Raw genomic sequence first — 110,782 nt, 5'->3', positions numbered from 1 at the left:
ACGTGGGCCGTACTGCGCAATCAGATCACTCGACGACATATCCTCTTCCTTGCTTGCTAACTGAGCGCCCTAAACCGCTCTATCAAAACTGCACTTCGCTCAGCGCGAGCACGCCAGCGTCGCCCTTTGCGGCCAGGATCGACGTTTCGAGGGCGCCTGCCTGCGGGAGAATGTGCTCTGCGTAGAACTGCGCGATCGCGATCTTCGCGCCGTGGAACTCGGCGTCGTTCGCGAGTTCGCGTTGCGACACGAGCAGCGCGCGCGCCATTTGCCAGCCGCACAGCACGATGCCCGCAAGCTTGAGATACGGCACGCTGCCAGCGAACACCGCGTTCGGGTCGCGCTTGACGTTCGCAACCACGTAGTCGACGACATTCGCCAGTGCGCTCGCGCCCTTCTCCAGCTGCTCGCGCATCGACGCCGCTGCCGCGCCGCCGGCCTGCCCGAGTTCTTCGGCAGTGCGAGCGATCTCGCCAAGCAGCGCCTTCGCAACCGCGCCGCCGTCGCGCACCGTCTTGCGGCCGACCAGGTCGTTCGCCTGAATCGCCGTGGTGCCTTCGTAGATCGCGAGAATGCGCGCGTCGCGGTAGTACTGCGCGGCGCCCGTTTCCTCGATGAAGCCCATGCCGCCATGCACCTGGACGCCGAGGCTCGTCACCTCGTTGACCATTTCCGTGCTCCAGCCCTTCACGATCGGCACGAGGTATTCGTAAATCGCGAGATTGCGGGCGCGCACTTCAGGGTCGGCGTGGTAGTGCGCATTGTCGCTATAGGCCGCGGCGACATAAGCGAGCGCACGGGCGCCTTCGGTCATCGCGCGCATCGAGCCGAGCATGCGGCGCACGTCCGGGTGATGAATGATGGTGGCCGACTGCTTGAGCGAGCCGTCGACGGGGCGGCTCTGCACACGCTCCTTCGCGTACGCTACGGCCTTCTGGTACGCGCTTTCCGCCACGCCCACGCCCTGCATGCCCACGCCAAAGCGCGCCGCGTTCATCATGATGAACATGTATTCGAGGCCGCGATTCTCCTCGCCCACGAGATAGCCGATCGCGCCGCCATGGTCGCCGTATTGCAGCACGGCCGTGGGGCTCGCCTTGATGCCGAGCTTGTGTTCGATCGACACGCAATGCACGTCGTTGCGCGCGCCGAGCGAGCCGTCGTCGTTCACGAGGAACTTCGGCACCACGAAGAGCGAAATGCCTTTCACGCCTTCGGGCGCGTTGGGCGTGCGCGCCAGCACGAGGTGAACGATGTTCTCCGCCATGTCGTGCTCGCCCCACGTAATGAAGATCTTCGTGCCGAAGACCTTGTACGAGCCGTCGCCCTGCGGTTCGGCGCGCGTGCGCACGAGTGCGAGGTCGGAGCCGGCTTGCGGCTCGGTGAGGTTCATCGTGCCGGTCCAGTCACCCGAGATGAGCTTCGGCACGTAGCGCGCCTTCAGTTCGTCGCTGCCCGCGGTGAGCAGCGCCTCGATGGCGCCGTCGGTCAGCAGCGGGCACAGCGCAAACGAGAGGTTCGCCGCGTTGAGCATTTCGATGCAAGGCGTGGCGATCAGCTTGGGCAGTGCCTGGCCGCCGAACTCGGACGGATGTTGCAGACCCTGCCAGCCGCCCTCCACATACTGGCGGAACGCGAGCGCGAAGCCCGGCGTTGCCGTGACCTCGCCGTCGCGCCAGCTGCTCGGCGTGCGGTCGCCTTCCACGTTCAGCGGCGCGATGACTTCGCCGGAGAGCTTCGCGCACTCGTCCAGCACGGCCTGTGCGGTGTCGAAACCAGCGTCCTCGAAACCCGGCAGGGTTGCGACGGCGTCGATGCCGGCCAGCTCTTTCAGCACGAACAGCATGTCCTTGACGGGGGCGTTGTAGCTCATGATCGGTCCTTCCAGTCACTCAGGGGTCAAAATGGATGCGCCGCCGGGCCAGGGACGTCTGGGTGGCCACGTTGCGGCAGTACAGGACGGATCGTAGCGGTAATCGGTCGCCATACCACTGTCCAAACCGGACCACATGGTGACAATTCTGGCCACGCTATTGGCCGCTGTGCCCACCCATCATGGGTGGGCGTCCGCGCTTTGTGGCGGGCGGCGCTCAGCCGCGGCGGCGATAAGTGCCGGGCGTGCTGCCGGTCCAGTGGCGAAAGGCGCGATGAAAGGCGCTGGGGTCGTCGAAACCGAGATCGCCGCCGATGGCCGCGATCGTGTCCTGGGTGTCGGTGAGGCGCTGGATCGCCACGTCGCGGCGCAGTTCGTCCTTGAGCGCCTGGAAGGTGGTCTCTTCCGCGGCAAGACGCCGGCAGAGCGTACGGACCGAGCAGTGCAGGCTGTCGGCCGCCGCTTCGATGGTCGGCAGGTCGGGCAGCTGCGCGGCGAGGTACTGGCGCACGTTGTGGCTCACGAGCTGCTCGCTGAAGGTTTCGAAGATCCAGTCGCCGGGCGAGCGCGCGAGAAACGCGCGCAGGTTGCGCTTGCTCTGCCGGATCGGCATGTCGAGATAGGCCGCGCTAAAGCGCATCAGCGTGGCCTCGCTGCCAAAGCGCACGGGCCCATGGAAGAAGTAGCGGTGATCGAGCGCATGCGGCGGCTGCGCACAGGCGAAATCGACCTGCAGAAGCGGAATGCGCTGGCCGATCAGCCAGGAACACACGCCGTGCGCGAGCTTGAGCGTCAGTTCCTGCCCGAGCGGCCCGATCGCGCCATACGCGGCATTGGCGCGTAATGCCACCTGGGCCACGAGCCCCTGGCGGCGCGATTCGAGCCGGAAATCGTCGAGCACGATGTGGAAAAACTGGTCGAAGCGATGCAGCGCCGTTTCGAGGTTGCGCGCATCGAGCAGGCTCAGGCAGAGAAACTTGAGCGTGCCGCTGCGCAGCGGCCGGCTGAAGATGCCGGGCATCTCGTCGTCGAGTTCGATAGCGAGCGTCTGGTAGAGCGTGGAGAACTGCTCTTCCGTCACCCGGCCGCCCGGCTTGGCGAGCAGTTCCAGCGCGATGCCCGCCTCGTTCAGATAGCGGCGGATCACAGCGGGCTCGGCACCGGCGCCGGCGAGAAAGCCGTTGACGAGCGAGATGGGAACGGTGGCGCTAGGCGATGGCATGCGTTGACAATGGAAGGCCGCGGAAACGGGCCGACATAGGCATCGGCCCGCGCGCGCCATTCTAAATCGGCGCGGCCAAAACGGCGCTGCCGCGCCCCGAAGTCTTGCGCTGTCGCGAGCCGCTTACTGCGCTTCGCCCCTCGCCCGCGCAAATTCAGCAAACCACGCGAGACTTTCCGGGTTGGCCATGGTGTCCGGATTGGCCACTTTCTCGAGCGGCTGCCCGAGCAGAAGCCGCTTGATCGGCACCTCCATCTTCTTGCCCGAGAGCGTGCGCGGAACGGCCGCGACCTGATGGATTTCGTCGGGGACGTGGCGCGCCGAGAGCGTCTCGCGCACGCGCGCGCGAATGCGCTGCGCGAGCGCGTCGGTCAGCTCGACACCGGGGCGCAACACCACGAAGAGCGGCATCGACGAGGCGCGCCCCAGGTACTCCAGATCGACCACGAGGCTGTCCAGCACCTCGGGTACCGACTCCACGGCGCGATAGAGCTCGCTCGTGCCCATGCGAATGCCGTGGCGGTTGATGGTGGCGTCCGAGCGACCGTAGATGACCGCGCCGCCCCGGGGGGTGATGCGCAGCCAGTCGCCGTGGCGCCAGATGCCAGGAAACATGTCGAAGTAGCTTTCGCGGTAACGCCGGTTCGCTTCGTCGCGCCAGAAGTAGAGCGGCATCGAAGGCATGGGCGCGGTGCACACGAGTTCGCCGACTTCGTCGATGCGCGCGTGCCCGGCCTCATCGAACGCCTCGACTCGCGCGCCAAGGCATCGGCACTGCATTTCGCCGAGATAAACCGGCAAGGTCGGCACGCCTGCGAGGAAGCAGCCCGCGAAATCGGTGCCGCCCGAAATCGCGTCGATCCACACCGGGCCCACGTGTTCGAGTATCCACGCGTACGCTTCGGGGGGCAGCGGCGAGCCGGTCGAGCCGACCGCGCGCAGGCGCGAGAGATCCGCCGCCGCGCGCGGCTCGACACCGGACTTCAGGCATCCCTGGAAATACGCCGCCCCCGCGCCGAAGAACGTGACGCCCGTCTCGCCCACGAAGCGCCACAGCGTCTGCGCATCGGGGTACGTGGGGTTGCCGTCGTAGAGACAGAGCGTCGCCCCCGCGAGCAGGCCGCCCACCTGGCAGTTCCACATGATCCAGTTCGTGCTGGCATACCAGTGGAAACGGTCGCCGGGGTGCAAGTCGAGGTGCAGCGCAGTGAGCTTCACGTGCTCTACCACGACGCCGCCATGCGAATGCACGATGGCCTTGGGCATGCCCGTCGTGCCCGATGAATAGACGATCCACAGCGGATGGTCGAACGGCACACTCTCGATTTCCAGCGGGACGTTTCCGGCGACTGCGTCGCGCCACACCGTGGCATGCGGGTACTCCTTCACGTTGGCGTCGGGATCGAGCTGCGGGACGAACACGAGGTGCGCCACGCTCGGCAACTCGCGCAGCAAATGGTGGATCAGCTCGCGCCGGTCGTGCGGCTTGCCGCCATAGCGATAGCCGTCCACGGCGAACAGCACCTTGGGCTCGATCTGCCGGAAGCGGTCGAGCACCGCGAGCGGGCCCATGTCGGGCGAGCACACTGACCAGATCGCCCCCACGCTCGCCGTGGCAAGAAATGCCACGACGGTCTCGGGCGTGTTCGGCATGAAAGCCGCCACGCGGTCGCCGCGGGTCACGCCCATACGCCGCAGCGTGGCCGCGCAAGCCGCCACCTGGCGGCGCAGCTCCGCCCAGCTCAATTCGCGCGTGCGCCCGGCCAGCGGGCCGCTCTCGCTGCGCGACACGATCGCGGGTCGTGCATCGCTCGCAAGCTGGAAAGCCCGTTCGACGTAGTTCAACTCGACGCCGGGAAACCAGCGCGCGCCGGGCATCGCGGCGTCGGCGAGCGCCACGCCGCGCGGCTCGCGCGAGGGAATCTGCGCCCAGTCCCAGAGCGCGCACCAGAACGCGTCGACGTCCTCGACCGACCAGCGCCATAGCGCGTCGTAGTCGTCGAACGCCAGACCGCGCGTATCGCCGAGCCACTTCGTGAACTGGGTGATGCGGGCCGATTCGACCTGCTGCGGCGTCGGGGTCCAGGCCGGAGGGGATGCGGTGAGCGTTTCGTTCATCTCGTTGCGCGGGCGCTTGCGGGTTTGTCTGACCTAATGGTGCCGGAGCCAGTGCGCCTCGAACAATTCAGGGAAACCAGTGGAAGACGCTCGCTTACATTCACTCACGGCGAGGTCCGCTAACGTCACGCGTCATTGCATTGTCAATCCGTATTCATTTTTAATATTTCGAATAAAAGCCTGGATTGAATACGCTCGCGTGACCACCATTTTATTGCCGGACTCAATCAACGAATATTCCAATTCGTGTGCTGTGTTGTACCGCACAAATCAACCAAATCTCGGATTCTCCTCCCGGCGCACAACACCTGTTCTGCGGTGAAATCATGCTTATGACTTAACCCGTACGCAATTGGCATATGAGCTGTCATAAAAATGCAATGCGCCAATGCCTTTAATCTCGCTAATTCCCGCCAATTCTCCTCTCCCTATCGGACCAAGGTCTTATTGTCAGATCGCGCGCCCACTATCAGATTGAGCGCGTAGCGGCGCGGGTTGCGCTCTCGCGGCATGCGACGCGCGCTGCAGACGCAGGCACAAAGCAAGTTGACGGGTTGGCGCGCAGCGCGAGATCTGCGGCCCTGCCGGCTCGTACAGGAGACCGCGCATGTCCGAATCGACATCTTCGCCTCGCCCCGCCGCAAAACCCGATAGCGCCGCCACGCCAACCGCCGCCAACAGGCTGCGCCTTGGCGCGCTCACCGCTCTCGTCGTGGGCTCGATGGTGGGCGGCGGTATCTTTTCGCTGCCGCAAAACATGGCGGCCAGCGCCGACGCCGGAGCGGTGCTGATCGGCTGGGCGATCACCGCGGTCGGCATGCTCATGCTCGCGTTCGTGTTCCAGTCACTGGCCGTGCGCAAGCCCGAACTCGACGGCGGGGTGTACGCCTTCGCGAAAGCCGGCTTCGGCGACTACATGGGCTTTGGCTCGGCGTGGGGCTACTGGATCAGCGCGTGGCTCGGCAACGTCGGCTACTTCGTTCTCCTGTTCAGTACGCTCGGCTACTTCTTCCCGGTCTTCGGCGAGGGCAATACGCCGATCTCCATCATCTGTGCCTCGGTGCTGCTCTGGGCGCTGCACTTTCTCGTGCTGCGGGGCATCAAGGAAGCCGCGATCGTCAACCAGATCACCACGGTCGCGAAGCTGGTGCCGCTGTGCCTTTTCATTATTCTCTGTGCGTTTGCGTTCCGCTCCAGCACCTTCACAGCCGACTTCTGGGGACAAATGAATCCCAAGCTCGGCAGCGTGACGAACCAGGTTCGCAACATGATGCTCGTGACCGTATGGGTGTTCATTGGCATTGAAGGCGCGAGCATCTTCTCCGCGCGTGCGGAGAAGCGCAGCGATGTCGGCAAGGCCACGGTCATCGGCTTTGTTGGCGTGCTGCTTCTGCTCGTGCTCGTGAATGTGCTGTCGCTCGGCGTGCTCACGCAGCCCAAACTCGCCGCCCTGCAGAACCCCTCGATGGCGGGCGTGCTCGAAAACGTGGTCGGCCACTGGGGCGCGATTCTGATCAGCGTGGGGCTGGTCGTGTCGCTCGCGGGCGCGCTGCTCTCGTGGGTGCTGCTGTGCGCCGAAATCATCTTCTCGGCCGCGCGCGACCACACGATGCCAAACTTCCTGCGCAAGGAAAACGCGAAGCACGTGCCGGCCAACGCACTGTGGCTCACGAACGGCATGGTGCAGATCTTCCTCGTCATCACGCTGTTCTCGAAGGGCACGTATCTCTCGCTCATCTATCTCGCGACCTCGATGATCCTGCTGCCCTATTTCTGGTCGGCGGCCTACGCATTCCTGCTCGCGCTGCGCGGCGAAACGTACGAAACCGACAGCGGCGAGCGCAGCAAGGACCTCGTCATCGCGGGCGTTGCCGTGATCTACGCGATCTGGCTCATTTACGCCGGCGGTCTCAAATACGTGCTGCTCTCCGCGTTGCTCTACGCGCCAGGCATCGTGCTGTTCGCGCGCGCAAAACGCGAAGTCGGCCAGCCCGTGTTCACGAACATCGAGAGGTTCGTTTTCGCCGCTGTGCTGATTGGCGCATTGGTGGCGGCTTTCGGCCTGTACAAGGGCTTTCTCACCCTCTGATTCGAGGAGTCTCATGATGAGTACGGACACTGTCGCCTTTGGCGTCAATTCCGAGGCGGGCAAGCTGCGCAAGGTCATGGTGTGCTCACCCGGACTCGCGCATCAACGCCTCACGCCCAGCAACTGCGACGAACTGCTATTCGACGACGTCATCTGGGTCAGCCAGGCGAAGCGCGACCATTTCGACTTCGTGACGAAGATGCGCGAGCGCGGCGTGGAAGTCCTCGAGATGCACAATCTGCTGACCGAAGCAATTCAGAACCCGGAAGCGCTCAAGTACATCCTCGATCGCAAGATTCGCCCGGAAACCGTGGGCGTTTCGCTCGCCGGCGAGGTGCGCAGCTGGCTCGAAGGGCTGGAGCCGCGCCGCACCGCGGAATTTCTGATTGGCGGCGTGGTGGCCGAAGATGTTCCGGACAGCGACCAAAGCAAGATCCTGAAGGAGTTCCGCAGCTACCTCGGCTATTCGAGCTTCGTGCTGCCGCCGCTGCCCAACACGCTTTTCACGCGCGACACGACATGCTGGATCTACGGCGGCGTATCGCTGAACCCGATGTACTGGCCGGCGCGGCGGCAGGAGACGCTGCTCACCACGGCGATCTACCGCTATCACCCGCAGTTCGCCGGCAAGGACTTCGAGGTCTGGTACGGCGACCCCGACGAGGACCATGGCGCGGCCACGCTGGAAGGCGGCGACGTGATGCCGATCGGCAACGGCGTCGTGCTGGTCGGCATGGGCGAGCGCACGAGCCGCCAGGCCATTGGGCGTCTGGCGCAGAACCTTTTCGCCAAAGGCGGCGCAAAGCGCGTCGTCGTGGCGGGCCTGCCCAAGTCGCGCGCAGCCATGCACCTCGATACGGTGTTCAGCTTCTGCGACCGCGACCTCGTGACGATCTTCCCGGAAGTCGTCAACGAGATCGTTCCGTTCTCGGTTCGCCCCGACGACAAGAGCCCCTCGAAGCTCGACTTGCGCCGCGAGGAAAAGCCCTTCGTGGACGTGGTGGCCGAAGCGATGGGCCTGAAGGCCCTGCGCATCGTCGAGACGGGCGGCAACGCGTTCGCGGCCGAGCGCGAGCAATGGGACGACGGCAACAACGTGGTGTGCCTCGAACCCGGTGTGGTGATTGGCTACGACCGCAACACCTATACGAATACGCTGCTGCGCAAGGCCGGCGTGGAGGTCATCACGATCACCGCGAGCGAACTGGGCCGCGGGCGCGGCGGCGGCCACTGCATGACGTGCCCGATCGTGCGCGACGCCATCGATCTCTGAGCGCCGCACCAAACCGCAACCCACTGCATTCGCAACGGAGAAACGACATGGCTTTCAATCTGCGCAACCGCAGCCTGCTTAGTCTGATGCATCACAGCACCCGCGAGCTGCGTTATCTGCTCGACCTCTCGCGCGACCTCAAGCGCGCCAAGTACACGGGGACCGAGCAGCAGCACCTCAAGGGCGTCAATATTGCGCTGATCTTCGAGAAGACTTCCACGCGCACGCGCTGCGCGTTCGAAGTCGCGGCCTACGATCAGGGCGCGAACGTCACCTACATCGATCCAACCTCCTCGCAGATCGGCCACAAGGAGAGCATGAAGGACACGGCGCGCGTGCTGGGCCGCATGTACGATGCGATCGAGTATCGCGGCTTCAAGCAGGACATCGTCGAGGAACTCGCGAAGTTCGCGGGCGTGCCCGTGTTCAACGGCCTGACCGACGAGTACCACCCCACGCAAATGCTCGCCGACGTGCTCACCATGCGCGAGCATTCCGACAAGCCGCTCACGCAAATCAGCTACGCGTATCTCGGCGACGCGCGCAACAACATGGGCAACTCGCTGCTGCTCGTCGGCGCGAAGCTCGGCATGGACGTGCGCATTGCGGCGCCGAAGTCGCTCTGGCCGCATGACGATCTCGTGGCGGACTGCAAGAAGTTCGCCGAGGAAAGCGGCGCGCGCATCCTGCTCACCGAGGACCCCAAGGCCGCCGTCAAGGACGTCGATTTCATCCACACCGACGTGTGGGTCTCGATGGGCGAGCCCATGGAAGCCTGGGGCGAGCGCATCAAGGCGCTGCTGCCGTACCAGGTGAACATGGCGCTCATGAAAGCGAGCGGCACGCCGCATACGCGCTTCATGCACTGCCTGCCCGCCTTCCACAACAGCGAGACCGTGATCGGCAAGCAGATCGCCGACAAGTATCCCGAGCTCAAGGGCGGTGTCGAGGTCACGGAGGAAGTGTTCGAGTCGCCGCTGAATCTGGCCTTCGAGCAGGCGGAAAACCGCATGCACACGATCAAGGCGATTCTCGTGTCGACGCTCGCCGACATTTGAGCCACGCCGCTCGACGGGGCGCGTGTGCAGTGCGCGCGCCCCGCTTCACCGATACGCCTAACCTTGGGAGTCAGACATGCGAATCGTGATTGCGCTCGGCGGCAACGCGCTGCTGCGTCGCGGCGAGCCGATGACGGCGGAGAACCAGCGCGAAAACGTGCGCCTCGCGGCCACCCAGATTTCGCAGATCGCACAGGGTAACGAACTGGTGATCGCGCACGGCAACGGGCCGCAGGTCGGCCTGCTCGCGTTGCAAGGCGAAGCCTACAAGGACGTGCCCAGCTACCCGCTCGACGTGCTCGGCGCGCAGACCGAAGGCATGATCGGCTACATGATCGAGCAGGAACTCGGCAATCTCCTGCCGTACGAGGTGCCCTTCGCGACCATTCTCACCCAGGTCGAAGTGGACGCGAACGATCCGGCGTTCCAGCATCCGAGCAAACCGATCGGCCCGGTCTACACGAAGGAACAGGCGGAGCAGCTCGCCGCCGAACGTGGCTGGGCCATCGCGCCGGACGGCGACAAGTTCCGCCGTGTCGTCGCGAGCCCGCGGCCGAAGCACATCTTCGAGATCCGCCCTGTGAAATGGCTGCTGGAGCGCGGCACGATCGTGATCTGCGCGGGCGGCGGCGGCATTCCGACGCTTTACGGCGAAGGCCACAAGCTGGGCGGCGTGGAGGCCGTGATCGACAAGGATCTGTGTTCCGCCCTGCTCGCGCAGGAGCTGGAAGCAGACATGCTCATCATCGCCACCGACGTGGACGCCGCTTACGTCGACTGGAGCAAGCCGTCGCAAAAGGCGATTGCAAGCGCGCATCCCGACGAACTGGAGAAGCTTGGCTTCGCGGCCGGGTCGATGGGACCGAAGGTCATGGCGGCAGCCGAGTTCGCGCGTAACACCGGCAAGGATGCAGTGATTGGCGCGCTGCCCGATATCGTGGCGATTACCCAAGGCAAGGCGGGCACGCGCGTGAGCACGGAGAAGCCGGGGTTGATCTTTTATTGACGCCGGCCTGAGTTCAGTCCGAGTTCGAGCGCCCTGAAACGGCGCCTGAAAACGCAGGGCGCGCACCGCAGCTGACGAAGCCGTGGTGCGCGCGCTGTTGTGTGTTGGCGCCCGCCTACTCCTCGCGCGCCGGCGGCATGACCTGAGCGCTGATGGTGTGATCGCGCCAGAACAGGTTGTTAATGCGGCCCTGCAACCTGCGCAGCCCCTCTTCGCTCGCCGCGTGGAAGGTGAGCAAGGCGCCGGGACGCCCCGCCCCCTCGATGCGCTGAATCGCGTCGTACGGCGGAAAACCGTAGCGCTCCAGAAACTCGTTGATTTCGGCGTCCGTGACGTGTTCGTCGATATTTCCCAGCAGCAGTTCGGCCATGGTCTACCCCTCGTGAGCGTTCAATCGTGATGATAGTGTGGTTTGATCCGCCGCGACGAGAAGCCGCGCCGGATCGCGCGCGCCGCTCAGTACTTCTCCTGCACGTACCGGTAGGGGTAGTCCGGGTCGCGGTAACCATGTGGCTTCTGGCGATCGGGCAGCGTGACCTTCTCGCGCGGCAGCGCCTTGTACGCAATGGTGTTCAGAATATGACTGATGACGTTCAGGCGCGCGCGTTTCTTGTCATCGGATCGGACAACGAACCATGGGGACTCCGGCGTATCGGTCATGTCGAACATTTCGTCGCGCGCGCGTGAATAGTCGTACCAGCGGCTATACGACAGCAGGTCCATCGGCGAAAGCTTCCAGATCTTGCGTGGGTCGTTGATGCGCCCTTCGAGGCGCCGCGTCTGTTCTTTCTGGCTCACTTCGAGCCAGAACTTGATGAGGATCGTGCCCGAGTCGATGATGGCGCGCTCGATGAGCGGCACGCCGCGCAGGAATTCTGTCGCCTGTTCCGGCGTGCAAAAGCCCATCACGCGCTCAACGCCCGCACGGTTGTACCAGCTGCGGTCGAACACCACGATTTCACCGGCAGCGGGCAACAGCGGCAGGTAGCGCTGAAAGTACATTTGCGACTTTTCGCGCTCCGTGGGCGCGGGCAGCGCGAATACGCGAAACACGCGCGGGCTCACCCGTTCGGTGAGCGCCTTGATCGTGCCGCCCTTGCCTGCGCCGTCGCGCCCTTCGAACAGGATGCATACCCGCAGGCGCTTCTGGACCACCCACTCCTGCAAGCGAACGAGTTCGCCATGCAAGTGCTCGAGCTCCTTTTGATAGGCTTTTTCGCTGAGTTTTTCCGCCGGCTGCGTTGCACTCGCGGCCTTGACTTCCTCTTTCTTCGCCATTGAATTGCTCCCCGCTTCGGACGCCTCCCACGAGGCATCCTTCCACTATGGTGTGTGGACGTGGCGCGCGCAATAGGACTTTGGACTAAGGCGCTGGCCGGCTTGACCTCCAGCAAGCGCGCCCGCGCGCGCGTCAATCGTGCGCGTAGTTGAACTCGGGCATGGCCTTTAGCTGCGCCTTATCGGTCTGCAGTACGATCTGTTTCCTGTCGATGCGCAGATCGTTGAACGGTACGGCCACGAGATGCTTGCCCATGCCGAGGAAGCCGCCCACGGAGAGAATGGCGAAGGCGCCTTCGTCAGGCGATTCGAGCACGATGTCGTCGATTGCGCCGATCTTGCCGCCGCTATTGTCGTAGACATCGGAGCCTACGAGCTTCGACGCGCGAAAGCCGGTGCCCGACTGCACCGTGGCCATGCGCTGCACGGCGATCGATTGCGGTGCGCCCTGCGCGAGCACGGCAGAAGGCGCGCCCAACGTGCACCCAAGCGCGCACGCAAGCGCGACGACGCACGCAGATGTGCGCAGGCATGCCCGGCGGCGCGTTTTCAGCGGGCGATTCGATTGTGTCGTCATGGTATCCCCCCTCCCTTGTGTGCAAATGCACGATGAATACCGCGCCAATGCAAGCGCTGTGCCCGGTGGCCCACGTTCGTCATAAAGAGGATCGCTTGCGGAATACGGCGGCGCCTACACGGCGCGCAATCGCGCCGGGACCAGCTCAGCGCGGCGGATGTCCCACTGCTGCCCGCGCGGATAGCCGCGCGCCACTCACAGATGACTGCAAAGGTCCGTGCGCGAATCGCAGCAACGTGCGTTCCAGGAGCGTGTTGTGCGGCACGGCGCTTGCGCTTCGCCGGGCAAATGGATTTGCGTGGATTCGCGCATTCGCGGTGCCGCAGCGCATCACGCACACGCATCCTGCAACCCGGAGAGGTCTATGCGTTCGAACTTCCTTCTTGCCGCTCGATTTTTGCGTGGTCCCGAGGCCCATCTGCCGACAGAGGAGCCCGATAATCCGCGTCGCCCACCGCCCCCTCCGGTTTCGGACCCCGAGCCGCCGCCGGTACCCGAAGGCGATCCGCCGACTGAAGCGCCACCCGAGCGGCTGCGCCGACGCGGCGCCACTGCGCTGGCGCGGCAAGGCTCAGCCGGCCGCTTGTAACCGCCGCAACAAGCCAGCCTTCACCTCGGGCCACTCGTCCTCGATGATGCTAAAGCGCACGGAATCGCGCTTGCGGCCATCCGGCATGATGCGTTCACGGCGCACCACGCCCTCTTCTCTCGCACCCAGGCGCAGGATGGCGGCACGCGACTTCGCGTTGAGCACGTCGGTCGTGAACTGCACGCGCACAAAGCCGAGCGTTTCGAAGGCGTAGCTGAGCATCAGAAACTTCGCCTCGGTATTCACGACAGTGCGCTGCGCCGAGGCAGCGAGCCACGTCGAGCCGATCTCCAGCTTGCGGTTCTCGCGATCGACCTTCCAGAAACGCGTGCTCCCCACCACGCGATCACTGGCGCGCAGCCGGATCGTGAACGCAATGACGGTGCCGGCACGCACGCCATCGAGCGCCCGGGCAATCCAGGCATCGACAGTAGCGGGACCCGGCACCACGGTCACCTTGAGGTTCCAGAGTTCGCCGTCCGCCGCCGCGGCGACGAGGCGTGGCGCGTCTTGCGCGCAGAGCGGGTGCAGTGCGACCGTGCGGCCGTTCAGCGTGGGCAGATCGTTCGGCGCGGGCGTGGCTGCGGCGGCGGTGCGGGATGCGGGGCCAGCTATGTCGGTCATGGCGGGAATCGATGAATGGGGCGAGCGCGCGAGCTAGTCCCGGGCGAAAGGCTCACGCATTCTAGCGCCGGGCCGGCGCCGGGGGCGACGCGGCAGCCGTTACAATCGCGCCTGCCAGCGCGCCCCGGCGCCCATGCCGCACAAGCCCGCTGGCGTCGCCCGTCCCCAATTTTTCGCATCGCATCATGGCCCGCATCGAGCTCCACTTTCCCGAAGACCAGTTCTATTACTCGACGCACCTCACAGTGCGCGTTACCGACATCAATTCGGCCAATCACCTCGCGAACGATTCGATGATCTCGATGATTTCCGAGGCGCGCGCGCGTTTTCTTTTCGACGCGGGCATCGAGGGCATGAAGGACGCGCACACGAGCATCATCGTGACCGATCTGGCCACGACCTATCGCGCCGAAGCCTACGCGCGCGACGCGCTCTGCTTCGAAGTGGGCATCATGGATTTCAACAAGTACGGCGGCGACATCATCTTTCGCATTACGCGGCCCGCCGACGGCGCGCTCATCGCCATGGCGAAATCCGGCTTCGTATTCTTCGACTACGAGGCGAAAAAGGTCGTGCCGATGCCGCAAGCGTTCCGCGACAAGTTTCCGCAGGTCAATACCGTCGGTTGAGGTTCGCGCCGTTCAACGCGGCTGGAACATGATGAGCGCCATGCCGGCCAGCGTGAAGCCAATGCCGGCCCAGTCCCAGGGGCTTGGCCGGATCGCCTCGACGGCCCAGAGCCAGAGAATCGCCACGCACACATAAACGCCGCCATAGGCCGCATAGGTGCGCCCGGCGGCCGTGGGATGCAGCGTGAGCAGCCAGGCGAAGAGCGCAAGCGAAACAGCGGCCGGCAACAGAAGCCACGCGCTCGCGCCTTCGCGCAGCCACCGGTAAGGCAGATAGCAGCCGACGATCTCGGCGAGCGCGGTCACGACAAAAAGTAGAAACGTCTTCATGGGCGGCGGCCAATGACAGGGGCGCCCATGTTAGCGCAGGCGACGGGGCCGCCTGCAAAAGCCGCGCGAAATTCGGCTTACGGCCGCTCGCCGCGGGCAAGCCGCGATTCGATCTCGTTCACCACGGGCAGCAGGTCTGCAACGCTGTCGATCACATAGTGCGCGCCCGCCGCGCGCAGACGCTCCACGGCCGCGGCGCGCCGGCGTGCGAATTCATCGGGGGCGAGCGCGTGGACTTCTTCCTCGGTCAGGCCGAAGGCATTGCCGCTCACGGCGACCCCGACCGCCCACGTCCCGCCGTTGATGCCCTCTTCGATGCCGACTTCGGTGTCGTCCACCTTGATCGCATCGCGTGCGAGCCACACGCCGAGTTGCGGCAGCGTGCGGTAGATCATGTAGGGCGAAGGCCGGCCCTCGGGCGTGTCGCCGGTGCAGACGATGCTGTCCGGCTCGAAGCCCTGCGCCTTCGCGCCCGGCACGATCTGGTCGATGATCTCGCGCGTGTAGCCGGTGGTCGAGCCGATGCGCACGCCATCGGCGCGCAGCGCGGCGGTCACGGCCGCCACGCCTGGAATGACGTCGCTGTACTGCGCGGCCACGGCAACGTTCTTCGGCACGAAGACGTCGTACACGGCGTCGATATCGGCCTCGCCCGGCGCGTGGCCGTAGCGCGCTTCCCATGCCGCCGCGACGCGCGGCAGCGCCATCAGCGCCGCGATGTGCGGACGCTTGGCCATGCCCATCGGCCCGCGCGCCTCGTCGATCGTGACCGGCACGCCGAATTGCTCGAAGGTCTCGACGAAGGCGCCCATTGGCGCGCGCGAGCCGTAGTCGACCACGGTGCCGGCCCAGTCGAAGATCACTGCCTTGACGTGTTTCATTGCATGCGTCCTGCTAAATAATCGGTGGTCTGTACTCTTAACAATAGCCGCGCATCAAGCGGCGAGCGCTTCGCGTGCGCCGAGATCGACTGGCGCGGGCGCGGCACTCGCCACGCCGAGCGCGCGCAGCGCTTCGCCGCATGCGGCCACGACGCGGCGCATGACGGTTTCGTCGAGCGCACCGATGCAGCCGATGCGAAAACTCTCCACACTGGTCAGCTTGCCCGGATAGATGATGAAACCCTGCGCCTTCATGAGCTCGTAAAAGCGCGTGAAGTCGAATGCGGGATCGGCCGGCGAAAAGAACGTGACGATGATGGGCGAGCGCCAGGATTCGGTCAGCAGCGGCTCGAAACCGAGCCCGCGCATGCCCTCGACGAGCACGTCGCGGTTGTGCGCATAGCGTGCAAGTCGCCCAGGCTGACCGCCTTCGAGCGCGTGCAGCCGCAGCGCCTCGATGAACGCGGCCACGGCATGCGTGGGCGGCGTGAAGCGCCACTGGCCGGTGCGGTTCATGACATCCCACTGGTCGTAGATGTCCAGCGCGAGCGAGTGGCTCACACCCTTTGCGCTGCTCAGGACTTCTTTTTTTGCGATCACGAAGCCGAAGCCCGGCACGCCCTCGATGCACTTGTTCGCCGACGAAACGAACGCGTCGCAAGGCAGCGTGCGCACGTCGAGCGGCACGGCGCCGAACGCGCTCATCGAGTCGATCAGGAGGCGCCGCCCCTGGCGCGCCGTCACGGCCGCGATCTCCTCGATCGGGTTCAGAATGCCGGAGCTGGTCTCGCAGTGCACGACGACGACATGCGTGATGTCCGGGTTCGCGACCAGCAGGCGCTCGACGTCCGCGGCGCGCGGCGGCAGGTAGTCGCCGGTGTCGTGCACGGTGTGCTGGCGGCCCAGGTAGCGCAGCGTCGTGGCAATGCGCTTGCCATACGCGCCGTTGGCGAGCACGAGCGCGTGGCCATCGCGCGGCACGAAGCTGCCGAGCATCGCCTCGACGCAATAGCTGCCGCTGCCCTGCAACGGCACGCAGTCATAGTCACCATGCTCGTCGCCCGCGATCTGGAGCAGCGCGGCGCGCAACTGCGCCGTCATGGCGCGGAAGTCGGCATCCCACGAGCCCCAGTCGCGCTGCATCGCGGCCTTGGTCGAGGCCGCGGTGGTGAGCGGTCCGGGGGTCAGGAGATACGGCTCGGCGGGGGTGGTCATGCGGGCTCCGGTGGGCGTCAGGGCTGTCAATGGCGACACGTTAGCGCAGCGCCATCCATCGGTAAAATCGATATAATCGATGTCGATATAAGCTCAACTTATCCCCCCCCCGTTTCCCCTTTACCCGGAGCGCTTCGACATGCAATACGCGCAGTTGCGTGCTTTTCACGCGGTCGCCGAACACGGCGGGTTCTCACGCGCCGCGCAGGCGCTCTCGCTGACGCAACCGGCCGTGTCGGACCACGTGAAGCGGCTCGAACAGGATTTCGGGGTCAAACTCTTCGAGCGCGGGCCGCGCGGCGTGGAACTCACGGAACTCGGGCGGCGGCTATTCGCGGTGACGCGTCAGATGGTGGGCTGCGAGCGCGACGCGCGGCGGCTGCTCGAAGCGGCAGGGGCGCTCGAATCGGGCGAACTCGCCCTCGCCGCCGACGCGCCGGACCTCGCGATCAAGCTGATTGGCGCGTTCAGGCGGCGCTATCCCGGCGTGGTGATCAAGCTTTCGATCGCGAACGCGACCGAATGCATGCGCCGCGTGCTGGCGAGCGAAGCCGACGCCGCGATCACGGCCGCACGCCAGGTGCACAGCCGGCTGCAGGCGCGCGTGCTGCGCGAGGAACCGCTGGTCGCGGTGGTGCCCGCGGAGAGCCCCGCCGCGAAGAAGCGCCGCATGACCTATGAGGAACTCGTGCGCGAACCCATGGTGTTTCGCGAAACGCATTCGGTCACGCAGCAATTGCTCGAAGCCGAACTCGTGCGCAAAGGCTTGCAGGTCCAGCCCGTGCTCTACGTGGATGGGCGCGAGGCGCTGCAGACGGCCATCGCGCAAGGCGTGGGCGTGGGCGTGATCGCGCATGCGGAATTCGGCGAGTCGCGGCGCATTCGCATGCTGCCGCTCGTGGACTGCCAGGTGCGCATGGTCGAATCGCTCACGCGCCTCGCCGACACGTCCTCGTCGAATTTGCTCGACGCGCTCTTTGCCACGCCGCTCGATTAAGGAGCGCGATGACCGGGCCTTCAGGAGACCACGATCGCCGTGCCGACGGCATGGAGCAGATCGCGCAGCGTCTCGGCCTGCTCCATGCGCGCGCCGTGCCGCAGGTGTATGCGCACGGCTCGGCCCGCGATGCCGTCGACCGGGCGCGCGAGCCATAGCTCGACGGCAAGCCCGAGGCCGTCAGGCGCATCGGGCACGACCGGTTCGACAACGCGCGGATTGAAGGAGGCGGATTCGGACATGGCGAGACCTCGTCGATAGCGGGATCGACTTCATCGTAGCGAGGCAGCACGAGCGCGCCAAACGAGAAATCCGCGTATGCAAATGAATGCCGCCAGGCTTTGGATCGCGCTGGCCGTGGCATGCGCGCACCACTCGCACGGTGTGCGGCGTGCTGGCTGCGTGCGCGGCGTTGCTTTACGAGCAGCGTGCGCCTGTGAGTGGCAAACTGAACGCATCGTTGTGCGGCGGTTTGCCCGCAACGGGATCGGAGGATCTCCTCATGGAACGCCCCTTTACCGACCGCCGCGAGGCGGGCCGCTTGCTCGCCGGTCCGCTCTCGGCCTACGCGGGCAGACGCGACGTGATCGTGCTCGCGCTCCCGCGCGGCGGCGTGCCGGTAGGCTATGAAATCGCGAAGGCGCTGCACGTGCCGCTCGACGTTCTACCCGTGTGCAAGCTCGGCCTGCCCTGGCAGGCGGAACTCGCCATGGGCGCGTTGTCGTCGAACGGCGCGCAGTACGTGGACAGCTCGCTCGTGCGCAGCGCCGGCGTGAGCGAAGCGCAATTGCAAAGCGCCATGGCGCTCGCGCGTATCGAGCTTGGCCGCCGCGAGGCGCGCTATCGCGGCGAACGTGCGCCGCTTGCGGTGGCGGGCCGGGTCGCGATTGTCGTCGACGACGGGATGGCAACAGGTGCGTCGCTCAAGGCCGCGGCGCTCGCACTTGCCACGCTTGGCCCGGCGCGCATTGTCGCGGCGCTTCCGGTCGCGCCCGCCGGCTCGCAAGAGCGCCTGAGCGGCGCCGTGGACGAATTCGTTTGCGCACGCATGCCCGAGGCGTTCTACAGCGTCGGCCAGTTCTACCTCGACTTCGATCAGGTCAGCGACGAGACCGTACGCGACCTGCTGGCGCTAGCGGCCGCTGAGGACGCAAACGGCGAGGCGCCGGACTGAGCCGCGCCCGCTGTTTGTTCTCGCACTCGATCGCACCCATCCGCGCCCGATTGCACCCTGGCGCACCCTATCGCACCGGATTCGAAGCCGCTTCGCCTACCACCGTTTGCCAGGGCCGCACGCGCCACTGCTTCACGAGCCCTGAGCGCACATACGGATCGGCGCGCGCGAACGCTTCTGCGGCGGCCGGGCTGTCGCCCTGGAAAAGCAGCAGCGCGTTGTCGACGGGATCGGCAATGGCTCCCCCGAGCAGCAGTTCGCCGCGTTCGGCGGCGGCCCATGCCAGCGCCAGATGCGCGCTGCGGTGTTCGGGGCGGCGTTCGAGATAGTCGTCTGCAAGCTCGTACATCAAGAGGTAATGCATGCGTGTTCTCCGTGCTGTTGCGGCCGCGTCGGACCAGGTTGGCTGAGTCGACGGCCGATAGCGAACATTGTGCAGCAGCGCGCGCGTCAACCGAACACATCGCCGCATCGTTTTAATGGCGGCTTTGCCATAATGGCGGCGCACGCAAGACGCACCGTCCACAAGCGGCCGGGCCGCACGGTAACTCAGAACGACCAAACTCAAGGGAGTGAACGATGAAGATGCAATCCGTCATTGCTGCAATCGTGCTGGGCGGCGTGCTGGCCGCGCCGGCGTTCGCGCAAACCGCCGCGCCTGCTGCGCCCGCCGCGCCCGCTGCGAACAGCCAGCAGAACAAGATGAAGGCGTGCAACGCCCAGGCCGGTGACAAGAAAGGCGATGATCGCAAGGCATTCATGAAGCAGTGTCTTTCGGCTGCCGGTGTTCCGGCTCCGACGATGACCCAGCAGGAGCGGATGAAGGCGTGCAACGCCCAGGCCGGCGACAAAAAGGGCGACGACCGCAAGGCTTTCATGAAGACGTGCCTTTCGACAAAGAGCTGAGCGAACCGAATTCGGGCACCCTTCTGAACGGCAGGTCCCACGCGCCGCAGCGTTTGCTGCGGCGCGTTTTTTTATGCGGCGGTTTTGTGCGCTGCAGCGTTCGCTCGATCTGCGCGCGCCCGGGTCTTCGGTTGTGCGAATCATCGTGGAAGGAGGCAAAGTCACGTGAAAACGCGCGGATTTGCGTAATCCAGCGCATTCAGCCTGGTCGTTTTTCTCCTATGATGGCTGGAGCGGCGGCCCCTGCCTGCGAAATCACCTATTAGCCATCGGGCAGCCGAGTTGACGTTGATGCCAAAGGCATCGAACGGAGGCGCAGATGGCATGGAGACACAAGAACCGCTGGTTTCGCCGCTGGCTGATGGTGATCACCTTCTGGCTTGTCCCGGTGATGATCGTCGCGGTGCGCGAGGTTCAGGACGAGATGGCGTACAACCGCGCGGACTTGCAGCGCGCGCTGACGACCTGGACCTTCACCGACGCGGAGCGTGACGCCGGCGCCGCGCTACGCTGCCACGGCACGCCAGACACCGCGCGTGCGGCCGGTTGCCCCGCCGCAGTGCTCGCGGCGAACGCGCAGCGCCAGCAGGAAGCGCGTGATGAATACGCAGTACGACGCACCACGCTCGCGGGCTATTTGTGGCACGCGTTCGTCGGTTACTGGGTCGTGCCTGCTGCGGTGCTGCTCGCGTTCGGCGTGCTGATCGGCGGCGTGAAGCGCGCCCTGCGGCGGCCCACGGCCAAACCGGTGCCGGAGCACTAGCTTCTTTCGTGCATGGGCCACCGCGCAGCGTTTGTGCTGCGCAGCCTCAAAGTGCGGAGCGGGACGTTCAGGTATAACAAACGGACGCCGTGACATCACGGCGCCCGGAAACCAGAACGGAGAATAAAATGGCCGTATCCCGCTTCATTTTGAAGGCTTCTGTCGCTATCGCCATCGGCGCCGCGGCACTCTCGGGCTGCACCACCACCGGCAGCCAGGCACCGAACGCCGCGACCAGCGCGTCGCGCGCCGACTCAATCAACTCCGACGTCGACGCTACGCTTTCGCGTCTCTATCAAACCGTGCCAGGCTCGCGTGAACTGGTCAGCAAAGCTCGCGGCATCCTCGTGTTTCCGCGCGTGATCCAGGCGGGCATTGGCGTAGGCGGCGAGCACGGCGACGGCGCACTGCGCGTGGGCGGCAGCACGGTTGGCTTCTACAGCACGTCGTCGGCTTCGGTCGGCGCAACGCTCGGCGTGCAGTCGAAGTCGGTCGTCTATCTCTTCATGACGGAAGACGCGCTCGCGAAATTCCGCAATTCGAGCGGCTGGTCGGCAGGCGGCGACGCATCGGTCGCGCTCGTGAAGGTCGGCGCGAACGGCTCGATCGATACCACCACGGCCACCAAGCCCGTGCAGGTCTTCGTGCTCACCAACAGCGGGCTGATCGGCGACCTCTCGCTCGGCGGCACGAAGATCACGAAGCTCGACCTTTAAACGCGCGTAAGCGCGCCCGTTACGTCCGCGGGCTCAGCTCGCGGACGTATCGATCACCTTGAAGCGCGAGCGCTTGTTCGCGCGAATCACGGCCTCATACGCCTGCACGTACTCCTGCGCCATGCGGTGCGAGGTGAAACGCTCTTCGAAGCGGCGCCGCACACCGGCACGCGCCACGCGCGAGAGGCGGTTCACCGCCGCCACGGCACCAATCTCGTCCTCGACGATAAAGCCCGTCACACCCTCTTCCACCACCTCCGGCACCGCGCCGCGATTGAACGCGACCACGGGCGTGCCACACGCCATCGCCTCGATCATCACGAGGCCGAACGGCTCCGGCCAGTCGATCGGGAACAGCAGCGCATGCGCGCCGGAGAGGAATTCGGCCTTCTGGCTGTCGTTGATCTCACCCACGTACTCGACGTGCGGCAGCGCGAGCAGCGGCTTGATGTCGCGCTCGAAATACTCGCGGTCGGCTTCGTCGACCTTGGCGGCAATGCGGATGGGCAACCCACAACGCCCGGCAATGCGTATTGCCGTGTCGACGCGCTTTTCCGGCGAGATACGGCCGAGAAACGCTAGATAGCGCTGTTCCACGGGCTGCGGCGTGTACAGCGTCTCCGGCAGGCCGTGGTAGACCGTGCGCAGCCAGCGCGCCTGCGGCATTGGCTGGCGCTGCGAGTTCGAGATCGAAATGACGGGCGCGGTGTTGAACGTATCGAACACCGGCTGCTGTTCGGGCAGGTCGAGGCGGCCGTGCAGCGTCGTCACGAACGGCGTTTCCTGGCGCTTGAACACCGAAAACGAGTAGTAGTCCATATGGAAGTGCAACACATCGAACTGGTCAGCCTGACGGCGCACCATTTCCATGAGGAGCATGTGCGGCGCGATGCGGTCGCGAATGCCGGGATCTAGCCGCAGCGCGCGCGGCCACACGGGCTCGAGCTTCGCGCTCGTGAGCGAGTCGCCGCTCGCGAACAGCGTGACGTCGTGCCCGAGTTCGACCAGCGCTTCGGTGATGTATGAAACAGCGCGCTCGGTGCCGCCATAGAGCTTAGGCGGGACCGATTCGGTCAGCGGGGCGATCTGCGCAATTCTCATCGAGTGTCTCCAGGAAACGGGGCCGCGTTGCCCGTTCTTGCGGTGCTGGACATTCTAAGGCAGCCGGACCCGGCGTCCGCGGCCCGGGCTTACCCCGGGTAAGCACGGATTGTTGCGGGGTTGGGTCCGGTCAGGCCTGCGCGACGGGGCAACTGTCCCATTCGGCTATCCCCATTATTCGGCAAGCGGGCGACGTGCGCCGTCAGTCTTTCAATTTCTATACGGTGTTACATGCCGAAACAATCCCTGCGTTTGCCCTACCGGCCTACCTGGCGGGCCATTTCCATGCCGGCGCGTCGAGCGTGTCCGGATCGGCGAATCCGGTTGCGCCGAGGCGCCGCTCGAGCACGACCGACTGGCTGCCCGCCTCGCGCTCCAGTGCCGCCACGAGCCGCGCCGCGTGCGAGACCACGATGACCTGCGAGTGCAGCGACGCCCGCGCGATGAGCCGTGCAAGCGACGGCAGCAGGTCCGGGTGCAGGCTCGTCTCGGGCTCGTCGAGCACCAGCAGGCCGGGCGGCCGCGGGCTCAGCAGCGCCGCCGCGAGCAACAGGTAACGCAAGGTCCCGTCCGAGAGCTCCGCGCCGCGCAGCGGCCGTAGCAACCCCTCCTGGCGCAGCGCCACCTCGAAACGGCCCTCGTGATTCACGATCTCCACGCGCGCGCCCGGAAAGGCGTCGCCAATGGCGGTGTCGAGCGCCTGCCCGTCGCCGATCTCGCGGATCGTTTGCAGCGCGGCGGCGAGGTTGGCGCCGTCGTCGGCGAGCACTGGCGAATGCGTGCCGATCTGCACCTGGCGCGCGCTCGCGTGTTCGTCGGTGCGGAAGTGGTCGTAGAAGCGCCACGAGCGGATCTGCTCGCGCACGGCGATCATTTCAGGCGCGCTGCGCGGGTCGGCGTACTCGGTCATCATGCTGTCGAAGCTCGCCACGGGCTGCGCGAGCGTCGTCCATTCGCCCGATGCGTCGCGGATGCGGATCATCGGCCCCTGGCGGTCCACGAGCAGCGCCGAAGGCCGCAGGATCGGTCCGCTCCAGATGCACTCGCGCTTGATGACCGGGTCCAGCGAAAACTGCGAGGTGGACGAAGGCAACGGCAATCCCAGATCGATCGCGTAGCCGAAGGCGTCGCCCGCGAAACCAAGGTGCAGGCTCACCGCATCCTTGCGCACCGTGCCCTGCACTGCGTACTCACCCGCTTCGACCGCGCGCGAGAAGCGCTCGGGGCCCGCCCATAGCGTCGATTGCAGGCCGCCTTCGCGCGCCAGCGACGGAATCACGCCGCCGCGCGCCGTGAGCGCGAGCAGGCGCAGCGCGCGATAAAGATTCGACTTGCCGCTGCCGTTCGGGCCGGTCACGACGTTGAGCGCGCCCAGCGGCACGACGAGCTCGCGCAGCGAGCGGTAATTGGCGATGGCGAGCGTAGTCAGCATGAACGTGCGTGGCGAGTGCCTTGGGTGATGCCGTGGTGGTGCCTTGGTGGTGCCTCGATAAGCCACGCATCATACGCAATCGTGCAGCCGCGCGAACCGCCTGTGCCCTGCAGCCGTCAGCGCGGCTGGGGCACTGCCGCGAGATCGCGCAGGAAGCTGTCGCGCCACACGCCCAGATCGTTGCGTCTGAGCGCCTCCATGTTGGTCTGGTAGCGCGACTGGCGCTCTTCAAGCGGCATCGAGAGCGCGCGTTCCAGCGCTTCCGACATACCGGTCGCATCGTGAGGATTCACGAGCAACGCACCGGAAAGTTCAGCCGCCGCGCCCGCGAAGATCGAGAGCACGAGCACGCCCGGATCGGCGGGATTCTGCGCAGCCACATACTCCTTGGCGACGAGGTTCATGCCGTCGTGCAACGGCGTCACATAGCCGATTTGCGACTCGCGAAAGAGCGACATCAGTTTCCAGCGGTCGTACTGCTGGCTCAGATAGCGGATCGGCGTGTAATCGAGGCTCGAATAGCGGCCGTTGATGCGCCCCGCCTCGCGCTCCAGTTCCTCGCGTATGACCTTGTAGCTCGCGACGTCCGATCGTGTGGGCGGCGCAATCTGCACGAGCGTGACCTTGCCGCGCCATTCGGGCGATGTTTCCAGCAACTGCTCGAACGCATGGAAACGCTCGACGAGCCCCTTCGAGTAGTCGAGCCGGTCCACGCTCATGATGAGCTTGCGCCCTTCCAGACTCTGCTTGAGATCGAGCACGTGCTGGCGGCTTTCGTAGCGCGCAGCCTGCTCGGCGATTTCATCGGGAAACACGCCGATGCGGTAGACACCCGTGCGCAGTTTGCGGCCGTACGCTTCGACTTCACCCTGCTCCGGATTCTCCGCGCGCGCTCCCACCTTGCCGCGCGCCTCGCGCGCGATGTAGTCGTGAAACGCCTGCTGGTCGTTCTGCGTCTGGAAGCCCAGCAGGTCGTAGCAGCACAGCGATCTGACGAGTTCTTCGTGCGGCGGAATGGTCTGCAGCACTTGCGGCGAAGGAAACGGAATATGCAGGAAGAAGCCGATACGGTTGCGCACGCCTTCCGAGCGCAGCGCTTCGGCGAACGGAATCAGGTGATAGTCGTGAACCCAGATGTTGTCGTCCGGGTGAATCAGCTTCATGAGCTTGTGCGCGAGCCACGCGTTTACGCGCCGGTAGCCCGCGTATTCGTCGCGCTCGTAGCGCGCGAGGTCGTTGCGGTAGTGGAAGACCGGCCACAGTGTGGCGTTCGAGAAGCCGCGGTAGTACTGATCGTAGTCCTTGCGCGTGAGGCCGACCGTAGCGAAGGTGACGGGGCCGTCTTCGACGAGCGTCGGCCCCGCGTTCGCCACCGTCTCGCTCACTACGTCGCCGCTCCAGCCGAACCACACGCCGCCCGAGTCCTTCAGCGCGCCGAACACGCCAACCGCGAGCCCGCCCGCCGAGCCTTTGGTTTCGGTCGGCGTCGCCACGCGGTTCGAGACGACTATCAGTCTGCCCATCTTGCCGTTCCTCCTCCTGTCCTCGCACTGCTGCATCGACTGCGCAATGAATTGCCCGAGCAGCGTGCCGCCGTTGTGCGCAGGTGACCTTCGCTGCGGTTCAGGCTCCCTCGCGGCGACTTTCAGTCGCCGGCTCACGGGCGCTGGCGGCTTCGGTCGCGTTGGCATCCGTCGCCGCCGCCTGGCGATGCACCTCCCGTTCCTCGCTATCCCCCGGCACGCGTGTGCCCGTCACGGGATCGGCCTCAGTATGAGCCGCCGTGCTCGCCGCAGCCTGCCGCGCCGGGCGCCGCACGAACGACGACACGTCGCCGGTGCTGCTTTCGAGTTCCGCGGAAACCTCGGCGCGCGCACGCGGCAGGAACTGCGGATAGTGCTCGTTGACGAAATCGAGCAGCCCTTCGCGCACGCGGCAACGCAAATCGAAGTTCAGGCCCGAGTCGCGCGAACTCACGAGCACGCGCACCTGCATGGCGCGCTCGTTGGCGTCGGTGACCTGTAGAACCTGCACGCGGCGGTCCCATTCGGGCGCGCCGTCGACGATGCGCGCGAGCGCCTCGCGCAGCGGCGCGAGCGGCATGCGGTAGTCGAGCCACAGAAACACCGTGCCGATGATCTGCGAGCTGCTGCGCGTCCAGTTCGCGAACGGATTCTCGATGAACCACTGCAGCGGCACGATGAGCCGCCGCTGGTCCCAGATCCGCACCGAAACGTAGGTACCCGTGATTTCCTCGATGCGCCCCCACTCGCCCTGGATCACGACCACGTCGTCGAGCCGGATCGGCTGCGAGAGCGCGATCTGCAAACCGGCGATCAGATTCCCTAGCACGGGGCGTGCCGCGATACCGGCGACGAGACCGGCAACGCCCGCCGAAGCGAGCAGGCTCGCACCGATCTGCCTCACGTTCGGGAAGGTCATGAGCGCCGCGCCCACCCCCACGATGATGATGAGCACCATCACCGTGCGCGCGAGCACACGGGCCTGGGTGTGAATGCGGCGGGCCTGGAGGTTGTCGGCGATGTCGAGCGGATGCGCGGCGATGATGGCCTCGCCGATCGCGGCCGCGCAGCGCACCGAAAGCCAGGTGATCGCGGCGATCAGCGCGAACGCGCACAACTCGCGCAGGCCGTCGATGTGCCTGAGCGTGTCGGGCGCCTGCCACCAGACGAACTCGATCGCGAGGATGGCGAGGACGGCCAAAGCCGGCTTGCGGATATAGCGCAAGAACACGCTGACGCGCGGATACGGGCGTGCGATGCGCAGCAGGACGCGGCCGCCGACCCAGTGCATGGCGAACGCGAGAACGAGCGCGAGCGCGCTCACGAGCAACGTGCCGAGCCAGTCGTGCAACGGAGCGTCGGTAAAACGGGAGAGATCGTCGAGTGTCGGCATCTGCGGCCAGTTCCTCCTGAGCATCCTGAGCAAAAAGGTGACTCTTGGAAACGGCACGGGCGCCAAGCCCGCGGACGGCCACGGCGACGGTTCAACTGGCCTCGCAGCGGCCTCGATGATGAGTGGCGCGGCGAGAGAAGGCGCCGCGCCGTGCTACTCGTTACGTCTACTACAACCGACCGGCCTCAACTGCCGTTGCCGGTCTTGCAGGGAAACGCCTTGCCAAGCCCGAGCGAAATGGCGGTACTGGCGTTATAGCCGGCCACGTTCGGGTTGTCGGCGATGTACTTGCGCACCGCGTCGGTCAGTTGCGCGGAGCGCGCGTCGGGCGGCAGGCAGAAGTATTGACCCACGCGCGGCCCGGTAGTGCCGCCGATGGCGTCGATCGTGTTGAAGATGCCGTCGGCGGCACCTTCGATATAGGCAGCGCACGCACTGCGCGAAGCCACGTCGGTCTTCGTGCAGAGCCGGTTGAGGTCGCTTGCCGTGAATGCGAAAGCGGAGAGCGGCAACGCCATCGCGCCCGCACAGATCAGAACCCGCAGCATGGTTCTCCTTGAATTGTCGTGGGGAGCAGCGCTGCGAGCATGTCGAGCGCTGCCGGTCGGCCGCGTTGGTCCAGTGCGGCCGCCTTCATCCCCATTATTTTGCACTGTTTTGCGGCGCTGCCGGGCTCGCCGTGGAGAGGCCAGCCTGCGTCATGCGTGCCGTCAGGTCCTTGATCGCGTCCGGCGCCTTGTACTGGCGCGCGAAATCGAGCGCCGTCATGCCGATCTGGTTCTTGGCGCCGAGCGTCGCGCCGTGCTCGAGCAGCATCTGGAGCGTCGTGAGATGGTCGCCGCGCGCGGCCATCATCAGCGGCGTCGTGCCGTTGGGCGACAGCGCGTTGACGTCGGCCGAATAGCCGATCAGGAGCTTCGCAACGTCGTCGTTGCCGTTCGCGGCGGCGTAGTGCAGCGGCGTCCAGCCCTTCTTGTTGACCTCGGCGCCCTTGGCGATGAGCAGCTTCACGAAGTCCACGTCGCCGTTGAGCGAGGCCAGCATCAGCGCGTTTTCGCCTGCGCGGTCTTCGGCGGCGATGTTCGTCTTCGGGTTGTCGAGCAGCACCGCCCCAACCTTGTCGGACTTCTCGCGCGCCGCGATCACGAGGAGCGGCATGCCCTGGTCGTCCGTGGCGTTCGGGTCCATGCCGTTTGCGAGCGCTTTTTGCACGCCCTTGTCGTCGTCGAACTTGACGCTCTTGATGAGCGAGTCGATCGGAGCGGCGTGGGCCGCGGCGCCAAACAGCGTGGCGGCGACGCCGAGCACGAGCGCGGCGGCGGTACGGCGGACAGGGTTTGCGGCGTGCGGAAGCGGTTTCGAGTTCATGTCAAGCCTTAACGTTATCTGCTATGTCGTTGATATTTAACACCATTGACAGCATGCGGTTTGCGATTCAAGCCTGAGGCTGGATCTTGAAGAGCCGGAAAAAGTTCTGTGTGGTGACAGCGCCGAGTTCGGCGTCCGGCAACCCGCGTTGCTGGGCAATGAATCTTCCGACATGGCTCACGTACGCAGGTTCATTGGGTTTGCCACGAAATGGCACTGGCGCAAGGTATGGCGAATCGGTTTCGATCAAAAGGCGCTCGATCGGCACGCGGCGCGCGACCTCCTGCACATCCGTCGCGCTCTTGAACGTCACGATGCCCGAAAGCGAGATGTAAAAATTCTGCGCAAGCGCGCGCTCGGCAATCGCCCACGGTTCCGTGAAGCAATGCATCACGCCGCCGGGCTCGCCCGCGCGCTCTTCTTCCATGATGCGCAGGGTGTCGTCGGAAGCCGCGCGCGTATGGACGATGAGCGGCTTGCCCGTGGCGTGCGCCGCGCGAATGTGGGTGCGAAAGCGCTCGCGCTGCCACTCCATGTCGGCGATCGTGCGCTCGCCCAGGCGATAGTAATCGAGCCCCGTTTCGCCGATCGCGATCACCTTCGGATGCTCGGCCAGCTCGACCAGTTCGGCCACGCTGGGCTCGCGCATGTGTTCGTGGTCGGGATGCACGCCCACCGACGCGTAGACGTTCTCGTAGCGGCTCGCAATGTCGAGCACCGAAGGCAGCGTTTCGAGGTCCACCGACACGCACAGCGCGTGCGTGACGGCGTTCTCGCGCATGTTCTCGAGCACCTGCGGGAGGCGGTCGCCGAGGCCCTCGAAGTTGATGTGGCAATGTGAATCGACAAACATGGGTGGTCCTGCGATGAAAGATTCAGGCCTGAACGCGAGCGTCAGGCGAACAGTTCACGATAGCCGAGAAAGAGTTCCTCGAACACGAGGCGCGCATTCAGCGGATGGTTTTCCACGGCGCGCTGGCGCGTGACCGTTTTCAGGTAGCGCGCCAGTGCCGCCGCGTCGAGCTTCGCGGCGCAGCGCGCGAGGCCGTTCGTGGCCTGCGGGAAATAGCGCGGACGGCCTGCGGTGTGCTGTGCGAGCAGATCGTAGACCCAGCGCTGCAGCCAGCCGAGCACGAGCGGCACCGGCAGCTTTTGCAGCGTCTCGCCGCAGGCAAAAGCGTCGCAAGCCGGGCCCGCCGCGAGCTGGGCCAGCGTCCAGTCGCGCAGCGTGCGGTTTTCGTCGTTCGCGAGCGCGAGCGCCGCGAGCGGCGCGCCGCCGGCTTCGGCGAGCAGCGCCGGCGCGTCGTCCACGCCCTGGTGCGCGAGCCAGGCCGTGGCGGCTTCGGGCGCGGGCGTGCCCATGGGCCACTGCCGGCAACGGCTGATGATGGTTGGCAGCAGGCGATCGATGCGCGCCGATACCACGAGGAACACGACACCCGCGGGCGGCTCTTCGAGCGTCTTCAGCAGCGCGTTCGCGGCGGCGACGTTCAGCGCCTCGGCCGGGTACAGCACGACCACACGCAGGCCGCCGCGGTGCGAGCCCACGCCTGTGAAGTCGAGTAGCGCGCGCACCTGCTCGATGCGGATTTCCTTGCTCGGCGCGCGGCCCTTCTTGCTCTCTTCGCCGTCACCCTTGTCTGCTTTCTCGGCCTTGGCGTCGTCGTCGCCGGCCTGGCCGATTTCGCCCGCCAGGGCCTCCGGTACGACGATCCGGTAATCCGGATGATTGCCCTGAACAAACCAGTTGCACGCCGCACAGGCGCCGCACGGCTCGCCGTTGGCCTGCGGCGCTTCGCAGAGCAGTCCTTTCGCCAGATGCTGGGCGAACTGGCGCTTGCCGATACCCGCCTGGCCGTGCAGCAGCAGCGCATGCGGCCAGTGGCTGCGCAGTTGCTGCAGGCGTTGCCAGTCGTCGGTTTGCCAAGGATAGATCATCTTTAAAATCAATCGGTTAGACGACTTTCACGAGAAGTTACACAAAAATCGTGCAGCCATATAAGAGCACCAAATATCGCCTTGAAATCAAAGCGTTGCGATCACTTGTTCGAGCTTGGCGCGAATCGCGTCGATACCCTGCGACGAATCGATGATCGCGAAACGGTACGGCGCCTCTTCCGCGCGGCGCAGGTACTCGGTGCGCGTGCGATTGAAGAACGCGTCGGATTCGCTTTCGAAGCGGTCGGGCTCGCGCGCCGCACCTCGCCGTTCGCTCGCCGTATCGGGCGGCAGGTCGAACAACACGGTGAGGTCCGGCTGGAACCCGCCCTGCACCCAGCGCTCCAGCGTTTCGAGCTTGTCGCGCGGCAGCCCGCGGCCGCCGCCCTGGTAGGCGAAGGTGGCGTCGCTGAAGCGGTCGGACAGCACCCAGTCGCCGCGCGCGAGCGCGGGCTCGATCACCTTGGCGAGGTGCTCGCGGCGCGCCGCGAACATCATCAGCGCCTCGGTTTCGAGGTCCATCGGCTGATGCAGCACGAGATCGCGGATCGATTCGCCAAGCGGCGTGCCGCCGGGTTCGCGCGTCATGACGACCGTTCGGCCCGAGGGCGCGAGTTTCTCGACGAGCTGATCGCGAAACCAGGCGAGATGCGTGGTCTTGCCCGCGCCGTCGATGCCTTCGAACGTGATGAATCGGCCCCGCGCCATTTAGTTACCCCGGATGTATTTGTCGACGGCCTTGTTGTGGTCGACAAGATTGTCTGAAAAAACGCTGCTGCCGTCGCCGCGCGCCACGAAGTACAGCGCGGCCGTCGATGCCGGATTGAGCGCCGCCTCGATCGCCGCGGCGCCTGGCAGTGCAATGGGCGTTGGCGGCAACCCAAGGCGCAGGTAGGTATTGTAAAGAGTGTCCGACTGCAGATCGCGCTTGCGCAAATGCCCCGCGTAGGTGTCGCCGAGGCCGTAGATCACGGCCGGGTCCGTCTGCAGCGGCATGCCCACTTTCAGCCGGTTCGAGAACACGGCCGCCACGAGCGCGCGGTCGGCGGCGCGGCCCGTCTCCTTCTCCACGAGCGAAGCGAGCGTCAGCGCCTCGTAGGGCGACTTGAGCGGCAAGCCAGGCGCGCGCGCGGTCCACGCTTCGCTCAGACGCGTTTGCATCAGATGATAGGCACGGCGATAGACATCGAGATCGCTCGCCCCCTTGTCGAAGAGATAAGTGTCGGGGAAAAACAACCCCTCGCCGCTGCCGTTCGGTGCCGGCGGCGCGCCGATCGCCGCAAGCAGCTCGGCATCGCTCATGCCGGCCGTGTCGTGGCGCAGCGCAGGGTTCGCGTCGAGTTCGGCGCGCATGTGCTTGAAGGTCCAGCCTTCGATGATCGTGGCCACGGACTCGTTCACGTCGCCAAGCGCCATCTTCTGGAGCACGTCATACGGCGTGACACCCGCCTTGAACTCGTAGTTGCCCGATTTGAGCTGGCTTTGCAGGCCGAGCACGCGCGTCATGAGCACGAAAAGCGGTGTCTGCACGGGCACGCCGCCGCGCCGCAATTGCAGCGTGACGCTGCGCACGGTGCTGTGCGGCTTGATGGTGACGTCGAGCTGTGGGGCGGCAAGTTCGAGGGGCGTGGTGGCCCAGCGCCATACGCCGCCCGCCGCGGCGGCGCCAATCACGACTAGCGCGGCGCCGGCAACAAGGCATTTCTTCAGGAGGGACATGGAAACACGACTCAGGGGGACCTCATATAATAACTGCTTGCCTTCGCTAAAGTCAGGATTGACTGTTCCCCGAATCCATGAACTCACCGCTCGATCCCGCTTCCACGCTCTCCGCTCCTGAATTTTCCCCTGCCGATGCGCCTCCAGGCGCGGCCGACTTCGACGCCGTTTTGCAAGGGGGCGCCTACGCGATCCTGCCGCAGTTCGGCGTGATCGACGCCAATGGTGACGACGCGGCGACCTTCCTGCACAGCCAGCTCACCAACGACGTCCAGCATCTCGACGTAGCCGGTGCGCGCCTTGCGGGCTACTGCTCGCCCAAGGGGCGTCTGCTTGCCTCGTTCCTCACCTGGAAGACGGGCGACACGATCCGCCTCCTGATCTCGAAAGACGTGCAGGCAACGGTGCAAAAACGCCTGTCGATGTTCGTGCTGCGCGCCAAGGCCAAGCTCACCGACGACACCGACAAGCTGCTCGTGGTGGGCCTTGCGGGCGACGTGCGCGGCGCGCTCGCGAGCGTGTTCGACGCCCTGCCCGACGGCGTGCACGTGAAAGTGGACGACCCCGCAGGCACGCTGATCCGCGTGCCCGACGCGGCCGGCGTGCTGCGTTATCTGTGGGTCGGCCCGAAAGAAGCCGTGCAGGCGCGCCTCGCGAAGCTCGACGGTGCGGTGAAGCGCGTGTCGCCGGCCGTGTGGGACTGGCTCGACATTCGCGCGGGCGAGCCGCGCATCACGCAGGCCGTGAGCGAGCAGTTCGTGCCGCAGATGGTCAATTACGACGTGCTGGGCGGCGTGAATTTCCGCAAGGGCTGCTATCCGGGCCAGGAAATCGTCGCGCGCAGCCAGTATCGCGGCACGATCAAGCGCCGCACCGCGCTCGCCAATGTGGCCGCGAGCCTGGACGCCGCGCACGCGGGCGTCGAGCTGTTTCATTCGGACGACCCCAGCCAGCCGTGCGGCATGATCGTCAACGCCGCAGCCGCGCCCGAGGGCGGCGTCGATCTGCTCGCCGAGATCAAGCTTGCCGCGCTCGAAACGGGCAGCGTGCATCTCGGCGCCGCGGACGGCCCCGCGCTGCGCGTGCTGCCGCTGCCGTACGCGTTGCCTGCCGAAGTTTGACGCCGCACACCGCGTCCATTGCGAGTGAGGCGCCCCGCGTCTCTCAACGCGTGGGCGCGGCCCCACTCCCGACCCTGCAAGGGCCCACCCCATGTGCCTGATCGTCTTCGACTGGCGTCCGCGCGCGAACGCTGGCGCGCTTTTCACGCTCGCGGCCAACCGCGACGAGTTCCTGCGCCGCACCGCCGATCCCCTGCACTGGTGGAACGCCTCGGACGACATCACGTCGCCGGGCAGTTCGGCAACGGGCGTGCTGGCGGGCCGCGATCTCGTGGGCGGCGGCACCTGGCTTGGCATGACGCGCAGCGGCCGCTTCGCCGCGCTCACGAACTATCGCGCGCCGAACGACATGCGCCCCGACGCACCCACGCGCGGCACGCTCGTCTCGCGCTGGCTCACCGGCGCGCAGGATCTCCCCGATACGCCGCTCGGCTATCTCGACGAAATCGCGCGCTCGGGCGACCTCTACAACGGCTTCAATCTGATCGTCGGCGACTGGTCTAGGCGCGAGCTTGCGTGGTACTGCAATCGCGCGGACCGTGCGCCCGCGTTGCTGCCCGAAGGCACGCACGGTATTTCGAACGCCGTGCTCGACACACCGTGGCCCAAGCTCGTGCGCAAGCGCGCCGAACTCGCGCAACTCGCAGGAGGCGACGCGCAGGTGCCGCTCGCACGGCTCGTAGAGATGATGCGGGACCCGCAAGTCGCGCCCGACCGCGACTTGCCCGCTACGGGTATTTCACTGGAACGCGAACGCGCGCTTTCCGCGGCCTTCATCGAAACGCCCGATTACGGCACGCGCGGCACCACGGCGCTGCGTGTCACGCTGCGCGGCGCCCTTCTGGATGTGGAAGCGATAGAGCGCAGCGACGACGACGGCTCGCACCGCGTCGCGCGCCCGGGTGCCTTCGAGCGCCACGAGACCTATACGGTCGAAAGAGGCTAAGCGCGCTTTAGTCGAGCGTGCCGAGCGCCGCACGCAGCGCGTGGACGGCCTGCAGCTGGGCGCGCCGCGCCTCGTCGATGAATGCGCCCATCTTGATGAACTCGTGAATCACGCCGTCGAATCGTTCGAGCGTGACCTCGTTGCCCGCATCGCGCAGCTTTTGCGCATAGGCCACGCCCTCGTCCACGAGCGGATCGAACTCGGCCACACCGATCCACGCCGGCGCGACGCCGCGAAAATCCGGCTCGCCGCGCGTGCCGTCGAGCGGCGCAAAGCGCCAGTCGTCGCGATCCGAGTTGTCGCGTACGTAGTGATCGAAGAACCACTGGATAGTCGGTGCGGTCAGCAAATGGCCATCTGCAAGACGCTTGTGCGATTCGGTCTGCTGATGCGCGCTCACGGCCGGATAGAACAGCAGTTGCAGCACGGGCGCGATACCCGCGTCGCGCGCCAGCACTGCGCAGACCGTGGCGAGCGTGCCGCCCGCACTGTCGCCGCCCACGGCGAAGCGCGAGTCATCCAACGCATACTCGGCCGCGTGCGCGTGGAGCCATGTGTAGGCGTCGAACGCGTCGTGCACCGCCGTCGGGAAACGATGTTCGGGCGCGAGCCGGTAGTCCACGGAAAACACGGCGCAGCGCGCGTCGCGCGCGAACATGCGGCAAAGCGCATCGTGCGTGTCGACGCTGCCGATCGTGAAGCCGCCGCCGTGATAGTAGACGAGCACAGGCAGCGGTTCCGCCCAAAGCGGCTCGACCGGCACATAGAGACGCGCGCGGATCGTCGTGCCATCACGCATCGGCACCTGCAGGTCTTCCACGCCATGCATCGGCGCAGCGGGGATTTCGAGCACCGTGGCGCTCTTTTCATACTCGGCGCGCGCCTCCTGCGCCGTCTGCTCGTGATAGGGCGCGCGGCCGGTACGGGCCACCATGTCGAGCACGAGTGCGATCTTCGCGGTGAGAGGCATGGCACGGACCCCGTGCGCCGCTTTTATTGCGGCGCTTTCTTGACTTCAGGTTTGAGCGAGAGCGGATCGGTCGGATTGCGCAATGTTTCGATGTCCTCATGACGCAGCTTCACCGAAGCGAGAATCTGCGGATGCGTGAGAATATAGAAACACCCTTCCCGCACGGCATCGAACGTCACTTTCGCGACGTCGTCGGGCGTGAGCTTGCCGGAGCGCACCGCGCGCTGCAACTGCAGATCGGCGGCCTGCTGCGAGCGCGTGAGCGGCGTTTCGTTGCGCAACTCGTCGGGGCGGCTGCGCTCGGCATTCGCAATACCGGTCGGCACGAAGGCGGGGCACAGCAGCGAGCAGCTCACGCGGTCGCTCACGTTCTTCAGGTCGTGATAGAGCGTTTCGGTCAGCGAGACCACCGCATGCTTCGACGCGTTGTACACGCCCATGGCGGGCGGCGATAGCAGCCCCGCCACCGAAGCCGTGTTGACGATATGCGCGCGCTCGCCCTGTTCGAGCATGAGCGGCGTGAAGCTGCGCACGCCGTTGGCCACGCCCATCACATTCACGCCAAACACCCAGTCCCAATCCTTTGCGCTGCTCTCCCACACGAAGCCGCCGGTGCCAACGCCTGCGTTGTTGAAAAGCAGATGCGCTTTGCCGTAGGCTTCGAGCGCGGCTTTCGCGAGTGCGTCGACCTGCGCGGCGTCGCGCACGTCGGTGCGCACGCCGATGGCCTGCGCGCCGCCTTCGCGCAGCGCATTGACGGTTTCGTCGAGCAGCGCCTGATCGACATCGGCGAGCACGAGCTTCATGCCAAGCGCTGCGGCCTGCTGCGCAAACGCGCGGCCAAAGCCGCTTGCCGCGCCCGTGATGACGGCCACGCGGCCGTCGAACTCAAACGGTTCGGACATTGCGAATCCTGCGGTGAAGTTGCGGTGAATACTGCGCACGGAAAAGCGAAGCGCCCTTTCCGGGCGCTTGCGCTCGACAGTGAAACCGTTAAATCAGCTTGACCAACTGCTTGCCGAAGTTCTGGCCTTTGAGCATACCAAGGAACGCGCCCGGCGCATTCTCGAGCCCTTCGGCCACGCTCTCGCGATACGCGAGCTGCTGCTTCGCGACCAACGTACCCAGCTCCGTGAGCGCCTGCGGCCACACTTCCATGTGCTCGCTCACGATGAAACCCTGCACGAGCAGGCGCTGGGTGAGCAGCAGTTGCGGATACTTCAGCGGCATCGGCTCGCCGTCGTAGCCCGCGATCATGCCGCACAGCGCGATGCGCCCGAACGCGTTCATGCGCGCGAGCGTGGCGTCGAGCACCGCGCCGCCAACGTTCTCGAAGTAGCCGTCCACGCCGTCCGGCGTCGCCGCCTTGAGGTCCTGATAGAGATTGCCCGCCTTGTAATCGACGCAGGCGTCGAAACCAAGCGTCTCGACGACATAGCGGCATTTGTCCGCGCCGCCCGCAATGCCCACGGCACGGCAGCCCGCGCGCTTCGCGAGCTGGCCGACCACGCTGCCCACCGCGCCGCTCGCCGCGCTCACGACCACGGTTTGGCCGGCCTTCGGCTCGATGATGCGATTCAGGCCGTACCACGCGGTGACGCCCGGCATGCCCACGGGCCCGAGGTACGCGGAAAGCGGCACGTGGGTCGTATCGACGACGCGCAGGTCGCTGCCGTTCGACGTGCCGAACTCCTGCCAGCCGAACATGCCTACGACCTTGGCGCCCACCTTGAACTTCGCGTTGCGCGATTCGACCACCTCGCCCACCGTGCCGCCGATCATCACCGAGTCGAGCGGCTGCGGCGCTGCATACGACTTGCTGTCGCTCATCCGCCCGCGCATGTACGGGTCGAGCGAGAGGTAGTGGTTGCGCACGCGCACCTGGCCCTCTTCGAGCGGTGCGAGCGGCGTTGTGACGAGGCGGAAGTTATCGACGCTCGCGGCGCCTTCCGGGCGCGAAGCGAGCAGGATCTGGCGATTGGTCTGGGTCATGGCGTCCGTGTTGCTTCGTTGGGCGCGGCGAGGCGTTGCATGCCTGCCGCGCAAGAGAACCGCGATCGGGTGCGCACGAGCAAAGCCCTCGCCCGCGCCCGATCGCACGTATTAACCGTCGCTCGGGCCCGGCCGCGCGCTGGGGTCGCTGCGCAAACGCTGACGCGTCACGTCGCGGCCCACCGCAAGCCGGCGCATGTACTTGAAGGTGCCGAGCGCCTTGGCGACGAAATGGCCTTCGCTGTCGCGAATCTCGCCTTCGCAATAGGCCATGGTGGTGGAACGGTGCAGCACGCGGCCGCTGGCGCGCAATTCGCCGCGCCCCGGCTGCATGAAGTTCACTTTCATTTCGACGGTGACGACACCCACGCCGTCAGCGGCCACGCTGCGCGCCGCCATCGCAAGTGCGATGTCGGCAAGCGTCATCGTCACGCCGCCGTGCGCGACGTCCCACGTATTCAGATGCCGCTCGGCGAGCGGCAGCACGACTTCGCTTGCCCCGTCGCGCGCGCTCACGAGTTGCGCGCCGAGATGCTCGACGAAGGGACTTTCGATGATCGTGAGCGATGTTTGCGGGTGTTGCTGAGCTTCGCCTTCCGGCACGCCGCCGCCCGGGGATTGATCTGCGGTACCGATCATGATGGGCTTCAGACCACGTAGTCCACGCACTGGCGCGACTCGACCACGAGCTTCGCGAACTGCTTCACAACGAGATGCTCAGGGTGGTCCTGATAGCCGTCGAGTGCGGCCTGATCGGCGAAATCGGAAACGAGCACGAGGTCGAACGTGGAAGCGAGACCCGGCGCCGCCACACCGACTTCGAGGTGCAGCGTGCCCGGCACGAGGTTGCGGCAGCCTTCGAGCAATGCCTTGAACTTCACGACATTCTCGGCACGCGTCGCACCTTCGGCCGACTCCTTGAGCTTCCACATCACGATATGACGAATCACGAACTCACCTCTTCTGTCTGCATGGGAACAGGCGCCGCACCGTGCGTGCGCCGACAGCCGTCATGATACCTGCAGCGGCCTGTGCGCGAGGGCGGCCCGGCGCCCGCCAACGCGCGCAAAGCATTGGCGTGACCGAGACAGCGGCGGACGCTTGCGAGTCCGCCGCGCCCTGCGTCAAACGACTTCGAAGAGGCCGGCAGCACCCTGCCCGCCGCCGATGCACATCGTCACCACGACGAACTTCGCGCCGCGGCGCTTGCCTTCGATAAGCGCGTGGCCCGTGAGGCGAGCGCCCGACACGCCGTACGGGTGGCCGACGGCAATCGCGCCGCCATTCACGTTCAGGCGGTCGGCGGGAATGCCGAGCTTGTCGCGGCAATACAGCACCTGCACCGCGAACGCTTCGTTCAACTCCCACAGGCCGATGTCCTCGACCTTCAGGCCCGTCTGCTTGAGGAGCTTGGGCACCGCGAACACGGGACCGATGCCCATCTCGTCCGGCTCGCAGCCCGCCACGGCGAAGCCGCGGAAAATGCCGAGCGGCTGCAGGCCTTCGCGCTCCGCGACCTTCGCGTTCATCACGACGCAGGCGCTCGCGCCGTCCGAGAACTGGCTCGCGTTGCCGGCGGTGACGACGCCGCCCGGCATTGCCGTGCGGATCTTCGACACGCCTTCGAGCGTGGTGTCGGCGCGGATGCCTTCGTCGGCGGCGATCGTCACTTCCTTCGTGACAAGCTGGCCCGTGGCCTTGTCGGCCACACCGGCGAGCACCGTCATCGGCACGATTTCGTCGTTGAAGAGGCCCGCGGCCTGCGCGGCCGCAGCACGCAACTGCGATTGCACGCCGTATTCATCCTGGCGCTCCTTCGAGATCTCGTAGCGCTTCGCGACGTTCTCGGCCGTTTGCAGCATGCTCCAGTAGATTTCGGGCTTGTGCTGGTTGAGCCAGCCTTCGGCCATCATGTGGCGGTTCATCTCGTTCTGCACGCACGAGATCGATTCCACGCCGCCCGCGACGAACACATCGCCTTCGCCCGCGATCACGCGTTGCGCGGCGAGCGCGATCGTCTGGAGTCCGGACGAACAGAAACGGTTCACCGTCATGCCCGCCACGCTCACGGGCAGGCCCGCGCGCAGCGCGATCTGGCGCGCGATATTCGCGCCGGTCGCGCCTTCGGGGTTCGCGCAACCCATGATCACGTCTTCCACGCGCGCGGGGTCGATCTTCGCACGCTCGACGGCGGCTTGCGTCACATGGCCGCCCAGCGTGGCGCCGTGCGTCATGTTGAAGGCGCCCTTCCAGGACTTGGCGAGGCCCGTGCGGGCGGTCGATACGATTACGGCGTCAGTCATGCGATGTCTCCCACTACGAATATTGAATCCAGAGGATGTCTTTGATCGAGCGTTCAAGCGGACAATGCCAGCACCTCGGCCGACTGCGCGCGCTTCACGCCGGCGGCGAGCAGCTGCTCCCACGCGGCGGCAAGCGAGCCGTTCAGGTCGATGGCGCGCGAAGCGTCTTCGATCAGCACGGTTTCGAAGCCCGCGGCGCGCGCGTCGAGCGCGGACCACGCCACGCAATAGTCGGTCGCGAGGCCGCAGCAGTACACGCGCTTCACGCCCACGTCGCGCAAGTAACCCGCGAGGCCCGTGGGCGTCTTGCGGTCGGCTTCGAGAAACGCGGAGTAGCTGTCCACGTCGGCGTGATGGCCCTTGCGGATCACCGCGCGCGCGTGCGGCACGTTCAGGTCGCGATGCAGCGCCGCGCCTTCGGTGCCCTGCACGCAATGCACGGGCCACAGCACCTGCTCGCCGTAGGGCAGCGTCGTTGTCTCGAACGGCGCGCGCCCCGCGTGGTTGGCCGCAAACGAAACGTGCTGCGCCGGGTGCCAGTCCTGCGTGAGCACCACATGGCTGAAGCCCTGCGCGAGCCGGTTGGCGACCGGCACGACTTCATCGCCCTGCGCGACGGCAAGCGCCCCGCCCGGCATGAAGTCGTATTGCAGGTCGATCAGCAGGAGCACGTCGTCTGCGCTTCTCATGATGTTCGTCCGCATGTTCGCTCTCGATGAAACTTAGTTGAACGTACCGCCCTTGGCAGCCAGCTCGACGATCGAAGGCGCGACTTCCCACGCCTCGCCATTGCGCTGCTGCGCATAGCGGCGAATGGCGCGCTCGACGTTGTAGAGGCCCACCGTGTCGGCGTACAGCATCGGGCCGCCGCGCCACAGCGGGAAACCGTAGCCCGTGAGATAGACCATGTCGACGTCGGACGCCTTCGAGGCGATGCCCTCTTCGAGAATCTTCGCGCCTTCGTTGACGAGCGAGAACACGAGACGCTCGACGATTTCCTCGTCGCTGATCTTGCGGCGCTCGACGCCGGCTTCCTTCGAGTACGCCACGATCATGTCGTCCACGAGCTTCGAAGGCAGCGCGTTGCGCTCGCCCGCCTTGTAGTCGTACCAGCCCGCGCCGGTCTTCTGCCCGAAGCGGCCGGTTTCGCACAGGCGGTCGGCGATCTTCGAGTACTTCATGTCCGGATGTTCCTGATAGCGGCGCTTGCGAATCGCCCAGCCGATATCGTTGCCGGCCAGGTCGCTCATGCGGAACGGGCCCATGGCGAAGCCGAACTTCTCGATCGCGCGGTCCACCTGCGCGGGCAGCGCGCCTTCTTCGAGCATATAGAGCGCCTGGCGCACGTACTGCTCGATCATGCGGTTGCCGATGAAGCCGTCACACACGCCCGACACCACAGCCGTCTTGCGGATCTTCTTCGCGACCTGCATGACGGTGGCGAGCACGTCCTTGGCCGTTTCCTTGCCGCGCACGACTTCGAGCAGCTTCATTACGTTGGCAGGGCTAAAGAAGTGCAGACCCACCACGTCCTGCGGACGCTTCGTGAAGGCCGCGATCTTGTCGACGTCGAGCGTCGAGGTGTTCGAGGCCAGAATCGCGCCGGCCTTGGCGACTTCGTCGAGGCGCTTGAACACCTGCTCCTTCACGCCGAGTTCTTCGAACACCGCTTCGATGATGAGATCGGCTTGCTTGAGGTCGTCGTAGGAGAGCGTCGGCGTGATGAGCGCCATGCGCGCTTCCACCTTCTCCTGCGTAAGCTTGCCCTTCTTGACCTGGGCTTCGTAGTTCTTGCGGATCGTGGCGACGCCGCGGTCGAGCGCTTCCTGCTTCGTTTCGAGCAGCGTGACCGGCAGGCCCGCGTTGAGGAAGTTCATCGTGATGCCGCCGCCCATCGTGCCCGCGCCGATCACGGCCACCTTCTGGATGTCGCGCGTGGGCGTGCTCGACGGCACGTCGGGAATCTTGCTCGCGGCGCGCTCGCCGAAGAACGCGTGGCGCAGCGCGCGGCTTTCCGGCGTCTGCACGAGTTCGAGGAAGCATTCGCGCTCGAACACGAGGCCCTTGTCGAAGCCCTGCTTCACGCCTGCCGCGATGGCATCGACGCACTTCACCGGCGCGGGATAGTTCTTCGCCATCGCGCCAACGGTGTTGCGCGAGAACTGCAGGAAGCCTTCGGCGTTCGGATGCTCGATCTTGCGGTTGCGCACGAGCGGATGCGGTCCTTGCTTGTCGGCCGCCTTGCGCGCGAAAGCGATGGCCTCTTCGAGCAGATCGCCTTGCGCCATCGCGTCGAACAGCCCCGAATTCGCGAGCTTTTCGCTCATCACCGGGGCGCCCGTCACGATCATGTTGAGGGCCGCTTCGAGGCCGATCGCACGCGGCAGGCGCTGCGTGCCGCCCGCGCCCGGCAGAATGCCGAGCTTCACTTCCGGCAGCGCGATCTGCGCACCCGGTGCCGCGATGCGGTAGTGCGCGCCGAGCGCCAGTTCGAGACCGCCGCCCATGGCCACGCTGTGGATCGCGGCCACGACCGGCTTCGCGCTCTTCTCGACTTCCTTGATGACGGTGTGGAGCGTGGGCTCCTGCATCGCCTTGGGCGTGTTGAATTCGGTGATGTCCGCGCCGCCCGAGAACGCCTTGCCGGCGCCCGTGATCACAATGGCCGAAACGGCCGGATCGCTCGCGGCGCGTGCGAGGCCCTCGACAATGCCCGCGCGGGTCGAATGCCCGAGGCCGTTGACGGGCGGATTATTGAGCGTGATGACGGCAACGCCGTCGCGAGTCGTGTAGTCCACTGCCATTTGCCTGCCTCCATGCTTGCGGGCCGCGATGTGCGTCGTCGGCCTCATTGTCCGACATTCCCGGTCAGCAGGCAGAATACCCAAAAAAGAACGTTCGTTCAATTTTTTGCTGCGCTGCGCGTGCCAGGGTTTGTACTGAACGTACGGATCTCGCGGGCCGGCGGGTAAAGGTCGGAAGAAAAAAAACGCAGCCAGAGGCTGCGCCGGAGAACCTTGCGCGGTTGCGCGCCGTGGTTTAGTCGTGTTTCGCGACGTCTTGCGCCGGATCGAACGGGCAACCTTCCACCGCAAGCGCAGTCGACAGCACGTACGAGCGAAACTGCTCGCGCAGCTTGAGCTTTTGCAGCTTGCCCGTTGCCGTGTGCGGCAATTCGTCGACGAACACGGCGTCGTCGGGCAGCCACCATTTCGCGACCTTGCCTTCGAAGAAGGCCAGTAGTTCCTCGCGTGTGACCGCAGCGCCGGGCTTCTTCACGGCGACGATGAGCGGCCGCTCGGTCCAGCGCGGATGCGCGCACGCAATGCACGCGGCCTCCGCAATGGCCGGATGCGCCACTGCGATGTTTTCGAGGTCGATCGAGCTGATCCACTCGCCGCCCGACTTGATCACGTCCTTGCTGCGGTCGGTGATGTGCAGGAAGCCGTCGGGGTCGATCGTGGCGACGTCGCCGGTGGGGAACCAGCCTTCCACGAGCGGCGAGCCGCTGTCCTGCCGAAAGTAGCGGTCGATCACCCACGGCCCGCGCACATGCAGGTCGCCGAACGTCACGCCGTCCCACGGCAGTTCCCGCCCGTCCTCGCCGACGATCTTCATGTCCACGCCGAAAATCACGCGCCCCTGCTTTTCGAGCAGCGCTTGCTGCGCTTCGCGCGGGCGCTTCGACTGCTCCCAGTTGAGCTTCGAAAGCGTGCCGAGCGGCGACATCTCCGTCATGCCCCACGCGTGGATCACCTGAACGCCGTAGTCGTCCTCGAAGGTGCGCAACATGGCGGGCGGGCACGCCGAACCGCCAATCACCGTGCGCTTGAGCGTGGAAAAGCGCACGCCCGCGCCGCGCATATACGCGAGCAGGCCGAGCCAGACAGTCGGCACGCCCGCCGAGGCGGTCACGCCTTCGGCCTCCATGAGTTCATAGAGCGACTTGCCGTCGAGATCCTTGCCGGGCAGCACGAGCTTCGTGCCCGTGAGCGGCGCGGCATGAGGAATGCCCCACGCATTCACATGGAACATCGGCACGACGGGCAGAATGGCGTCGAGCGCCGATAAACCGAGCGCGTCGGGCAGCGAGCCGGCGTAAGCGTGCAGCACCGAAGACCGGTGTGTGTAGAGCGCGCCCTTCGGATTGCCCGTGGTGCCGGACGTGTAGCAAAGATTCGACGCGCTGCGCTCGTCGAGTTCGGGCCACGTGTAGTTGCCGTCTTGCGCCGCGAGCAGCGTTTCGTAGCAGAGCACTTCCGTGCGCATTGCCGGCCGGTGCGACTCGTCGCACAGCGCGATCCAGCCGCGCACGTTCGGGCATTGCGGCGCGAGCGTATCGACGAGCGCGGCGAACGTGGTGTCGAACAGCACGTAGCGGTCGTCGGCGTGATTGACGATCCACGCGATCTGTTCGGGAAAAAGACGCGGATTGATGGTGTGGCACACGGCGCCGAAACCGGTCACGCCGAAATACGCTTCGAGATGCCGATAGCCATTCCAGGCCAGGGTGCCCACGCGCTCGCCCGGCGCCACGCCAAGCGCGATGAGCGCCTGTGCGAGCTGCTTCGAGCGCACCTCGCACTCGCGGTAGGTGTAGCGATGAATATCGCCCTCGATGCGGCGCGAGACGATCTGCGCACTGCCATGATGGCGCGCCGCATGCGCGATCAACGACGAGAGCGTGAGCGGCACATCCATCATCTGTCCCAGCAGCGGCGCACTCATCGTTGGCGGTCTCCTCGCGTTGATCGGCGTTATGTGTCGTTGTCTTTCGCGCGTTGGTCGCGCGTTGTACTTTCGCGTATCGGGCGGCGCGCCGGCAGGCTTCGAACGCGCCCCAGCACGCCGGCGGGCGCGGAATTACAATATCGACTATTCAACAGGCCCTCAATATGTCGTTTTCACCAGGCACACCCGAATCCCAAGGCGGCTCGTCCGCTACGCACACGCCCGCCACCGGTCCGCTCGCCGACCTCGAACGCGCCTTGATCGTGCCGCGCGACGACGCCTTTGCCGCGCTCGGCGCCCGCTTCTATACGCGGCTGCCGGGCGCACCGCTGCCCGCACCGTACGTCGTCGGCGTTTCGAAGAGCATGGCCGCGCAACTCGGGCTCGATCCATCCGCCGCTGCCGATCCCGCGTTCGCCGAGTTCTTTTGCGGGAATTTCACGCGCGAGCGCTCGCCATCGGCCATGTCGTACGCAACGGTCTACTCGGGCCATCAGTTCGGCGTATGGGCAGGCCAGCTCGGCGACGGCCGCGCACTCACGCTCGGTGAAGTCGAACATGAGGGCAAACGCAACGAGATCCAGCTCAAGGGCGCGGGGCGCACGCCCTACTCGCGCATGGGCGACGGCCGCGCGGTGCTGCGCTCGTCGATCCGCGAATTCCTGTGCTCGGAGGCCATGCATCATCTCGGCATTCCAACCACGCGCGCACTCACGGTCACCGGCTCCGACCAGCCCGTGCGCCGCGAAGAGATGGAAACGGCCGCGGTCGTTACGCGCGTGTCGCCGAGCTTCGTGCGCTTCGGCCACTTCGAGCACTTCTACTCGCACGACGACGTCGATGCACTGCGCGCGCTCGCCGATCACGTGATCGCGCGCTTCTATCCGCAACTGCGCGAAGCCGACGACCCGTACCTCGCCCTGCTCGACGAAGCCGTGCGCAGCACGGCCGCGCTGATGGTCGAGTGGCAGGCCGTGGGCTTCTGCCACGGCGTGATGAACACCGACAACATGTCGATTCTCGGCCTCACGATCGACTACGGTCCGTTCGGCTTCATGGATGGTTTCGACGCGAACCACATCTGCAATCATTCGGATTCGCAGGGCCGCTACGCGTACCGCATGCAGCCGCAGATCGCCTACTGGAATCTCTTTTGCCTCGCGCAAGCGCTCGTGCCGCTGTTCGGCGCGCACTACGAGATCGCCGACGAAAAGAAGCGCGGCGAGCGCGTGGTGGCCGACGCGCAAGGCGTGCTCGAGCGCTTCAAGGGGCACTTCGCACCCGCGCTCGAAGCGCGCATGCGCGCGAAGCTCGGCCTCGCGCATGAGCGCGAAGGCGACGACGCGCTCGCGAACAAGCTGTTCGAAATCATGCATGCCAACCGGGCCGATTTCACGCTCACGTATCGCAATCTCGCGCGCGTGTCGAAGCATGACGCGAGCGGCGACACGTCCGTGCGCGACCTCTTTCTCGATCGCGCCGCCTTCGACGCCTGGGCGGCCGACTACCGCGCGCGCCTTGCGCACGAAACACGCGACGACGCCGCGCGCGTCGAGGCGATGAACCGCACGAATCCGAAATACGTGCTGCGCAATCACCTCGCGCAAACCGCGATCGAGCGCGCCGCGCAAAAGGACTTCAGCGAGGTCGAACGGCTCGCGAAGGTGCTGGAGCGGCCATTCGACGAGCAGCCCGAGCACGCGTCGTACGCGGGGCTGCCGCCCGACTGGGCGAGTTCGCTCGAAGTCAGTTGCTCTTCGTAAGCGCGCCCCCATCTACGTGATCCGTGTTTCCCACCCGACAGGAACCCAACATGAGCCAGGACGACCATAACTCCACCGCCTACCCGGGCTACAAAGCCGACGAGCAATGGCGGGAGCAGCTCGACGAAACGCAGTACCAGGTCACGCGCCACGCCGCGACCGAGCGCGCGTTCACGGGCAAGTACTGGGACCACTTCGACCGGGGTGTGTACGACTGCGTGTGCTGCGGCACGCCGCTCTTCGAGTCCGACACGAAATTCGACGCGGGTTGCGGCTGGCCGAGCTACTTCCGCCCGATCAACGGCGAGGTGATCGAGGAGAAAACCGACCGTACGCACGGCATGCTGCGCATCGAGGTGCGCTGCAAGAACTGCGGCGCACACCTCGGCCACGTGTTCGAAGATGGTCCGGCCCCAACGGGCCTTCGGTATTGCATCAATTCGGCTGCGCTACAATTCGAGCCCAAGTGAACGCTGGCAAGGCAGCCCCGCGCCCCGCGCGGGGCCCCATCGGGTGAAACAGGGCCTTGAAAGCGACGTGCCCTCTTTTGCACGGGGCTCATTTTGTAACCTCTCAGGCCGATAATGAAATTCCTGTTTGATCTGTTCCCGATCATCCTCTTTTTCGTCGCATTCAAGCTGTGGGGCATCTTCACGGCGACGGCCGTGGCGATCGGTGCGACGCTCGTTCAGATCGCCTGGGTGGCGTTCCGCCACCGCAAGGTCGACCCGATGCTGTGGCTTTCGCTTGGCATCGTCGTTGTGTTCGGCGGCGCCACGCTGATGCTGCACGACGAAACCTTCATCAAGTGGAAGCCCACGGTGCTCTACTGGGCGTTCTCGGTCGTGCTGCTCATTTCGCAAGTGGCCTTCGGCAAGAACCTCATCGAAGCGATGATGGGCAAGCAGATCACGCTGCCGCCGCGCATCTGGACGCAGCTGAACTTCGTGTGGTCGATCTTCTTCGCGCTGCTCGGCATTCTCAATCTGTTCGTGGCGTTCCACTTCTCCACCGACGCGTGGGTCGACTTCAAGCTCTTCGGCGCGACCGGCATCCTGGTGGTGTTCATCGTCGGCCAGAGCCTGTGGCTTTCGCGTTACATGAAGGAAGAAGAATGAGCGACGTCTTTCTCAACGCGAGCCCGGCTGAGCGCATGGCGCTCATCGAAACGCGCCTGACCGCTGCGCTCGCACCCGTTTCCATCGAGGTGCGCGACGACAGCGCGCAGCACGCCGGACACGCCGGCGCCTCTGCCGGCGGTCACTATCATGTCACGATCGTTGCGCCCGCATTCGCGGGGAAAGCCCGCGTGGCAAGGCATCGCATGGTGTATGATGCGCTGGCCGAAGCCATGCAGCGCGGCATTCACGCACTCGCGATCACGGCGCTCACGCCCGAAGAAGCCGCGGCGCTGCCCCGGTAAGCCCCACGTTAGATTTCGATTTGCTTGATTCTTTTGTTCGCCATTTTGGTTCGCCCCGTTAGGACTTTCCGATGACCTTGAAGAAGACCCATCTCTGGGTGTTGCTGGCTGCGTGCGCGGCGGCCCCCGCCTTTGCGCAGAACATCGCCGTCGTGAACGGCACGCCGATTCCCAAAGCGCGCGCCGATGCGCTGGTCCAGCAACTCGTCCAACAAGGCCAGCAGGATTCGCCGCAACTGCAAATGGCGGTGCGTGAAGAACTCGTGAACCGCGAAATCCTCATGCAGGAAGCCATTCGCGAGGGCATTCCGAACAACCCCGACGTGAAGGCGCAAATCGCCGTTGCCCAGCAGACCGTCGTGCTGCGCGCGCTGATTCAGAACTTCGTGAAGAACAACCAGCCGACCGACGCCGAAGTCAAGGCGCGCTACGACCAGCTCACGAAGGACGCGGGCGGCAGCGAATACCACCTGCACCACATCCTCGTGGACAACGAGCAGCAGGCCAAGGACCTGATCGCGAAGATCAAGGCCGGCGCCAGCTTCGAAGACCTCGCGAAGCAATACTCGAAGGACCCGGGCTCGGCCAAGAACGGCGGCGACCTCGACTGGTCGGACCCGAAGGCGTATGTACCGGAATTCGCGGCCGCGGCCACGCATCTGCAGAAAGGCCAGATGACCGATACGCCGGTGCACACGCAGTTCGGCTGGCACATCATCCGCGTGGACGATATCCGCCCGGTCACGCCGCCGCCGCTCGAGCAGGTGCGCCCGCAGATCGTTCAGCAGATCCAGCAGGAAAAGCTGCAGGCGTTCGAAGAGAATCTGCGCAAGCAAGCGAAGATTCAGTAAGGCTGCATCGCGGCGCATGGGTCACTTGCGCCGCTCGTAAAAACCCCGCGACCTTTCGAAGGCGCGGGGTTTTTGTTTGTGCCTACGCGTTGAGCTCGTAGCTCGTGCTGCGCCCGCCGCCCTGCGCTTTGCGCAGCGCGCCGCGCGCCACCAGATCGTTGATGTCGCGTAACGCCGTATCGGACGAACATTTGGCGATGGCGGCCCACTTCCCGCTCGTGAGCTTGCCGTCGAAGCCGTCCAGCAGACGGTTGAGCAGCTTGACTTGCCGCTCGTTGAACGGCGTCGTGGCCCAATCGCGCCAGAAACGCGCCTTGGCGAGCACCGCGTCCAGCGTGATCTGCGCCTGATCGACCGCGCGATGCAGCGTGTCGAAGAACCAGGCGAGCCAGAGCGTGACGTCCATTGAGCCGCGCTGCGTGCGCTCCAGAATGTCGTAATAGCCCTTGCGCTCCCGCTGGATCTGCGCGGAGAGGCTGTAAAAGCGCTGCGCACTGCCGTCCGCGCGCGCGAGCAGCAAGTCGCCGATGGCTCTCGCCACCCGGCCGTTGCCGTCGTCGAACGGGTGCAGCGTGACGAACCATAGATGGCCGAGGGCGGCCTTGATGAGCGGCGGCTCCTGTGCCGGGCCGTTGAGCCAGTCGAGAAAGCGCCGCGTCTCGGCCTCCAGCCGGTTCGCGGGCGGCGCCTCGAAATGCACGCGCTGACGGCCAATCGGCCCCGAGATCACCTGCATGGGCCCGCTCGCATCGTCGCGCCATGCGCCGACATTGATTCGCGAGAGACCCGCGTAGCCCGTAGGAAACAGCGCGGCGTGCCAGCCGAACAGGCGCTCGCGCGTGACCGGCGCGCGGCTGTTGGTGGTCGCGTCGAGCACCATTTCCACAACGCCTTCAACGTGGCGATCCACGGGCGCGAGCGCCCCGATGTCCACGCCCATTCGACGCGCAATGGACGAGCGCACGGAGGCGACATTGAGCTGTTCGCCTTCGATCTCGCTCGTCTTGAGCACGTCCTCCGTGAGCGCCGCGAGGCTCGCCTGATCGCGCAACGCCATGCCGACATCGGCCAGCCGGCCCACCAGCAAGCCTTGGGCGCGACTGACCTCGGCCATGGGCTCGGCGAGCGCCGTCAGATCGAAGCGCCACTGAGGCCAGTCGCCGGCTTGCCAGATGTAGGTGTATTCGCCGCTATTCATGCGGCGATTATGAGACGTATTCGCCGCACGCACAAGCTAATCGCCGCGAAAAATGCGGCGATTAGCGCCGGTATTCGCCGCAAGACTCACCGGTCGGCGTCCGAAAGGCAAAAACCCCGGCCCGCACTCGCAATCGAGGCATGGCCGGGGTTTTCAGTCGAGGCGAACGCGTTGGCGTGCCCCGGCGTCAAACGTCCGCGCGCGGTCCGCTCAGCGTGTTAGCCCACCCATTTGCGCGCGTTCTGGAACGCACGCATCCACGGGCTCGCCTCGCCCCAGGCTTCGGGGTGCCAGCTCATCGTCACCGTGCGCTGCACGCGCTCGGTGTGCGGCATGAGCACCGTGAAGCGGCCGTCGGGCGTCGTGACCGACGTGATGCCTTGCGGCGAGCCGTTCGGGTTGAACGGGTAAGCCTCGGTCGCCTGGCTGCGATGGTCGACGTAGCGCATCGCCACGGCCACCTTCGAAATGTCGCCCTGCTGCGAGAAGTCCGCGAAACCTTCGCCGTGCGCAACCGCCACCGGAATGCGCGAGCCTTCCATGCCGTTGAAGAAGATCGACGGCGAGCTCTCCACTTCCACGAGCGAGAAGCGCGCTTCGAACTGCTCCGACTTGTTGCGCGTGAACTTCGGCCAGGCTTCGGCTCCCGGGATCATCGAGGCGAGGCTCGACAGCATCTGGCAGCCGTTGCAGATGCCGAGCGCAAACGTGTCCTGACGTGCGAAGAACGCCGCGAACATGTCCGCGAGCTTCGCGTTGAAGCGGATCGTCTTGGCCCAGCCTTCGCCCGCGCCCAGCACGTCGCCGTACGAGAAGCCGCCGCAGGCCACCGCGCCCGCGAAGTCGGCGAGCGTGGCGCGGCCTTCGAGCAGGTCGCTCATGTGGACGTCGTGCGCGTCGAAACCGGCGCGGTCGAATGCGTACGCGGTTTCGAGGTGCGAGTTCACGCCCTGCTCGCGCAGGATCGCCACGCGCGGACGCGCACCCTTGCCGATGAACGGCGCGGCGATGTCCTCGGCCGGATCGAACGTGAGATGCGGCTGCATGCCCGGATCGGCGGCGTCGAGCAGTGCGTCGTATTCGGAGTCGGCGCAGGCGGGGTTGTCGCGCAGGCGCGCAATGCGCCAGCTCACTTCGCTCCACACACGCTGCAGTTCGGCGCGCGGCGCGTCGTAGATGCGCTTGGCGTCACGGTAGATTTCGATCGAGTCGCGCGGGTTCAGCGTGCCGATCACGTGCGAGCAGACCGACAAGCCGTGCGTGCGCAGCACCGCCATCACGGCATCGCGCTGCTGTGCCGGCACCTGGATCACGGCGCCGAGTTCTTCGGAGAAGAGCGCGCGCAGCGTGCGGTCTTCGCGGCGGCCGCTCGTTTGCTTCGCCCAGTCCTTGGCGTCGCCGTAATCGGACTCGTGCTCGCTATCGAGCGTGAGCATGTCCACATTCAGCGACACGCCCGTGTGGCCCGCGAAGGCCATTTCGCAAACCGTCGCCCACAGGCCGCCGTCCGAGCGGTCGTGGTACGCGAGCAGCTGCTCGTTCGCGTTCAGCTGCTGGATGGCCGTGAAAAACTGCTTGAGGTCTTCGGCGCTGTCCACGTCGGGCACCGCGTCGCCCACCTGCTGCGTGACCTGCGCGAAGATGCTGCCGCCCATACGGTTCTTGCCGCGGCCCAGATCGATGGCGATCAGGACCGACTCGCCCACTTCGTCAACGCGGCGCAGTTGCGGCGTGAGATGGCGACGCACATCTTCGACCGGCGCGAACGCCGAGATGATGAGCGAAACCGGCGCGACCACTTCCTTCGCCACGCCCTCCTCGTTCCACTTCGTGCGCATGGAGAGCGAATCCTTGCCCACCGGAATACCGATGCCAAGCGCCGGGCACAGATCCATGCCGATCGCCTTCACGGTGTCGTACAGCGCGGCGTCTTCGCCCGGTGCGCCGCACGCGGCCATCCAGTTCGCGGAAAGCTTGAGCTTGTCGAGCGACAGGATCGGCGCGCTCGCAATATTGGTGATCGCCTCGCCCACGGCCATGCGGCCGGATGCCGGCGCGTCGATCACGGCGAGCGGCGTACGCTCGGCCATCGTCATCGCTTCGCCCTTGTAACCGGCGTAGTCGAGCGCGGTGATCGCGCAGTCGGCCACCGGCACCTGCCACGGGCCGACCATCTGGTCGCGCACCGTCGTGCCGCCCACCGAGCGGTCGCCGATGGTGATGAGGAACGACTTGCTGCCCACGGTCGGGTGACGCAGCACGCTCTTCGCGACTTCGTCGAACGAGATGCCCGTGACTTCGACCGGCGAAAGCGGCACGCTCGCGTGTTCGACGTTGCGATGCATGCGCGGCGGCTTGCCGAGCAGGATGTCCATCGGCATGTCGACGGGCTGGTGGCCGCCGTTGGCTGCGAGCGCGTGCTCGTCGGTGTCGATGAGCTTCAGGTCGCGCGCGTCGGTTGCGACACCCACGACGGCGAACGGACAGCGCTCACGCTCGCAGATCGCCTTGAACTCGGCCAGATCGGCTGGCGCGATCGCGAGAACGTAGCGTTCCTGCGATTCGTTCGACCAGATTTCGCGCGGCGAAAGCCCCGACTCTTCGAGCTGGACCTCGCGCAGCTCGAAGCGCGCGCCCTTGTCCGCGCCGTCGACGAGTTCCGGGAACGCGTTCGACAAACCGCCCGCGCCCACGTCGTGAATGCTCAGGATCGGATTGCGCTCGCCCAGTTGCCAGCACGAGTTGATGACTTCCTGCGCACGGCGCTCGATCTCGGGATTGCCGCGCTGCACCGAGTCGAAGTCGAGTTCGGCGGTGTTGGTGCCGGTCGCCATCGAGCTGGCCGCGCCGCCGCCCATGCCGATGCGCATGCCCGGGCCGCCGATCTGGATCAGCAGCGTGCCGGCCGGCAGGTCGTGCTTGTGCGTGTGCTGCGCGCTGATGTTGCCGAGGCCGCCCGCGATCATGATCGGCTTGTGATAGCCGCGCACGGTGCCCGCAACGTTCTGCTCGTAGGTGCGGAAGTAGCCGCCGAGGTTCGGGCGGCCGAATTCGTTGTTGAACGCGGCGCCGCCGAGCGGGCCGTCGATCATGATCTGCAGCGGCGAAGCGATGCGGTCCGGGCGGCCATAGGCGCCCTGCGTGTCGGCGGGATTGCGCAGCGTGAGCGGCACGGCCGCGTCGCGGGCGTCTTCCCATGCTTCGCGCGCGTCGGGCAGATCGAGGTTCGAGACCGTGAAGCCCGTGAGACCCGCCTTCGGGCGAGCGCCGCGGCCCGTCGCGCCTTCGTCGCGGATTTCGCCGCCCGAGCCCGTGGCCGCGCCGGCGAACGGCGAGATCGCCGTGGGGTGGTTGTGCGTCTCCACCTTCATCAGCGTGTGCGTGAGTTCGGTGTGGCGGCCGTACTGTTCGCCAGGCGTGCCGTCGGCGTTGGTCTTGCGCGGGAACCAGCGCTCCGCGACCGCGCCTTCCATGATCGACGAGTTGTCCGAGTACGCGACGATCGTGCCTTGCGGGCTGATCTTCTCGGTGTTGCGGATCATCGCGAACAGCGACATGTCCTGGTCCTGGCCGTCGATCGTCCAGCTCGCATTGAAGATCTTGTGGCGGCAGTGCTCGCTGTTGGCCTGCGCGAACATCATCAACTCGACGTCGGTCGGGTTGCGCTCGAGCTTCTTGAAGTTCTCGACGAGGTAGTCGATTTCATCGTCGGCGAGCGCGAGGCCCAGTTCGCCATTGGCCGTTTCCAGGGCCGCACGGCCGTGGCCCAGCACGTCGACCGTCTGCATCGGGCGGGCCGGCAGTTCGTCGAACAGGTGCAGCGCCGCGTCGCGCGAAGGCGCCACGCTTTCCGTCATGCGGTCGTGCAGCGCCGCCGCGACGGCCGCGTGCGCCTCTTCCGAAAGCGTCTTCTTGCCGCCGAGCAGACCCGACTTGAGCACCACGGTGTACTCGACGCCGCGCTCGATGCGGCGCAGGTGCTCGAGGCCGCAATGGTGTGCGATGTCCGTGGCCTTGCTCGCCCACGGCGACACGGTGCCAAAACGCGGCACGACGAGGAACGTGAGCGCGCTGCCGCGCTCCTGCGGGGCCGCGAAGGGCGCGCCGTAGTGCATCAGCGCTTCGATCTTCGCGCTGTCGTCAGCGCAGAGCGGCGTGGCCGAGTTGACGAAATGCAGATACTGGCCGTGCACGCCGACGATGTTGGCGTCGATACGCTGAAGCGTCTCGAGCAGGCGGGTCTGACGGAAGTCGGAAAGGGCCGAAGCGCCGGGGAAACACGAGAAGTGGGCCATGGACTGGGGCGTTGCGTCGAGGTTGCGTCAGAGTTGCGTCGCGGCTTCGCCTCGCGCGAAACACGTCGCAAGGTGGCGATGCGTCGCGCGGGGATGGCGACGGTCAGGCGAAGGGAGACCGCGATTATAACCCGGAAGGACTGTCCTGGCCGCCCCTGCGGCCGCTCCGCGGACGGCTTTGCAGGCGCATCGCACCGTATTTCGAGACAGTCATGACGGACGGCAACGCAAACCGCACGCGAAAAGCACTGAATTTGCGATATGCCGGGCGCATCGATGCATGCGCCTCGACGTGCCCGAGGCTTGGCCCGCAAGGCGTCGGCGGCCTCGCAAGACGCATGTGGCACCCCGGCCTCGCGCATGGCGACGCGGGCGCTTTCGCTGCTATGATTGCGCGTTTCGTCTGATCGGCGCACCCGGGCATGGTTTCGGCGCGCCGCACGCCCCACCTTCGCAGGACGCCCTCACCTTGGCGCGTCACCTGCCTGCAGATCGTATCGTCATGGATGTCATCGTCATCGGCGGCGGAATCGCCGGCATCGCCACCGCCTGGCAGCTGCGCGCGGCCGGGCACCGCGTCTGCGTGATCGAACGCCACGCCACCGTTGCGCAAGGCGCGACCTACGGCCATAGCGGCATTGCGCTGCCCACGCCGCTCGACGTCTGGTTCGGCCCCACCTTCCTGCGCAACGGCCGGCAATCGTCCGGCGGTGTGATCAGCAAGACAGGCTGGCGCGGCCAGGCGCATGGCTTCGTCAAGCGCCTCGCCACGTTGCATGGCTCCGAGGCGTTCGCCGAGCGCTATGCGCTCCTGCGCCCGCTTATCGAGTCCGCGCAAGCGGCACTCGCCGACATCGACGCCCGCTTCCAGCTCGACTACGAGCAGCGCGACGGCCTGCTCTATCTCGTGCGCGGCAGCGATGAATGGTCGCTCACCCAGCCGGCTCTTGAACAGCTGCGCCGCTTCGAGACGCCTCACCACGCGCTTTCGCCCGCGGAATGCGTGGCGTTCGACCATACCATCCCCGCCGATCCGCCGTTTGCGGGCGGCGTGCACTTCGAGACTGGCCGGGTCGCCAACTGCCCGCTCTTCGTGAAGCTGCTCAAGCAGGTGCTCGACGCCCAGGGCGGCGTGCAGTTCGAAACGAGCCGCGAAGTCAGCGCGATTCGCCTGGAAGACCGGCGCGCGGCAGTAGAACTTGCGCCGCCTGCGCACGAAGCGGGCCGCTCGCACGACGTCGAGGTGATCTCGGGCGACGCCGTCGTGGTCGCCGCGGGTGCGCAAACGCCAGGGCTGCTCGCGCCGCTCGGCCTCAAGATGCCGTTCTATCCGCTGCGCATGCACACGCTCAATTCGCCGGTGGCGCGTGAGGAATGCGTGCCGCAGACCACGATCGTCGATGCAGGCAAGCGCATCGCCATCGCGCGTATGAATCACCGGCTGCGCATATCGGGCGCCGCCGTGCTGCTGCGTGCGAAGGAAGTCGACGACGCACTGCCGGAGGGGCTCACCGAGGACGCCCTCGCGCTGCTCGGCGAAGCGTCGCGCGACTGGGCGCCGGGCGCCGCGCGCATTTCGGCCGCGCTTGCGTGGGAAGGCATGAAGCTGCTTTCCGCCGACGGCCTGCCGGCGGTCGGCAACGTGGGCCACCCGCGCCTGTTCGTCAACGCAGGCCACGGGCCGGCGGGCTGGGCGCTTTCGCTCGGCTCGGCGCGCCTCGTCGCCCAGCAGATCTCCAACACGGCGCCGGACCTGCCGGCCGATACCATCAAGGCGCTCTGGCCAGGCCGCGATTAAGCGGCGCGTGCGTGCGCGGCGTCGCCTTGCCGCCGCGCCGGTCCGCCGCGCATCTGAGGCGTGCCGTCTGACGGCATGCTCGGGTATCGTTGCGATGTCGCTTCCCAGAACCGCATCGCCATGACGCACGCTCCCCACTTCTCTGGCGCCGGGCAACCGGTGCTCGTCAATCCGCACGATCGTGCGGTGCCGCTTCTCACCGTCGAAGCGTTGCGCAAGACCGAAGTCGCCACGCAGTCGGCCTTGCCTGCTCACACACTGATGGCGCGCGCAGGCGCCGCCGCCGCGCACTTCCTGAGCGAGCAGCTCGCGCACGCGCCCTCGTGGGCGAGCGACAAACCCGTGTGGCTCGTCGCGGGGCCCGGCAACAACGGGGGCGACGCGCTCGTCGTCGCCACCGAACTGCATCGCGCGGGCGTCGCCGTGGAAGTCTGTATGCCAGCCGAGGTCAAGCCCGACGACGCGCGCTGGGCGCTAGCCGAGGCGCGCGCGGCGGGCGTGCCCCTCGCTTCGTCCGTGCCCGCGTCGTTCGACGCTTACGGCTGGCTCGTCGACGGGATGTTCGGCATCGGTCTCGCGCGCGGGCTCGAAGGCGTGTTCGGCGAACTCGCCGAAAGACTGTCGGCACGCGCGCGCAGCCATGGCCACGTGCTCTCGCTCGACGTGCCGAGCGGCCTCGACAGCGATACGGGCAACGTGGTCGGCAGCGGCCCCGCCGTGCGCGCGACACATACCGTCACGTTCATCGCCGCCAAGCCCGGCCTGTACACGGGTGTCGGGCGCGACTACGCGGGCGCCGTCGCGCTCGCCCCGATCGGCATCGACACCGAAAACACCGCGGGCGCCGCGCGCCTGAACGCACCGTCGCTCTTCGCTGCCGCAATGCCCGCGCGCGACTTCGCCACTCACAAGGGCACGTTCGGCACACTGGCCGTCGTGGGCGGCGACACCGGCATGTGCGGCGCGCCGATTCTCGCGGCGCGCGCGGCGCTCCTCACCGGCGCGGGCAAGGTTCACGTGGGCTTTCTCGGCAACGACGCGCCGCCGTACGACGCCCCGCATCCCGAACTCATGCTGCACGCGGCGGCCCGGCTCGCGCTCGATGCGATGGACGCCGTGGCGGCAGGATGCGGCATGGGCGGCAGCGCGTCCGCACGGCAGCTGGTGGACGCCATCCTGCGCCTCCAGGCCCCCGTGCTGCTCGATGCCGACGCGCTCAATCTCGTCGCGCGCGACGAAGCGCTCGCGGCGCACGTCGTACAGTCGGCCACCACGCGCGGGGCGCCTTGCGTGCTCACGCCGCACCCGCTTGAAGCGGCACGGCTGCTGGGCTGCGATACCGCCGCCGTGCAGCGCGACCGAGTGGCCGCAGCGCGGACACTCGCGGCCCGCTATGCGGCGGTTGCAGTGCTCAAAGGCAGCGGCACCGTGATCGCGGCACCCGACGGCCGCGTGGCCGTCAATCCCACCGGCAATGCCGGCCTCGCCACGGGCGGCACCGGCGACGTGCTCGGCGGCATGATCGGCGCGCTGCTGGCCCAGCGCCTGCCGCCCTACGAGGCGGCGCTCGCGGGCGTCTATCTGCACGGCCTTGCCGCCGACACGCTGTGCGCACAAGGCGACGGCCCCGCGGGCCTCACTGCCGGCGAACTCGCGCCGGTCGTGCGCAAGCTCATGAACCGGCTCTTTTATGCGCCGGGCTTCACTGTCTGAACGCGGCATGAAAGGAGCCTGAGCGCAGCCCGAAGCCTCACGCCGCACGTTCGCCCGCGCGGCACGCAGTTTGCTTCGCCAGGACCTTCGCCCCGCCTCTCGCGCACATTGCCGCCGCAAGCGCCAGAACGCTGCGCAGTGTCGCGCGGGGCCGCTATACTGATCCTCCGCACGCCGCCTCTCACCGGAGGCGGCCCGTGCTTTCTCCGCGGCGCGCGAAGCGCGCGTTCGGCCAGACCGGCGAACCGCACCTGCCGCCCTCCTATTCGTGATCCCTCGCTAGACGAACATGACGAATCCGCTCCCCGCCTGGTCCGCGCTACAGACGCATTACGAACAGATCCGCGACGAAAAGCTGCGCGACTGGTTCGCTCCCGCCAACGACCCTGCGCCGACGCGCGCCGAACGCTTCACGTTCGCAGGCGCCGGCCTCGGCGCCGACTTGTCGAAGAACCGCATCACCGACGCCACGCTCAAGCTGCTCGTGCAGCTCGCTCGCGAGGCCGGCGTGGAAGCGCGCCGCGATGCGATGTTCAAAGGCGAAGTCGTCAACCCGACTGAAGGCCGCGCGGCCCTGCACACCGCCTTGCGCGCCACCGAGCCCGACGCCCCGTTCCACGCGCAGATCCTCGCCGAGCGCGCAAAGATGGCGAAATTCGCCGACGCCGTGCGCAGCGGCGCATGGACCGGCTACACCGGCAAGCGCATTCGCCACGTCGTGAACATCGGCATCGGCGGCTCGGACCTCGGGCCGAAGATGGTCGTGCACGCGCTCAAGCATCTCGAACTGCCCGAGATCACCTCGCACTTCGTCTCGAACGTCGACGGCGCGGACCTGTGGCGCACGATCGAAAACATCGACCCGGAAGAAACACTGGCAATCATCGTTTCGAAGACGTTCACGACGCTCGAAACCATGACCAACGCGCTGTCCATGCGCGACTGGTTCGTCAAGCACGGCTGCCCGCAGAGCGAACTCGCGAAGCACTTCGTGGGCGTCTCGGCCAATCCGGCCGAAGTCGTGAAATTCGGCATCGCCCAAGAAAACGTGTTCGAGATGTGGGACTGGGTCGGTGGCCGCTATTCGCTGTGGTCGGCTGTGGGCCTCTCGATCATGATCGCCATCGGGCCGCAGCAATTCGACGAACTGCTCGCCGGCGCGCACGACATGGACAAGCACTTCCGCGAAGCGCCGCTCGAGAAGAACCTGCCCGTGCTGCTCGGCATGATCGGCGTCTGGTATCGCAACTTCTTCGGCTCGCAGAGCTATCTCGTCGCGCCCTATTCCGAAGCGTTGCACTACCTGCCCTCGTATCTCCAGCAGCTCGAAATGGAGAGCAACGGCAAGCAGGCGCGCCTCGACGGCAAGTTTGTCGATTACGCGACCTCGGCGATCACCTGGGGCGAGCCGGGCACGAATGGCCAGCACGCGTTCTTCCAGATGCTGCACCAGGGCACGACGATCGTGCCGATCGACTTCATCGCCGTGCTCACGCCCGAGCATCCGCTGGCCGATCATCATCCGAAGCTGCTCGCGAACTGCTTTGCGCAGAGCGAGGCGCTGATGCTTGGCCGCACCGAGGAAGAAGCGCACAAGATCGCGGGCCCGGACAAGCCCGAACTCGTGCCGCACATCATGTTCCCCGGCAACCGGCCGACCACCACGCTGCTCGTCGACGCGCTTACCGCGCGCGCGCTCGGCGCGATCATCGCGCTGTATGAGCATAAGGTGCTCGTGCAGGCTTGCGTGTGGGACATCAACCCGTTCGACCAGTGGGGCGTGGAGCTTGGCAAGATCCTCGGCAAGGTGGTCGAAGCCGACCTGAACGCGGCGAGCGGCAACGTGAAGCCGCACGATTCGTCCACGGCCGCGCTGATCGCGCGCGCCCGTGCGGCGCTCAAGCGTTAAATCGCGTCGATCCGGCGTGCGCATGGGCTGCGCACGCCGTTTATTGGTTTGCTGGTTGCTCGCGCACTAGCGCCCGGCTTCGACGTTGCTTGCGCTGCGCGAAGCGGCCGCGCCATGCGGCGTGTTGGCCACGCGGCGGCCCGCTTCGATCGTGATGATCGCATCGCAACGCTGCGCAAGATCGACATCGTGAGTGACGAGCACGAGCGTCGCTCCGTTGGCGCGATTGAGCTCGAACATCAGGTCGATGACGGCGTGGCCCGTGGCGGCGTCGAGGCTGCCGGTGGGCTCGTCGGCAAACAGCACGGCCGGGCGCGTCACGAATGCGCGGGCGAGCGCCACGCGCTGCTGCTCGCCGCCCGAGAGCAGCTTCGGATAGTGGCCCGTGCGCTCGGCAAGACCCACGCGCTCGAGCAACGTACGCGCGCGGGCGAAAGCATCACGCGTCGACATGCCGCCCTGCAGTTCGAGCGGCAGCGCGACATTTTCCAAAGCGGTGAGATGCGGCATCAGCTGGAACGACTGGAATACGAAGCCCACCGAGCCGTTGCGCAGCGCCGCGCGCTGATCTTCGGCCATGCCGGTAAGCTCATGACCGAGCAGGCGCACGGAACCCGCGCTCGCACTGTCGAGGCCGGCCAGCAGGCCGAGCAGCGTCGACTTGCCGGAACCGGACGCGCCGACGATCGCAACGCTCCCGCCCGCCTGCACGGTGAGGTCGATGCCGTCGAGGATCGTCAGCTCGCCGGTGGCGTCGGTCACCCGCTTGCACAAACCCCGTACTTCGATGACTGGATCGCTATTCATTCGCACATGATGACGCACAGGTTAGCCGTGAACCAGAAGCGCGCCGCGCGGCGCGCCACCCTCTCCCGCACCGGGTCCCGCTTCAGCGCGTTTGTCTCCGCATTTGCCTCGCTCACCAGCTTAACCGCCGCTGCGGTGCTTGGCACATCGTTTGGCATGACCGGCGCCGCGCTCGCGGCTACGCCCGCGCCCACTGCCAACGCGGCGACGAGCCCCGCCGCCATGGCAAAACCCAATATCGTCGTGCTCGGCGACAGCCTTTCCGCCGAATACGGCCTGCCCCGCGATACAGGCTGGGTGGCCCTGCTGCGCCAGCACCTGGCCAGTGAGCGCATTGATTATAACGTTGCGAATGCGAGCATCAGCGGGGACACGACAAGCGGCGGACTCACCCGCCTGCCGCTCGTCATGCAGCGCATCAAGCCCTCGATCGTGGTCGTCGAACTGGGCGCGAACGACGCGCTGCGCGGCGTGCCGCTCACGACAACCGAGAGCAATCTGCGCGCCATCGTCGCGCAGATCCGCAAGGGCGGCGCGAAGCCCGTGCTGATCGGCATGTACGTGCCGCCCAACTATGGGCCCGACTACACGCGCGATTTCCACGCGATCTACGAACGGCTTGCGAAGGAACTGAACGTGCCGCTCGTGCCCTTTCTCCTCGCCGGCCTCGCCGACAAGCCCGAACTCTTCCAGGCCGATCAGATCCATCCCACCCAGCAGGCACAGCCATTGCTGCTCGACAACGTGTGGCCAACGCTCAAGCCGTTGCTAGGCGACAGCGCACGGCGCTGAGGCGGCAACAGGACAATCTGCGGGCGTCCTCACCGGGCGCACGGCCGCAAGGCCCCGCCTCTGGCGCGTTCAGGCCGCTCTCGCCTTGGGCGGCGTGGCGGCGGGTAAGCGCGTCTCGCCATTGGCCACCGTTTGCGTCAGACACGCGAGCCCGACAAGCTGCGTCGTCTGAATCCGACCGACCCTGACTGGAGGGAAGAAGCGTGAAATATTTACCTCTCATTGTCGTTACGGCAGCGCTTGCTGCCTGCGCCAATCAGCCGATGCCGAGCGGAGCGCAGTCCGTCGGCACCAGCCAGCAACCGCCCACGGCGGTTGCGCAATGCATCGCCCAAAAATGGGCCGACAAGTCGCAACAGCAAGTCGTCTCGCAGTCCGTGCTCGCCAACAACCAGGCTGTCGACGTCTACGTCCCTGGCCAGCAGCCGCCCAACGGCGCAGCCGCAACGGTGCGCCCGGCGTGGAGTGCCAGCGCGAAGACGTGGGTTGGCTTCCGCTCCGGCGGCAGTGGGGGCGCAGACGCCACCGGCGACATCAACGCCTGCCTCTGATTTCGCGCTCGCCAAAACGCAAAAGCCCCGCGATGCATCGCGGGGCTTTTTTTGCTGCGGCGTTCTCCGCTAACGGGCGGATACGCGGGTCGCGCTTACTGACCGCTGTCGCCGTCGCCTGACTGGCTGGCCGAGCCGAGCGAGCCGTAGAGCTTGACCTTCGAGCGGTCGCGCAGTGCGTCGAGATACGACTGCACCTGCGACTGCCCACCCACCTGGGCAAGCTGTTGCTGCGCGGCGGCCAGACGCTGGCCGTCAGCGGCCGGACCGTTCGTCACGCTGTTCACGCGGTAGATCGCATAGCCGTCTTTGCCGAGGTCCACGCCCACGTAGGCGGGCAGCTTCTGCGAATCGACCTTGAAGACCGCCGAGAGCGCGCCAGGCGGCAGACCCTGAGCGTCGTTACGCGACACCTTGAGCGCCGACGAGAAGCCATCGGTCGACTTCGACTTCTGGAATTCTGCGAGCTTGGCCTCACCGTCCTTGCGCGCCATGTCGGCGGCAAGTTGTGCGACAACCTTCTGGCGCACGGCATCCTTGACCGCGGCGAATGCAGGCACGGCGGCCGGCTGGTAGTTCGTCACGTGCGCGGAAATCAGCGTGTTGTTGCCGACGTCGATTGCCTGGGTGTTGTTGTGCTGATTCACCGAGTCGCTCGCGAATACGGCGTCGAGGAACTTCTGATTGTTCAGCGGGCTATCCGGCGGCAGCGTTGCATTGGGCTTCGGCGTGACCGTGGCCGTCTGGATCGTCAGCTTGTACTTGTCCGCGGCCGGCTGCAGGCTCTTGGCCTGCTCGTAGACCACCGACGTGAAGCCGTCGCTCGCTTCGGCGAGCAACTTCGCGGCCTGCTGGGCCTTCACGTCGTTCGCGATCTGCGCCTTCACGTCGTCGAACGGCTTCGTGACCGCCGGCTTCAGGTCGGTGACCTTGACGATGTGATAGCCGAAGTCCGACTGGATCACGCCGCTGATCTCGTCTTTCTTGAGCTTGAAGACCGCGTCGTCGAACGCCTGGCCGCCCGCGATCATGCCGGGGCCGAAGTAACCGAGATCGCCACCCTTCGAGGCCGAACCCGGGTCCTGCGATTCCTTCTGCGCGACCTGTGCGAACTGATCCGGATGCGCCTTGACTTCGGCGAGGATCGATTCGGCCTTTTGCTTCGCGGCGTTGCGCACGTCGGCGCTCGCGTTCTTCGGCACCGTGATCAGGATATGGCTCGCGCGCACTTCTTCCTGCGTACGGTAGTGCGCGATGTTGTCGTCGTAGTACTTCTTGAGATCGGCGTCGCTCGGCTGCACGCCGGCGGCCACCGTAGCCGCCGAGAGCACGAGATACTGGATCTGCGCCGTGGCCGGCGTGGCAAAAGTATTCTTGTTCGCGTCGTAGTACGCCTGCAGTTGTGCATCGGTCGGCTGGACCTTGGGCGCGTAGTCGCTCGCGTGGAACGCCAGGCCCTGCACTTCGCGCTGCTGCTCCGAGAGGCCGGTGAGCTGCTGCGCGAGCGCCTTCGGCGTGAACGCGCTGCTGATGATCGATGCCGGCAATTGCTGCATGGCCAGGCTATAGCGCACGCGCTCGTCGTACTGCTCGGGCGTCATGCCCTGCATGGCGAGCAGTTGCTTGTATTGGTCGAGATTGATCGAGCCGTCGGGATTCTTAAGCGACGAGATCACCGGGTCGGCGAGCAGCGCGCGGCGCACGGCGTCGTCCGAGGCGGTGAGGTGCAGGCGCTGCGTTTCGTCCACGAGCACGCGCTGCTGGATCAGCCCGTCGAGAATGTCCTTTCGATGCTGGGGCGTGTCGAACAGGCTGGCATCGAATTGCGCACCGAGGACCTGGCGGGCCTGGTCGAGTTGCTGGCGCGCAGCGTTGTCGTATTCGACACGCGTGATCTTGTGGCCGTTGACGCTTGCGACGTTCGCGCTTTCATCGAAGAAGCCGCGGAAACCTTGAATACCGACGAAGCCCAGCCCTGGCAGAATGACCAGGAGCAGCATGAACATCATCAGGCGTTTGTGATTGCGGAAAAAGTCGAGCATGCGTGACCAGACGTTGAGGGCGCCAAAAAATGGAACGCCCGATATTACAACAGCGGCCAACAAAAAAGGCGAACCGGAGTTCGCCTTCTTGTCGAGATATCCTTGGCGGAGCGGACGGGACTCGAACCCGCGACCCCCGGCGTGACAGGCCGGTATTCTAACCAACTGAACTACCGCTCCATGCGGTTTGCGCGCTTTTGTGTTTCCACTCGCGGCGCAAGGTACCGGAACTGAAGCTGTGGTGGGTGCTGAGAGGCTCGAACTCCCGACCTACGCCTTGTAAGGGCGCCGCTCTACCAACTGAGCTAAGCACCCAGCTTCATGCTTTCCTGCGCTGCTTCCGGCACTGCGACTTCTGCTGCGCTACCCTTATCAGGTAGCGAGCCCGCTAGTTTAGCGCATCCTTCAGCGCTTTGCCAGGCCTAAATTTGGGCACCTTCGCCGCCTTGATCTTGATCGCGTCGCCAGTGCGCGGATTGCGGCCCGTGCGCGCCGTGCGTTTGCCGACGGCAAACGTGCCGAAGCCGACGAGCGTGACCGAGCCGCCCTTCTTGAGCGTGCCTTTGACGCCGCCGATCACGGCGTCGAGTGCGCGTCCCGCAGCCGCTTTCGAAATGTCGGCTTGTTGCGCGATATGGTCGATCAGTTCCGTTTTATTCATTCCAGCCCCCGAGAATGTGTTTGGGCAATCGTAAGAAAGAAGGTCAACTTATTGGATAGACGTCCCCGGCGTAGCGCGGGGACCGCTCATTTAACGGGGCCGAAAGGCCCGTGTCAAGCGGGGTTCAGCCTGATTTGGCGGGCGATTCGAGGGAATATTCGAGGGATTATTCGAACAAGTGGGAAATCGCGGAAAAGACCGCTGGTTGTCACCGCAACGTCATGGATTGTGACGTGCAAAAAAAAGCCCGCGGACCATGCCGCGGGCTTTTCGGGGTGGATTACGCTGCGCTTGAGCGCTTACAGAAGGCTTAGTGCTTGACGACTTCCGTCGCGCCGGCATCCTTCGATTCGGCCACGGGCGCCTTGGCGTCCTCGGCCTTCACTTCTTCTTCCGGCAGCGGCTGCGGCACGCGTTCGAGTGCGAGTTCGAGCACCTTGTCGATCCAGCGAACCGGCACGATCTCGATCGAGTTCTTCACGTTGTCCGGAATCTCGGTGAGATCCTTGACGTTCTCTTCCGGAATCAGCACGAGCTTGATGCCGCCGCGATGCGCTGCAAGCAGCTTTTCCTTCAGCCCGCCGATCGGCAGCACTTCGCCGCGCAGCGTGATTTCACCCGTCATCGCGACATCGGCGCGCACCGGAATGCCCGTGAGCACGGACACCAGCGCCGTCGTCATCGCACCGCCTGCGGACGGACCGTCCTTCGGCGTCGCGCCTTCCGGCACGTGGATGTGGATGTCCTGCTTCTCGAACGCTTCGTCCTTGATGCCAAGGCGACGCGAACGCGAACGCACCACCGAGCGTGCCGCTTCGACCGATTCCTTCATGACGTCGCCGAGCGAACCCGTGCGGATCACATTGCCCTTGCCGGGCATAACCGCCGCTTCGATCGTCAGCAGATCGCCGCCAACTTCCGTCCAGGCGAGGCCCGTGACCTGACCGATCTGGTTTTCCTTCGCGGCCAGACCGAAGTCGTACTTGCGCACGCCAAGGAAAGTGTCGAGGTTCGCGCTGTCCACCGTGACGGCCTTGTCGGCCTTCTTCAGCAGCAGCATCTTCACGACCTTGCGGCAGATCTTCGACACTTCGCGCTCGAGCGAACGCACGCCCGCTTCACGCGTGTAGTAGCGAATGATGTCGCGGATCGCGTCTTCGGTCACGTCGATTTCGCCCGGCTTCAGCCCGTTGTTCTTCTTCTGCTTGGGCAGGAGATAACGCTGGGCGATGCTGACCTTCTCGTCTTCCGTGTAACCCGAGAGGCGGATGACTTCCATCCGGTCGAGCAGCGGCGGCGGGATGTTCAGCGAGTTCGACGTGGCGACGAACATCACATCGGAGAGATCGAAATCGACTTCGATGTAGTGGTCGGCGAACGTGTGGTTCTGTTCCGGATCGAGCACTTCGAGCAGCGCCGACGACGGATCGCCGCGGAAATCCATGCCCATCTTGTCGACTTCGTCGAGCAGGAAGAGCGGATTGCGCACGCCGACCTTGGTCAGGCTCTGCAGGATCTTGCCCGGCATCGAACCGATGTACGTACGACGGTGGCCGCGGATCTCGGCTTCATCACGCACGCCGCCCAGCGCCATGCGCACGAACTTGCGATTCGTTGCGCGCGCAATCGACTGGCCGAGCGAGGTCTTGCCGACGCCCGGAGGGCCGACGAGGCACAGGATCGGCGCCTTGACCTTTTCCACGCGCTGTTGCACCGCGAGATACTCGAGAATGCGTTCCTTCACTTTCTCGAGACCGAAGTGGTCTTCATCGAGCACGGCTTCGGCGTTCGAGAGGTCGTTGTTGACCTTGCTCTTCTTGCGCCACGGCAGGCCGATCAGCGTGTCGATGTAGTTGCGCACGACGGTGGCTTCCGCCGACATCGGCGACATCAGCTTGAGCTTCTTGAGCTCGGCGTCGGCCTTCTTCTTGGCTTCCTTCGGCATGCGCGCGGCCGTGATGCGCTTCTCGAGTTCTTCGAGATCCGCACCCTCTTCGCCTTCGCCCAGTTCCTTCTGGATCGCCTTGACCTGCTCGTTCAGGTAGTACTCGCGCTGGCTCTTTTCCATCTGGCGCTTCACGCGGCCGCGAATACGCTTCTCCACCTGGAGAATGTCGATTTCGGCTTCGAGTTGCGCGAGCAGATGCTCCAGACGCTCCACGACCGGGAACATCTCGAGGATGTGCTGCTTCTGGTCGAGCTTGAGCGGCAGATGCGCGGCGATGGTGTCAGCAAGACGACCGGCTTCGTCGATGCCCGACAGCGAGGTCAGGATCTCCGGCGGGATCTTCTTGTTGAGCTTCACGTACTGGTCGAACTGCGAGACGATCGCGCGGCGCAGCGCTTCGGTTTCTGCGCTGTCGGCGTGGTCCGGCTCGAGCGGCATCACTTCGCACGAGAATTGCGTTTCCTGCTCTTCGATGGAAAGCGTCTTCGCGCGCTGCAGGCCTTCCACGAGCACCTTCACGGTGCCGTCGGGCAGCTTGAGCATTTGCAGGATGTTGGCGACACACCCTACTTCATACATATCTTTTTCGGTCGGCTCATCCTTCGCGGCAGTCTTCTGGGCGACGAGCATGATGTGCTTGCCACCTTCCATTGCCGCTTCGAGGGCCTTGATCGATTTCGGTCGGCCCACGAAAAGGGGAATCACCATATGCGGGAAGACTACGACATCTCGCAGCGGCAGCAGCGGGAGCGTGGTGCGTTCCGGCGGGAGGAGTTGGGTTCCTGACATTTCATTTCCCCATGAGTGGAATCAATTGTTCGGTAATTGAGGCCTGAGATACCGATTGCAAGCCTCGCGCGTGTGGGAAAAGTTCAGTGACTCCAAAATAGTGCGCCATCGACCACAAGATAAACGAAAAAGCCGTTCATCCCATTGTATGAACGGCCTTTTTCCGGAACTCTTTAGCCGATCACCACCATCAGTTCGACCCAGCAACCTTCGGAGCGTCTTCGTAGATCAAGAGCGGTTTGCCGTCGCCGTCGATCACGTTGTCGTCGATGATGACCTTGCTCACGCCCTTCATGGCCGGCAGCTCGTACATCACGTCGAGCAATGCCTGTTCCAGGATCGAGCGCAGGCCACGCGCACCGGTCTTGCGGCGGATCGCCTTGCGGGCGACAGCCTGCAATGCGGCCGGACGAATTTCCAGCTCCACGCGCTCCATGTTGAAGAGCTTGTGATACTGCTTGACGAGCGCATTCTTCGGCTCGACCAGAATCTTCATGAGCGCGGCTTCGTCGAGCTTGCCGAGCGTCGCGACCACCGGCAGACGGCCGATCAGTTCGGGAATCAGGCCGAACTTGATCAGGTCTTCCGGTTCCGTTTCGCGCAGCACTTCGCCCGTGTCGCGCTCCTGCTTGCTCTTCACGCTCGCGCCGAAACCAATGCCGGTCTTTTCCGTGCGGTCGGTGATGACCTTTTCCAGGCCGTCGAACGCGCCGCCGCAAATGAACAGGATATTGGTCGTGTCGACCTGGATGAAATCCTGGTTCGGATGCTTGCGGCCGCCCTGCGGCGGCACCGAAGCCATCGTACCCTCGACGAGCTTGAGCAGCGCCTGCTGCACGCCCTCGCCCGACACGTCGCGTGTGATCGACGGGTTGTCCGACTTGCGGCTGATCTTGTCGATTTCGTCGATATAGACGATGCCGCGCTGGGCCTTGTCGACCTCGTAATTGCAGTTCTGCAGCAGCTTCTGAATGATGTTCTCGACGTCTTCGCCCACGTAACCGGCTTCGGTCAGCGTGGTGGCGTCGGCGATCACGAACGGCACGTTCAAAAGGCGCGCGAGCGTCTGCGCGAGCAGCGTCTTGCCCGAGCCCGTGGGCCCGATCAAGAGGATGTTGCTCTTGGAGAGTTCGACGTCGTCCTTCTTGTCGAGGTGCTTCAGACGCTTGTAGTGGTTGTACACCGCCACTGCGAGGATCTTCTTCGCGCGTTCCTGCCCGATCACGTACTGGTCGAGGATGTCGCGGATCTCCTGCGGGCTCGGCAGGTCCGAGCGCGACAGCGCCGCGTCGACGCCCGCACCGGCGGCTTCGTCGCGAATGATCTCGTTGCACAGGTCGATACATTCATCGCAGATGAAGACCGACGGACCAGCGATGAGCTTTTTCACCTCATGCTGGCTCTTGCCGCAAAACGAGCAATACAACAGCTTCTCGCTGTTAGAACCTTTCTTGTCCGCCATGGATAAATGAGCCTCCGGACACTCTGTTACATGATACGCCGTTTCCCCCGGCGAGGCCGGAGGGTGCGTGAACCGCTTGCTGTGACGGCGTTGGGGGCCGCAGGCCGCGAAGCGCGTTTGCCGATTATTCCACAAGGTCTGCGCGGCGTCGGCTATCCCCTTTTGTACGGGGGCCGAGCGGATCCTTCAGGACTGCGCTTGCGCGTCGCCCTTCGCAGGGTCGGACGCGCAAAACCGCTCACGCAGCTTAAGGACGCTTGTGCAGAACCTGGTCGACGAGACCGTATGCCTGAGCGTCGTCACCCGACATGAAATTGTCGCGATCCGTGTCGCGCGCAATGCGCTCGACCGGCTGACCCGTATGGTGCGCGAGCAACTGGTTCAGGCGCTCCTTCAGGTACAGGATTTCGCGAGCCTGGATTTCGATGTCCGAAGCCTGGCCGCGCGCGCCGCCGAGCGGCTGGTGAATCATCACGCGCGAATTCGGCAGCGCGAAACGCTTGCCCTTGGCGCCCGACGCCAGCAGGAACGCGCCCATGCTGGCCGCGAGGCCCATGCAAAGGGTCGAAACGTCCGGCTTGATGAACTGCATCGTGTCGTAAATCGCCATGCCGGCCGAGACCGAACCGCCCGGGCTGTTGATGTACAGGCTGATGTCCTTGTCCGGGTTTTCGCTTTCGAGGAACAACAGCTGGGCGACCACGAGGTTCGCCGTCTGGTCGTTCACTTCGCCGACCAGGAACACCACGCGCTCCTTGAGCAGGCGCGAGTAGATGTCGTAGGAACGTTCGCCGCGGCCGCTCGTTTCGACGACGATCGGCACGAGGCCGAGCGCCTGCGGGTCGAAGTCTCGCGACGAGTGGGAGGTCAACGTATCCAGCGATTGAGCGCGAATGGTCATGCGGTGCATCCTTGTCTGGAAAAGTTCTTCTGATATACCGGTATGGCGACGGACCCTGGTTAAATCAACCACACGGGCAGCATGGCTAAAACCTGCGGATACAAAAACGGCGTGCTGGCCGTCGGTCGCTCCGACAGCCGGCACGCCGTAGCGGGCAGATTTAAGCCTGCGCCGTCGCGCTTGCCAGTTCTTCGAAGCTAACTTGCTTGTCCGTCACCTTGGCCTTGCCGAGCACGAAGTCCACGACGTTCGATTCGACGACGTAGGCTTCCATTTCGGCCAGACGCTGCTGGTTGGAATAATACCAGCGCACGACCTCCTTCGGGTCCTCATAGCTTTTCGCGAATTCGTCGACTTCAGCACGGATCTGCTCCGGCTTCGCCTCGAGGCTGTTGGCCTTCACGAGTTCGGCGAGCACGAGACCGAGCTTCACGCGGCGCTCGGCTTGTTCCTTGAACATTTCGGCCGGGATCGGTGCGTCCTTGGCGTTGGGCACGCCACGCTGCGCGAGGTCGGCGCGCGCCATTTCGACGAGGCGTTCCTGATCCTGCTCGACAAGTGCGTTCGGCACGTCGAGTTCAGAGATCTTCAGGAGCGCGTCCATCACCTGGTTCTTGACGATCGACTGCGTGCGGCGCTTCGCTTCACGCTCGAGGTTGTCCTTGATTTCGGCGCGCATCTTCACGAGGTCGCCGTCGGCGATGCCGAGCGACTTGGCGAATTCGCCGTCGATTTCCGGCAGGTGCGGCCACTCGATCTGCTGCATCGTGATCGTGAACTTCGCCGTCTTGCCGGCGACGTCCTTGCCGTGATAGTCCTCGGGGAACGCGAGGTCGAATTCGCGTGACTCACCCTTCTTCAGGCCGATCGCGGCCTTTTCGAATTCCGGCAGCATGCGGCCTTCGCCCAGCACGAAGGCGAAGCCTTCAGCCGTGCCGCCCTGGAACGCGACGTCGTCGATCTTGCCGACGAAGTCGACCGTCACGCGGTCGCCTTCCTTCGCTTCGGTGTCGGCGCCGCCGTCACCGTGCTCGCCGGCTTCGCCGCGAGCGTGGAAGTGCACGCGCTGCTTGCGCAGGATGTCGAGCGTGCGGTCGATTTCGGCTTCGGTGATGGTCGTGGTCGTGCGCTCGATTTCGGCCGTTGCGACGTCGCCGAGCTTCACTTCCGGGTAGACCTCGAAGGTCGCGTCGAATGCGTAGTCGCCTTCAGCGGCTTCCGACTTCGGCGCGAAGCTCGGCTGGCCGGCAACGCGCAGGTTTTCGGCGCGGCTGATGTCGAAAAATTCCTTGCCGACCTTGTCGCTCAGGACTTCAGCTTCGACCTGGCCCGAATACTGCTGGGTGACCATCTTGAGCGGCACCTTGCCCGGGCGGAAACCCGGCATGCGCACGTTCTTTGCGAGTTTACGGATGCGCGAATCGATTTCTTTCTGCACGGCGTCCTTCGGCAGGGAAATCGTCACGCGGCGTTCGAGCTTGCCGAGGTTTTCAACAACGTTAGCCATGGCTTCAATCGTCCTAAAATTGTTCGAGCGAATCAGTAATCTGTGGTCTTTGCGTGCCGCAGTCCGCTGGGGCCCCGCCGGGGTCCAGCAACCCGCTTTGGAGCTGAACGCAGGCGCCTCGTGCGCCGCTCAACAGCGCCGAAACGGGCGGCTTGCGGTGCGGTTCCGTCAAAAGAGCCAAGTATTTTAGCAAACTATTTCCCGGTACCAGTGGAATTGCCGTTTGCGTGTGTTATGTGCCTGTTTTTGACCTGATTTCGGCCTGCTTTTGAACCGCTACGCGCCTGAAGCGCGCTCCAATGCGTGCTATCGCAACGCCGTTATCCAGCCCACGCGGCGAGGCTGTTAAGCTTACGCTCGCGCCGGACGCCCCGCCGGCCGCAGCCGCTCCCAACACAATTCTTCCAGCAGAGACACCATGCCGAATTCGTCGACTGACGCTCCCGTTATCGTCATTGCTCCAGACTCTTTCAAAGGCTCGCTCAGCGCGGACGGGGTCGCCGCCGCGATCGCCGAGGGCATCCGCCGCGTGCGCGCCGACGCCGACATCCGTATCCGTCCCATGGCCGACGGCGGCGAAGGCACGCTCGACGCGATGTTGTCGATCGGCGGCGAGCGCCGCGTCATGACCGTGGAAGGCGCAGCGGGCCCGAAGCGCGACGCCGCGGTCGGGCTGCTGAGCGACGGCAGCGCGATCGTCGAAACCGCCGAGATCGTCGGCATCACGGACGCGGTGGGCATGGGCGTGCCGGTGGACGCGCGCAGCACGCGCGGCATGGGCGAAGCGATCCGCGCGCTGCTCGACGAAGGCGTGCGGCGCTTTTACGTGGCGCTCGGCGGCAGCAGCACCAACGACGCAGGCGCCGGTTTGCTCGCGGGTCTCGGCCTGCAACTCTTCGACGCCGCTGGCAAGCCGCTGGCGCCCACGCCGCAAGCGCTCGCGCAAGTCGCACGGGTGGACGTTTCCGGGCTAGACGCGCGACTTCGCGAAGCGTCGTTCGTCGGCATGTCGGACGTGGACAATCCGCTCACGGGCGAGCACGGCGCGACTGCCGTGTTCGGTCCGCAAAAAGGCGTGACGCCGGAGCAGGTCGCGCCGATCGACGCGGCGCTCGGCCGGTTCGCTGACCTGCTCGAAGCGGCGCTGGGTCGCCGCGTGCGCGACGAAGCCGGCTCCGGCGCGGCCGGCGGCCTCGGTTTCGCGCTACGCATGCTCGGCGCGAGCTTCGAGCCCGGCGCCGAAGTCGTTGCGCGCACCATCGGTCTGGACGAAGCACTCGATCGCGCCGACTGGCTCATCACCGGCGAAGGCCGCTCGGACGTGCAGACGCTGCACGGCAAGGCGCCGTTCATCGCCTGCCGCCATGCCGCAGCCGTGGGCGTGCCCGCCACGCTGCTCTCGGGCGCCGTGGACGCAGCCGCCCTGCCGCGCCTCGCCGAGCATTTCAGCGGCTGCTTTTCGCCTGCGCCGGGCCCCATCACGCTCGAAACCGCGATTCGCGACGCCGCACGCCTGCTCGCCAACGAAGCGGAGCAACTCGCCCGCCTCAAATACGCTGCGCGTACATCCAACTAGGCAAATTCGCCGGGGCACGCCGCCCCGGCTTTGGCGATGCCCCCGGGATTTCGCAGTCCGATCTGTTGAATACGCGCGCCACGCATTCCGCAGTAAGCGATTAATAGATTCGTGCACCGAACCGAACGAGCCGCACAAGGGTTCGGATGCGTTGACCCGCGCGCAAGATGGGGCAACAATCATGGAATCGCGACACGATCGCGCCCTTCCCAAGCGACCAGACCAGGACTCCCATGAAGGCAAGCAAAGCCGGACTCGAACAATTCCTCACCTATCGGCTGCATGTCCTGAACAAACTCTCCGAACGGGGCGCCAGCGAACGCTACCAGGCGAAGCTCGGCATCACACTTCCGGAGGCTCGGCTCATTGCAGCTGTGGGGGCGTTCGGCCCGTTTTCCGTGATGGAGCTTGCGCGTCACGCGAATCTCGACAAGAGCCAGGCAAGCCGTGCAGCCGAGGCGCTGATGCGCCGCGGCCTCATGCAGCGCGACACGAGCGAGGAAGACGGACGCCTCGTGCTCGTTTCGCTCACAACCGATGGACGCGCGCTGTATCGCAAGGTCATGCCCATCGCGCGCAAGTGGAATGTCGACCTCTTCGCGAGCCTCGACGACAAGGAGCGCGACGCACTCGCGCGTGCGCTCGACAAGGTGATCGACGCCATGCAGACCGAACTGTAAGGCGGTCCGCGCGAGCAGAGGCAATAAGCTAAACAGATGGCGGGCAGGATCGGGCAACATCCAGGCCGCCATCGCGAGTGCATCGCGCAAACGTCACACAAACAAAAAGGCCATGTACCTGACGGTACATGGCCTTTTTACTTTGGTGCGTGAGGCCGGACTCGAACCGGCACACCCTTGCGGGCGTCAGGACCTAAACCTGGTGCGTCTACCAATTTCGCCACTCACGCGAATTCTTTGCGCTTCTGTTCTTGCGCCCGGCAGGACCGCTGCGCTTCACTCCAGAAAACGCGTGCGATACAACCCTGTGCGACATGCCGACTGATCGAGTCCTCGTGAGACGCCGGGCGATGTTGTCCACCTCGCCCGCAATCCAGCCTGCTTTCTGACTACGCCTGCCGGCGGCGCTGCTTCATTATGTGCCGGCTGCGCGCTTCCAGCTAAGCGTCCGAAAGCGCAAGCGCGAGATTCTAACCGATTGCCTGGCGCTTGTCTGCATCCTGAAAACAGTGCGCGAGGGGTCATGACGGCGCATCGTCGAGAGCGCAGGCGAGCCCCGCCCGGCCGGCCCGAAGCCGCGCCGATGCTAGAATCGCGGCTCTACCGTCGCGCCGCGCTCTGGCCGCCGCGCGAGCCGCTTTGCCCCACATCTCCAAACGCCGTGAACTTCGACGAATACTGCCTGCAAAAGGCGGCTCCCCCTGGTTCGAGCACTTACTACGCGCTGCGTCAGGCCCGCGCCGCACGCCAGCCGCTCTTGACCGCGCTCTTCGCGCTACGCCGCGAACTCGAGGAAACCGCGAAAGAAACGAGCGACCCTACCGTCGGCCGCACGAAGCTCGCCTGGTGGCAAAAGGAACTGGCCGCGCTCGCCGCGGGCAATCCCGCGCATCCGGTCACGCAGGCGCTCGCCACGCATCTCGACGATTCGAAGGCCGTCTATCCTGGCTTGCAGGCGCTGCTCGCTGGCTTCGAGATGGATTTCGAGCAGGCGCGCTATCTCGATCTGCCGAATCTGCGCCGCTATATGGACGGCGTGGGCGGCACGTTCGCCTCGCTCGTGGCGCAACTCAGCGCGCGCACGCAAGAGGACCGCCAGGAGGCCGCGCGCTGGGCCGCGCCGCTTGGCAACGCGCTCATGCTCGCCCAGTTCGTGCCGGAGATCGGCAACGACGCGCGCCATGGCCGAATCTACGTGCCCATCGACGAATTGCAGCGCTATAACGTCACCGCCGCCGATCTCATCAACCGGCGCTACAGCGCAGAGTTCACGGAACTGATGCAGTTCCAGACCTCGCGTGCGCGCGAAGCGGTGCACGCCGCGCTCGACGCCATTCCCGCCTCGGCGCGCCGCGACCAGCGCACCTTGCGTGCGCTCGCCGCGCTCGAACTCGCGCTGCTCGACGAAGTTGAGCGCGAAGGCTACCAGGTGCTGCATCAGCAGATCGTGCTCACGCCCGTGCGCAAACTGTGGATCGCCTGGCGCGCCGCGCGCCGTAGCTGAGGCTCGCGCTTACGTTACGCGCGCAGCAACGGCAGCGGCTCGAAGCGCTGCTGCAGGACGGCCTGTGCGTCGAGCCCCCACCAGGGGCCTAGCACGGTCGCGTAGATCTGCCTGAAGTCGACGCTTACGGGCAAATTGCCATTGCCATCGAGCTGCGAGAGTTGCGGCGCCTGCCCATAAAGCCCGCCCGCCACCCGCCCGCCCGCGACGAAGTGCGCCGAAGCCGTCCCGTGATCGGTGCCGCGACTTTGGTTCTCGCGCACGCGCCGCCCGAATTCCGCATACGTCACGATCAGCGTGCGATCCCAACGCCCAAGTTCCACGAGCGCCGAGCGCATCGCCTCCATGCCCGAGGCGAACTGGCGCAGCAAATCGGCGTGACGCTGCGGCTGGTTCTGGTGCGTGTCGAAGCCGTTCAGCGTCAGACGAATCACCGCGACGCCGCGCCCCGCCACCGGCGCGCCTTGCGCGGTGTCGCTCGATGCGAGCGCCTGCATGGCCGTCTTGATCGAGGCGCCGAACGCTCCCGACGGAAACGCTGTCTTCAGCGCGTAGTTGCCCGGGCGTGGCCGCAGGGCATCGGCGGCATGCACGATGTCGTTCTCGACATCGAGGATATGCGCGAGCGCCGGGTTGCGCTCCTTGAGCGAGACCGGCGTGACGAGGCGCGAAGCGCGCGCGAACTGCGCCGGATTCACGAGCGCGATGGCACGCGCGCCGTTCGAGAGCGGACCCATCTCGGCGCTGCCGAGCACGAGCGCATCGGCGGCAAATCCTGGCGGCACAGGCTCGCGTGCGAACGCGCGCGTGAGCCAGCCTTCGCGCAGATATTCATTGGAGCGCGAAGCCGTGTCCCAGATCTCGATCGAACGAAAGTGCGACAGATTCGGTTGCGCGTAGCTCACGCCCTGCACGATCGCAAGCTCGTGCGCCCGCCACATCGGCATGAGCGGCGCGAGCGCCGGATGCAGCGCCGTGCGCTCGTCCAGTTGTATCGCCTGCGCGCGTGGCACGCCAATGGCTTGCCGGTAGCTGTAATAAAGCGGATCGGCAAAAGGCACGACCGTGTTGAGGCCGTCGTTGCCGCCCTTGAGCTCGACGAGAATCAGCAGGTTCTCGTAGCCGCTAGCAAGGCCCGGCGGCACGGGCGTTGCCCCTTGTGCGCGCGCGGCGCCAGGCAGCCATAGCGCCGAGCCCGCCATCGCGGCGGCGGCCGTCGCACCGGCTGCAAGAAAGTCGCGTCGCTTCATGGCTTGCCTCGCTTGTCAGTGCGGCGGCATACGCTGCCGCCAGGGATTCGGCCGTTCATGCCCATGCGTCACTTCAATTGATACACCGGATCCATCAGCAGTGCCTGGAGATAGGAACCCGCACTGCTGCCAACCGCGATCGCATCGACAGGCGCGAGCGGCAGGATCGCGTGCTGCATTTGCAACTGCGCTGAAAGACCGGGCGTGGCATCGGCAGTGAGACCGTAACGCGAAAGCCAGCCATCCAGATCGAAGCGCATACCGCCTTGCAACACATCGCGGCGCATTGCGTTCGCCACGTTTCGCATGCTTTGCGGCATGCTTGCCGCGACCTTGGCGGGTGCGCCCGACGCATGCGGCCGCCCCGCTTCCGTCGCACGAAACAACTGCTCGACGAACTGCTTGCGTGCGAGCAGCGTCGCGCTGTTGATCCACGACACCCCGCCTGGCCACCCCTTCACGTTTGGCGGGTAAAACAGATTCTCGCCCAACGCCGCCGAGCGGCGCGCAAATGGCAACGTGTCGCCGTACACCACGTCGAACCGGCGCACCGTGCCGACGATGAACTCCACCGGCGAACTCACGAGCACGCCACGGTTGCGCTCATCCCAGAACGCTTGGGTCACGAGTAGCGCGCGAAGCGCATCGTCGACCTCATAGCCGCTCGCGCGAAAACGATCGGCGACGTTTGTGAGCTGCGCCTCGTCAGGCGTCGAGGAAATGAACTCGCGCCACAGCTTGCCCGATACATATCGGGCAGTTTGCGGCTGCGCGAGCAGGATGTCGAGCACCTGATCGCCGTCGAACGCCCCGCTGCGGCCAAGCACGGTCTTCTCACCACCGTCGTGCAAGTCGGCGCGCCAGACGAACGCCTGAGTGTCGGGATCGAGACTCCAACCCGTATACGCGCGCGCCGCTTCGGCAACGTCGCGCTGCGAGTACTGGCCTTCGCCAAGCGTGAACAACTCCATCACTTCGCGTGCGAAATTCTCGTTGGGCCTGCCCTTGTGATTGCTCGCGCCATCGAGGTAAAGCAGCATCGCGGGGTCCTTCGCGACGGTATGCAGCAGGTTCGCGAAACTCCCCAGTGCATCGCGCCGCAAGAGCGCGTTTTGCGCGGCCATCAACTGCGGCTCGCCAACCTTGTCCTGGCCCGAGGTGAAGTGGTTGTGCCAGAAAAGTGTCATGCGCTCGGTCAACGGCGACGACGTGACGAGCATCTCGCGCAGCCACCACGCGCGCAATTCGTCGTAGCGCGCGCCGCGCTGGCGCTGCGCTTCCTGGCGCTCTTCCGGGGTCCGTGCATTGCGCTGCGCCCGGCTCGGCGGCACTTCGGCGGTCCATGCGGGAAGCGGCGTGAGCGCGTCGCTGCGCGCGCTGCCGACGAGTCGCGCGACAGCCTGCTCTCGCGTGAGCCCCACAAAAGGCGCGACTTCGCTCTCGCGCGGCGCGAAGCCTGTGCGAACGAGAAGATGGCGGGCGTCGTCGGCGTCGAGCAGCGCATCCGCGCCAGTGTCTGGCGCCGACGCGTGCACGTCGGACTGCGCGTTTGGCCTCGACCGTCTGGAGTCGCTCATGATGAACGGGCGCACGACGAAACCGCCGGCGCAGTCAATGAATGTACCGGCTTAACGGCTGTGGCAAAACGGATGTTGACTACGCAATTGCTACGGTTTTTTTCAGCGCGTTTGCACGGCGCGAATGCACGATGGCATGCCGATAAAATCGTGAAAGGCGCGAGAAAGGCGTGAACGCGTCGCGAATTGAATATTGCGTAAACGTTATCGCCGCGCAGCGGCGTTGACGCACGCCGAAAGCAGTATTAGCGCTTGTACAGTTCGCGCACAGCGTCTTCGATATGCTGACGCAAGAGACGTCGCTCGTCGGGCGTCATATGGCCGTCGCGGCGGCGCTGATCGAGGTCGGGGGGAACGGCAGGACGCTGGTTGATGTCAGACGCTGGACGCGGAACCGTATCGCTGCGTATGCGCCGCATTGATGGCTTGCCGCCCTGAGAGCGGGCAAAGGACTGCGGGTTCTCGTAGCGGTCTGCGGAGGGCTGGGCCCGGGCCGGCAACGACTCCAGTGCAGCCGCCACGCCACCGGCTAGCGCCAGTGCAAGCATGGTGTGGCGCATTGTCGGCCTGACCCCTCCCATCGTTTTGTTCCCTTCTTGACGCGGCAAACGGCTACCTCGAATACATGTGCGAACCCGGCTCGGCGCGGGCATGAATTTTAAAGTCGAATGAAGTATCTACCGAACAGCCGCTTTACGTAAAGAAGTCTATCTGTCAGTGCTTGCCGTCGTGGCACAGCACGGGTAAATTTTGTAACTGACTGTAACCTGATAATTGGTGCAAACTCGCATCAGTATCCAATCGCGCTAAGATGCCAGGCATGGAAACCAAAAACCCGTCCAAAATTCTCGTTGTCGATGACGATCCCCGACTCCGGGACCTGCTGCGCCGCTACCTCGGCGAGCAGGGCTTCAATGTCTACGTGGCCGAAAACGCCCCCGCCATGAACAAGCTGTGGGTGCGCGAGCGCTTCGACCTGCTCGTGCTCGACCTCATGCTGCCAGGCGAAGACGGCCTGTCGATCTGCCGCCGTCTGCGCGGCAGCAACGACCGCACGCCCATCATCATGCTCACCGCCAAGGGCGAGGACGTGGATCGCATCGTCGGGCTCGAAATGGGCGCCGACGACTATCTGCCCAAGCCCTTCAACCCGCGCGAACTTGTCGCACGTATTCATGCGGTGCTGCGCCGTCAGGCGCCGTCCGAACTGCCGGGCGCGCCTTCGGAAACCACCGAGGTGTTCGAGTTCGGCGAATTCGCATTGAATCTCGCCACGCGCACGCTCACCAAGGCCGGCCAGGAAATTCCGCTCACCACGGGCGAATTCTCGGTGCTCAAGGTGTTCGCGCGTCATCCGCGCCAGCCGCTCTCGCGTGAAAAGCTCATGGAGCTTGCGCGCGGCCGTGAATACGAAGTGTTCGACCGTAGCCTCGACGTGCAGATCTCGCGCCTGCGCAAGCTCATCGAACCCGATCCGGGCAGCCCGCGTTTCATTCAAACGGTTTGGGGCCTCGGCTACGTGTTCATCCCCGACGGCGCCGCCTGATCCTGGATGGAGTCTCGTTGTCTGCACTGCCTCTGTTGAAACGGGAAGGGTCCATGCGGATTGACCGGCGTTTGCTCACGCTCGCGTTCGGCGATCTGTTCTGGCGCACCTTCCTGCTGATCGCCCTTCTCATCGCGGTGAGTCTCGCCGCGTGGTTCCAGAGCTTTCGCGTGATCGAGCGGGAGCCGCGCGCGCAGCGCGTGGCGCTCCAGCTCGTCGCGATCGTGAAGCTCACGCGCACGGCGCTCCTCTACTCCGATCCCGATCTGCGCCGCGCGCTGCTGCAGGATCTCGAGAGCAACGAGGGCGTGCGTGTGTACCCGCGCGAAACCACCGACAAGTACAAGCTCCAGCCCGACGAGTCGCTCAATCGTCTGATCGAGCATGACATTCGCGGGCGTCTTGGCGACGACACGATCATCGCGCAGTCCGTGAACGACATTCCGGGCGTGTGGATCAGCTTCAAGATCGACGACGACGACTACTGGGTCGCGCTCGACCGCGACCAGCTCGACAACGTCACAGGCCTGCAGTGGGTCGGATGGGGCGTTTCCGCGCTCGCGCTATCGCTCTTCGGGGCGGCCTTCATCACGAGCCTCGTGAACCGGCCATTCGCGCGTCTGGCCATGTCGGCGCGCATGCTGGGCTCCGGGCAGCCTCCCGCGCCCTTGCCCGAGAGCGGCATGGGCGTCGCCGCCGAAACGAATCGCTCGTTCAACCAGATGGTGCGCGACCTCGAGCAGCTGGAGGCCGACCGCGCGCTGATGCTCGCGGGCATCTCGCACGATTTGCGCACGCCGCTCGCGCGCCTGCGGCTCGAAACGGAGATGAGTCCGTCCGATCAGGCGACCAAGGACGCGATGATCGACGACATCGAGCAGATGGACATGATCATCGGCCGCTTCCTCGATTACGCGCGCCCTGCCCAGCGCATGCCCGAGCGCGTCGATCTCTCGGTCATTGCCGGCGAGATGGCCGCGCGCATGGCGAGCGAAGACGGCGTGCGCCTCATCACGCGGCTCGCGCCTTCGGCCATGATCGAAGCCGACGACACCGACATGCGCCGCGTGGTGGGCAATCTGATCGAAAACGCACGCAAATACGGCGCTAGCGAGACTGACGGCATTCCGCACATCATGCTCGAAACGCGCGTCTCGCACTCGCGCGTCGAACTCTCGGTGGTCGACGAAGGTCCTGGCATTCCCGAGGACCAACTCCCGCTCGTCACGCGGCCGTTCTACCGCGTCGACACGGCTCGCACGCAGGCGAACGGCACCGGCCTTGGCATGGCCATCGTGCAGCGCCTCGTGGGCCGCTATCGCGGCGCGCTGCGCCTGCGCAACCGGCTGCCGGGCCCCGGTCTCGAAGTGACGATCGAGTTCCCGCTCGCCAAGGGCGCCTGAGCCGCTTTCCCCTCGCTTGACCGAAAGCCGGCGGCGGCGCACCCTCGCATCACGCGCCGCCCGCACCTGCGACAATCGTTTTCATCGGCATGCCGCGTTGCGCTCTCTCGCGCGCGGCGTCAAAGCGGGCTGCGCTGCCCGCCTCTCGTCTGAGGAGCTGCCCCATGAAAACCGTCGGCGACAAACTCGAGGCCTTCACCGTCACCGCCGCGAAGCCCGGCTTCAACCATCCCGTGGAAAATGGCGAATCGGCGTTCATCGAGATCACCGAACAGACCTTCGCCAACAAGTGGAAGGTCATCTACTTCTACCCCAAGGATTTCACGCTCGTTTGCCCAACCGAGATCATCGCGTTCGCAAGGCTCATCAAGGAATTCGATGACCGCGAAACGGTCGTCATGGGCGGCAGTTGCGACAACGAATACGTGAAGCTCGCGTGGCGGCGCGAGGACAAGACGCTCGATCGCCTCAATCACTATTCGTTTGGCGACGTGAAGGGCGAGCTCATCGATCAGCTCGGCATACGCGACAAGGAAGCGGGCGTGTCGCTGCGCGCAACGTTCATCGTCGATCCCGACAACACGATCCAGCATGTCACGGTGAACAACCTGAACGTCGGGCGCAGCGCCGAAGAAGTGCTGCGCGTGCTCGACGGGCTGCAGACCGGCGAATTGTGCCCCGACGGCCGCGTGGTGGGCGGCGAGACGCTCTAGACGTCGTGCTGTTGCATCAAGTCCGGCTCGCCGCTGCGCGCGTGGGCAGGCGGTTGCGTATTGCCGCTTCGAGCGGTCGCTTCCACTCGAGCACGCGTTTTTCCAGAACCTGCCACGACAGGTGAGCGAGCAGCACGGCCAACGCGAACTGCAGCACGAGCGCAAGAACGGGCTGCGCACCATCGGGCACATGGAGCCGCGCGTAAAACCCCGGCGCCACGCCAAGGCGCGACGGCACGAGGTTGTGAAACAGATAGAAGCCGTAGCTGATCGTGCCGAGATACGCGAGCGGCCGCACTTCCAGCACCGCAACGACCATGCTGTCCTGGCGACGCACGAGCCACAGAAACAGCGTGCCGAGCGCGAGCGCGAGTCCGATGTCGAAGAAGCCCGGCTGTATCGTCGCGCCGTTCACGCATTCGGCACAATCGGCGCGCGCCAGCGCGAAGCCGGCGATCGCCGCACACGCCCCGACGAACCACACCGCACTGAACACCCCCGGGCGCAACGGCACGCGCGCACCGCCGATCGCCAGTGCGCCGCCGAGCGCGAGCATGGCGAAATTCCATGGCGAAAACGCGTAAATCAGCGGCGCGATCGCCCCTTCCTCGTAGAGCGCGAGGTGCGCGAACGCAGCCACCGCAATGACCACCGCGCAAAGCGCGAGATGGCGCGACGCGCGCATGAACAGCAGCGCAAACGGCGCGACGAGATAGAACTGCTGCTCGACCGCGAGGCTCCAGAAATGTGAAACGGTGCCGGGCCAGCCATCGTGCACCACGCCGATCCAGTAATTGGAGAGGAATACGAAATGCCACGCGAGCCCGAGATCGACCTCGCGCTGATAGAAGCTCGCATGCGCGATAGTGAGCGCAACGAGCAGCAGGTAGTACACCGGAAAAATGCGCAGCGTGCGCTTCATGAAGAAAACGTACAGCAGCGCGGCCGTGCGAGCGCCGTGCTGTTCGATGCGAACCCGATTGCGATGCAGTTCTCCAATGATCAGATAACCGCTGATCAGAAAGAACAGCCAGACGCCGATCTTGCCCGCATCGATCGCGTCGACGTGGGCCTTGTGCGAGAGGAACACGAGCACGACTGCAAGCGCCCGCAGGCCGTCGAGGCCTTTCACGCGTTTTTCAACTCCCGCCATTGCCCTCCCCGCTTCCGGATAGCGGTTCAGTATGGGACGAAAAAAACGGAAATTAATCGACAAGAAAAGCAACGGCGATGATTGCAACTGCAATCATCGCCGTAAGGCGCAGAGCAGGCACGCGCCCTGCTCTGCGCCGTTCAGCCCTTCAAAACAAGGGCTGAACGGAAGATCACACGCGCAACAGCAGTACAGCCGCCTGCGCTTCGATCCCTTCGCTGCGGCCGAGATAGCCGAGCTTTTCATTCGTCTTCGCCTTCACGTTCACGCGTTCGACCGGCAGGTTCAGGTCTTCGGCAATCGTCTTGCGCATCGATTCGATGTGGGGTGCGAGCTTGGGCGCCTGGGCGATCACCGTGGTGTCGACGTTCATGAGCGAGAAGCCCGCCTCCTGCACGCGGCGCAGACATTCGCGCAGCAGCACGCGGCTGTTGGCGCCGTAGAACTGCTTGTCGGTGTCGGGGAAATGGCGTCCGATGTCGCCGAGCGCGGCGGCGCCGAACAGCGCGTCGGTAATGGCGTGCAGCAGCACGTCGGCGTCCGAGTGGCCGAGCAGGCCGCGATCGTAGGGGATCGTCACGCCGCCGAGCACGAGCGGGCGGCCGGGCACCAGCGCGTGCACGTCGTAGCCTTGTCCGATTCTGATGTCCATGTGTGGGGTTCCAGGGGTTTCAGGTGTAGGGATTGCGGTGCGCTTATTCTGCGGGCCGGCTGAGGATCGCTTCGGCGAGCGCGAAGTCTTCGGGGTACGTCACCTTGAAGTTGCGCAGACTGCCCTGCACGAGACGCGGCGCGTGACCTAGCCATTCGATCGCGCTCGCTTCGTCGGTGAGATCGTGACCGTCTTGCTGCGCGCGCTCGATGGCCGTGCGCAGCATGCCGATACGGAACATCTGCGGCGTCTGGGCCTGCCAGAGTCCGTCGCGCGATTCGGTGCGCGCGATGTGTACGCCGGGCGCCGCGGGGTCCTTCGGGGCGACGCGCTTGAGCGTGTCCGCCACCGGCAGCGCCATGATGCCGCCCACGGGGTCGTCCTTCAGCGACTCGACGAGCGTGCGAATCAGCGCGGGCGTGATGCCGGGGCGCGCCGCATCGTGCACCAGGACCCAGTCGTTGTCGGTTGCGCCGAATTCGGCGAGCGCGGCCAGGCCGTTGTAGACCGAGGCCTGGCGCGAGGCGCCGCCGCAGCGGCGCACGGCAAAGCGCAGGCCGCCGAAGCGCCGGGCGTCGAAGTGGTTATCGTCGGGAGAAATCACCACGAGGGTTTGCGAGAATTCGTTGCAGGCGTCGAAAGCGGCGAGCGTATAGTGCAGGAGGTCGCGTCCGGCAACGATTCGATATTGTTTCGGCATGGCCGAGCCCGAACGGCTGCCGGTGCCGGCGCACGGAATCAGGGCAAAAAGGCGTGAAGTCACGGTGTCGCGAGCCGCATGAGTCAAAGTAAAGGACGGATTTTATAATAGGTCCCTTACCCGCACGCCGGACGCCCGCAAAACGTCGGCGAAACGTCGTCGAAACGCGCCGGATTCACTTGAAGACCAGTAACCGGCCCCCATATTCTGGCGCTGCACTCCGCCCGAACTGAACTGGCCACCCTACCGACACACGCGTCGGCCACCCTGTTGCCTATGTCCGATATCGCCGCTTCCTCGCAATCTCCGTCCCCCGTCGCCGTCGTCAAGCCGGGGCAGCGCTACGCGTTCGACGGCACGTACGGCTCGTCCGACGCGCTCCTGATCGCCCGCTACCGCGAGGCCGCGCGCGCCAGCGCACGCCAGGCGCCGCTGCTGGCCGTGATTTGCGCCAGCGCCGTGGATGCCCAGCGGCTCGCTCAGGAGATTCCGTTCTTCGCGCCGGAGGCGCGCGTGCGCCTCTTGCCCGACTGGGAAACGCTGCCGTACGACACGTTCTCGCCGCACCAGGACCTCGTTTCAGAGCGCCTGGCCACGCTCCACGATCTCGGCGAAGGCCGCTGCGACATCCTGATCGTGCCGGCCACCACGGCGCTCTACCGCATGCCGCCCGCGTCGTTTCTCGCGGCCTATACGTTCTCGTTCTCGCAGGGCGAGCGCCTCGACGAAGCGAAGTTCAAGTCGCAACTCACGCTCGCGGGCTACGAGCATGTGAGCCAGGTGGTGCGCCCCGGCGAATACTGCGTGCGCGGCTCGCTCATCGACCTCTTTCCGATGGGCTCGCCGCTGCCCTACCGCATCGACCTTTTCGACGACCAGGTCGACTCGATTCGCGCGTTCGACCCGGACAGCCAGCGCAGCCTGTACCCCGTGAAAGACGTGCGCCTGCTGCCTGGCCGCGAGTTTCCGTTCGACGAAGCCGCGCGCACGGCGTTTCGCAGCCGCTGGCGCGAGGTGTTCGAGGGTGACCCGAGCCGCGCGACGATCTACAAGGACATGGGCAATGGCGTGCCCTCGGCCGGCATCGAATACTACCTGCCGCTCTTTTTCGAAGAAACGGCTACGCTCTTCCACTATTTGCCGGAAAACGCCCAGCTCGTGTTCTCGGGCGACCTCGACGCGTCGATCCGCCGCTTCACGAACGACACGAAGCAGCGCCACAACTTCCTCTCGCACGACCGCGAGCGGCCGATCCTGGAGCCGCAGCGCCTCTTCCTGACCGACGAGGACTTCTTCGCGTTCGCGAAGCCCTTCGCGCGCCTCGTGCTGCCCGCCGCGAGCGCGGGCGGCTGGGCCACGGCGCTGCCGAATCTCGCGATCGACCGCCACGCCGACGACCCGCTCGCCTCGCTGCGCAGCTATCTCGACACGACGAAGAACCGCGTGCTGTTCGCGGTGGAGTCGGCGGGCCGGCGCGAAACCATTGCGCAACTGCTCGCCGACAACCATCTGCGCCCCACGGGCGCCGACAGCTTCGAGGACTGGCTCACCGGCGACGAGCGCTTCGCGCTGGGCGTCGCGCCGCTTTCCACGGGCTTCTCGCTGCCGGGCGAGGAGCTTGCGGTCATCACCGAGACCGAGCTTTACGGCCCGCTTGCGCGCCGTGCGGGCCGTCGCCGCCAGGAGCAGGCGAGCAACGTCGATTCAATGGTGCGCGACCTCTCCGAACTCAAGGTGGGCGACCCGGTGGTCCATGCGCAGCACGGCATCGGCCGGTATCACGGCCTCGTGACGATGGACCTCGGCGAAGGCGACACCGAATTCCTGCACCTCGAATACGCGAACGGCAGCAAGCTCTACGTGCCGGTCTCGCAATTGCACGTGATTTCACGCTACAGCGGCGCCGATCCGGATAGCGCGCCGCTTCATGCGCTGGGCTCCGGCCAGTGGGAAAAGGCGCGCCGCAAGGCCGCGCAGCAGATCCGCGACACCGCGGCCGAGCTGTTGAATCTCTACGCGCGCCGCGCCGCGCGCGAAGGCCACGCGTTCGCGCTCGAACCGCGCGACTACGTCAAGTTCGCGGAGAGCTTCGGCTTCGAGGAAACGCCCGACCAGGCCGCCGCGATCGCCGCCGTGATCGGCGACATGACGAGCGGCAAGCCAATGGACCGCCTCGTGTGCGGCGACGTGGGCTTCGGCAAGACGGAAGTCGCGTTGCGCGCGGCGTTCATCGCCGTGATGGGCGGCAAGCAGGTGGCGATTCTCTCGCCCACCACGCTGCTCGCCGAGCAGCACACGCAAACCTTCACGGACCGCTTCGCCGAGTGGCCCGTGCGCATTGCCGAACTCTCGCGCTTCAAGTCCGCGAAGGAAGTGAGCGGCGCGATCCAGCAGATCAACGACGGCAGCGTCGATATCGTGATCGGCACGCACAAGCTGCTGTCGTCCGATGTGCAGTTCAAGCGCCTCGGGCTCGTGATCATCGACGAGGAGCACCGCTTCGGCGTGCGTCAGAAGGAGGCGCTCAAGGCGCTGCGCGCGGAAGTGGACGTGCTCACGCTCACCGCCACGCCGATTCCGCGTACGCTCGGCATGGCGCTCGAGGGCCTGCGCGACTTCTCCGTGATCGCGACCGCGCCGCAGAAGCGTCTCGCCATCAAAACCTTCGTGCGCCGCGAGGAAGACAGCGTGATTCGCGAGGCCATGCTGCGCGAACTCAAGCGCGGCGGCCAGGTGTACTTCCTGCACAACGAAGTCGAAACCATCGAGAACCGCCGTGCGATGCTCGAAGCGCTGGTGCCCGAAGCGCGCATCGCGGTGGCGCACGGCCAGATGCACGAGCGCGAACTCGAAGCCGTGATGCGCGATTTCGTGGCGCAGCGCGCGAACGTGCTGCTCTGTACCACGATCATCGAGACCGGCATCGACGTGCCGACCGCGAACACGATCCTGATTCACCGCTCCGACAAGTTCGGTCTGGCGCAGTTGCACCAGTTGCGCGGCCGTGTCGGGCGCTCGCACCACCAGGCGTACGCGTATTTGCTCGTGCACGATCCGCAAGGGCTCACGAAGCAGGCGCAACGGCGGCTGGAAGCCATCCAGCAGATGGAGGAACTCGGCTCGGGCTTCTATCTGGCGATGCACGACCTCGAAATTCGCGGCACGGGCGAGGTACTCGGCGACAAGCAGTCGGGCGAGATCCAGGAGATCGGCTTCCAGCTCTACACGGACATGCTCAACGACGCCGTGAAGGCGCTCAAGGACGGCCGCGAGCCCGATCTGAACGCACCGCTTGCGGCGACCACCGAGATCAATCTGCACGCACCCGCGATCCTGCCCGCCGATTATTGCGGCGACGTGCAGGAGCGCCTGTCGCTCTACAAGCGCCTCGCGAACTGCGAGCACGACGATTCGATCGACGGCATCCAGGAAGAACTGATCGACCGCTTCGGCAAGATGCCGGCACAGGCGCACGCGTTGATCGAAACGCATCGTCTGCGACTGGCGGCAAAGCCGCTCGGCATCACGAAGATCGATGCGGGCGAAGCGGTCATCGGCCTGCAGTTCGTGCCGAATCCGCCCGTGGACGCCATGCGCATCATCGAGATGGTGCAGAAGCACAAGCACATCAAGCTCGCGGGTCAGGACAAGCTGCGCATCGAAACGCGCAGCCCCGACCTCGCCGTGCGCGTGGCTACTGTGAAGGAGACGTTGCGCGCGCTCGGTGCGCCCAATCGCGCTGGCGCGGCGCGCTAAGCGCTCTCGCCGCCTCTTCGGACGCCCGCGCGGTTTGCCTTCCGCGCGGGCGTTTTCACGTCATGCTGCGGCGCGCCATGCACGCCACGATCGTCGGCAACGTGTGACGCCGCACTGCCCTTAGCTTTGGCTTGCCGCATTCTTTTTGGGTAAGATGAAGAATACAAGCAAGCTGGAGCCCAATATGTCCCTCGCCGCTGAAACAGCGCAGTCGTCTACGCCTTCCGACTCCCTTCCCGCCTCGCTCCCCTGGGTCACCCGCCTCGTTTCGATGGATACGGTCAGCCGCCATCCGAATCTCGGCCTGATCGAGACCGTGCGCGACGATCTGCGCGCGCGCGGCATCGAATCGACGCTCACCTATGGCCGCGACGGCAAATGGGCCAACCTGTTCGCCACGATCCCCGCGCATGACGGCGAAACGAACGGCGGCATCGTGCTCTCCGGCCACACCGACGTGGTGCCCGTGGACGGCCAGAAATGGGACAGCGACCCGTTCAAGCCCGAGATCCGCGACGGCCTGCTCTATGGCCGCGGCACCTGCGACATGAAGGGTTTCATCGGCGCGGCGCTCACGCTCGTGCCCGAGATCCAGAAGACGAAACTCGCCAAGCCCCTGCACCTCGCACTCTCGTTCGACGAGGAAGTGGGCTGCGTGGGCGCGCCGCTCATGATCGAAGAGCTCGTGAAGCGCGGCGTGAAGCCCGAAGGCTGCATCGTGGGCGAGCCCACGAGCATGCGCCCCATCGTGGCGCACAAAGGCATCAACGCGTACCAGTGCTGTGTGCGCGGCCAGGCCGCGCATTCGTCGCTTACGCCGCGCGGGCTGAACGCGATCGAGTACGCGGCGCGTCTCATCTGCTACATCCGCGACATGGCCGACGAATTCCGCGCGAACGGCCCGTTCGACGAGCTCTACGACGTGCCGTTCACGACCGCGCAAACCAGCACGATCGAAGGCGGCAATGCCATCAACACGGTGCCGGCCGAATGCCGTTTCGCGTTCGAGTTCCGCAATCTGCCGACGCTTAACCCCGATACGATCTTCGCGCGCATCGAACAGTACGCGCGCGAAACGCTCGTGCCGAAGATGCAGCGCGAGCACGCGGTGGGCGCGATCGAGTTCACGAAGATCGCCGCGGCCCCCGGCCTCGACGCCACCGAGCAGGCCGCGATCACGCAACTCGTGCGCGCGCTCACCGCCGATGACGCGCGCCGCAAGGTCGCCTATGGCACCGAAGCGGGCCTCTTTGCTCGCGCGGGCATTCCGAGCGTGGTGTGCGGGCCCGGCGACATCCAGCAGGCGCACAAGCCGAACGAATACGTCTCGCTCGAACAGCTCGCGGCGTGCGAAGGTTTCCTGCGCAAGCTCGTGCACGGCATGTCCGTCGAAGCCCTGGCGCAGTAATCTCGCTGGACGCGCACCATCATGTCCACCGCCTCGCCGCTTCCCACCAGCCACACAATAGACGGTGAGGCGATCCCCACCCTCGACGAGATCGCTTCGCAGCATTTCGCGCTCGCGCCGTGGGTGTTGCGCACGCCGGTGTTCGACCGCCACGATCTGTCCACGCTCGAAGCGACGCTCGTGAACTTCAAGTTCGAGCTGCTGCAGTCGAGCGGCAGCTTCAAGGTGCGCAGTGCGTTCACGCATCTGCTCGCGCTCGATGCCGCGCAACGCAGCGCCGGCGTCACGTGCGTGTCGGGCGGTAATCACGCCATGGCGGTTGCATATGCGGCGATGCGTTTGGGCATCAGCGCGAAGGTCGTGCTCTTGCGCACCGCGAGCGCGGCGCGTGTCGCGCAATGCAAGCGCTTTGGCGCGGAAATCGTCGTGGCAAGCAACAGCAGCGAGGCGTTCGACATCGTGCGCCGTATCGAGACCGACGAGGGACGCTATTTCGTGCATCCGTTCAACGGCTATCGCACGGTGCTCGGCACGGCCACACTTGGCTATGAATGGGCCACCCAGGCGCCCGATCTCGACGCGGTCGTCGTGCCCGTCGGCGGCGGCGGGCTCGCTGCGGGCGTTGCCACGGCGTTGCGGCTCGCGAACCCGCGCGTGCGCGTGTATGGCGTCGAGCCCGAGGGTTCGGACGTGATGAGCCGCAGCTTCGCCGCGAACCACACGGTGCGCCTGACGCATATGCACTCGATCGCCGACTCGCTCATGGCGTCGCATGCAGAGCAATACAGCTATACGCTGTGCCGCCGTCATCTCGAGCGCATCGTCACGGTCTCCGACGACGCGCTGCGCAGCGCGATGCGCGTGCTCTTCGAGCAACTCAAGCTCGCCGTGGAGCCCGCTTGCGCCGCAGCCACGGCGGGGCTGCTCGGGCCGCTGCGCGACACGCTGCAAGGCAAGCGCGTAGGCGTACTGCTGGGTGGCAGCAACACCGATCCAGCAACCTTTCACGAGCAGATCTCGCTCGCGCACTGAAGTCGAAAGCAGGCCAAAGACGGGCTTCAATCAGCGCGGTGGGCACGCCGCGTGCGTCCGGTAGAACTTCGTCGCCAGTCCCCGGAGAAACGTCAGGGAATGTCAAATTGCTACCGCGATACGGATGCGTTCGCTATGATTGCGCCAATACGCCGTATTGACCCCAGCCCCGTGCCGCGCCATTCAGGGAGAGCCCGCTCATGAGCATCGTCCAGGAGTTCAAGGAATTCGCCGTCAAAGGCAACGTGATGGATCTCGCCGTCGGTGTGATCATCGGCGGTGCGTTCTCGAGCATCGTCAACTCAATCGTGAAAGATCTCATCATGCCGGTCATCGGCGTGATCACGGGCGGCCTCGACTTCTCGAACATGTTCGTGCGGCTCGGACACATTCCGGCCAGCTATAAAGGCAACCCCGAGTCGTACAAGGATCTGCAGACTGCGGGCGTGGCCGTGTTCGGCTATGGCTCGTTCATCACCGCGGTGATCAACTTCGTCATCCTCGCGTTCATCATCTTTTTGATGGTGAAGTTCATCAACAAGCTGCGCCAGCCGCAGCCCGCTGCACCCGCCGAGCCGGCGCCCACGCCTGAAGACGTGCTGCTGCTGCGCGAGATCCGCGATTCGCTGCAGAACAATCCGCGCTGATCCGCGCGAGCGTCCAGACATAAGCCCGCGCCGCCGCAAGGCCGCGCGGGCTTTTTTATGCCCGGTTCAAGCGAGGCTCAAGGAAGACTCAGGGAGCCGGCGCGGCGGAATCGGGCGCGGCCGACGCACTGCGCGCGGCCGCAGCCTCTTCGATCAGCCGTTCGAGTTGCTCGAAGTTGACGGGTTTCGTGAGATGCGCGGTGAAGCCCGCTTCGACGCTGCGGCGCACGTCGTCGTCAGTGCCGAAGCCGGTGAGCGCGACGGCAGGCGCCGTTGATTGCGCACGAAACGCGCGGATGAAGTCGATGCCCGAGCCATCCGGCAGACCGATGTCGCTTACCACGAGGTCGAAAGCCATGCTGGCCGTGAGCGCGAGCGCGCCGGCCACGCTGCCCGCCACCGCCACCTCGTGGCCGCCCGAGCGCATCAGTTGCGACATGACCTCAGCGGTATCCTCGTGATCCTCGATCAGCAGGATGTTCAGCGCGCCCACCCGATGCGGCCCGCGACGCTCGGCGACCGCGGCGGCGCCCTCGCCTCGCGCGGCGCTCGGCAGCACGATGGTGAAGGTCGCGCCGCAATGCGCACCGGGGCTTCTCGCGCTCACGCTGCCGCCGTGCGCCTCGGTCAGCGCCCGCGTCACGGCGAGGCCTAACCCGAGCCCGCCGAACTGACGCGTGAGATTGTGGCTGCCCTGTTCGAAGGCATGAAAGAGCTTGCCGATCTGCTCGGGCGCGATGCCGATGCCCGTGTCCTCGACCTCGATCTCCACGTGCGTGCGCTCGTCGCGCGTGCGTACGTAAATGTGGCCGCCGTCGGGCGTGAACTTCGCGGCGTTGCGCACGAGATTCCAGAGCATCTGCTGCAGGCGTGCGCGATCGCCGCGCACATAGTGCTGCTGCGCGCGCAGGTCGACATGGACATCCTGCTGCTTGATCTGGATTTCGCTATGGAAAAGCTCGAGCACGGCCTCGATCACCTCGTGCACGTCGACCGTGTCGAGCGCGAGGCTCAGCTTGCCATTGGCCACGCGTGTGAGATCGAGCAGGTCGTCGATCAGACGTGCCTCGAGCTCGATATTGCGGCGGATCATCAGTACGCCCGAGCGCGCTGCGTCGGGCAGCGCCGGGATCTGCTCCAGGAGCCGCGTGCCCGCGAGCACCGGTGTGAGCGGCGTGCGCAACTCGTGCGAGAGCATGGCGAGAAAGCGGTCTTTCGCGCGGTTGGCCTCTTCGGCGGTCTGACGCGCTGCCTGCTCCGAGGCAAGGAGGCGCTCGCGCTCCTCGGTCGCTTCGCGTTGCGCGTCGATGTCGGTGCAACTGCCGAACCATTTGTTCACGCCGCCTCGCGGGTCGCGCATCGCAACGATTCGGACATCGAACCATCGATACACGCCATCGCGGCGGCGAATACGCAACTCATGGCGATAGTCGGTGGCGCCGCTGCCCACGGCTTCGAGCCAGGTGTGGCGAATCTCTTCGCGATCGTCGGCGTGCACGGCGTCGAGCCAGGCGAGACCGTGCGACTGGCCGGCGTCGAGCCCCGTGTAGTCGAGCCACTGCTTCGAGACAAAGTCGCAATTGCCGTCCGCACCGCAGGTGAGCACGAGGTGCGGCAACGCTTCGGAGAGCGTACGGTAGTGTTCTTCGCGATCGCGCAACAGGAGCGCTTCGTCGGAGGCGCGCTGCAGCGCCACCTGCGAGAGCACGCGCGCGACGGCTTCCGGCAGATAGTCGAGATAATCGCCCGACTTCGGCACCACGTCCGAGACGCCCGCGCGTAGCGCGGCGATCACGCGGGACTCGTCGGTGAAGCCCGTCACGAGGATCGCCGGCACGCGCACGTCGTCGGCACGCAGACGGCGGAAGAAGTCGAGGCCCGTTTCCGCGCCGTCGAGCTGATAGTCGAGTACGAGCACGTCGGGCGTCTGCACGGCGAGCAACGCGCGCGCCTCCCCCACGCCCGTGCAGGTGTCCACGCGCGCACCCGCGCGCAGAAGCGATTTGCGGGCGAGGCGCAGGATGCCTTCGTCGTCGTCGACGACGAGCACGCGCGCGCCGTCCAGCATCGTGGGTTCCTCCGTCATGCGCGAAGCGTCCCTTCAGGCATGAGTCGAGCGTGTCGCCTTGCTTTCATTCGGTTGCCAATGCGTGATGTTTCCATGCGCGATGCCCGCGCGATCCGTTACTGGGCGCCGGCCGGTCGCGCCTGGACGAAGCGATGTCCCGGCGGCAGCTTGACGACCTGGAGAAAGAAGCCGAGTCGGCGCACGGCCTCGATAAACGCGTCATATTCGACCGGTTTCGTGATGTACACGTTGCAGCCGAGCTCATAGCAGCGTTCGATCTCGCGAGGGTCGTCGGTGGTCGTGAGCACGATCACCGGCACCGACGCCGTGGCGGGCTCCGCTTTCAGGCGCCGCAGCACTTCGAAGCCGTCCACGCGCGGCATGCGCAAGTCGAGCAGCACGACGAAATTGCTGAGCGCGTCGCGCGACGCCCAGTTCGCCGCCGCTGCCGGATTGTCGCCCGGCGTGCCGAAAAAGTAATCGAGCGCCTCCTGGCCGTCGCGAAAGCGCAGGAAGCTGTTCGAAATCCCCGAACGCCGCAGGTTGCGCTCGACCAGCGTGGCGTGCCCGTCGTCGTCTTCGATCAGCACGATGCTGACCTGTTCCCCGTTCGTCATCTCGACTCTCCTACGTACCGCATGAACTTTTCGAAACTTGTTGAAAGCTTGCCGGCAGGCGCGCCCGAGTGCCCGCTATGTGGTGCGCAACGGCTGGTCAGGCAGCGCGACGAAGAACGTCGAGCCCGCGCCCTCGGTCGATTCCACCCAGATGCGGCCGCCGTGGCGCTCCGCAATCCGCTTGGCGAGCGCGAGGCCCGTGCCCTGCCCGGGCGATTCGCCGCCGTGCAGCCGCTGAAACGCGCGGAACAGCTTGGGCAGATACGCTTGCGCGATACCAACGCCATTGTCGCGCACAAAATAAGTCCGCGTACGCTCGAGAGGCTCCGCGGCTCCTGTTTTTCCTGCGTCCTTGCCCGCGCTTTTGCCGGCTTCGTCGGCGGATTCGCTAGCGGCAACGAGCGCACCGATCTCGACCCGGCCCGGGCGCGCGGGATCGAGATGGTGCAACGCATTCTCGATGAGGTTGTCGAATATCTGTTCGATGGCCGCCGGATCGCCCCAGGCGGGCGGCAGCTCGCCCACCTCGATGCGCGCCGCCTGCGCGCGTTCCTCGGGGAGGCCGCCCAGCACGCGCTCGACGAGCCGCGCCACGTTCACGCGCTGCCAACGGTATTCAAGGCGCCCGGCGCGCGAGAGACGCAACAGCGCGTCGATGATCGCCGCTGCGCGCGCCACCGCCTGCCGCAGAAATTGCAACGACTCGTCGACGTCGCCGTCGAGCACTTCGGCCATCTCGCGATGCTCGTGCTCCGGCAAGCCCGCCGCGTCGACCTGGGCGCGCAAGTCGTCGCACGAAACCTGCAGCTCCTTCGAAAAGCCCTGCAGGTTCACGAGCGGCGAGCGCAGATCGTGCGAGACGCTGTAGATGAACATCTCGTTGTCCTGACTCTCCTGGCGCAGATGTTCGTTGGCGCTCGCGAGGTCCGCGGCGCGCGCCTGAAGCTGCGCCTTCAGCGCGGCCTGCTCGCGCTCGGCCACGCGCAGCTGCGCGCTCGTCTGATGGAGCACCGCATCGAGCGCGGCGATTTCGTCGTTGCCCGTGAGCGGCGGCGCAAGCGGCGCACTTTCCCCAAGGCGCTCGGCGTTCGCGCTGAGCGCGGCAAGGCGCACGCCCACGTTGCGCGCGAACGCCATGGCCGTGAACCCCCAGATCAGCATCGAGCCCACCACCGCGAAGATCAGCGCGTCCTGCTGGCGCTCGCGCGTCTCACGCAGCATGGCCGCGCGGGCCTCGTCGAGCCGCGTTTCCTCGGCGATGAAGTCGCCGAGCACTTCGCGCACCGTCTCGATCTCCGGAGGCATGCCGTTGCCCGCCACCTGAGCGAACGACGTGCTGCGGCCCATGCGCAGTGCATCGGCAATTTCACCCGCTTCTTTGCGCCATGCATAGGCGGCGTTGCGCATATGCTCGACGCGCGCGAGTTGGGGAGGATTGTCGGCGACCATACGCGCGAGCAACGTAATGCGGTCGGCGAACTCGGTCCAGACGGCGTGGCGATCGATGAATGAAGGATCTTCGAGCACGATGCCCGTGCGCACGCGCGCGGCTTCGCGCAGCAGCGGGTCGACGAGACTGTTGGCTTGCCAAAGGATTTGCTGCGTGTTTTCGGCGCGTTTGGCCGCGAGCGCGGCCTTCCCCTGGGTGTCGAACACGACGCCGAGCAGCGCCAGTTCGACGACGCTCGGAATCGCGATCAGCAAGAGCCCCTTGGCGAAGAGTTTCATGTTGGCCTGCTTCGGTGGCGGGTCTGGGCGGCGCGCCGTGCTTTTCGCCAGTTTTTTTGCAATACGTCCCGCGGCATGCGCCCACGCAACGCCAATCGGCCCGAGGCGCCCCGGACAACCGCGGGCAACAGAACCGCAACATTATCTGCGCGATTTTTCAGGATGACAATGTATGTGACACCACACACGTTGAGTCGCGGAAAACCCGTTTTTTTGCGGCAATTCGCCACACCGAGCGCACACACAGGTCTATCATTGAGACGGAGACGAGCGAGAGAGCGCCGGGATATCTACATGAGCGCGACGTGCGATCCGGCATGGCGTTTGCGAACGCAATGAGGGTTTTGAAAGAGGGGCAGCAGGCGGGCCGCGCAGGTCCGGATCGCTTCAGGCGCTCCGCGCGCCGCAAGAGCGGACCGTCCCCATCTCTATCCTCGTGAACGCAGCAAATCCGTGTGCTATAAAGGATCGACGTGCGGCGCACCAGTCCGGGAGTGGTCGCATGGGAACGCTGCGTGTACTGCAATCCACCTTTTTCAGGCGAATTTTTATGTCCTTCCCGAAAAAGCGCAAACGCGTCAAGGCTGACGGCGACGAGTCATTTCTCGCCGTGCTGAGCCACTTCAAGCCGTTCGGCCAACTCGATACCAAGATCGCGCGAGCACGCGCGCAGGACGAGCCCGTGCTCTATGCGCATATCCTGCCGGGGCTCGATGTGCTCCTGTGCAGCGTGCGCGGAGCGCAGCCGCCGTATCCGGGCACGAGTGAATTGCGCAAGCGCTGCATCGAATCGATCGCGCACGCGCTCGAGCAGCCGATCGAAGGCCTCGAGAACGGCGGTTACTGGTATGAAGCGGACGGCTTCGGTTTTCTTGTGTTCGCGAGCCGCGCACGCAGCCGGGTCCTGCCCGAGTTCGGTGCGGCACGTCCGACCATGACCACCCGGCGCGTGACGCGCCGCCAGGACGCCGCCGGCGACACGGCGCCGCGCTCGTTGCGCTAGTCGTTGCGCCAGGTCGGCGCGCTCAACGAAGTTCACTGCACCGCTGCGCCGGGTCGATTCACCCGGCGCAGCGGTTTTTCCGCTTCAGCTTCCCGACTCAGCTTCCCTTGTAGAGCGGCTCCTGCCCTTGCGTCGGCTTTGCAGTCGAGGCTGGCGACGGCGCGTTGCGCGTGGCCGGGCTCGCTTTCACGCCCCCTTCCCCCTTATTGCCCTTATCCGTCGCCGCAGCGGCGCTCGCGCCCGTGCCTGCGCTTGCGCTTGCGAGGTCCGGCTTCGGCAGCGCGCGCATTTTCTGGCCCGGCGGCGGCGCCACGGGATGTTCACGCATCTGCGCGAACAGCGCGTCGCACGGCAGCGGCTTGTTGTTGCTCGGCGCGATGAGCGGAATCAGCGCGGCGAACGGGTTGATGAGTCCGAGCCCGATCATCGCGCCGCCGCGCAGCGCGAGCGCTGTGGCATCCACACCCACGCGCGGATTCTTGAAGGTGCCCCTCACGTAGAGCGGCGAGCGCAGCGTGAAAATGCGAAAGCCCTTCGTATGCGGATGGACTTTCATGTTCATCGATTCGTCGCGCAGGTCGATCGGGCCGTCGATGTTGATCACCGCGTCGTCGGTGTCGAGCGCGAACACGCGCGGATCGAGCACGCCGTTGGAGCCGACGAAGTCGGCCGCCGCACAGTTGATATTCACGTCGCGCGTGCCGAACAGCTTCTCGTACACCACGTTCGCCACGTTCAGGCCCGCCGCCTCCATGAGCAATCGGCTGATCGTGCCCTGCGTGACAAGCAGCTTCACCTCGCCGTTCGAGGTCGAGGCGAGCGCCGCCGGCGAGTTGCCGGTCGCCGTAAGCGAAGCGTCGCCGTTGATCTCGCCGAGCGCCGACTGCATCGTCTTGAAGTTAGGGAATAGCTGCTTGAGCTTCAGGTGACGCGCCTCCAGCGTGCCGCGCGCCTTGAGCGGCGCGCCGCTACCGTCGAGCGAGACACGTGTGCCGAGCGTGCCGCCCGCCACACCGAACTGCAGCGGATCGAGCACGAGCACGCCGTTCGTCAGCACGACGTGCGCGTAGAGGTCCTGAACCGGCAAACTGCCCTGCTTGATGATGCGCCGGCCCGTGAACTTGACGTCGGCGTCGATGGCGCTCCAGCGGTCGGTGCGGAACGGCTCGACCGGGATCACGCGATCGGCCGGCTGCGCAACGGTATCGCCGCGCTTTGCCTTGCTCGCCGTGCTGTCTGCGCCGATGATCGGCGCGAGGTCCGAGAACTGCAGCAGGTTCGAAACCAGTTCGCCGCTCAGGAGCGGCCGCGGCGTGCGCTGCTGGTAGACCACCGTGCCGTTCAGGTCGCTGCCGCCCACGCGGCCCGTGAAGTTCTCATAGCGGAACACGCTCGCCCCGCGCCTGAAATTGCCGACGAAGTGGCCTTCCGTGGCATACGGCGGCGTTTCGGGCAGCGTCACGCCGGTGAGGTTGTACAGATGCGCCAGACTTTGTCCCTGCAGCCACAGGCGCAGATCAACGGCGGCCAGGTGCATCGGGTCGGTGAGCGTGCCGACCAGCGCGATGTGCAGGTCGCCCGCGCGCATGTCGGCCTGGATCGGGAACGGCCGCTTCGCATCCTGCAGGGCGAGCACGCCGCTGAGCTTGCCGCTGCCCGCGAGCGCCGTCTTGCCGTACGTGCCCTTGATCGTCCAGCCGATCGCGTAGAACGGCTCTTGCGTGAGCGACTGTGCGGGCGGGGTGCCCGAACCGGCGATCGGACCGCTGGCGCCGCTGGCACCGTTCGCGGCGAGCGTCTGCGAGCCCGTTGCAGGCGCGCTTGTTACCGCCGTCGTGCCCGAAGCCGCCGCTGCGCTCGCCTCGCTGGTCGCACTAGCCGCGCTGGCGGCCGCCGCCTCCGAAGCCTGCTTGTTGACCTGCTGCGTCAGCCGGTTGGCGCCCGCGCGCCCTATGACCTGCGCGGAGCCCTCGCGCGACGCCGCTTCCTGCTCCTCCATCACCTTGCCGATCGGGATGCCCTGCCCAAGCAGGCTCACCGCGATCTTCACGTCGGTTTTCGTCTGCTGGTCGCTCACGGCGATATTGCCGCTCGAAAACGTGATGTCGTGCAGGTCGAGCCGCCACGTTGAAGGCCCGCTCGAGGCGGGCAGCTTGAAGGTCCAGTTATTGCGCCCGTCGACAAGACGCTCGGCGTCGATCGATGGATTCACGAGATTGATCGCCGGAATCACGATGTCGTGAGCCAGCAGCGGCAGCACGGCCACCTCGAAGTCGATTTCGTCGAGCGTGGCGAAGTGCGGGGACTTCGTCCAGTCGGGATTGGCGATCGAGATCTGCGTGGCCGAAAAGCGCGGCCAGGGCACCCACGCGCGCCAGCCCGTTTCGCCGGGCGGCCTCTGCCAGCCCACCTTGAGATCGCCTTCGATCGCAAACGGCCGCCCGATGGCCTCGGTGACCTTGTCGTTCACGTAGGGTTTGGCGTGGTTCCAGTCGAACGTCAGGATGAAAACGACGAGCACGCCAATCAACACGACGACAACCGCGGCGAGCCATGCGATGATCCTGGCGAGCGTGCGGCCAAGGTTAAAGGGCTTGGGCTGCGGTGACGTCATGCGTACTCCACGTTATGCGTTGTTGGCCTGCCATGTTGCAATACCGCAAGAGCAGTCAGCGTGCCCGGTTACATACTGTTTCGCACGACTCGCCGTACCCGCCGCACCCGCCATGTTTGCAATCTTTCGATGCTCAAGCACAACCAGTCCCCCCCACCCCACGCCGATGGCGCGCCGCTCGTCGAGGCCCGCCAGATCGCCCGGCGCGACGCGCAACGCGGCCAGTGGCTGCTGCATCCCACCGATTTCGCGCTGCTAGCGGGCGAGCGCGCCGTGCTGACGGGCCCGTCCGGCTCCGGCAAAAGCGTGTTCCTGCGCGCGCTCGCGCTGCTCGACTCGCTCGACGGCGGCGAGGTGCGCTGGCACGGCAAACCGGTCACACGCGGGCGCATCGCCCAGTATCGGCGGCATATTGCGTACCTGCGGCAGCGGCCCGCGCTGCTGGACGGCAGTGTCGAAGACAACCTGCGCTACCCCTATACGCTAGCGGCTTACCGCGACGCGCGATTCGACGCGGCACGCGCGAACGCCCTCTTCGCCGCCATTGGCCGTTCCAGCGACTTCCTCGCGCGCGATACCTCCGAGCTTTCGGGCGGCGAAGCGCAAATCGTGGCACTCGTGCGCGTGCTCCAACTCGATCCCGAAGCGCTGCTGCTCGACGAGCCGACCGCCTCGCTCGACCCCGAATCGGCGCGCGCCGTCGAGGCTCTGGTGGCCGGCTGGTTCGACGAGGCGCGCACAGCGCGCACCACGGTCTGGGTTTCGCACGATCCCGCCCAGGCACAGCGCGTGGGCGAGCGGCATCTGACCATGCGCGCGGGCGTGCTCGAAGAACCCGCCACGCGCGCGGCACTCACTCAGGGAGCCGCACAATGAGCCCCGGCGTACTGCAGAACCTCGGCATCGGCGACGTCGCCATTGCGGCGCTGCTCGTGTTCGTCAACGGCGCGGTCTCCGTGCTGCTCAAGCTCGACCTCGAGCGCAAGCTGGCGTGGGCCGCCGTGCGCACCGTCGTGCAGCTGCTCGCGATTGGCTATGTGCTCGGCTGGGTGTTCGCATTCAACCGCTGGTACGTCGTGCTGCCGCTGATGGCGCTCATGACGCTGATCGCCGGTTTCGCCGGGGCGCAGCGCGGCGCACGCACGTATGGCGGGCAACGCGCGGACAGCATCGTGTCGATCTGGGTGAGCGCGTGGCTCGTGGCGGCAGTCGGGCTTTTCGTGGTGATCCGCATCCGGCCGTGGTACGAGCCGCAATACGCGATTCCGATCCTCGGCATGATTCTCGGCAACACGCTCACGGGCGTATCGCTCGGCGTGGAGCGCATGATGCAGGAGCTGACCGCGCGGCGCGACCGTGTGGAGAGTGCGCTCGCGCTCGGCGCGACACGCTGGGAGGCCGCGCAGGCTAGCGCCCGCGAGGCGGTGCGCGCCGGCATGATTCCAACGCTCAACCAGATGGCCGTGGTCGGTGTGGTGAGCCTGCCCGGCATGATGACGGGTCAGGTGCTCGCGGGACAATCGCCGCTGCAAGCCGTGCGCTATCAGATCGTGATCATGTTCCTGATCGCGGCTTCGTCGGCGCTCGGCACGGTGGGCGCGGTGCTGCTCGCGTACCGGCGGCTCTTCTCGCCGGAACACCGCTTTCTCGCGGCGCGGCTTATCGAGCGCAAGGCACGCGCCTAGACGTGCGCGGCCGGCCCGCGCTCGATGCTTTACGCGCTACGCCGGCCATCCCGCTCACGGCGCGCTTTAGCGCTGCGCCGAGATCGTGATCTGCGTGCCGTCGCTGAGCTTGAGCGTTTTCGCAGTGCCATTGGTGGGCATCGTGAGGTGCGCGACCTCGCTATGCGCAACCACAGCAGGACACGTAAGCGATGCGCCGTTGCTCGACACCGTTTGCGTACCGTGCGGCGCCTGGGCGCGGAAGCTCACCTGCACGGTGGCCGTGCCGTTACTCGCGACGATTGGCGCAAGGCGAACCTGGGTCTGCCTGACCATCGCGCCGTTCGCGTCGAGCGGCAACGAGGCGTAGTCCGGGCAGCCTTGCGGCGTCGCGACTGCGCCGCCTGGCGGCGTGGTGCGCCACGTGAAGTCGTCGGTGTCGCCCGAGCGCAGCGTGCGGGTCTCCTGAGCGTCGCCGAACGCCTTCGACACGACCCGTACCGTGTAGCGGATCGGCCCGTCGGTCGCGGCCTTCGAGGTGACTGTGATCGGCGTGGCCGCGAGCGCGGGCAGCGCGATGACGCAAGACGCGGCTAGGACGAACGGGACGAGCGCCGCGCGACGGCGGCGAGTATGGCGGGAGCTGCGGCAAGGCATGCGTCACCTCCTGGCGGGAACGGCCGCGCCCGTGGGCAATGGCGGCGTACGCAACGAACGCGGCAAGCCGCGAAAAGCCGGTACGACGCACCGCTCCCGTGCGGCGGATGGTCTGTTACCAGTCTAGCGCGCTGCGCGCTGCCTTGCGCCGAGCGCATGCATCGAACGGACCAGGTTTTATCCTGCTTGTCATCGCGAGCAATTTGCTTGCTGTCCGTCTGCGCGCGGTCATGCGCCGGACTTCATCGGCATCGACGATCCGTTGTGCATAGGCGGCGCGCAAAACATCCTCACACTCACGGCGTCACTACTTGCCGGTCGCCTCCAGACTCAGCGTCAGTTCCGCCGTCAGCTTCTGGCGCACGCTTGCATAGGCTGCCCATGGATCGGCCTTCTCGATCTGGGCAAAGCGCGCGTCGATGGTCGCAAGCGTCCATTGCGCGCCACCCGTTGTCGCCTCCAGTTCGTCCCAGCCGATCGGCACGGATATGCCCATGCCCGGGCGCGCCCGCACGCCATACGCGAGCGCCGTGCTCGCGCCGCGCGCATTGCGCAGATAGTCGATGAAGATCTTCTTCTTGCGGTGCTCTGGGCCCATAGTGGCCGTGATCTGCGTGGGCCAGACCGCGGCCAGATGCTGCGCAACCGCACGGGCGAATGCCTTCGCGTCCTCCCAGCCCGCCTCGGGCGTGAGCGGCACGACGATATGCAGCCCCTTGCCGCCGCTCGTTTTGCAGAATGACTCGAGCTTGAGTTCCGCAAGCAGTGCACGCGTCGACTGCGCCACCTCGATCACGCGGTCCCAGCCCAGCGCCGGGTCGGGGTCGAGGTCGAAGACAACCCGATCGGGCCGCTCGATGTCGTGGACGCTGGCGTTCCAGGTGTGCAACTCGATGACGTCCATCTGCGCGGCGCTCACCAGCGCGCGCGCTGTATCGATCGTGAGCAGCGGCGGATGGCCCGGGTCGAGCCCTTCGTGTTCGGTGAGTTCGGGCAGCGGCGCCCGCCCACAGTGGCGCTGGAAGAACATCTCGCCGCTCAAGCCGCGCGGTGCGCGCACGAGCGACACGGGGCGATCGCGCAGTTGCGGCAGAATCCAGCCCGCAGCGCGCGCGTAGTAGCGCACGAGTTCGAGCTTGTGCGTGCCGCTGTCGGCATCGATAACGCGTCTCGCACTCGTGATGCGTATACCGTCGATTTCGGTTTCGGCCGAGTCGTCACGCCGACGCCGTGTGGTTCGAGGCAAGCGGTGCACGGACGCGGCAGGCGTGGCCGGCGCGGCGGCGTCCGAGTTCGAGGCCCGCTCGCCGCGCGGCGTTCGGGCAGATGTCCTGGTTGGGGCCTTGCGAGCGTCCTGCATACCGGTTCCCCTGGCGCCCTCGCGCACATGACGCGTCGCGCGACGCGAGTCGCGACACGTTCGGTTGACGGCACGCGGCAGCCGCCCCCGTCAGACTGCCGCATGAGCTTTCATTGTGCCTCGAATGGGCGCTTTCGTCGCTGCAAGGTGATCGCAAGCGTGTGCCGAAAAACGGGGAAATATCGGCCCTGAGGAAAAGCGCGACGAAAGTGGCAGACGACCGTTGCGATCGGCGGGAAGTTACAATGACGGGCTTTGCCGCGCACTGCAGAGCGCAATTCCGACTCTTGCACGCGCGACTGCGCCCTTTTTCATCCGATTTCATCCGATCAATTCGATCAATCCGACGACGCCGTGCGTCGGCTTTGCCCGTCCTGCCATGAACCTCGTCATCCAGAGTCCCGCCCCGCTCGACACCGTCCATCACAAGCCGCTTCTCGGCCTCGCCCGCGGCAGCCGCCTCACGCCGATCGACGCTCACGCGGTTCGCATCGAGCATGCCGAGCCGGCCCAGCGCGCCGACCTCGAGGTCTACTGCGGCACGCACCAGCTCGACTACGCATTCGTCGAAGCGGAGCGCACGCTGGCCGATTTCGGCCTCGTGGCAATGGACATGGACTCGACGCTCATCACGATCGAATGCATCGACGAAATCGCGGACTTCTGCGGCCTCAAGGCCGAGGTCGCGGCGATTACCGAAGCCTCGATGCGCGGCGAGATCAAGGACTTCAACGAAAGCCTCACGCGCCGCGTGGCGCTCCTCAAGGGGCTCGACGCGAGCGCCCTGGAGCGTGTGTATGAGGAGCGCCTGCAGCTCTCGCCGGGCGCCGAGCAGATGCTCGCGGGCGCGAAGGCAGCGGGCCTGAAAACGCTGCTCGTGTCCGGCGGCTTCACGTTCTTCACCGAGCGCCTGAAGGCGCGTCTCGGGCTCGACTACACGCGCGCGAACTCGCTCGAAATCGTCGACGGGAAACTCACGGGACGCGTGACCGGCGAGATCGTCAACGCCGACGTGAAGGCGCGCACGCTTGCCGAAACCTGTGCGCAGATCGGCATCGAGCCAGGCCGCGCAATCGCGATGGGCGACGGCTCGAACGACCTCAAGATGATGGGCGTAGCGGGTTTGTCGGTTGCGTTCCGCGCGAAGCCGGTGGTGCGCGAGGCCGCGAGCGTCGCGTTCAACTTCGTCGGGCTCGACGGCTTGCTGCGTCTGTTCTGATCGGGCTTGCGCCGCGGTTAGAAAAGACAACGGCCGCTCGTGTCCTCGTGGACGCGAGCGGCCGTTGTTGTTTCGCGCGGATTATTCAGGCGTACTTGCTTTTTCCGCAAGCCTTGCGAGCGCGCGCTCGATGTCGGCGCGCAGATCGGCCTCTTCTTCGAGACCGATGTAGAAGCGCACCAGCGTGCCGCGATGCGGCCAGCTCGCTGCCGTGCGCATCGAACCGACGTCGTACGGCATGGCGAGGCTATGCGCCCCGCCCCAGCTCCAGCCCAACGCGAAGAGTTCGAGCGACTCGCAGAACGTGTCGATCTGCGCCGCACTGTAGCGCTCGTCGAACACCACGGAGAAAAGGCCGCCCGCGCCCGTGAAGTCGCGCTTGTAGAACTCGTGGCCCGGGCAGTCTTCGAACGCCGGGTGCAGCATCGCCGCGATTTCGTGGCGCGACTTGAGCCAGCCTGCGAGCGCGAGCGCGGTGCGATCGTGCGCCTCGAAGCGCGCCTTCATGCTCGGCAGCGCGCGCAGCACGAGCGAGCAGTCGTCGACCGAAACGCCGATGCCAAGTCGCATGCGCGCGGCCTTGAGCTTGAGATAAAGATCGCGGTCGGCGGTGATGGTCGCGCCCATCAGCACGTCACTGCCGCCCGACTGATACTTGGTGAGCGCCTGCACCGAAATGTCGATGCCGTGCTCGAACGGCTTGAAGGCAAGGCCTGCCGACCACGTGTTGTCGATGGCCGTCACCACGTTGCGCGCGCGCGCCGCCGCGGTGATCACGCGCACGTCGGGCACTTCCATCGTCACCGAGCCCGGTGCTTCCAGCCAGATCAGCTTCGTGTTCGGCTGGATCAGCTCGGCGATGCCCGCACCAATCATCGGATCGTAGTAGCGCACCGTGAGGCCGAAATCGCGTGCGAGCCAGTCGCCATGATCGCGGTTCGGCGAATAGACGTTATCGGGAATCAGCACGTCGTCGCCTGACTTCAGCAGTCCGAAGTAGACGTTCGAGATGGCCGAGAGTCCCGAGGGTTGCAGCAGCGCATGTGTGCCGCCTTCGATCTCGGCGATGCGCTTTTGCAGCATGGCCGAGGTGGGCGTGGCGTGCAGGCCGTAGCGCCATTGCGCGTCGTTGCGCCAGTCGAGCGCGCGCACCGAAGCGAGGTCGGGAAACACCACGGTCGAAGCCCGCGTGACCGGCGCGGCAAACGATTCGAAGCCGGGCGTGAGGTCGTCTTGCGGGTGAATGATGCGCGTCTGCAACGCGCGGCGGGAGTCGGATTGGGTCATGTTGGAGCGAATTCGGTTGAGGCGCGAGAACGTTGCGGCGCGGGCCTGCGCGAAAGACGCGCGCGACGCCGCATAGCGAAGAGTAACACCCGTAGCGGCGCTTACTGCCCGATCACGAGATTGCTCACGCCGTTCACGGCGTGCGCGCCGTTCGGAGTCGATGCGCTCGCCGCGCCAGTCGACACGGCGGGCGCCGCAGCCCCCGCCGCGAGCGGCTTCAGATCGAAGGGGACCGGGTGCGAGTCGTCCGGATCCATGCGGTCGCCCGACAGCGAGCCGTCTTCGGCGAACGTGCCCACCCAGTTGCCGGAGATATGCGTCCCGTCGTTCGAGTCCTCGGCTTCGAGCGTGGCCTCCGCGCGGTCGCCCGCGATCAGGACCACCTCGCCCGTATCCGTGAACTGATATTCGCCATGCACGCCAGTCGGGTCGTCGTCGCCGGCTTTTGCGCCGAGGCGCATGACGATCTGACGATTACCGAGCGTGCCGACGTATTGCGGCAGCTTCGCGAACTCGGGGTTCGGCTTGAGCGTGGACTTGGCGGGCGGCGGCGCGCTCGCCTCCTGCGCTCGCGCCGCGAGCGGCAGCGCGAGCGCCATGACCGCCGCAGCCGCGGCCGCGGCGGCAATCCAGCCGCGCGCCTTGTTCGCGCCTCCCCGTCGGGCGGCCGCGCTCGGCGGCCGCTGTGCTTGCGTCATTGCTTCCATCTGAATCCTTCCTTCACTTGCACAGCTGGCGGGGCGTGGCGCGTATCAGATGCGTTCGAAGATGGCCGCAATGCCCTGGCCGCCGCCGATACACATCGTCACGAGCGCGTAGCGCCCCCCGATACGCTGCAGTTCATACAGCGCCTTCACGGTGATGAGCGCACCGGTTGCGCCGATCGGGTGGCCGAGCGAGATGCCCGAACCGTTCGGATTGACCTTGGCCGGGTCGAGCCCGAGTTCCTGCGAAACCGCACAGGCCTGCGCCGCGAAGGCTTCGTTGGCCTCGATGACGTCGAGGTCGCTGACCTTGAGGCCTGCACGCTCGAGCGCCTTCTGCGTGGCCGGCACCGGGCCGATGCCCATGTACGCCGGATCGACGCCCGCATGCGCATACGAAACGAGGCGCGCGAGCGGCTTCACACCGCGCGCACGAGCGGCGTCGGCGCTCATCAGCAGCACGGCGGCCGCCGCGTCGTTGATGCCCGACGCGTTGCCCGCCGTGACCGTGCCGTTCTCCTTCGCGAACACCGCCTTGAGCTTCGAGAAGTCCTCCAGCGTGGCGCCGTGGCGCACGTGCTCGTCGGCGTCGAACAGCACTTCGCCCTTCTTCGACTTGATCGAGACCGGCAGGATCTGATCCTTGAAGCGGCCTTCGGCGAGTGCGCGCTCCGCACGGCGGTGCGATTCGAGCGCAAGCGCGTCCTGCGCCTCGCGCGTGATGCCGAACTTCTTCGCGACATTTTCCGCCGTCACGCCCATATGGATCGTCTGGAACGGGTCGTGCAGCGCGCCGATCATCATGTCGACGAGTTGCGTGTCGCCCATGCGCTGGCCGAAACGCGCGGCCGGCATCGAGTACGGCGCGCGGCTCATGTTTTCCGCGCCGCCACCGATCGCGATGTCGGCGTCGCCGAGCAGAATGGTTTGCGCAGCCGACACGATCGCCTGCAGGCCCGAGCCGCACAGCCGGTTCACGGTCAGCGCCGGCGCGTGCTGCGCAACGCCGCCGTTGATCGCGGCCACACGCGCGAGATACATGTCCTTGGGCTCCGTGTGCACGACGTTGCCGAACACCACGTGACCGACCGCGTCGCCCTCGACGTTCGCCCGCGAGAGCACCTCGCGCACCACGCGTGCGCCGAGAACCGTCGGGGAGAAGTCCTTCAGGCTGCCGCCGAAGTCGCCGATTGCCGTACGCACACCGCTTGCCACCACTACTTCGCGTTCCATAGTCTCACTCCTCTCTTCCTGATTGGATGAATCTCGTTATTGGTGCGTTATTGGCGCGTTTCGCCCGGAGGCCGATCGGCGAGCAAGCGCTCGACGTCCTCGCGATAAGGAATAGGCGCCACGGCGCCGAAGCCCAGCGTCGAAAGCGCGGCGGCCGCGTTCGCGTAGCGTGCCGCAGCGAACGGATCGTCGCCGGCGGCCAGTCGCGCGACGAATGCGCCGCCAAAGCAGTCGCCCGCACCCGTGGCGTCCACGGCTGCGACCACGTGGCCAGGCACGACGCGCCGCTCGTCGGGCGTCGCGACGTAAGCGCCGTCCTTGCCCAGCTTGAGCGCGACCACACGCGCGCCGCGCGCGAGCAGGTAATCGACGATCGCGTCGCGGTCTTCGAGACCCGTGAGTACCGCCACGTCGTCCCAGCTAGGCAGGCAGATATCGGTGAGCCGCAGCACCTCGTTCATCACGGCGCGCGCCCGCGCGAGTGGCCACAGCTTCAGGCGCAGATTGGTGTCGAAGCTCACGCGCACGCTGTTGGCGCGCGCATGCTCGACAGCGGCGAGCGCCGCGTCGCAGGCGCTGTCGCTGATCGCCACGCTGATGCCGGAAAGATGCAGCACGCGCGCAGCCGCAATGGTGTCGAGCGGCAGATCGCGCGGCGTGTACCGGCTCGCGGCCGACCCTTTGCGCAGATAGTCGAAGGCATGGCCGCTCGGGCCATGCGAGACGAAGTAGACGCCGGTGGGCGCCGTCGCGTCCACGCGCACCGTCGAGGTATCGACGCCTTCGCGCGTCCACAGGTCGGTCAGGAGGCGTCCGAAATGGTCGTCGCCGACCGCCGAGACGAAGCCCGTGCGCGCGCCCTGGCGAGCCGCCGCGATGGCGAAGTTCGACGTATCGCCGCCGAAGCCCTGCAAATACTCGGGGCGGTCTTTCGACGCCTGGTTGAACTCGACCATGGCCTCGCCATAAGCGAGGACTTGCGGGGCGACGCTCGTCATGCCGCTCAGACCTCGCCCCAGAGGTCGTGGCCGTCCGCGCCGGTGATCTTCACCGAAACGAAGTCGCCGACCTTGTAGCGCTTCGACGCCTTGGTCGCGGGCGCGACATAGACCACGCCGTCGATCTCGGGCGCATCCGCTGCGGTGCGGCCAATGCCGCCGTCGGCGTTGATCTCGTCGATCAGCACCTTGAGCGTCTTGCCAACCTTGCGCTGAATACGCTTGGCCGAAACTTCCTCCGCGACTTCCATGAAGCGCGCGCGGCGTTCCTCACGCACCTCGTCGGGCAACGCGCCGTCGAGTTCGTTTGCCGTTGCGCCTTCAACCGGCGAATAGGCGAAGCAGCCTACGCGGTCGAGTTCGGCCTCGCGGATGAAGTCGAGCAGCGTTTCGAATTGCTCTTCCGTTTCGCCAGGGAAACCGGCAATGAACGTGCTACGGATCGTGAGATCGGGGCACATCTCGCGCCAGGCCTTCACGCGCTCCATGACCTTCTCCGCGTTCGCGGGGCGCTTCATGCGCTTGAGGACTTCAGGGTGAGCGTGCTGGAACGGCACGTCGAGGTACGGCAGCACGTGCCCCTTGAACGGACCTTCGGCCATCATCGGAATGACTTCGTCCACGCTCGGATACGGGTAGACGTAGTGCAGGCGCACCCAGGCGCCGTATTGCGCAGCCAGTTCGCCGAGCGCGGCGACGAGGTCGGTCATGCGCGTCTTGATCGGCTTGCCGTTCCAGAAACCGGTGCGGTACTTCACGTCCACGCCGTAAGCGCTCGTGTCCTGCGAGATCACGAGCAGTTCCTTCACGCCGGACTTGAAGAGGTTTTCCGCTTCGAGCATGACCTCGGCGACCGGGCGCGACACGAGGTCGCCGCGCATCGACGGGATGATGCAGAACGTGCAGCGGTGATTGCAGCCTTCGGAGATCTTCAGGTACGCGTAATGGCGCGGCGTGAGCTTGATGCCGGCGGCCGGCACGAGATCGACGAACGGATCGTGCGGCTTGGGCAGGTGGCTGTGCACCGCCTGCATGACCTCGCCCACCGCGTGCGGGCCCGTCACGGCGAGCACCTTCGGATGCACTTCTTCGATCAGGTTCGACCCGCTCGCGCTCGCCTTCTTGCCGAGACAACCGGTCACGATCACCTTGCCGTTCTCGGAAAGCGCTTCGCCGATGGCGTCGAGGCTCTCCTGCACGGCTTCGTCGATGAAGCCGCACGTGTTGACGACGACGAGGTCCGCACCGTCGTAAGACCCCGAGATTTCATAACCCTCGGCGCGCAGCTGGGTAATGATCTGCTCGGAGTCGACAAGCGCCTTCGGGCAGCCGAGGGAAACCATCCCGACGCGCGGAGCAGGATTGCGGGAGGTCGTTGATTCAACAGGGTTTTTCACGTGTACATCCAGATGTGGGGCGCAGGGCGTTCGTTGCGCCGCGCGAGGGTCAAGCCAATCCGCCATTTTACCCGTTTGGCGTATCGTGCGGCGCAGCATGGTAGACACGCACCCGCACGCGCCGGGGTCGGATGAAATATGGACAGGATCAAACTTCGTTCAGCTATGGCTCGCCTGCCGGCTGCGCATCGGGATAATTTTCGCCCGGTGCGCATTGCGCCCGATCAAGCACATCCTTCTACCGGCTGCGTGGAGAGCGCGAATATGAAAAGGACAGTGGACGCGTTTCAGGCCGATTTGCTGAAACCGGTGCGTCAGATGAAAGGCGGCGCCACGCGTGTTGCGCGCGGCCAACCCACCGCCGCCGCGCTCGCGCGTGCAAGTGCCGGACTCTCGCAAAGCGCCTTCGCTGCGCTGCTCGGCGTTTCCACGCGTACGCTACAGGACTGGGAGCAAGGCCGGCGCCAGCCGACGGGCGCCGCGCAAACCCTGTTGCGCCTGGCCGTGGCGCACCCTGAAGCCTTGCGCGCGCTGCAAAGCGCCTGAAGACGGCGGCCCACCGGGAGGGGGGCGTGCTCGCGAGGCAACGCTTCGCCACGGCGCGCCGCGCCTTGCCAGCGCGCGCCACCCGCCGTGTGCGTCGCGCCGCTTACTTCTTCTCTTGCTCGTCGTCCGCGGGCGCACCCTGTGCCGGTGCCGCCGCGCCGCCCGGCGTTACGGGCTTGAACGGGAAGCTGCTGAACATGTTCTTCGCCTGGTTCTGCATCTGCTCCTGCATTTGCACGAACATGTTCTTCGACTGCTCGATGTAGCTCGTCATCATGCCCTGCATCATCGGCGCCTGCATGTTCATGAACTGCGACCAGACCTCGGGGTTCATCGCGTTGCCTTCGTAAAGGCTCTTCGACTGATCCGCGAGCTTGTTCTGGATGTCGATGAACGCCTGGATGTTCTTTTCCAGGTAGGTGCCCATCATGCCCTGCATCGCATGGCCGTAGAAACGGATGATCTGCGACAGCATCGACGACGAGAACATCGGCAGACCGCCGCTTTCCTCTTCGAGAATGATCTGCAGCAAGATGCTGCGCGTCAGATCCTCGTTGGTCTTCGCGTCGATGACCTTGAACTCTTCCTGCTCCAGCACGAGTTGCTTCACGTCCGTCAACGTGATGTACGTGCTCGTCTCCGTGTCGTACAGCCGACGATTCGGATACTTCTTGATGAGACGTTCGGCGGTTTTCTTTGTAGTCGTCATGTGTCGCCCTTGTTAGCGCCAACGCGCGGCGGCCGTTGCCGTCGCGCGTTGGTCTAGCCCGGAAACGGCCTGCCCCGGTGAGCAAACAGGCCCGCTGCCGTCCTCGATCCCAGCTTGGCGCGCTCCCTGCAAGCGCGCTGCGCTCGGGATCAGCCCATGTGCAACCCGCCATTCAGCGAGAAGTCAGCACCGGTTGCAAAGCCTGACTCGTCGGACGCGAGCCACGCCACGATCGACGCGATTTCCTCGGGTGCGCCGAGGCGGCGCACGGGAATCGTCGCGACGATCTTTTCCAGCACGTCGGGACGGATGGATTTCACCATGTCCGTGCCGATATAGCCCGGCGAAACGGTGTTGACCGTCACGCCCTTGGTCGCCACTTCCTGAGCCAGCGCCATAGTGAAGCCGTGAATGCCGGCCTTGGCCGTGGAATAGTTGGTCTGGCCGAACTGACCCTTCTGGCCGTTCACCGACGAGATGTTGATGATGCGGCCCCAGCCGCGCTCGACCATGCCGTCGATCACCTGCTTCGTCACGTTGAAGAGGCTCGTGAGATTGGTGTCGATCACGGCCGTCCAGTCTTCGCGCGTCATCTTGCGGAACACCACGTCGCGCGTGATGCCAGCGTTGTTCACGAGCACATCGATTTCGCCGACTTCGGCCTTGATCTTGTCGAACGCCTGGCGCGTCGAATCCCAATCGCCCACGTTGCCTTCCGAGGCGATGAAGTCGTAACCGAGCGCCTTCTGGTCTTCCAGCCATTTCACGCGGCGCGGCGAATTCGGGCCGCAGCCGGCGATCACCGTGAAGCCCTGCTTGGCGAGGCGCTGGCAAATGCCGGTTCCGATGCCGCCCATCCCGCCCGTTACATACGCAATACGCTCTGACATAAACCACACTCCATTATCGTTTTCCTGGCGCGCCCTTCGACGGCCCTGGCCTCGCTCCTTCCCGCTGCCACCACCCGCGCCACGCGTTGCTCGCAGCGCCGGGGCGAACCGCTAGCCTCTGCTAACAGCGCCCCCCGGCAATCGCATGAAGCGCAATCAAACGCGTTCGAGCGCGAGCGCCACACCCATGCCGCCGCCGATGCACAGCGAGGCGAGACCGCGCTTC

The 110,782-nt window shown here is 65.7% G+C and carries 96 protein-coding genes and 3 tRNA genes; 37 read left to right on the top strand and 62 right to left on the bottom strand.

The annotated features are described in order from the left end of the window. Positions 1–82: 82 nt before the first annotated feature. From U5A58_RS34095 to U5A58_RS34085, 3 genes are all read right to left on the bottom strand, one after another. Positions 83–1,873 carry an acyl-CoA dehydrogenase gene (locus U5A58_RS34095; protein WP_321964718.1) on the bottom strand — a complete coding sequence of 597 codons (1,791 nt, stop codon included), beginning with the start codon at positions 1,871–1,873 and terminating at the stop codon, positions 83–85. A gap of 217 nt (positions 1,874–2,090) precedes the next feature. After that, positions 2,091–3,095 (bottom strand): AraC family transcriptional regulator, encoded by a 1,005-nt coding sequence (locus tag U5A58_RS34090; RefSeq protein ID WP_321914915.1) that lies wholly within the window; start codon positions 3,093–3,095, stop codon positions 2,091–2,093. A gap of 123 nt (positions 3,096–3,218) precedes the next feature. Beyond that, a complete protein-coding gene (locus U5A58_RS34085) occupies positions 3,219–5,213 on the bottom strand; it encodes an acetoacetate--CoA ligase (protein ID WP_321964717.1) in 1,995 nt (664 codons plus the stop codon). Between the two features lie 721 nt (positions 5,214–5,934). On the opposite strand from U5A58_RS34085, the gene arcD reads away from it, so the two are divergent. From arcD to arcC, 4 genes are all read left to right on the top strand, one after another. Beyond that, the gene (arcD, locus tag U5A58_RS34080; RefSeq protein WP_415774337.1) at positions 5,935–7,302 is read left to right on the top strand and encodes an arginine-ornithine antiporter; all 1,368 of its coding nucleotides are present in this window, start codon (positions 5,935–5,937) and stop codon (positions 7,300–7,302) included. A 13-nt stretch (positions 7,303–7,315) separates the two neighbouring features. Continuing rightward, complete coding sequence (gene arcA, locus U5A58_RS34075) at positions 7,316–8,575, top strand: arginine deiminase (RefSeq protein WP_415765940.1); 1,260 nt, start codon at positions 7,316–7,318, stop codon at positions 8,573–8,575. Positions 8,576–8,622: 47 nt separating this feature from the next. After that, a complete protein-coding gene (locus tag U5A58_RS34070) occupies positions 8,623–9,633 on the top strand; it encodes an ornithine carbamoyltransferase (protein WP_321914911.1) in 1,011 nt (336 codons plus the stop codon). Positions 9,634–9,709: 76 nt separating this feature from the next. Further along, the gene (arcC, locus tag U5A58_RS34065; RefSeq protein WP_321914910.1) at positions 9,710–10,639 is read left to right on the top strand and encodes a carbamate kinase; all 930 of its coding nucleotides are present in this window, start codon (positions 9,710–9,712) and stop codon (positions 10,637–10,639) included. A gap of 115 nt (positions 10,640–10,754) precedes the next feature. Here arcC and U5A58_RS34060 read toward each other — a convergent pair whose 3' ends face one another. The 4 genes from U5A58_RS34060 to U5A58_RS34045 all read right to left on the bottom strand — a co-directional run bounded on the left by U5A58_RS34060 (position 10,755) and on the right by U5A58_RS34045 (position 13,707). After that, positions 10,755–11,009, bottom strand: coding sequence for an RNA-binding protein (locus U5A58_RS34060; protein WP_110387579.1), 255 nt, complete (start codon positions 11,007–11,009; stop codon positions 10,755–10,757). A gap of 86 nt (positions 11,010–11,095) precedes the next feature. Next, a complete protein-coding gene (gene ppk2, locus U5A58_RS34055) occupies positions 11,096–11,917 on the bottom strand; it encodes a polyphosphate kinase 2 (protein ID WP_321964715.1) in 822 nt (273 codons plus the stop codon). 133 nt (positions 11,918–12,050) lie between these two features. Then, a complete protein-coding gene (locus U5A58_RS34050; RefSeq protein WP_321964714.1) occupies positions 12,051–12,494 on the bottom strand; it encodes a PRC-barrel domain-containing protein in 444 nt (147 codons plus the stop codon). Between the two features lie 571 nt (positions 12,495–13,065). Then, a complete protein-coding gene (locus U5A58_RS34045; RefSeq protein ID WP_321964713.1) occupies positions 13,066–13,707 on the bottom strand; it encodes a GNAT family protein in 642 nt (213 codons plus the stop codon). Positions 13,708–13,892: 185 nt separating this feature from the next. Here U5A58_RS34045 and U5A58_RS34040 point away from each other — a divergent pair, with 185 nt between their 5' ends. Next, the gene (locus tag U5A58_RS34040) at positions 13,893–14,336 is read left to right on the top strand and encodes a thioesterase family protein (RefSeq protein ID WP_233881541.1); all 444 of its coding nucleotides are present in this window, start codon (positions 13,893–13,895) and stop codon (positions 14,334–14,336) included. Positions 14,337–14,348: 12 nt separating this feature from the next. On the opposite strand, the gene U5A58_RS34035 is transcribed toward U5A58_RS34040, so the two are convergent. The 3 genes from U5A58_RS34035 to U5A58_RS34025 form a co-directional block, all read right to left on the bottom strand. Beyond that, complete coding sequence (locus U5A58_RS34035; RefSeq protein WP_321914906.1) at positions 14,349–14,666, bottom strand: YnfA family protein; 318 nt, start codon at positions 14,664–14,666, stop codon at positions 14,349–14,351. Between the two features lie 77 nt (positions 14,667–14,743). Then, positions 14,744–15,547, bottom strand: coding sequence for a phosphonoacetaldehyde hydrolase (phnX, locus tag U5A58_RS34030; protein ID WP_321914904.1), 804 nt, complete (start codon positions 15,545–15,547; stop codon positions 14,744–14,746). A 54-nt stretch (positions 15,548–15,601) separates the two neighbouring features. Continuing rightward, positions 15,602–16,762, bottom strand: coding sequence for a 2-aminoethylphosphonate--pyruvate transaminase (locus tag U5A58_RS34025; RefSeq protein WP_321964712.1), 1,161 nt, complete (start codon positions 16,760–16,762; stop codon positions 15,602–15,604). 139 nt (positions 16,763–16,901) lie between these two features. Here U5A58_RS34025 and U5A58_RS34020 point away from each other — a divergent pair, with 139 nt between their 5' ends. Next, positions 16,902–17,759, top strand: a complete 858-nt coding sequence (locus U5A58_RS34020; protein WP_321914902.1) for a LysR substrate-binding domain-containing protein — start codon at positions 16,902–16,904, stop codon at positions 17,757–17,759. Between the two features lie 20 nt (positions 17,760–17,779). On the opposite strand, the gene U5A58_RS34015 is transcribed toward U5A58_RS34020, so the two are convergent. After that, positions 17,780–18,001, bottom strand: coding sequence for a hypothetical protein (locus U5A58_RS34015; protein ID WP_158757792.1), 222 nt, complete (start codon positions 17,999–18,001; stop codon positions 17,780–17,782). Between the two features lie 260 nt (positions 18,002–18,261). Here U5A58_RS34015 and U5A58_RS34010 point away from each other — a divergent pair, with 260 nt between their 5' ends. Beyond that, positions 18,262–18,933, top strand: a complete 672-nt coding sequence (locus U5A58_RS34010; RefSeq protein WP_321964711.1) for a phosphoribosyltransferase — start codon at positions 18,262–18,264, stop codon at positions 18,931–18,933. Between the two features lie 67 nt (positions 18,934–19,000). Here the strand turns inward: U5A58_RS34010 and U5A58_RS34005 are convergent, their stop codons facing one another. Then, a complete protein-coding gene (locus tag U5A58_RS34005; protein WP_321964710.1) occupies positions 19,001–19,297 on the bottom strand; it encodes a YciI-like protein in 297 nt (98 codons plus the stop codon). 215 nt (positions 19,298–19,512) lie between these two features. Between U5A58_RS34005 and U5A58_RS34000 the strand changes: the two genes are divergently transcribed. The 3 genes from U5A58_RS34000 to U5A58_RS33990 all read left to right on the top strand — a co-directional run bounded on the left by U5A58_RS34000 (position 19,513) and on the right by U5A58_RS33990 (position 21,318). Next, a complete protein-coding gene (locus U5A58_RS34000; RefSeq protein WP_321937579.1) occupies positions 19,513–19,839 on the top strand; it encodes a PsiF family protein in 327 nt (108 codons plus the stop codon). A 319-nt stretch (positions 19,840–20,158) separates the two neighbouring features. Beyond that, the gene (locus U5A58_RS33995; RefSeq protein WP_321914898.1) at positions 20,159–20,602 is read left to right on the top strand and encodes a hypothetical protein; all 444 of its coding nucleotides are present in this window, start codon (positions 20,159–20,161) and stop codon (positions 20,600–20,602) included. 128 nt (positions 20,603–20,730) lie between these two features. Beyond that, positions 20,731–21,318: a YSC84-related protein gene (locus tag U5A58_RS33990; protein ID WP_321964709.1), complete on the top strand. Its 588-nt coding sequence runs from the start codon at positions 20,731–20,733 to the stop codon at positions 21,316–21,318. Positions 21,319–21,351: 33 nt separating this feature from the next. Here the strand turns inward: U5A58_RS33990 and U5A58_RS33985 are convergent, their stop codons facing one another. The 10 genes from U5A58_RS33985 to mltG all read right to left on the bottom strand — a co-directional run bounded on the left by U5A58_RS33985 (position 21,352) and on the right by mltG (position 31,792). Continuing rightward, positions 21,352–22,419 (bottom strand): glycosyltransferase family 4 protein, encoded by a 1,068-nt coding sequence (locus U5A58_RS33985; protein ID WP_321964708.1) that lies wholly within the window; start codon positions 22,417–22,419, stop codon positions 21,352–21,354. A 265-nt stretch (positions 22,420–22,684) separates the two neighbouring features. Next, on the bottom strand, positions 22,685–23,851 hold the full coding sequence (locus U5A58_RS33980; RefSeq protein WP_321964707.1) for an AAA family ATPase: 1,167 nt from the start codon (positions 23,849–23,851) through the stop codon (positions 22,685–22,687). A 116-nt stretch (positions 23,852–23,967) separates the two neighbouring features. After that, complete coding sequence (otsA, locus tag U5A58_RS33975) at positions 23,968–25,374, bottom strand: alpha,alpha-trehalose-phosphate synthase (UDP-forming) (RefSeq protein WP_321964706.1); 1,407 nt, start codon at positions 25,372–25,374, stop codon at positions 23,968–23,970. A gap of 100 nt (positions 25,375–25,474) precedes the next feature. Further along, on the bottom strand, positions 25,475–26,767 hold the full coding sequence (locus U5A58_RS33970; RefSeq protein WP_321964705.1) for a mechanosensitive ion channel family protein: 1,293 nt from the start codon (positions 26,765–26,767) through the stop codon (positions 25,475–25,477). A 185-nt stretch (positions 26,768–26,952) separates the two neighbouring features. Further along, positions 26,953–27,315: a Rap1a/Tai family immunity protein gene (locus U5A58_RS33965; protein ID WP_028207010.1), complete on the bottom strand. Its 363-nt coding sequence runs from the start codon at positions 27,313–27,315 to the stop codon at positions 26,953–26,955. A 94-nt stretch (positions 27,316–27,409) separates the two neighbouring features. Then, positions 27,410–28,135, bottom strand: coding sequence for an ankyrin repeat domain-containing protein (locus U5A58_RS33960; RefSeq protein WP_321964704.1), 726 nt, complete (start codon positions 28,133–28,135; stop codon positions 27,410–27,412). Between the two features lie 67 nt (positions 28,136–28,202). Continuing rightward, on the bottom strand, positions 28,203–28,988 hold the full coding sequence (locus U5A58_RS33955; RefSeq protein ID WP_321914889.1) for a TatD family hydrolase: 786 nt from the start codon (positions 28,986–28,988) through the stop codon (positions 28,203–28,205). A 41-nt stretch (positions 28,989–29,029) separates the two neighbouring features. After that, the gene (locus tag U5A58_RS33950; RefSeq protein ID WP_321964703.1) at positions 29,030–30,073 is read right to left on the bottom strand and encodes a DNA polymerase III subunit delta'; all 1,044 of its coding nucleotides are present in this window, start codon (positions 30,071–30,073) and stop codon (positions 29,030–29,032) included. An 87-nt stretch (positions 30,074–30,160) separates the two neighbouring features. After that, entirely contained in the window at positions 30,161–30,781 is a 621-nt protein-coding gene (tmk, locus tag U5A58_RS33945) for a dTMP kinase (RefSeq protein WP_321937588.1), read from the bottom strand. Continuing rightward, positions 30,782–31,792, bottom strand: a complete 1,011-nt coding sequence (gene mltG, locus U5A58_RS33940) for an endolytic transglycosylase MltG (RefSeq protein ID WP_321964702.1) — start codon at positions 31,790–31,792, stop codon at positions 30,782–30,784. Between the two features lie 77 nt (positions 31,793–31,869). Between mltG and U5A58_RS33935 the strand changes: the two genes are divergently transcribed. Beyond that, the gene (locus tag U5A58_RS33935; protein WP_321964701.1) at positions 31,870–32,913 is read left to right on the top strand and encodes a folate-binding protein; all 1,044 of its coding nucleotides are present in this window, start codon (positions 31,870–31,872) and stop codon (positions 32,911–32,913) included. A gap of 91 nt (positions 32,914–33,004) precedes the next feature. Then, positions 33,005–33,859 carry an NRDE family protein gene (locus tag U5A58_RS33930; protein ID WP_321964700.1) on the top strand — a complete coding sequence of 285 codons (855 nt, stop codon included), beginning with the start codon at positions 33,005–33,007 and terminating at the stop codon, positions 33,857–33,859. 7 nt (positions 33,860–33,866) lie between these two features. On the opposite strand, the gene U5A58_RS33925 is transcribed toward U5A58_RS33930, so the two are convergent. The 9 genes from U5A58_RS33925 to U5A58_RS33885 all read right to left on the bottom strand — a co-directional run bounded on the left by U5A58_RS33925 (position 33,867) and on the right by U5A58_RS33885 (position 43,852). Beyond that, positions 33,867–34,829, bottom strand: coding sequence for an alpha/beta hydrolase (locus U5A58_RS33925; protein ID WP_321964699.1), 963 nt, complete (start codon positions 34,827–34,829; stop codon positions 33,867–33,869). A 23-nt stretch (positions 34,830–34,852) separates the two neighbouring features. Beyond that, positions 34,853–35,734 carry an SDR family oxidoreductase gene (locus tag U5A58_RS33920; RefSeq protein ID WP_321964698.1) on the bottom strand — a complete coding sequence of 294 codons (882 nt, stop codon included), beginning with the start codon at positions 35,732–35,734 and terminating at the stop codon, positions 34,853–34,855. A gap of 88 nt (positions 35,735–35,822) precedes the next feature. After that, complete coding sequence (locus U5A58_RS33915) at positions 35,823–36,821, bottom strand: NADP-dependent oxidoreductase (RefSeq protein ID WP_321964697.1); 999 nt, start codon at positions 36,819–36,821, stop codon at positions 35,823–35,825. A 111-nt stretch (positions 36,822–36,932) separates the two neighbouring features. Then, the gene (locus U5A58_RS33910; protein WP_321914932.1) at positions 36,933–37,379 is read right to left on the bottom strand and encodes a PaaI family thioesterase; all 447 of its coding nucleotides are present in this window, start codon (positions 37,377–37,379) and stop codon (positions 36,933–36,935) included. An 89-nt stretch (positions 37,380–37,468) separates the two neighbouring features. Beyond that, complete coding sequence (locus U5A58_RS33905; protein ID WP_321914880.1) at positions 37,469–37,771, bottom strand: Dabb family protein; 303 nt, start codon at positions 37,769–37,771, stop codon at positions 37,469–37,471. 174 nt (positions 37,772–37,945) lie between these two features. Next, positions 37,946–39,124 carry an acetyl-CoA C-acyltransferase gene (locus U5A58_RS33900; protein ID WP_321964696.1) on the bottom strand — a complete coding sequence of 393 codons (1,179 nt, stop codon included), beginning with the start codon at positions 39,122–39,124 and terminating at the stop codon, positions 37,946–37,948. A gap of 53 nt (positions 39,125–39,177) precedes the next feature. Next, positions 39,178–39,813 (bottom strand): bifunctional nicotinamidase/pyrazinamidase, encoded by a 636-nt coding sequence (gene pncA, locus U5A58_RS33895; RefSeq protein WP_321964695.1) that lies wholly within the window; start codon positions 39,811–39,813, stop codon positions 39,178–39,180. Between the two features lie 33 nt (positions 39,814–39,846). Next, positions 39,847–41,928 (bottom strand): 3-hydroxyacyl-CoA dehydrogenase NAD-binding domain-containing protein, encoded by a 2,082-nt coding sequence (locus U5A58_RS33890; protein ID WP_321964694.1) that lies wholly within the window; start codon positions 41,926–41,928, stop codon positions 39,847–39,849. A gap of 235 nt (positions 41,929–42,163) precedes the next feature. After that, positions 42,164–43,852 carry a 3-(methylthio)propionyl-CoA ligase gene (locus tag U5A58_RS33885; RefSeq protein ID WP_321964693.1) on the bottom strand — a complete coding sequence of 563 codons (1,689 nt, stop codon included), beginning with the start codon at positions 43,850–43,852 and terminating at the stop codon, positions 42,164–42,166. A 167-nt stretch (positions 43,853–44,019) separates the two neighbouring features. Here U5A58_RS33885 and U5A58_RS33880 point away from each other — a divergent pair, with 167 nt between their 5' ends. From U5A58_RS33880 to U5A58_RS33860, 5 genes are all read left to right on the top strand, one after another. Then, on the top strand, positions 44,020–45,618 hold the full coding sequence (locus tag U5A58_RS33880) for a protein adenylyltransferase SelO (protein WP_321964692.1): 1,599 nt from the start codon (positions 44,020–44,022) through the stop codon (positions 45,616–45,618). A 50-nt stretch (positions 45,619–45,668) separates the two neighbouring features. Further along, positions 45,669–46,088 carry a peptide-methionine (R)-S-oxide reductase MsrB gene (gene msrB, locus U5A58_RS33875; RefSeq protein ID WP_321914873.1) on the top strand — a complete coding sequence of 140 codons (420 nt, stop codon included), beginning with the start codon at positions 45,669–45,671 and terminating at the stop codon, positions 46,086–46,088. A 114-nt stretch (positions 46,089–46,202) separates the two neighbouring features. Next, complete coding sequence (locus U5A58_RS33870; protein WP_321964691.1) at positions 46,203–46,736, top strand: septation protein A; 534 nt, start codon at positions 46,203–46,205, stop codon at positions 46,734–46,736. Continuing rightward, complete coding sequence (locus U5A58_RS33865) at positions 46,733–47,041, top strand: BolA family protein (RefSeq protein ID WP_321964690.1); 309 nt, start codon at positions 46,733–46,735, stop codon at positions 47,039–47,041. The genes U5A58_RS33870 and U5A58_RS33865 overlap by 4 nt, the downstream gene beginning before the upstream one ends. A gap of 71 nt (positions 47,042–47,112) precedes the next feature. Further along, positions 47,113–47,892: a peptidylprolyl isomerase gene (locus U5A58_RS33860; protein WP_069268088.1), complete on the top strand. Its 780-nt coding sequence runs from the start codon at positions 47,113–47,115 to the stop codon at positions 47,890–47,892. Between the two features lie 82 nt (positions 47,893–47,974). Here the strand turns inward: U5A58_RS33860 and U5A58_RS33855 are convergent, their stop codons facing one another. Further along, positions 47,975–49,090: a Fic family protein gene (locus U5A58_RS33855; RefSeq protein WP_321964689.1), complete on the bottom strand. Its 1,116-nt coding sequence runs from the start codon at positions 49,088–49,090 to the stop codon at positions 47,975–47,977. A 218-nt stretch (positions 49,091–49,308) separates the two neighbouring features. Further along, the gene (gene purL, locus U5A58_RS33850; protein ID WP_321964688.1) at positions 49,309–53,385 is read right to left on the bottom strand and encodes a phosphoribosylformylglycinamidine synthase; all 4,077 of its coding nucleotides are present in this window, start codon (positions 53,383–53,385) and stop codon (positions 49,309–49,311) included. 502 nt (positions 53,386–53,887) lie between these two features. Here purL and U5A58_RS33845 point away from each other — a divergent pair. The 3 genes from U5A58_RS33845 (at position 53,888) to pgi (ending at position 58,805) form a co-directional block, all read left to right on the top strand. Beyond that, positions 53,888–55,183 (top strand): FAD-dependent oxidoreductase, encoded by a 1,296-nt coding sequence (locus U5A58_RS33845; RefSeq protein ID WP_321964687.1) that lies wholly within the window; start codon positions 53,888–53,890, stop codon positions 55,181–55,183. A gap of 120 nt (positions 55,184–55,303) precedes the next feature. Continuing rightward, positions 55,304–56,896 carry an NAD(P)H-hydrate dehydratase gene (locus U5A58_RS33840; protein ID WP_321964686.1) on the top strand — a complete coding sequence of 531 codons (1,593 nt, stop codon included), beginning with the start codon at positions 55,304–55,306 and terminating at the stop codon, positions 56,894–56,896. 289 nt (positions 56,897–57,185) lie between these two features. Then, entirely contained in the window at positions 57,186–58,805 is a 1,620-nt protein-coding gene (pgi, locus tag U5A58_RS33835) for a glucose-6-phosphate isomerase (RefSeq protein ID WP_321964685.1), read from the top strand. Positions 58,806–58,871: 66 nt separating this feature from the next. Here the strand turns inward: pgi and U5A58_RS33830 are convergent, their stop codons facing one another. After that, positions 58,872–59,612: an ABC transporter ATP-binding protein gene (locus tag U5A58_RS33830; RefSeq protein WP_415765957.1), complete on the bottom strand. Its 741-nt coding sequence runs from the start codon at positions 59,610–59,612 to the stop codon at positions 58,872–58,874. A 156-nt stretch (positions 59,613–59,768) separates the two neighbouring features. Between U5A58_RS33830 and U5A58_RS33825 the strand changes: the two genes are divergently transcribed. Continuing rightward, the gene (locus U5A58_RS33825) at positions 59,769–60,404 is read left to right on the top strand and encodes an arylesterase (RefSeq protein ID WP_321914865.1); all 636 of its coding nucleotides are present in this window, start codon (positions 59,769–59,771) and stop codon (positions 60,402–60,404) included. A 203-nt stretch (positions 60,405–60,607) separates the two neighbouring features. Continuing rightward, complete coding sequence (locus tag U5A58_RS33820) at positions 60,608–60,955, top strand: hypothetical protein (protein WP_321914864.1); 348 nt, start codon at positions 60,608–60,610, stop codon at positions 60,953–60,955. A gap of 95 nt (positions 60,956–61,050) precedes the next feature. On the opposite strand, the gene U5A58_RS33815 is transcribed toward U5A58_RS33820, so the two are convergent. From U5A58_RS33815 to tig, 8 genes are all read right to left on the bottom strand, one after another. Continuing rightward, positions 61,051–62,997 carry a SurA N-terminal domain-containing protein gene (locus U5A58_RS33815; protein ID WP_321964684.1) on the bottom strand — a complete coding sequence of 649 codons (1,947 nt, stop codon included), beginning with the start codon at positions 62,995–62,997 and terminating at the stop codon, positions 61,051–61,053. Between the two features lie 103 nt (positions 62,998–63,100). After that, positions 63,101–63,177, bottom strand: a tRNA-Asp gene (locus U5A58_RS33810). Positions 63,178–63,236: 59 nt separating this feature from the next. After that, a tRNA-Val gene (locus tag U5A58_RS33805) sits at positions 63,237–63,312 on the bottom strand. Between the two features lie 73 nt (positions 63,313–63,385). Next, positions 63,386–63,658, bottom strand: a complete 273-nt coding sequence (locus tag U5A58_RS33800; protein WP_027796408.1) for an HU family DNA-binding protein — start codon at positions 63,656–63,658, stop codon at positions 63,386–63,388. A 310-nt stretch (positions 63,659–63,968) separates the two neighbouring features. Further along, complete coding sequence (lon, locus tag U5A58_RS33795) at positions 63,969–66,395, bottom strand: endopeptidase La (protein ID WP_321964683.1); 2,427 nt, start codon at positions 66,393–66,395, stop codon at positions 63,969–63,971. A 190-nt stretch (positions 66,396–66,585) separates the two neighbouring features. Next, positions 66,586–67,857: an ATP-dependent Clp protease ATP-binding subunit ClpX gene (gene clpX / locus U5A58_RS33790; protein WP_028216418.1), complete on the bottom strand. Its 1,272-nt coding sequence runs from the start codon at positions 67,855–67,857 to the stop codon at positions 66,586–66,588. A 247-nt stretch (positions 67,858–68,104) separates the two neighbouring features. Further along, on the bottom strand, positions 68,105–68,758 hold the full coding sequence (clpP, locus tag U5A58_RS33785) for an ATP-dependent Clp endopeptidase proteolytic subunit ClpP (RefSeq protein ID WP_028206978.1): 654 nt from the start codon (positions 68,756–68,758) through the stop codon (positions 68,105–68,107). A 160-nt stretch (positions 68,759–68,918) separates the two neighbouring features. Further along, on the bottom strand, positions 68,919–70,265 hold the full coding sequence (tig, locus tag U5A58_RS33780; RefSeq protein ID WP_321964682.1) for a trigger factor: 1,347 nt from the start codon (positions 70,263–70,265) through the stop codon (positions 68,919–68,921). Positions 70,266–70,683: 418 nt separating this feature from the next. Here tig and U5A58_RS33775 point away from each other — a divergent pair, with 418 nt between their 5' ends. Continuing rightward, on the top strand, positions 70,684–71,841 hold the full coding sequence (locus tag U5A58_RS33775) for a glycerate kinase (RefSeq protein ID WP_321964681.1): 1,158 nt from the start codon (positions 70,684–70,686) through the stop codon (positions 71,839–71,841). A gap of 233 nt (positions 71,842–72,074) precedes the next feature. After that, entirely contained in the window at positions 72,075–72,521 is a 447-nt protein-coding gene (locus U5A58_RS33770; RefSeq protein WP_133186033.1) for a MarR family winged helix-turn-helix transcriptional regulator, read from the top strand. 143 nt (positions 72,522–72,664) lie between these two features. Here the strand turns inward: U5A58_RS33770 and U5A58_RS33765 are convergent. Continuing rightward, a tRNA-Leu gene (locus U5A58_RS33765) sits at positions 72,665–72,751 on the bottom strand. 431 nt (positions 72,752–73,182) lie between these two features. Here U5A58_RS33765 and U5A58_RS33760 point away from each other — a divergent pair. Continuing rightward, entirely contained in the window at positions 73,183–74,025 is an 843-nt protein-coding gene (locus tag U5A58_RS33760; RefSeq protein WP_321964720.1) for a squalene/phytoene synthase family protein, read from the top strand. Between the two features lie 14 nt (positions 74,026–74,039). Here U5A58_RS33760 and U5A58_RS33755 read toward each other — a convergent pair whose 3' ends face one another. The 3 genes from U5A58_RS33755 to U5A58_RS33745 form a co-directional block, all read right to left on the bottom strand. After that, positions 74,040–75,275 (bottom strand): DUF1501 domain-containing protein, encoded by a 1,236-nt coding sequence (locus tag U5A58_RS33755; RefSeq protein ID WP_321964680.1) that lies wholly within the window; start codon positions 75,273–75,275, stop codon positions 74,040–74,042. Between the two features lie 68 nt (positions 75,276–75,343). Next, positions 75,344–76,852 carry a DUF1800 domain-containing protein gene (locus U5A58_RS33750; RefSeq protein WP_321964679.1) on the bottom strand — a complete coding sequence of 503 codons (1,509 nt, stop codon included), beginning with the start codon at positions 76,850–76,852 and terminating at the stop codon, positions 75,344–75,346. Between the two features lie 245 nt (positions 76,853–77,097). After that, on the bottom strand, positions 77,098–77,412 hold the full coding sequence (locus U5A58_RS33745) for a hypothetical protein (protein WP_321937622.1): 315 nt from the start codon (positions 77,410–77,412) through the stop codon (positions 77,098–77,100). 251 nt (positions 77,413–77,663) lie between these two features. Here U5A58_RS33745 and ompR point away from each other — a divergent pair, with 251 nt between their 5' ends. The 3 genes from ompR to U5A58_RS33730 all read left to right on the top strand — a co-directional run bounded on the left by ompR (position 77,664) and on the right by U5A58_RS33730 (position 80,514). Then, on the top strand, positions 77,664–78,398 hold the full coding sequence (gene ompR, locus U5A58_RS33740) for a two-component system response regulator OmpR (protein WP_027814652.1): 735 nt from the start codon (positions 77,664–77,666) through the stop codon (positions 78,396–78,398). Between the two features lie 53 nt (positions 78,399–78,451). Continuing rightward, a complete protein-coding gene (locus U5A58_RS33735; RefSeq protein ID WP_321937623.1) occupies positions 78,452–79,801 on the top strand; it encodes an ATP-binding protein in 1,350 nt (449 codons plus the stop codon). 164 nt (positions 79,802–79,965) lie between these two features. After that, on the top strand, positions 79,966–80,514 hold the full coding sequence (locus U5A58_RS33730; RefSeq protein ID WP_321914855.1) for a peroxiredoxin: 549 nt from the start codon (positions 79,966–79,968) through the stop codon (positions 80,512–80,514). Positions 80,515–80,530: 16 nt separating this feature from the next. Here U5A58_RS33730 and U5A58_RS33725 read toward each other — a convergent pair whose 3' ends face one another. From U5A58_RS33725 to ispD, 3 genes are all read right to left on the bottom strand, one after another. Beyond that, positions 80,531–81,667, bottom strand: coding sequence for an acyltransferase (locus tag U5A58_RS33725; RefSeq protein WP_321964678.1), 1,137 nt, complete (start codon positions 81,665–81,667; stop codon positions 80,531–80,533). Positions 81,668–81,839: 172 nt separating this feature from the next. Continuing rightward, complete coding sequence (gene ispF / locus U5A58_RS33720) at positions 81,840–82,319, bottom strand: 2-C-methyl-D-erythritol 2,4-cyclodiphosphate synthase (RefSeq protein ID WP_321964677.1); 480 nt, start codon at positions 82,317–82,319, stop codon at positions 81,840–81,842. Positions 82,320–82,362: 43 nt separating this feature from the next. After that, a complete protein-coding gene (ispD, locus tag U5A58_RS33715; RefSeq protein ID WP_321914852.1) occupies positions 82,363–83,082 on the bottom strand; it encodes a 2-C-methyl-D-erythritol 4-phosphate cytidylyltransferase in 720 nt (239 codons plus the stop codon). Positions 83,083–83,295: 213 nt separating this feature from the next. Between ispD and mfd the strand changes: the two genes are divergently transcribed. The 4 genes from mfd to mscL all read left to right on the top strand — a co-directional run bounded on the left by mfd (position 83,296) and on the right by mscL (position 89,862). After that, complete coding sequence (gene mfd, locus U5A58_RS33710) at positions 83,296–86,775, top strand: transcription-repair coupling factor (RefSeq protein WP_321964676.1); 3,480 nt, start codon at positions 83,296–83,298, stop codon at positions 86,773–86,775. Positions 86,776–86,959: 184 nt separating this feature from the next. Continuing rightward, the gene (gene argE, locus U5A58_RS33705; protein WP_321964675.1) at positions 86,960–88,183 is read left to right on the top strand and encodes an acetylornithine deacetylase; all 1,224 of its coding nucleotides are present in this window, start codon (positions 86,960–86,962) and stop codon (positions 88,181–88,183) included. 21 nt (positions 88,184–88,204) lie between these two features. After that, positions 88,205–89,215 (top strand): threonine/serine dehydratase, encoded by a 1,011-nt coding sequence (locus U5A58_RS33700; RefSeq protein WP_321964674.1) that lies wholly within the window; start codon positions 88,205–88,207, stop codon positions 89,213–89,215. Positions 89,216–89,415: 200 nt separating this feature from the next. Continuing rightward, a complete protein-coding gene (mscL, locus tag U5A58_RS33695; protein ID WP_321914848.1) occupies positions 89,416–89,862 on the top strand; it encodes a large conductance mechanosensitive channel protein MscL in 447 nt (148 codons plus the stop codon). Between the two features lie 88 nt (positions 89,863–89,950). Here mscL and U5A58_RS33690 read toward each other — a convergent pair whose 3' ends face one another. From U5A58_RS33690 to U5A58_RS33680, 3 genes are all read right to left on the bottom strand, one after another. Beyond that, positions 89,951–91,948 carry a response regulator gene (locus U5A58_RS33690; protein WP_321914847.1) on the bottom strand — a complete coding sequence of 666 codons (1,998 nt, stop codon included), beginning with the start codon at positions 91,946–91,948 and terminating at the stop codon, positions 89,951–89,953. 98 nt (positions 91,949–92,046) lie between these two features. After that, complete coding sequence (locus tag U5A58_RS33685) at positions 92,047–92,547, bottom strand: response regulator (RefSeq protein WP_321937630.1); 501 nt, start codon at positions 92,545–92,547, stop codon at positions 92,047–92,049. 75 nt (positions 92,548–92,622) lie between these two features. Further along, positions 92,623–94,275: a sensor histidine kinase gene (locus tag U5A58_RS33680; protein ID WP_321964673.1), complete on the bottom strand. Its 1,653-nt coding sequence runs from the start codon at positions 94,273–94,275 to the stop codon at positions 92,623–92,625. 502 nt (positions 94,276–94,777) lie between these two features. Here U5A58_RS33680 and U5A58_RS33675 point away from each other — a divergent pair. Further along, positions 94,778–95,278, top strand: a complete 501-nt coding sequence (locus U5A58_RS33675; RefSeq protein ID WP_321914844.1) for a hypothetical protein — start codon at positions 94,778–94,780, stop codon at positions 95,276–95,278. Between the two features lie 97 nt (positions 95,279–95,375). Here U5A58_RS33675 and U5A58_RS33670 read toward each other — a convergent pair whose 3' ends face one another. Then, positions 95,376–97,892 carry an AsmA family protein gene (locus tag U5A58_RS33670; RefSeq protein ID WP_321964672.1) on the bottom strand — a complete coding sequence of 839 codons (2,517 nt, stop codon included), beginning with the start codon at positions 97,890–97,892 and terminating at the stop codon, positions 95,376–95,378. Between the two features lie 129 nt (positions 97,893–98,021). Here U5A58_RS33670 and U5A58_RS33665 point away from each other — a divergent pair, with 129 nt between their 5' ends. Then, positions 98,022–98,768, top strand: a complete 747-nt coding sequence (locus tag U5A58_RS33665; protein ID WP_321964671.1) for an ATP-binding cassette domain-containing protein — start codon at positions 98,022–98,024, stop codon at positions 98,766–98,768. Next, entirely contained in the window at positions 98,765–99,577 is an 813-nt protein-coding gene (locus U5A58_RS33660) for an ABC transporter permease (RefSeq protein WP_321948843.1), read from the top strand. The genes U5A58_RS33665 and U5A58_RS33660 overlap by 4 nt, the downstream gene beginning before the upstream one ends. 66 nt (positions 99,578–99,643) lie before the next feature. Here the strand turns inward: U5A58_RS33660 and U5A58_RS33655 are convergent, their stop codons facing one another. Next, on the bottom strand, positions 99,644–100,213 hold the full coding sequence (locus U5A58_RS33655; RefSeq protein WP_321914840.1) for a DUF6013 family protein: 570 nt from the start codon (positions 100,211–100,213) through the stop codon (positions 99,644–99,646). A gap of 307 nt (positions 100,214–100,520) precedes the next feature. Continuing rightward, on the bottom strand, positions 100,521–101,573 hold the full coding sequence (ligD, locus tag U5A58_RS33650; RefSeq protein ID WP_321964670.1) for a non-homologous end-joining DNA ligase: 1,053 nt from the start codon (positions 101,571–101,573) through the stop codon (positions 100,521–100,523). A 379-nt stretch (positions 101,574–101,952) separates the two neighbouring features. Between ligD and serB the strand changes: the two genes are divergently transcribed. Then, positions 101,953–102,792, top strand: coding sequence for a phosphoserine phosphatase SerB (gene serB, locus U5A58_RS33645; RefSeq protein WP_321937637.1), 840 nt, complete (start codon positions 101,953–101,955; stop codon positions 102,790–102,792). An 81-nt stretch (positions 102,793–102,873) separates the two neighbouring features. Here the strand turns inward: serB and U5A58_RS33640 are convergent, their stop codons facing one another. From U5A58_RS33640 to rimO, 5 genes are all read right to left on the bottom strand, one after another. Next, entirely contained in the window at positions 102,874–104,079 is a 1,206-nt protein-coding gene (locus U5A58_RS33640; protein ID WP_321964669.1) for a cystathionine beta-lyase, read from the bottom strand. A gap of 101 nt (positions 104,080–104,180) precedes the next feature. Continuing rightward, on the bottom strand, positions 104,181–104,777 hold the full coding sequence (locus U5A58_RS33635; RefSeq protein WP_321964719.1) for a hypothetical protein: 597 nt from the start codon (positions 104,775–104,777) through the stop codon (positions 104,181–104,183). 54 nt (positions 104,778–104,831) lie between these two features. Then, positions 104,832–106,016: a beta-ketothiolase BktB gene (gene bktB, locus U5A58_RS33630; RefSeq protein ID WP_321964668.1), complete on the bottom strand. Its 1,185-nt coding sequence runs from the start codon at positions 106,014–106,016 to the stop codon at positions 104,832–104,834. 47 nt (positions 106,017–106,063) lie between these two features. Then, a complete protein-coding gene (locus U5A58_RS33625; protein WP_321964667.1) occupies positions 106,064–107,014 on the bottom strand; it encodes a sugar kinase in 951 nt (316 codons plus the stop codon). A gap of 5 nt (positions 107,015–107,019) precedes the next feature. After that, entirely contained in the window at positions 107,020–108,357 is a 1,338-nt protein-coding gene (gene rimO / locus U5A58_RS33620; protein ID WP_321937642.1) for a 30S ribosomal protein S12 methylthiotransferase RimO, read from the bottom strand. Positions 108,358–108,675: 318 nt separating this feature from the next. On the opposite strand from rimO, the gene U5A58_RS33615 reads away from it, so the two are divergent. Then, complete coding sequence (locus U5A58_RS33615) at positions 108,676–108,957, top strand: helix-turn-helix domain-containing protein (protein ID WP_321964666.1); 282 nt, start codon at positions 108,676–108,678, stop codon at positions 108,955–108,957. Between the two features lie 103 nt (positions 108,958–109,060). Here the strand turns inward: U5A58_RS33615 and phaR are convergent, their stop codons facing one another. Then, positions 109,061–109,666, bottom strand: a complete 606-nt coding sequence (gene phaR / locus U5A58_RS33610; protein WP_321914781.1) for a polyhydroxyalkanoate synthesis repressor PhaR — start codon at positions 109,664–109,666, stop codon at positions 109,061–109,063. A 149-nt stretch (positions 109,667–109,815) separates the two neighbouring features. Further along, a complete protein-coding gene (locus tag U5A58_RS33605) occupies positions 109,816–110,556 on the bottom strand; it encodes a 3-ketoacyl-ACP reductase (RefSeq protein WP_321914780.1) in 741 nt (246 codons plus the stop codon). Between the last annotated feature and the right edge of the window lie 226 nt (positions 110,557–110,782).

Origin of the sequence: Paraburkholderia sp. J7 (assembly GCF_905220155.1) — a bacterium.
GTDB lineage: Bacteria > Pseudomonadota > Gammaproteobacteria > Burkholderiales > Burkholderiaceae > Paraburkholderia.
Note: the sequence above shows the minus strand (reverse complement) of the source record. Positions and strands in the feature narration are given on the sequence as shown.

Coding starts and splice junctions, on each gene's coding strand:
- U5A58_RS34095 (WP_321964718.1), bottom strand. CDS start 1,873: ATGAGCTACAACGCCCCCGTCAAGGACATGCTGTTCGTGCTGAAAGAG.
- U5A58_RS34090 (WP_321914915.1), bottom strand. CDS start 3,095: ATGCCATCGCCTAGCGCCACCGTTCCCATCTCGCTCGTCAACGGCTTT.
- U5A58_RS34085 (WP_321964717.1), bottom strand. CDS start 5,213: ATGAACGAAACGCTCACCGCATCCCCTCCGGCCTGGACCCCGACGCCG.
- arcD (WP_415774337.1), top strand. CDS start 5,935: ATGGTGGGCGGCGGTATCTTTTCGCTGCCGCAAAACATGGCGGCCAGC.
- arcA (WP_415765940.1), top strand. CDS start 7,316: ATGATGAGTACGGACACTGTCGCCTTTGGCGTCAATTCCGAGGCGGGC.
- U5A58_RS34070 (WP_321914911.1), top strand. CDS start 8,623: ATGGCTTTCAATCTGCGCAACCGCAGCCTGCTTAGTCTGATGCATCAC.
- arcC (WP_321914910.1), top strand. CDS start 9,710: ATGCGAATCGTGATTGCGCTCGGCGGCAACGCGCTGCTGCGTCGCGGC.
- U5A58_RS34060 (WP_110387579.1), bottom strand. CDS start 11,009: ATGGCCGAACTGCTGCTGGGAAATATCGACGAACACGTCACGGACGCC.
- ppk2 (WP_321964715.1), bottom strand. CDS start 11,917: ATGGCGAAGAAAGAGGAAGTCAAGGCCGCGAGTGCAACGCAGCCGGCG.
- U5A58_RS34050 (WP_321964714.1), bottom strand. CDS start 12,494: ATGACGACACAATCGAATCGCCCGCTGAAAACGCGCCGCCGGGCATGC.
- U5A58_RS34045 (WP_321964713.1), bottom strand. CDS start 13,707: ATGACCGACATAGCTGGCCCCGCATCCCGCACCGCCGCCGCAGCCACG.
- U5A58_RS34040 (WP_233881541.1), top strand. CDS start 13,893: ATGGCCCGCATCGAGCTCCACTTTCCCGAAGACCAGTTCTATTACTCG.
- U5A58_RS34035 (WP_321914906.1), bottom strand. CDS start 14,666: ATGAAGACGTTTCTACTTTTTGTCGTGACCGCGCTCGCCGAGATCGTC.
- phnX (WP_321914904.1), bottom strand. CDS start 15,547: ATGAAACACGTCAAGGCAGTGATCTTCGACTGGGCCGGCACCGTGGTC.
- U5A58_RS34025 (WP_321964712.1), bottom strand. CDS start 16,762: ATGACCACCCCCGCCGAGCCGTATCTCCTGACCCCCGGACCGCTCACC.
- U5A58_RS34020 (WP_321914902.1), top strand. CDS start 16,902: ATGCAATACGCGCAGTTGCGTGCTTTTCACGCGGTCGCCGAACACGGC.
- U5A58_RS34015 (WP_158757792.1), bottom strand. CDS start 18,001: ATGTCCGAATCCGCCTCCTTCAATCCGCGCGTTGTCGAACCGGTCGTG.
- U5A58_RS34010 (WP_321964711.1), top strand. CDS start 18,262: ATGGAACGCCCCTTTACCGACCGCCGCGAGGCGGGCCGCTTGCTCGCC.
- U5A58_RS34005 (WP_321964710.1), bottom strand. CDS start 19,297: ATGCATTACCTCTTGATGTACGAGCTTGCAGACGACTATCTCGAACGC.
- U5A58_RS34000 (WP_321937579.1), top strand. CDS start 19,513: ATGAAGATGCAATCCGTCATTGCTGCAATCGTGCTGGGCGGCGTGCTG.
- U5A58_RS33995 (WP_321914898.1), top strand. CDS start 20,159: ATGGCATGGAGACACAAGAACCGCTGGTTTCGCCGCTGGCTGATGGTG.
- U5A58_RS33990 (WP_321964709.1), top strand. CDS start 20,731: ATGGCCGTATCCCGCTTCATTTTGAAGGCTTCTGTCGCTATCGCCATC.
- U5A58_RS33985 (WP_321964708.1), bottom strand. CDS start 22,419: ATGAGAATTGCGCAGATCGCCCCGCTGACCGAATCGGTCCCGCCTAAG.
- U5A58_RS33980 (WP_321964707.1), bottom strand. CDS start 23,851: ATGCTGACTACGCTCGCCATCGCCAATTACCGCTCGCTGCGCGAGCTC.
- otsA (WP_321964706.1), bottom strand. CDS start 25,374: ATGGGCAGACTGATAGTCGTCTCGAACCGCGTGGCGACGCCGACCGAA.
- U5A58_RS33970 (WP_321964705.1), bottom strand. CDS start 26,767: ATGCCGACACTCGACGATCTCTCCCGTTTTACCGACGCTCCGTTGCAC.
- U5A58_RS33965 (WP_028207010.1), bottom strand. CDS start 27,315: ATGCTGCGGGTTCTGATCTGTGCGGGCGCGATGGCGTTGCCGCTCTCC.
- U5A58_RS33960 (WP_321964704.1), bottom strand. CDS start 28,135: ATGAACTCGAAACCGCTTCCGCACGCCGCAAACCCTGTCCGCCGTACC.
- U5A58_RS33955 (WP_321914889.1), bottom strand. CDS start 28,988: ATGTTTGTCGATTCACATTGCCACATCAACTTCGAGGGCCTCGGCGAC.
- U5A58_RS33950 (WP_321964703.1), bottom strand. CDS start 30,073: ATGATCTATCCTTGGCAAACCGACGACTGGCAACGCCTGCAGCAACTG.
- tmk (WP_321937588.1), bottom strand. CDS start 30,781: ATGGCGCGGGGCCGATTCATCACGTTCGAAGGCATCGACGGCGCGGGC.
- mltG (WP_321964702.1), bottom strand. CDS start 31,792: ATGTCCCTCCTGAAGAAATGCCTTGTTGCCGGCGCCGCGCTAGTCGTG.
- U5A58_RS33935 (WP_321964701.1), top strand. CDS start 31,870: ATGAACTCACCGCTCGATCCCGCTTCCACGCTCTCCGCTCCTGAATTT.
- U5A58_RS33930 (WP_321964700.1), top strand. CDS start 33,005: ATGTGCCTGATCGTCTTCGACTGGCGTCCGCGCGCGAACGCTGGCGCG.
- U5A58_RS33925 (WP_321964699.1), bottom strand. CDS start 34,829: ATGCCTCTCACCGCGAAGATCGCACTCGTGCTCGACATGGTGGCCCGT.
- U5A58_RS33920 (WP_321964698.1), bottom strand. CDS start 35,734: ATGTCCGAACCGTTTGAGTTCGACGGCCGCGTGGCCGTCATCACGGGC.
- U5A58_RS33915 (WP_321964697.1), bottom strand. CDS start 36,821: ATGACCCAGACCAATCGCCAGATCCTGCTCGCTTCGCGCCCGGAAGGC.
- U5A58_RS33900 (WP_321964696.1), bottom strand. CDS start 39,124: ATGACTGACGCCGTAATCGTATCGACCGCCCGCACGGGCCTCGCCAAG.
- pncA (WP_321964695.1), bottom strand. CDS start 39,813: ATGAGAAGCGCAGACGACGTGCTCCTGCTGATCGACCTGCAATACGAC.
- U5A58_RS33890 (WP_321964694.1), bottom strand. CDS start 41,928: ATGGCAGTGGACTACACGACTCGCGACGGCGTTGCCGTCATCACGCTC.
- U5A58_RS33885 (WP_321964693.1), bottom strand. CDS start 43,852: ATGAGTGCGCCGCTGCTGGGACAGATGATGGATGTGCCGCTCACGCTC.
- U5A58_RS33880 (WP_321964692.1), top strand. CDS start 44,020: ATGTCGTTTTCACCAGGCACACCCGAATCCCAAGGCGGCTCGTCCGCT.
- msrB (WP_321914873.1), top strand. CDS start 45,669: ATGAGCCAGGACGACCATAACTCCACCGCCTACCCGGGCTACAAAGCC.
- U5A58_RS33870 (WP_321964691.1), top strand. CDS start 46,203: ATGAAATTCCTGTTTGATCTGTTCCCGATCATCCTCTTTTTCGTCGCA.
- U5A58_RS33865 (WP_321964690.1), top strand. CDS start 46,733: ATGAGCGACGTCTTTCTCAACGCGAGCCCGGCTGAGCGCATGGCGCTC.
- U5A58_RS33860 (WP_069268088.1), top strand. CDS start 47,113: ATGACCTTGAAGAAGACCCATCTCTGGGTGTTGCTGGCTGCGTGCGCG.
- U5A58_RS33855 (WP_321964689.1), bottom strand. CDS start 49,090: ATGAATAGCGGCGAATACACCTACATCTGGCAAGCCGGCGACTGGCCT.
- purL (WP_321964688.1), bottom strand. CDS start 53,385: ATGGCCCACTTCTCGTGTTTCCCCGGCGCTTCGGCCCTTTCCGACTTC.
- U5A58_RS33845 (WP_321964687.1), top strand. CDS start 53,888: ATGGATGTCATCGTCATCGGCGGCGGAATCGCCGGCATCGCCACCGCC.
- U5A58_RS33840 (WP_321964686.1), top strand. CDS start 55,304: ATGACGCACGCTCCCCACTTCTCTGGCGCCGGGCAACCGGTGCTCGTC.
- pgi (WP_321964685.1), top strand. CDS start 57,186: ATGACGAATCCGCTCCCCGCCTGGTCCGCGCTACAGACGCATTACGAA.
- U5A58_RS33830 (WP_415765957.1), bottom strand. CDS start 59,612: ATGAATAGCGATCCAGTCATCGAAGTACGGGGTTTGTGCAAGCGGGTG.
- U5A58_RS33825 (WP_321914865.1), top strand. CDS start 59,769: ATGACCGGCGCCGCGCTCGCGGCTACGCCCGCGCCCACTGCCAACGCG.
- U5A58_RS33815 (WP_321964684.1), bottom strand. CDS start 62,997: ATGCTCGACTTTTTCCGCAATCACAAACGCCTGATGATGTTCATGCTG.
- U5A58_RS33800 (WP_027796408.1), bottom strand. CDS start 63,658: ATGAATAAAACGGAACTGATCGACCATATCGCGCAACAAGCCGACATT.
- lon (WP_321964683.1), bottom strand. CDS start 66,395: ATGTCAGGAACCCAACTCCTCCCGCCGGAACGCACCACGCTCCCGCTG.
- clpX (WP_028216418.1), bottom strand. CDS start 67,857: ATGGCGGACAAGAAAGGTTCTAACAGCGAGAAGCTGTTGTATTGCTCG.
- clpP (WP_028206978.1), bottom strand. CDS start 68,758: ATGACCATTCGCGCTCAATCGCTGGATACGTTGACCTCCCACTCGTCG.
- tig (WP_321964682.1), bottom strand. CDS start 70,265: ATGGCTAACGTTGTTGAAAACCTCGGCAAGCTCGAACGCCGCGTGACG.
- U5A58_RS33775 (WP_321964681.1), top strand. CDS start 70,684: ATGCCGAATTCGTCGACTGACGCTCCCGTTATCGTCATTGCTCCAGAC.
- U5A58_RS33770 (WP_133186033.1), top strand. CDS start 72,075: ATGAAGGCAAGCAAAGCCGGACTCGAACAATTCCTCACCTATCGGCTG.
- U5A58_RS33755 (WP_321964680.1), bottom strand. CDS start 75,275: ATGAAGCGACGCGACTTTCTTGCAGCCGGTGCGACGGCCGCCGCCGCG.
- U5A58_RS33750 (WP_321964679.1), bottom strand. CDS start 76,852: ATGAGCGACTCCAGACGGTCGAGGCCAAACGCGCAGTCCGACGTGCAC.
- U5A58_RS33745 (WP_321937622.1), bottom strand. CDS start 77,412: ATGCGCCACACCATGCTTGCACTGGCGCTAGCCGGTGGCGTGGCGGCT.
- ompR (WP_027814652.1), top strand. CDS start 77,664: ATGCCAGGCATGGAAACCAAAAACCCGTCCAAAATTCTCGTTGTCGAT.
- U5A58_RS33735 (WP_321937623.1), top strand. CDS start 78,452: ATGCGGATTGACCGGCGTTTGCTCACGCTCGCGTTCGGCGATCTGTTC.
- U5A58_RS33730 (WP_321914855.1), top strand. CDS start 79,966: ATGAAAACCGTCGGCGACAAACTCGAGGCCTTCACCGTCACCGCCGCG.
- U5A58_RS33725 (WP_321964678.1), bottom strand. CDS start 81,667: ATGGCGGGAGTTGAAAAACGCGTGAAAGGCCTCGACGGCCTGCGGGCG.
- ispF (WP_321964677.1), bottom strand. CDS start 82,319: ATGGACATCAGAATCGGACAAGGCTACGACGTGCACGCGCTGGTGCCC.
- mfd (WP_321964676.1), top strand. CDS start 83,296: ATGTCCGATATCGCCGCTTCCTCGCAATCTCCGTCCCCCGTCGCCGTC.
- argE (WP_321964675.1), top strand. CDS start 86,960: ATGTCCCTCGCCGCTGAAACAGCGCAGTCGTCTACGCCTTCCGACTCC.
- U5A58_RS33700 (WP_321964674.1), top strand. CDS start 88,205: ATGTCCACCGCCTCGCCGCTTCCCACCAGCCACACAATAGACGGTGAG.
- mscL (WP_321914848.1), top strand. CDS start 89,416: ATGAGCATCGTCCAGGAGTTCAAGGAATTCGCCGTCAAAGGCAACGTG.
- U5A58_RS33690 (WP_321914847.1), bottom strand. CDS start 91,948: ATGACGGAGGAACCCACGATGCTGGACGGCGCGCGCGTGCTCGTCGTC.
- U5A58_RS33685 (WP_321937630.1), bottom strand. CDS start 92,547: ATGACGAACGGGGAACAGGTCAGCATCGTGCTGATCGAAGACGACGAC.
- U5A58_RS33680 (WP_321964673.1), bottom strand. CDS start 94,275: ATGAAACTCTTCGCCAAGGGGCTCTTGCTGATCGCGATTCCGAGCGTC.
- U5A58_RS33675 (WP_321914844.1), top strand. CDS start 94,778: ATGGGAACGCTGCGTGTACTGCAATCCACCTTTTTCAGGCGAATTTTT.
- U5A58_RS33670 (WP_321964672.1), bottom strand. CDS start 97,892: ATGACGTCACCGCAGCCCAAGCCCTTTAACCTTGGCCGCACGCTCGCC.
- U5A58_RS33665 (WP_321964671.1), top strand. CDS start 98,022: ATGCTCAAGCACAACCAGTCCCCCCCACCCCACGCCGATGGCGCGCCG.
- U5A58_RS33660 (WP_321948843.1), top strand. CDS start 98,765: ATGAGCCCCGGCGTACTGCAGAACCTCGGCATCGGCGACGTCGCCATT.
- U5A58_RS33655 (WP_321914840.1), bottom strand. CDS start 100,213: ATGCCTTGCCGCAGCTCCCGCCATACTCGCCGCCGTCGCGCGGCGCTC.
- ligD (WP_321964670.1), bottom strand. CDS start 101,573: ATGCAGGACGCTCGCAAGGCCCCAACCAGGACATCTGCCCGAACGCCG.
- serB (WP_321937637.1), top strand. CDS start 101,953: ATGAACCTCGTCATCCAGAGTCCCGCCCCGCTCGACACCGTCCATCAC.
- U5A58_RS33640 (WP_321964669.1), bottom strand. CDS start 104,079: ATGACCCAATCCGACTCCCGCCGCGCGTTGCAGACGCGCATCATTCAC.
- U5A58_RS33635 (WP_321964719.1), bottom strand. CDS start 104,777: ATGACGCAAGCACAGCGGCCGCCGAGCGCGGCCGCCCGACGGGGAGGC.
- bktB (WP_321964668.1), bottom strand. CDS start 106,016: ATGGAACGCGAAGTAGTGGTGGCAAGCGGTGTGCGTACGGCAATCGGC.
- U5A58_RS33625 (WP_321964667.1), bottom strand. CDS start 107,014: ATGACGAGCGTCGCCCCGCAAGTCCTCGCTTATGGCGAGGCCATGGTC.
- rimO (WP_321937642.1), bottom strand. CDS start 108,357: ATGGTTTCCCTCGGCTGCCCGAAGGCGCTTGTCGACTCCGAGCAGATC.
- U5A58_RS33615 (WP_321964666.1), top strand. CDS start 108,676: ATGAAAAGGACAGTGGACGCGTTTCAGGCCGATTTGCTGAAACCGGTG.
- phaR (WP_321914781.1), bottom strand. CDS start 109,666: ATGACGACTACAAAGAAAACCGCCGAACGTCTCATCAAGAAGTATCCG.
- U5A58_RS33605 (WP_321914780.1), bottom strand. CDS start 110,556: ATGTCAGAGCGTATTGCGTATGTAACGGGCGGGATGGGCGGCATCGGA.